This is a genomic window from Phytohabitans kaempferiae, assembly GCF_042433955.1.
Lineage (GTDB): Bacteria > Actinomycetota > Actinomycetes > Mycobacteriales > Micromonosporaceae > Phytohabitans > Phytohabitans kaempferiae.
This window is the reverse complement of the sequence record NZ_JBHLUH010000059.1, coordinates 1-95,865: the sequence shown is the minus strand read 5'-3', so window position 1 is coordinate 95,865 and position 95,865 is coordinate 1. Positions and strand designations below refer to the sequence as shown.

The 95,865-nt window shown below is 68.4% G+C and carries 80 protein-coding genes, 1 tRNA gene and 1 pseudogene; 39 read left to right on the top strand and 43 right to left on the bottom strand.

Annotated features, from left to right (window positions below):
• Positions 1–188 precede the first annotated feature (188 nt).
• Entirely contained in the window at positions 189–2,930 is a 2,742-nt protein-coding gene (locus ACFFIA_RS27570) for a cellulose binding domain-containing protein (protein WP_377255783.1), read from the bottom strand.
• Positions 2,931–3,142: 212 nt separating this feature from the next.
• On the opposite strand from ACFFIA_RS27570, the gene ACFFIA_RS27565 reads away from it, so the two are divergent.
• A complete protein-coding gene (locus tag ACFFIA_RS27565; RefSeq protein WP_377255780.1) occupies positions 3,143–4,135 on the top strand; it encodes a class I mannose-6-phosphate isomerase in 993 nt (330 codons plus the stop codon).
• On the opposite strand, the gene ACFFIA_RS27560 is transcribed toward ACFFIA_RS27565, so the two are convergent.
• Positions 4,132–5,013: a LysR family transcriptional regulator gene (locus ACFFIA_RS27560; RefSeq protein WP_377255777.1), complete on the bottom strand. Its 882-nt coding sequence runs from the start codon at positions 5,011–5,013 to the stop codon at positions 4,132–4,134. The genes ACFFIA_RS27565 and ACFFIA_RS27560 overlap by 4 nt on opposite strands.
• Before the next feature lie 80 nt (positions 5,014–5,093).
• Between ACFFIA_RS27560 and metE the strand changes: the two genes are divergently transcribed.
• Complete coding sequence (gene metE / locus ACFFIA_RS27555) at positions 5,094–7,241, top strand: 5-methyltetrahydropteroyltriglutamate--homocysteine S-methyltransferase (RefSeq protein ID WP_377255774.1); 2,148 nt, start codon at positions 5,094–5,096, stop codon at positions 7,239–7,241.
• On the opposite strand, the gene ACFFIA_RS27550 is transcribed toward metE, so the two are convergent.
• The gene (locus tag ACFFIA_RS27550) at positions 7,238–8,440 is read right to left on the bottom strand and encodes a cysteine desulfurase-like protein (RefSeq protein WP_377255771.1); all 1,203 of its coding nucleotides are present in this window, start codon (positions 8,438–8,440) and stop codon (positions 7,238–7,240) included. The genes metE and ACFFIA_RS27550 overlap by 4 nt on opposite strands.
• Before the next feature lie 30 nt (positions 8,441–8,470).
• Between ACFFIA_RS27550 and ACFFIA_RS27545 the strand changes: the two genes are divergently transcribed.
• Entirely contained in the window at positions 8,471–9,004 is a 534-nt protein-coding gene (locus tag ACFFIA_RS27545) for a GNAT family N-acetyltransferase (RefSeq protein WP_377255768.1), read from the top strand.
• On the opposite strand, the gene ACFFIA_RS27540 is transcribed toward ACFFIA_RS27545, so the two are convergent.
• Entirely contained in the window at positions 8,970–9,569 is a 600-nt protein-coding gene (locus tag ACFFIA_RS27540) for a dihydrofolate reductase family protein (protein WP_377255765.1), read from the bottom strand. The genes ACFFIA_RS27545 and ACFFIA_RS27540 overlap by 35 nt on opposite strands.
• Before the next feature lie 204 nt (positions 9,570–9,773).
• Here ACFFIA_RS27540 and ACFFIA_RS27535 point away from each other — a divergent pair, with 204 nt between their 5' ends.
• Together ACFFIA_RS27535 and ACFFIA_RS27530 are read left to right on the top strand one after the other, a co-directional pair.
• Positions 9,774–10,400, top strand: a complete 627-nt coding sequence (locus ACFFIA_RS27535) for a biliverdin-producing heme oxygenase (protein ID WP_377255763.1) — start codon at positions 9,774–9,776, stop codon at positions 10,398–10,400.
• Positions 10,397–10,705, top strand: coding sequence for a DUF2470 domain-containing protein (locus ACFFIA_RS27530; protein ID WP_377255761.1), 309 nt, complete (start codon positions 10,397–10,399; stop codon positions 10,703–10,705). The genes ACFFIA_RS27535 and ACFFIA_RS27530 overlap by 4 nt, the downstream gene beginning before the upstream one ends.
• A gap of 75 nt (positions 10,706–10,780) precedes the next feature.
• Here ACFFIA_RS27530 and ACFFIA_RS27525 read toward each other — a convergent pair whose 3' ends face one another.
• The 8 genes from ACFFIA_RS27525 to ACFFIA_RS27490 all read right to left on the bottom strand — a co-directional run bounded on the left by ACFFIA_RS27525 (position 10,781) and on the right by ACFFIA_RS27490 (position 18,167).
• Positions 10,781–10,912, bottom strand: a complete 132-nt coding sequence (locus ACFFIA_RS27525) for a hypothetical protein (RefSeq protein WP_377255758.1) — start codon at positions 10,910–10,912, stop codon at positions 10,781–10,783.
• Positions 10,913–11,094: 182 nt separating this feature from the next.
• Entirely contained in the window at positions 11,095–13,224 is a 2,130-nt protein-coding gene (locus ACFFIA_RS27520) for a helicase-associated domain-containing protein (RefSeq protein ID WP_377255756.1), read from the bottom strand.
• A gap of 551 nt (positions 13,225–13,775) precedes the next feature.
• Complete coding sequence (locus tag ACFFIA_RS27515; protein WP_377255753.1) at positions 13,776–14,033, bottom strand: helix-turn-helix domain-containing protein; 258 nt, start codon at positions 14,031–14,033, stop codon at positions 13,776–13,778.
• Positions 14,034–14,051: 18 nt separating this feature from the next.
• A complete protein-coding gene (locus ACFFIA_RS27510) occupies positions 14,052–14,432 on the bottom strand; it encodes a type II toxin-antitoxin system RelE/ParE family toxin (protein ID WP_377255750.1) in 381 nt (126 codons plus the stop codon).
• 298 nt (positions 14,433–14,730) lie between these two features.
• Positions 14,731–15,258: a MauE/DoxX family redox-associated membrane protein gene (locus tag ACFFIA_RS27505; protein WP_377255747.1), complete on the bottom strand. Its 528-nt coding sequence runs from the start codon at positions 15,256–15,258 to the stop codon at positions 14,731–14,733.
• A gap of 19 nt (positions 15,259–15,277) precedes the next feature.
• Positions 15,278–15,733 carry a S26 family signal peptidase gene (locus ACFFIA_RS27500; RefSeq protein ID WP_377255744.1) on the bottom strand — a complete coding sequence of 152 codons (456 nt, stop codon included), beginning with the start codon at positions 15,731–15,733 and terminating at the stop codon, positions 15,278–15,280.
• Positions 15,730–17,583, bottom strand: a complete 1,854-nt coding sequence (locus ACFFIA_RS27495; RefSeq protein WP_377255741.1) for an ABC transporter ATP-binding protein — start codon at positions 17,581–17,583, stop codon at positions 15,730–15,732. The genes ACFFIA_RS27500 and ACFFIA_RS27495 overlap by 4 nt, the downstream gene beginning before the upstream one ends.
• A 5-nt stretch (positions 17,584–17,588) precedes the next feature.
• Positions 17,589–18,167 carry a TlpA disulfide reductase family protein gene (locus tag ACFFIA_RS27490; RefSeq protein WP_377255738.1) on the bottom strand — a complete coding sequence of 193 codons (579 nt, stop codon included), beginning with the start codon at positions 18,165–18,167 and terminating at the stop codon, positions 17,589–17,591.
• 1,002 nt (positions 18,168–19,169) lie between these two features.
• Between ACFFIA_RS27490 and ACFFIA_RS27485 the strand changes: the two genes are divergently transcribed.
• On the top strand, positions 19,170–19,694 hold the full coding sequence (locus ACFFIA_RS27485; RefSeq protein WP_377255736.1) for a S26 family signal peptidase: 525 nt from the start codon (positions 19,170–19,172) through the stop codon (positions 19,692–19,694).
• Positions 19,695–19,975: 281 nt separating this feature from the next.
• Here ACFFIA_RS27485 and ACFFIA_RS27480 read toward each other — a convergent pair whose 3' ends face one another.
• The 8 genes from ACFFIA_RS27480 to ACFFIA_RS27445 all read right to left on the bottom strand — a co-directional run bounded on the left by ACFFIA_RS27480 (position 19,976) and on the right by ACFFIA_RS27445 (position 29,719).
• On the bottom strand, positions 19,976–20,959 hold the full coding sequence (locus ACFFIA_RS27480; RefSeq protein WP_377255733.1) for a carbohydrate kinase family protein: 984 nt from the start codon (positions 20,957–20,959) through the stop codon (positions 19,976–19,978).
• On the bottom strand, positions 20,956–22,353 hold the full coding sequence (locus ACFFIA_RS27475; protein ID WP_377255730.1) for a glycoside hydrolase family 32 protein: 1,398 nt from the start codon (positions 22,351–22,353) through the stop codon (positions 20,956–20,958). The genes ACFFIA_RS27480 and ACFFIA_RS27475 overlap by 4 nt, the downstream gene beginning before the upstream one ends.
• On the bottom strand, positions 22,350–24,839 hold the full coding sequence (locus tag ACFFIA_RS27470; protein WP_377255728.1) for a GH116 family glycosyl-hydrolase: 2,490 nt from the start codon (positions 24,837–24,839) through the stop codon (positions 22,350–22,352). Before ACFFIA_RS27470 ends, ACFFIA_RS27475 begins: the two co-directional genes overlap by 4 nt.
• 36 nt (positions 24,840–24,875) lie before the next feature.
• The gene (locus ACFFIA_RS27465) at positions 24,876–25,724 is read right to left on the bottom strand and encodes a carbohydrate ABC transporter permease (protein ID WP_377255726.1); all 849 of its coding nucleotides are present in this window, start codon (positions 25,722–25,724) and stop codon (positions 24,876–24,878) included.
• Positions 25,717–26,595, bottom strand: a complete 879-nt coding sequence (locus ACFFIA_RS27460; protein ID WP_377255724.1) for a carbohydrate ABC transporter permease — start codon at positions 26,593–26,595, stop codon at positions 25,717–25,719. Before ACFFIA_RS27460 ends, ACFFIA_RS27465 begins: the two co-directional genes overlap by 8 nt.
• A complete protein-coding gene (locus tag ACFFIA_RS27455) occupies positions 26,592–27,860 on the bottom strand; it encodes an ABC transporter substrate-binding protein (protein ID WP_377255721.1) in 1,269 nt (422 codons plus the stop codon). Before ACFFIA_RS27455 ends, ACFFIA_RS27460 begins: the two co-directional genes overlap by 4 nt.
• Before the next feature lie 2 nt (positions 27,861–27,862).
• Positions 27,863–28,906 (bottom strand): LacI family DNA-binding transcriptional regulator, encoded by a 1,044-nt coding sequence (locus ACFFIA_RS27450; protein WP_377255718.1) that lies wholly within the window; start codon positions 28,904–28,906, stop codon positions 27,863–27,865.
• A gap of 740 nt (positions 28,907–29,646) precedes the next feature.
• Positions 29,647–29,719 (bottom strand) — tRNA-Lys (locus ACFFIA_RS27445).
• Positions 29,720–31,553: 1,834 nt separating this feature from the next.
• On the opposite strand from ACFFIA_RS27445, the gene ACFFIA_RS27440 reads away from it, so the two are divergent.
• Both ACFFIA_RS27440 and ACFFIA_RS27435 read left to right on the top strand, forming a co-directional pair.
• On the top strand, positions 31,554–32,375 hold the full coding sequence (locus tag ACFFIA_RS27440; RefSeq protein ID WP_377255715.1) for an SAM-dependent methyltransferase: 822 nt from the start codon (positions 31,554–31,556) through the stop codon (positions 32,373–32,375).
• Between the two features lie 812 nt (positions 32,376–33,187).
• On the top strand, positions 33,188–34,651 hold the full coding sequence (locus ACFFIA_RS27435; RefSeq protein WP_377255712.1) for a TIGR02710 family CRISPR-associated CARF protein: 1,464 nt from the start codon (positions 33,188–33,190) through the stop codon (positions 34,649–34,651).
• Positions 34,652–34,709: 58 nt separating this feature from the next.
• Here the strand turns inward: ACFFIA_RS27435 and ACFFIA_RS27430 are convergent, their stop codons facing one another.
• The 3 genes from ACFFIA_RS27430 to ACFFIA_RS27420 form a co-directional block, all read right to left on the bottom strand.
• Positions 34,710–35,831 carry a phospholipase D-like domain-containing protein gene (locus tag ACFFIA_RS27430; protein ID WP_377255709.1) on the bottom strand — a complete coding sequence of 374 codons (1,122 nt, stop codon included), beginning with the start codon at positions 35,829–35,831 and terminating at the stop codon, positions 34,710–34,712.
• 64 nt (positions 35,832–35,895) lie between these two features.
• On the bottom strand, positions 35,896–37,161 hold the full coding sequence (locus ACFFIA_RS27425; protein WP_377255707.1) for a hypothetical protein: 1,266 nt from the start codon (positions 37,159–37,161) through the stop codon (positions 35,896–35,898).
• On the bottom strand, positions 37,161–40,400 hold the full coding sequence (locus ACFFIA_RS27420) for a DEAD/DEAH box helicase (protein ID WP_377255786.1): 3,240 nt from the start codon (positions 40,398–40,400) through the stop codon (positions 37,161–37,163). The genes ACFFIA_RS27425 and ACFFIA_RS27420 overlap by 1 nt, the downstream gene beginning before the upstream one ends.
• Positions 40,401–40,724: 324 nt before the next feature.
• On the opposite strand from ACFFIA_RS27420, the gene ACFFIA_RS27415 reads away from it, so the two are divergent.
• Positions 40,725–41,297 carry a transposase gene (locus tag ACFFIA_RS27415; protein WP_377255705.1) on the top strand — a complete coding sequence of 191 codons (573 nt, stop codon included), beginning with the start codon at positions 40,725–40,727 and terminating at the stop codon, positions 41,295–41,297.
• Here the strand turns inward: ACFFIA_RS27415 and ACFFIA_RS27410 are convergent.
• From ACFFIA_RS27410 to ACFFIA_RS27400, 3 genes are all read right to left on the bottom strand, one after another.
• On the bottom strand, positions 41,224–42,150 hold the full coding sequence (locus ACFFIA_RS27410) for a Shedu anti-phage system protein SduA domain-containing protein (RefSeq protein ID WP_377255702.1): 927 nt from the start codon (positions 42,148–42,150) through the stop codon (positions 41,224–41,226). The genes ACFFIA_RS27415 and ACFFIA_RS27410 overlap by 74 nt on opposite strands.
• Positions 42,151–42,524: 374 nt before the next feature.
• A complete protein-coding gene (locus ACFFIA_RS27405) occupies positions 42,525–43,502 on the bottom strand; it encodes a DUF6545 domain-containing protein (protein ID WP_377255699.1) in 978 nt (325 codons plus the stop codon).
• A gap of 407 nt (positions 43,503–43,909) precedes the next feature.
• Positions 43,910–44,185, bottom strand: coding sequence for a hypothetical protein (locus tag ACFFIA_RS27400; protein ID WP_377255696.1), 276 nt, complete (start codon positions 44,183–44,185; stop codon positions 43,910–43,912).
• On the opposite strand from ACFFIA_RS27400, the gene ACFFIA_RS27395 reads away from it, so the two are divergent.
• Positions 44,184–46,271, top strand: a complete 2,088-nt coding sequence (locus ACFFIA_RS27395) for a putative bifunctional diguanylate cyclase/phosphodiesterase (RefSeq protein ID WP_377255693.1) — start codon at positions 44,184–44,186, stop codon at positions 46,269–46,271. The two genes, ACFFIA_RS27400 and ACFFIA_RS27395, sit on opposite strands and share 2 nt — an antisense overlap.
• A 479-nt stretch (positions 46,272–46,750) precedes the next feature.
• On the opposite strand, the gene ACFFIA_RS27390 is transcribed toward ACFFIA_RS27395, so the two are convergent.
• A complete protein-coding gene (locus tag ACFFIA_RS27390) occupies positions 46,751–48,460 on the bottom strand; it encodes an Hsp70 family protein (protein WP_377255690.1) in 1,710 nt (569 codons plus the stop codon).
• 10 nt (positions 48,461–48,470) lie between these two features.
• Positions 48,471–49,736 (bottom strand): KAP family P-loop NTPase fold protein, encoded by a 1,266-nt coding sequence (locus tag ACFFIA_RS27385; protein WP_377255687.1) that lies wholly within the window; start codon positions 49,734–49,736, stop codon positions 48,471–48,473.
• Between the two features lie 885 nt (positions 49,737–50,621).
• Here ACFFIA_RS27385 and ACFFIA_RS27380 point away from each other — a divergent pair.
• Positions 50,622–51,056: a hypothetical protein gene (locus ACFFIA_RS27380; RefSeq protein ID WP_377255685.1), complete on the top strand. Its 435-nt coding sequence runs from the start codon at positions 50,622–50,624 to the stop codon at positions 51,054–51,056.
• Positions 51,057–51,237: 181 nt separating this feature from the next.
• Here ACFFIA_RS27380 and ACFFIA_RS27375 read toward each other — a convergent pair whose 3' ends face one another.
• Both ACFFIA_RS27375 and ACFFIA_RS27370 read right to left on the bottom strand, forming a co-directional pair.
• Positions 51,238–51,888 (bottom strand): hypothetical protein, encoded by a 651-nt coding sequence (locus ACFFIA_RS27375; RefSeq protein ID WP_377255682.1) that lies wholly within the window; start codon positions 51,886–51,888, stop codon positions 51,238–51,240.
• Positions 51,889–52,415: 527 nt separating this feature from the next.
• Positions 52,416–52,544 (bottom strand): hypothetical protein, encoded by a 129-nt coding sequence (locus ACFFIA_RS27370; RefSeq protein WP_377255679.1) that lies wholly within the window; start codon positions 52,542–52,544, stop codon positions 52,416–52,418.
• Positions 52,545–53,976: 1,432 nt separating this feature from the next.
• Here ACFFIA_RS27370 and ACFFIA_RS27365 point away from each other — a divergent pair.
• Entirely contained in the window at positions 53,977–54,276 is a 300-nt protein-coding gene (locus ACFFIA_RS27365) for a hypothetical protein (RefSeq protein WP_377255677.1), read from the top strand.
• 204 nt (positions 54,277–54,480) lie between these two features.
• On the opposite strand, the pseudogene ACFFIA_RS27360 reads toward ACFFIA_RS27365, so the two are convergent.
• Both ACFFIA_RS27360 and ACFFIA_RS27355 read right to left on the bottom strand, forming a co-directional pair.
• Positions 54,481–54,890 (bottom strand): annotated as a pseudogene (locus tag ACFFIA_RS27360) (SAM-dependent methyltransferase).
• Between the two features lie 288 nt (positions 54,891–55,178).
• Positions 55,179–55,640 carry a hypothetical protein gene (locus ACFFIA_RS27355; protein WP_377255674.1) on the bottom strand — a complete coding sequence of 154 codons (462 nt, stop codon included), beginning with the start codon at positions 55,638–55,640 and terminating at the stop codon, positions 55,179–55,181.
• Between the two features lie 723 nt (positions 55,641–56,363).
• Between ACFFIA_RS27355 and ACFFIA_RS27350 the strand changes: the two genes are divergently transcribed.
• The 23 genes from ACFFIA_RS27350 to ACFFIA_RS27240 all read left to right on the top strand — a co-directional run bounded on the left by ACFFIA_RS27350 (position 56,364) and on the right by ACFFIA_RS27240 (position 77,904).
• The gene (locus ACFFIA_RS27350; RefSeq protein WP_377255672.1) at positions 56,364–56,630 is read left to right on the top strand and encodes a helix-turn-helix domain-containing protein; all 267 of its coding nucleotides are present in this window, start codon (positions 56,364–56,366) and stop codon (positions 56,628–56,630) included.
• Between the two features lie 40 nt (positions 56,631–56,670).
• On the top strand, positions 56,671–57,102 hold the full coding sequence (locus tag ACFFIA_RS27345; protein WP_377255670.1) for an XRE family transcriptional regulator: 432 nt from the start codon (positions 56,671–56,673) through the stop codon (positions 57,100–57,102).
• Positions 57,103–57,268: 166 nt separating this feature from the next.
• Complete coding sequence (locus ACFFIA_RS27340) at positions 57,269–57,787, top strand: hypothetical protein (RefSeq protein ID WP_377255667.1); 519 nt, start codon at positions 57,269–57,271, stop codon at positions 57,785–57,787.
• Between the two features lie 14 nt (positions 57,788–57,801).
• Positions 57,802–59,058, top strand: a complete 1,257-nt coding sequence (locus ACFFIA_RS27335; protein ID WP_377255664.1) for an MAB_1171c family putative transporter — start codon at positions 57,802–57,804, stop codon at positions 59,056–59,058.
• A complete protein-coding gene (locus tag ACFFIA_RS27330) occupies positions 59,055–60,254 on the top strand; it encodes a cytochrome P450 family protein (protein ID WP_377255661.1) in 1,200 nt (399 codons plus the stop codon). The genes ACFFIA_RS27335 and ACFFIA_RS27330 overlap by 4 nt, the downstream gene beginning before the upstream one ends.
• Before the next feature lie 986 nt (positions 60,255–61,240).
• A complete protein-coding gene (locus ACFFIA_RS27325) occupies positions 61,241–61,906 on the top strand; it encodes a tryptophan 2,3-dioxygenase family protein (protein ID WP_377255658.1) in 666 nt (221 codons plus the stop codon).
• Positions 61,907–61,909: 3 nt separating this feature from the next.
• Positions 61,910–63,067 (top strand): aminotransferase class V-fold PLP-dependent enzyme, encoded by a 1,158-nt coding sequence (locus ACFFIA_RS27320; RefSeq protein ID WP_377255655.1) that lies wholly within the window; start codon positions 61,910–61,912, stop codon positions 63,065–63,067.
• Between the two features lie 5 nt (positions 63,068–63,072).
• On the top strand, positions 63,073–64,317 hold the full coding sequence (locus tag ACFFIA_RS27315) for a tryptophan 2,3-dioxygenase (RefSeq protein WP_377255652.1): 1,245 nt from the start codon (positions 63,073–63,075) through the stop codon (positions 64,315–64,317).
• A 94-nt stretch (positions 64,318–64,411) separates the two neighbouring features.
• A complete protein-coding gene (locus ACFFIA_RS27310) occupies positions 64,412–65,728 on the top strand; it encodes an MFS transporter (RefSeq protein WP_377255649.1) in 1,317 nt (438 codons plus the stop codon).
• A gap of 19 nt (positions 65,729–65,747) precedes the next feature.
• Complete coding sequence (locus ACFFIA_RS27305; protein WP_377255646.1) at positions 65,748–66,251, top strand: hypothetical protein; 504 nt, start codon at positions 65,748–65,750, stop codon at positions 66,249–66,251.
• Positions 66,252–66,598: 347 nt separating this feature from the next.
• On the top strand, positions 66,599–66,967 hold the full coding sequence (locus tag ACFFIA_RS27300; RefSeq protein ID WP_377255643.1) for a hypothetical protein: 369 nt from the start codon (positions 66,599–66,601) through the stop codon (positions 66,965–66,967).
• A complete protein-coding gene (locus ACFFIA_RS27295; RefSeq protein WP_377255640.1) occupies positions 66,961–67,812 on the top strand; it encodes a hypothetical protein in 852 nt (283 codons plus the stop codon). The genes ACFFIA_RS27300 and ACFFIA_RS27295 overlap by 7 nt, the downstream gene beginning before the upstream one ends.
• A complete protein-coding gene (locus ACFFIA_RS27290) occupies positions 67,809–68,453 on the top strand; it encodes an SAF domain-containing protein (protein ID WP_377255637.1) in 645 nt (214 codons plus the stop codon). Before ACFFIA_RS27295 ends, ACFFIA_RS27290 begins: the two co-directional genes overlap by 4 nt.
• A 7-nt stretch (positions 68,454–68,460) precedes the next feature.
• The gene (locus ACFFIA_RS27285) at positions 68,461–69,213 is read left to right on the top strand and encodes a hypothetical protein (protein WP_377255634.1); all 753 of its coding nucleotides are present in this window, start codon (positions 68,461–68,463) and stop codon (positions 69,211–69,213) included.
• Entirely contained in the window at positions 69,210–70,502 is a 1,293-nt protein-coding gene (locus ACFFIA_RS27280; RefSeq protein WP_377255631.1) for a TadA family conjugal transfer-associated ATPase, read from the top strand. Before ACFFIA_RS27285 ends, ACFFIA_RS27280 begins: the two co-directional genes overlap by 4 nt.
• A gap of 7 nt (positions 70,503–70,509) precedes the next feature.
• Positions 70,510–71,355: a type II secretion system F family protein gene (locus tag ACFFIA_RS27275; RefSeq protein ID WP_377255628.1), complete on the top strand. Its 846-nt coding sequence runs from the start codon at positions 70,510–70,512 to the stop codon at positions 71,353–71,355.
• Positions 71,355–72,221, top strand: a complete 867-nt coding sequence (locus ACFFIA_RS27270) for a type II secretion system F family protein (protein WP_377255625.1) — start codon at positions 71,355–71,357, stop codon at positions 72,219–72,221. The genes ACFFIA_RS27275 and ACFFIA_RS27270 overlap by 1 nt, the downstream gene beginning before the upstream one ends.
• Positions 72,222–72,265: 44 nt before the next feature.
• Positions 72,266–72,463 (top strand): hypothetical protein, encoded by a 198-nt coding sequence (locus ACFFIA_RS27265; protein WP_377255623.1) that lies wholly within the window; start codon positions 72,266–72,268, stop codon positions 72,461–72,463.
• A gap of 44 nt (positions 72,464–72,507) precedes the next feature.
• Entirely contained in the window at positions 72,508–72,951 is a 444-nt protein-coding gene (locus ACFFIA_RS27260; protein WP_377255620.1) for a hypothetical protein, read from the top strand.
• A gap of 86 nt (positions 72,952–73,037) precedes the next feature.
• Entirely contained in the window at positions 73,038–73,493 is a 456-nt protein-coding gene (locus ACFFIA_RS27255; RefSeq protein WP_377255617.1) for a TadE family protein, read from the top strand.
• 123 nt (positions 73,494–73,616) lie between these two features.
• Positions 73,617–74,054, top strand: coding sequence for a hypothetical protein (locus ACFFIA_RS27250; protein ID WP_377255615.1), 438 nt, complete (start codon positions 73,617–73,619; stop codon positions 74,052–74,054).
• Positions 74,055–74,089: 35 nt separating this feature from the next.
• A complete protein-coding gene (locus tag ACFFIA_RS27245; RefSeq protein WP_377255612.1) occupies positions 74,090–76,999 on the top strand; it encodes an AfsR/SARP family transcriptional regulator in 2,910 nt (969 codons plus the stop codon).
• On the top strand, positions 76,996–77,904 hold the full coding sequence (locus ACFFIA_RS27240) for a DUF2637 domain-containing protein (protein ID WP_377255609.1): 909 nt from the start codon (positions 76,996–76,998) through the stop codon (positions 77,902–77,904). Before ACFFIA_RS27245 ends, ACFFIA_RS27240 begins: the two co-directional genes overlap by 4 nt.
• A gap of 343 nt (positions 77,905–78,247) precedes the next feature.
• Here the strand turns inward: ACFFIA_RS27240 and ACFFIA_RS27235 are convergent, their stop codons facing one another.
• The 4 genes from ACFFIA_RS27235 to ACFFIA_RS27220 all read right to left on the bottom strand — a co-directional run bounded on the left by ACFFIA_RS27235 (position 78,248) and on the right by ACFFIA_RS27220 (position 83,418).
• Positions 78,248–78,574 (bottom strand): hypothetical protein, encoded by a 327-nt coding sequence (locus tag ACFFIA_RS27235; protein WP_377255608.1) that lies wholly within the window; start codon positions 78,572–78,574, stop codon positions 78,248–78,250.
• A gap of 254 nt (positions 78,575–78,828) precedes the next feature.
• Positions 78,829–79,290, bottom strand: coding sequence for a DUF4262 domain-containing protein (locus ACFFIA_RS27230; RefSeq protein WP_377255605.1), 462 nt, complete (start codon positions 79,288–79,290; stop codon positions 78,829–78,831).
• A 406-nt stretch (positions 79,291–79,696) separates the two neighbouring features.
• Complete coding sequence (locus ACFFIA_RS27225; RefSeq protein ID WP_377255602.1) at positions 79,697–82,573, bottom strand: AAA family ATPase; 2,877 nt, start codon at positions 82,571–82,573, stop codon at positions 79,697–79,699.
• A 272-nt stretch (positions 82,574–82,845) separates the two neighbouring features.
• Positions 82,846–83,418, bottom strand: a complete 573-nt coding sequence (locus ACFFIA_RS27220) for a hypothetical protein (protein WP_377255599.1) — start codon at positions 83,416–83,418, stop codon at positions 82,846–82,848.
• A 237-nt stretch (positions 83,419–83,655) separates the two neighbouring features.
• Between ACFFIA_RS27220 and ACFFIA_RS27215 the strand changes: the two genes are divergently transcribed.
• Positions 83,656–84,054, top strand: coding sequence for a hypothetical protein (locus ACFFIA_RS27215; protein ID WP_377255596.1), 399 nt, complete (start codon positions 83,656–83,658; stop codon positions 84,052–84,054).
• Between the two features lie 383 nt (positions 84,055–84,437).
• Here ACFFIA_RS27215 and ACFFIA_RS27210 read toward each other — a convergent pair whose 3' ends face one another.
• From ACFFIA_RS27210 to ACFFIA_RS27190, 5 genes are all read right to left on the bottom strand, one after another.
• Entirely contained in the window at positions 84,438–84,659 is a 222-nt protein-coding gene (locus tag ACFFIA_RS27210; RefSeq protein ID WP_377255593.1) for a hypothetical protein, read from the bottom strand.
• A 319-nt stretch (positions 84,660–84,978) separates the two neighbouring features.
• On the bottom strand, positions 84,979–85,776 hold the full coding sequence (locus tag ACFFIA_RS27205; protein ID WP_377255590.1) for a hypothetical protein: 798 nt from the start codon (positions 85,774–85,776) through the stop codon (positions 84,979–84,981).
• A 311-nt stretch (positions 85,777–86,087) separates the two neighbouring features.
• Complete coding sequence (locus tag ACFFIA_RS27200; RefSeq protein ID WP_377255588.1) at positions 86,088–88,166, bottom strand: ATP-binding protein; 2,079 nt, start codon at positions 88,164–88,166, stop codon at positions 86,088–86,090.
• Positions 88,167–88,713: 547 nt separating this feature from the next.
• A complete protein-coding gene (locus ACFFIA_RS27195) occupies positions 88,714–89,106 on the bottom strand; it encodes a hypothetical protein (protein WP_377255585.1) in 393 nt (130 codons plus the stop codon).
• Positions 89,107–89,435: 329 nt separating this feature from the next.
• Complete coding sequence (locus ACFFIA_RS27190) at positions 89,436–90,101, bottom strand: hypothetical protein (protein WP_377255582.1); 666 nt, start codon at positions 90,099–90,101, stop codon at positions 89,436–89,438.
• A gap of 316 nt (positions 90,102–90,417) precedes the next feature.
• Here ACFFIA_RS27190 and ACFFIA_RS27185 point away from each other — a divergent pair, with 316 nt between their 5' ends.
• On the top strand, positions 90,418–90,813 hold the full coding sequence (locus ACFFIA_RS27185; RefSeq protein WP_377255580.1) for a hypothetical protein: 396 nt from the start codon (positions 90,418–90,420) through the stop codon (positions 90,811–90,813).
• 481 nt (positions 90,814–91,294) lie between these two features.
• Here the strand turns inward: ACFFIA_RS27185 and ACFFIA_RS27180 are convergent, their stop codons facing one another.
• The gene (locus ACFFIA_RS27180; protein ID WP_377255577.1) at positions 91,295–92,299 is read right to left on the bottom strand and encodes a DUF4314 domain-containing protein; all 1,005 of its coding nucleotides are present in this window, start codon (positions 92,297–92,299) and stop codon (positions 91,295–91,297) included.
• Between the two features lie 457 nt (positions 92,300–92,756).
• Between ACFFIA_RS27180 and ACFFIA_RS27175 the strand changes: the two genes are divergently transcribed.
• Complete coding sequence (locus ACFFIA_RS27175; RefSeq protein ID WP_377255574.1) at positions 92,757–93,347, top strand: dihydrofolate reductase family protein; 591 nt, start codon at positions 92,757–92,759, stop codon at positions 93,345–93,347.
• Positions 93,348–93,664: 317 nt separating this feature from the next.
• Here the strand turns inward: ACFFIA_RS27175 and ACFFIA_RS27170 are convergent, their stop codons facing one another.
• Positions 93,665–94,312 carry a hypothetical protein gene (locus tag ACFFIA_RS27170; protein ID WP_377255571.1) on the bottom strand — a complete coding sequence of 216 codons (648 nt, stop codon included), beginning with the start codon at positions 94,310–94,312 and terminating at the stop codon, positions 93,665–93,667.
• Positions 94,313–94,805: 493 nt separating this feature from the next.
• On the opposite strand from ACFFIA_RS27170, the gene ACFFIA_RS27165 reads away from it, so the two are divergent.
• Entirely contained in the window at positions 94,806–95,264 is a 459-nt protein-coding gene (locus ACFFIA_RS27165; protein ID WP_377255568.1) for a hypothetical protein, read from the top strand.
• Positions 95,265–95,865 lie beyond the last annotated feature (601 nt).

Below are 95,865 nucleotides of genomic sequence, written 5' to 3'. Positions count from 1 at the left end.
CCAACGCCTCCTCAACCAAGATCAACAAGCTATGGCTTGACACAGGGCAACTCATGCGCCCAGCCTGCCCAGTCGCGGGGCGCACGCGCGTCAGCCTCTGGTCGCCGCGAACGTCGACTTTGGTCTAAAGGTGGGCGCTTGCCGTGGGCTGAAGGGGACGTAACCCGCGGCAAGCGCCCACGTCCCGGTCAGCTCACCGAACAGGGCGAGCCGTTGAGGGTGAACGCCGTCGGCCTGGCATTCGTGCCGGTCCAACTGGCGATGAAACCGAACGTGACGGCCGCGTTGGGCGCGATCGTCCCGTTCCAGGCCTCGTTCCGCGCGGTCACCGTCGCTCCACTCTGGGTACGCGTCGCGCCCCAGATCTGCGAGATCTGCTGACCGTTGGCGAACGACCACACCAGGTTCCAGCCGTTGACCGCCTGCGAGCCGGTGTTCTGGATGCGCACATCACCCTGGAAGCCGCCGCCCCACTGACCCGTGATCGCGTACGTCACCGCGCAGCCGCTGCCCGTGGGGGGCCCGGAGGTCGGGGGCGTCGTGGGAGGCGTGGTCGGCGGCGTCGTGGGAGGCGTGGTGGGCGGGGTGGTCGGTGGCGTGGTGGGCGGCGTCGTAGGCGGAGTGGTCGGCGTCCCACCGGTGCGGTCGGCGTACAGGATGCCCCGCCCGTTGGTGCCCAGGTACACACGCCCGTAGATGCGCGGGTCGCCGGCGAGCGCCTCGCCCATGTTGCCGTACTGGTGGGCGTTGTCGTTGATCCGCAGCCAGGTGCCGGCGGTGTTGTCGGAGCGGTAGACGCCCTTGACCCCGTCGACGGTGCCGACCAGGAAGATCGCCTGGTACGACTGGCCGGGCGCGGCCCGCCCGAACGCGACATTGACCGCCTCGGTGACGTTCGAAATCTTGGTGAAGCTCGTCCCCGAATTGGTGGAGCGGAAGAGCCCGGTGCTCCCGGCCAGCCAGATGTCGCCCTCTCGCCCCGGCACCGCCTTGAACTTCACGCCGGTCGTGGGCAGCCCGGTCGCCGCCGCGGTGAAGGACTGCCCACCGTTGGTGCTCACGTAGAACGTGCCGTTGCTGACACCGTAGAACTTGTTGGCGTTGACTCGATCGGACTCGACCACCGCGTTGGCCGGGATGCCCGACGAGGCGGACCAGCTGTTGCCGTAACCGACCGTGTAGTGCACCTGGATGCCGGCGTCGCCCGGCGCCCACACGAACCGGCTGCCGTTCGCCGCCGCCGCGACCGTACCGCCGGAGTTGATCCCGCCCGGCTCGGTGCCCTGGAACCAGTTGGCCCCGCCGTCGGTCGAGAACGCCACGTGGCTGTCGTTGGGGCGGTCGGAGTCGGTGAAGTTGCCGGACCGCACCATCACACTCGGGTTGGTCTCGGCGAAGTCGAGGCTGGTGGTGCTGGTGAAGTACGGCTGCTGGAACATCATCGGCGGTACGGCGTCGAGGTTGGTGTGCCGGAAGCCGCCGATGTCACCGAGGCCGCTGATCAGGTTGGATCCGCCGGAAGGCGGGCTGATCAGGTCGAGCACCGCGGTCTCCTCCAGGCCCTTGATCATGGGGCGGATGGTGACGGTGCCGCCGGTGTCCCAGTTCTTCAGGTTGGTGGCGCCGTAGATGGTGGCGCCGGTGCCGTACATGAAGCGGTTGCCGTCGAACGGGTCGATCTCGACCGACTCGTTCATCCAGCCCAGCTTCGGGGTCTCCTCCGGCGGCTGCGGGTTCGCCCCGAGCGAGAGCCACGGCACCGACGAGATGTCCATCGTGTACCGCTTGGAGCGGTTGGGGTACGACGTCCAGTCCCAGATCCGCGTCCACGTCGCGCCACCGTCGGTGCTACGGAAGAAGATCGCGTCCGGCCACCAGGAGATCTGCGTGGCGACCATGATGGTGTTTGGGTTGGTTCGGTCGATCGTGAGGCCGCTGTACCCGAAGTAGGCGTCGGAGCTGCTCGACGGGATCGGGCTGATCTGCGTCCACGCGCCGGTCGCGGTGTTGTACTTCCACACGTCGCCCTTGCCGCCGTCGTACGGGCCGCCGGTGTCGCTCGTCGCGATGTAAAGGAAGCCGCCGGTCGTGTCCAGCACGCCCTTGTGCGCGAGGTACCCGGTGGGCTGCCCCGCGACCCGCTCCCAGGTCGTACCACCGTTGGTCGTGCGGTAGACCGTGTTCTGCTTGTCCGCGACGCCGACGTAGATGGTCTGCGTGGCGTTGCCCGAGGTGCCCGAGCGCTTGTCGAAAGTCACCCAGACGATGCCCTGGTTGTCGCCGAGGTAGGCGTCGCCTGGCGTGGCCACGTAGTTGCCGACGTTGGGGAAGTTGGTGACCTTCGCCCAGGTCGCGCCGTAGTCGGTGCTGCGCCAAAGGCCGTTCCCGCTGGGCGCGCCGAGGTACAGGATGCTGTTGCGGTTGGGGTCGACCGCCAGCCGCTCGCCCATGCCGCGCCCGGGCATGTTGCCGCCGAGCTTGAAGGGGAGCGCGCTGGTCTGCCAGGTGTTGCCCTTGTCGGAGGAGCGCAGGATCGCGCCGTTGTTGGGGTCCCAGTCGTTCGTGTACATGCCCGCGGCCACGTAGACCCGGTTTGTCTGCACCGGGTCGGTCGCGAGGCTGACCACGCCGTTGTATCCCCACCTGTCCCAGCCGACCCAGTCGAGCAGCGGAATCCAGGACTGGCCCGCCTGGTCCCACCGGTAGGCACCACCGATGTCGGTGCGCGCGTAGATGAGGTTGCGCTCGGTCGGGTTGAAGATGATGCCCGGCACGAACCCGCCGCCGTCGATCCGCACGTTCTTCCAGTTGTACGGGTCGGAGGCGGCGGCCGACGCGGGCGTCGAGGTGCTCACGGCCACCTGGGTCACGACGGCCACCAAGCCGGCGGCGAGGACCGAGGCGAGGGCGCCGGCAATGCTTCTTCGCATGTACAGCTCCTAGACTGAAGCAAGCGCTTTCCTGGACAAGCGACACCCGCACGCCGGGGTCCGCGGGAAGATGCGGAGAAAGGTGCGTGCGACGGTCAGGAAGGAAGCTGCCCAGGCTTCCGCCGGCTCGTCGCAGAGATTCACACAAGCGACAGATGGCTGTCAATAGTTTAACGTGCCAACTAAGGTAGCTGGGAGGCGAGGAACGGCGCATGGAGCTGCTACCCGCGAACACGCCCCGCTCGTACTACCGGGGCGCCGGACGGATCCACCGCTTCCGGGGCATCGCCACGCCCGACGACCCGTACTATCCCGAGGACTGGGTCGCCTCCACCACCAGCCGCCACCAGCAGGCGCCGCTCGGCATGACCCGGCTGCCGGGCGGGCAGATGCTCGCCGACGCGATCGCCGAGCTGCCGGAGTGGTGGCTCGGCCCGGAGCACGTGGCCCGCCACGGCGCCGACGCCACGATCCTGGTCAAGCTGCTCGACGCCGGCCAGCGGCTGCCGCTGCACGTACATCCCGGCCGCCGCTTCGCCAACGCGCACCTCGCCTCGCCGTACGGCAAGACCGAGGCGTGGGTCATCGTCCACGCCGAGCCGGACGCGGTCGTACACCTCGGGTTCGCCCGCGACGTCGGGCCGGATGAGCTGGCCGGCTGGGTCGCGGAGCAGCGGATCGACGAGATGCTGGCGGCGACCAACCAGGTGCCGGTACGCGCCGGCGACGCGGTGGTCTGCCCGGCCGGCGTACCGCACGCGATCGGCTCCGGCGTCTTCCTGGTCGAGGTGCAGGAGCCGACCGACCTGACGGTGCTGCTCGAACGGGAGGGCTACTCCACCGGCGGCCACCTCGGCCTCGGCTACGACGTCGCGCTCGCCTGCGTCGACCGCCAGGCGTGGACGCCCGACCGCCTCGCCGGGCTGCGCGGCGAACGCTCCACCGACCGGCCCGGCGTGCGGCGGCTCTTTCCGGAACGCGCCGACGAGTTCTTCGCCGCCGAGCGGCTCTGCCCGGATCCGGTGAGCGCGCTCGAACCGGCGTTCTCGGTCGTCGTGGTCACCTCCGGCGAGGGCACGCTCCAGTCGGAGCACGAGGGGTCACGCGCGGTCCGCGCCGGTGACACGGCCGTGATCCCGCACGGCGCCGGTAGGTGCGCGCTCCGCGGAGCGGTCCAGGCCGTCCGCTGCAAGCCCGCCAGCTAGGGCACACGGAGGATCTGGCGAGCCGCCTGCACCAGCGCCATCAGCTCGGCCGACGCCCGGTCCGGCGCCCATACCAGGCCGTACGTCATCCGGAGGTCCCCGGCGTCGATCGGGACGAAACGGATGTCCGGCCGGCGTACCGTCTCCACGAGCAGGTGTGGCGCGGCCAGCAGCCCGCGTCCGGCGGCGACCAGGTCGAGCGCCGCCGGAAGGTCGTCGAGATCGCCCACGACGGCGGGCGACCGCAGGCGCGGCGCGAGCGCGTGCCACACGCTGCCCGGCGGCCGTACGCGCGGCAGGAGCACCGCGGGCAACTGCTCCAGCGCGAGCCGGGTCGCGGTCGCCAGCCGGCTCCGCGCCGGCACGGCCACATGCGTCAGGGGTACGTGGAAGCGCGCGGTCATCGCCACACCGGCCGGAAACGGCGTGCTCATGAACGCCGCGGCCGCCCCGCCCCGCGAGAGATCGGCGGTCGCCGCGCCCCAGCCGGCCCGGCGCAGCTCCACGTCGATCGAGGGCGAGCGGTCGGCGAGGCGGCGCACGACACGGGCTGCGAGCGCGCCGACGAGCGGGCAATAAGCCAGCCTGATGGGACGCCCGGCCGGCTCGGCCAGCCGGGCCGCCTCGGCGGAGAAGGCGGCGGCGTGCTCCAGCATCGCCTCCGCGTACGGCAGCAGCACCTTGCCCGCGTCGGAGAGCGCCACCTCGCGGCTGGTGCGGTCGAAGAGGCGGACACCGAGCGAACGCTCCAGGCGGGCGACCGCCTGGCTGACCGCCGGCTGGGTCATGCCCAGCGCCGCCGCGGCCCGGGAGAAGCTCAGGTGCTCGGCCACCCGCACGAAGCAGGCGACCTCACGTTGCGGCGGCCCCGGATCCACACTCCCAGTATGGCCAGAAGATCGATAAGCAGCGGCTATAGACCGCCCGCGGACCCCGCGCCACGGGCACGATCCGCTACGTGCTGACGCATTCGACAATCCTCGGGTATCCACGGATCGGGCCGCGCCGCGAGCTGAAGCGGGCGCTGGAGGCGTACTGGGACGGGCGGCTCGGCCGCGCCGAACTCGACCAGGTCGGCGCCGACCTGCGCGCCGCCACCTGGCGCCGGCTCGCCGCGCTCGGGCTGGGCTCGCTGCCCTCCAACACCTTTTCCGAGTACGACCAGGTGCTCGACACCGCCGTGCTGCTGGACGCGGTGCCGGAGCGCTACCGGGCGGCCGCCGACCCGTACACGGCGATGGCCCGGGGCGCCGACGGGCTCCCACCGCTGCGGATGACCAAGTGGTTCGACACCAACTACCACTACCTGGTACCGGAGATCGGCGCCGATACGCCGCTGCGGCTCGCCGGCGACAAGCCCATCCGGGAGGTACGCGAGGCGCGGGCGCTCGGCTACGCCACCAGGCCGGTGGTGGTGGGTCCGGTGACGTTCCTGCTCCTGTCCGAGCCCTCTCCGGGCGGCCCTTCCCCGCTGCACCGGCTCGACGACGCGCTGGCCGCGTACGCCGACCTGCTCGCCGCGCTGCGCGCCGAGGGCGTGGAGTGGGTCCAGCTCGACGAGCCGGCGCTGGCCACCGGCGCGGGCGTGGCCGAGGCGCGGCGGGCGTACGACCGGCTGGGCGCGCTCTCCGACCGGCCGAAGCTGCTCGTGGCCTCGTACTTCGGCGAGCTGGGCGACGCGCTCCCGGCCCTCGCCGCCACCGGCGTCGAGGCGATCGGCGTCGACCTGGTTCGCGGCGGGCCGGTCGACCCGGCGGCGCTGCGCGGCAAGACGCTGGTGGCCGGCGTCGTCTCCGGGCGGGACGTGTGGCGCACCGACCAGGAGGCCGCGCTGCACGAGCTCCGCCGCTACCCCGATGTGGTGGTGAGCACCTCCTGCTCGCTGCTGCACGTGCCGTACGACCTCGACGCGGAGACCGACCTCGACCCGGCGCTGCGTGCGCGGCTCGCCTTCGCCGACCAGAAGGTGGCCGAGGTGGTGGCGCTCGCCGACCGGCTGGCCCGGGGCGATCGCGGCCGCGCGCCGGTCTCCGAAGACGTGGCCGCCGCGACGGAGTCCACTTCGGACAGCCGGGCGCCGTACCCGGAGCGGGCCGCCTCCCAGGCCGTCCACCTTGGACTGCCGGAGCTGCCGGTGACCACGATCGGCTCGTTTCCGCAGACCGGGGAGCTGCGCGCCGCCCGGGCCGCGCTGGCCGCCGGCACGCTGGACGAACCGGCGTACGAGCGGCTGATCGAGGCGGAGATCGAGCGGGTGATCCGGCTCCAGGAACGGCTCGGCATCGACGTGCTCGTACACGGCGAGCCGGAACGCAACGACATGGTGCAGTACTTCGCCGAGCACCTCGACGGCTTCGCCACCACGCGACACGGCTGGGTGCAGTCGTACGGCTCCCGGTGTACCCGCCCGCCGATCATCCACGGCGACGTCGGCCGCCCGGCCCCGATCACGGTGCGCTGGACCCGGTACGCCCAGTCGCTCACCGACCGGCCGGTCAAGGGCATGCTCACCGGGCCGGTGACGATCGTGGCGTGGTCGTTCACGCGCCGGGACATCCCGCTGCGCGAGGTGGTGGGCCAGGTCGCCGACGCGGTCCGCGAGGAGGTGCGCGACCTGGCGGCCGCCGGTACGTCGATCATCCAGGTGGACGAGCCGGCGCTGCGCGAGCTGCTGCCGCTGCGCCGCGAGCGGCAGGACGAGTATCTACAGTGGGCGGTCGCGGCGTACCGGCACGCCACCTCCAGCGCGGGCGACCACACGCAGATCCACACTCACCTGTGCTACTCCAACGCCAGCGAGGTGATCACCGCGATCGACGGGCTTGACGCCGACGTGACCACGATCGAGTCGGCCCGATCGGGCGGGCGCATCCTCCGCGAGCTGGACGGCTTCGGCCGCGGGCTCGGCCCTGGCGTGTACGACATCCACTCGCCCCGAGTGCCCGGCGCCGAGGAGGTCGGTGACCTGCTCGACGCCGTACTCAAGGTGGTGCCTGTGGAACGCGTGTGGGTCAACCCCGACTGCGGCCTGAAGACCCGCACGTATCCGCAGGTGGAGGCGGCCCTGGCCAACCTGGTGGCCGCCGCGCGGGAACGCCGGCCCTAGCCCAGCTCGGCCACGCCCTCCAGCAGGCGGTCGACGTCGGAACGGTCGTTGTAGTGGACCAGCCCGGCCCGCACCGCGCTGCCCGCGTCGCGGATGCCGAGCGCCGCGGTGACCTCCCAGGCGTAGTTGTGCCCGTCCCACACGTTCACCCGCCGCCCGGCGAGGTGCGTGGCGACCTCCTGCGGTGTGCGCCCCGCGACGGTGAAGTACGCCGTCGCGGTGCGCCGCGGCGCCCGGCCGTAGGCGGTCACGTGCGGCATCGCCTCCAGCCCTTTCCGCAGTACGGCGAAGAGCTCCAGCTCGTACGCCTCGGCCGCGCCGAGCGAGGCGAGCAGGCGCTCCCGCCGTGTGCCGGTGGCGGTCGGGTCGAGCCCGGCCAGGTGGTCGACGGCCGCCACCACACCGGCGAAGTCGGCGAAGGGCGAGGTGCCGGTCTCGAAGCGCTCCGGCACCTCGTCACCGGAGGAGGCGAGCTTGTCCGGCAGCAGCGCGTCGAGCCGGGCCGGGTCGGCGACCACCGCGCCGATGTGCGGGCCGGACCACTTGTACGCGCTGGTGGCGTAGAAGTCGGCGCCGAGCGCGGCGGCGTCGGTGGGCCCGTGCGCGCTGGCGTGCACGCCGTCGACGTAGGTGACCGCGCCGGCGGCGTGCGCCTTCGCGGTGATCGCCGCCACGTCCGGGCGCGTGCCCAGCACGTTGCTGGCCGCGGTGACCGCCACCAGCCGCGTGCGCGGGCCGATCAGCGCGTCGTACTGCTCCACGCCCAGCTCGCCGGTCACCACGTCGACCTCGGCCCAGCGCACCGTCGCGCCGACTCGGGCCGCGACCTGGACCCAGGGGCGCACGTTGGCGTCGTGGTCGAGCCGGGAGAGCACCACCTCGTCGCCCTCGCGCCACTCCTTGGCCAGCGAGTACGCCAGCCGGTAGGTCAGCGTGGTCATGTTCGGACCGAGGATCACGCCCTCCGGCCGCCCGCCGACCAGGTCGGCGACCGCGGCCCGGCACTCGGCGACGATCCCGTCCGAACGGTGGCTGGCGGGGAAGGCGCCGCCGACGTTGCCGATCCCCCGCCGGTACGCGCCGGCGATGGCCTCGATCACCGCCTCGGGCACCTGTGTGCCGGCGGCACCGTCGAGGTAGGCGTATCCGTCGGAAAGGGCGGGGTAGGTGGCGCGGACCACACTCACGTCGAAGGCCATGCCCCCAGTCTCCCCCGGCAATATCTGCTTATGAACATTCGTTCCGCGACGCCCGCCGATCTCGACACGGTCGCTGGGATCTACGGGCATTACGTCGAGCACACGGTCGCCACCTTCGACACCACACCGCTGACCGTGGACCAGTGGCGGGCCAAGCTGGCCGATCTCACCGCGCGCGGGCTGCCGTTTCTGGTCGCGGACGAGGGCGGCGGCCCGGTCGGCTTCGCGTACGCCGGACCGTGGCGCCCCAAGCCCGCGTACCTGCACACCGTCGAGGACACGATCTACCTCGCGCCCGGGTACACCGGCAAGGGGTTGGGGGCCGCCCTGCTCGACGCGCTGCTCGACGCGTGCGTGGCGGCAGGCGTACGCCAGGTCGTCGCGGTGATCGCGGACACGGGCAGTGACGCCTCCGCGGCGCTGCACCGCCGGCTGGGCTTCTCCGACGCCGGCCGGCTGGCCGGCGTCGGAAACAAGCACGGTCGCTGGGTCGACACACTGCTGATGCAGCGCGACCTGACCGGCGCGCCTACTTCCGCACCACTCGATAGCTCAGGTGCGTGACGCCGGTCCCCTGGGTCACCGAGATCGGCCCCTCCAGCATCGCGGGGGCGTCCCTGATCTGCCCCAGCAGCGGGATGCCCGAGCCGAGGAAGACCGGCACGAGGTCGACGTGCACCTCGTCGAGCAGCCCGGCGTCGAAGCACTGGCGGGCGATCTCGCCACCGTTGACGCCGACGTCCTTGTCGCCGGCGATCTCCTTGGCCTTCGCCACCGCGTCCTCGATACCGGTGGTGACGAAGACGAAGTTGTCGTCGTCTTCCGGCCGGTCGTCGGGGCGCTGGTGGGTCAGCACCACAGTGGTCTTGTCCATGGGGTGGCGCCCGCCCCAGGCGTTGGTCATGTCGTAGAGCCGCCGGCCGACCACGAGCACCCCGAGCCGCTCCTTGGTCTGGCGGATGTGCTCCGCACTTGCGGCCGAGACCTTGAACGGCATGTCCGGCAGCCCGCTGGGAAGCTCGGTGTCGCCAGCGCCGTACCAGGCGAACAGCTGCTCGAAGCCACCGTGGTTGGCGTCGGCGATGAAGCCGTCGAGGGACATCGTCGCGCCCGCCGTGACCTTGCTCATCGTTCCGCTCCTTGTCGTCAGGATTCCATCTGACAACGCGTCGAACGTGGCGGCGGCGGTTCGACAACACCGACCAAGATTTTTTTCGGGGCGGCTCAGACCGCTGTGTGCGGTACCTTACGGATCATCCGTTCAGATGATCACCAAGCAAACCGGCGGAGCTTAGGCTAACCTAAGTTCTTGTCGGCTGAAGGGGTGACGTCCATGGGGTTCGCGCTGAAGGTACGGGAGCTCACCCGCTCGGACCACGCCGCGGCACAGGGGATGGCCTACTTCGACGCGCTGCTGAGCGGAGGGCTCGACCGCTCCGGATACACGGCGCTCACCGCGCAGCTCTTCTTCGTGTACGAGACGCTCGAGGAAGCCGCCGACGAGATGCGCGACGACCCGGTCGCCGGCGCGTTCGTCTTCGACGAGCTGGCCCGCCTCCCCGCTCTCGTGGCCGACCTCGCACACCTCCTCGGCCCCGACTGGCCGGCGCAGGTGGCCGCCAGCGGCCCCACCTCCGAATACCGCGCCCGGCTCCGCGAGGTCGCGTTCACCTGGCCGGCCGGATTCGTGGCGCACCACTACACGCGCTATCTCGGCGACCTCTCCGGCGGGCAGGTCATGCGGCGGGCCATCCAGCGCGAGTACGGGCTCGACGGCCCCGGCACGCGCTTCTACGAGTTTCCCGGCGTGGAGCCGCGCGCCTTCAAGCAGCGCTATCGGCAACTGCTCGACTCGGCGCCGTGGGACGCCGTCGAGCAGGACCGGTTCCTCGACGAGGTGTCGCGTGCGTACCAGCTCAACACCGCCATGCTCGACGACCTCGGTAAGGTGGTCGCGTGACGGCGCCGTTCACGCCCGACGTGGTCGAGGCGATCATGCGACACATGAATGGCGACCACGCAGACGACTGCCGCGTGATCGTGCGGGGCCTGGGCGGGCAGCCGGACGCCACCTCGGCCGCCATGTCCGGCATGGACGCCGACGGCATGGACTTTCTGGCCACTGTAGACGGCTCGGCGGTGCAGGTGCGGGTCCCGTTCAGCACGCGCCTGACCGAGCGCCGGCAGGTGCGCGGCGAGGCCGCCCGCATGTACCGCGACGCGTGCGCCCACCTCGGCATCGAGCCCCGCCCCGACGCCAGTTAGGGAGCTTTCTCCGACCCGCGTACCCCGGATGTGAGCCGGAGGCGGGCCTGCCTCCGGCTCATCCACCGTTCCTACTCAGAAACCGCCGATCGGCTTGGGTTTGCCAATGATGACGTTCACCGCCGAGCCCACCGGCGCCGGTGTGCCGGCAGTCGGGCTCTGGACGGTGACACGGTAGTAGTTGGCCGCGCTGGTGGTGACCCGCATCTGCCTGCGCTGAGCGGCCTAGGGAAGACCCGCGGCGGCCGCTGCCAGGTGGGTCATGAGAGGTACCTGGACCTCGGTTATCGCATTAACGCGCCCAACGGATTGTGGGTGCCTTCGGTCTGGGCCTGCCTTCGAGGTGAGTTGGTGTGCGCCGGCGGACGGCGGTTGGCCGCAGAGGTCGATCACGCGGGGTCGGCGGGTTCGACGGCCAAGATTCGTTTGAGGTTGAACCAGCGTTCGTCTTCACGGAGTCGGCACCACGCCAGTAGTGAGCCGCCGGTGAGTTCGATGTTGTCGATGGTGCGGTTGCTGGGGTTGCCGTCCCGGTTGACGTAGCTGATCGTCACTGATTGGCGGTGGTCGATCGCGTGGGCCAGGATTCGCGCTTCGCTCGTCGTGAGATTGATCGCGGACAGGCGTACCGCCTCCAGCGACGGTGTGAGCGGTATCAGCGTCTCGTCGGGAGCGGCGAGCAACTTCCGTACAAGGTCGGCAGCCTCAGGGCGGGCGGCTATCTGGCGCGGCTTGGCCGTCCGGCGCTTTGCGGGGCTCTTGGCGCGTGCCTGGCGGGGCGGGCTAGTGGATGCGCGGTGGTCGATCGCCCGTTCCACGATCGGGGTGCCGTCGTCGGCTTCGGCAACCGGTGCGTAGCCGGCGTCGCGGAGCGCGGGAAGGACATCCTGTAGCGGGGCAGCGGCGGCGAGCACTGTCGGGGCGAGCTGGCGCAGTCCTAGGGCTCGCAGCCGGCGGTCCGCGACGATTTCGTTCAGCAGGGCGGTGTCTTCACTGCGCAGGCAGCAGGCTACGGTGCTGGCCCGCACGGAGCCGTGTCGGCGGGCGACGTCGGCGACGAGGTAGCGCAGCGGCTGCGGCAGCTCGCCGGTCGCGATGTCAGCGAGTGCGTCGAGCAGGCTGTTGGCTGTGTGTCCGGCGTCGAGCGCCCGCCGCACGGTGGCCGGGCTGAACCGCCACGTGCGCGCGACCCCGCGGGTTTCGGGATCGGCGGCCAGGTCGAGCAGCGCGCTCAAAGCGGCGTCAGGGCTGCCGGTGACGACGGCGGTGAGGTCGGCCTGTAGCCGGGCGTGGTGCTGGGTGGTGCCGATATCGCCGAGCACAGCGGTCAGGTCGTCGGCACCGCCGAGCAGTGCGTGGCCAGCCGCAGTGACCGCACCCGCGCCGGTCACGCCCAGCAGAGCGGCTTCCTGCCAGCAGGCGACGGCCTTGTCCGGTGCGGTATCGGGATCGCCGAACGCCAGCGGCTGCCGCCAGATGGCCAGGTCCGCCAGGGCTCGAGGATCGTTGATGGCCGCAGCTTCCTGCTCCGACGCGGCGGCGATGACGGCGGCACGTAGTTCGACGGTGCCGGCATGAACCTCGTCAGGCGTGACCGCACCAGAGGCAGCCAGCGGCGCGGACGGCGATCGCCACCACGCACGGAGCAGCGTGGAAAGCTGATTGGCCGGCTCGTGCCCTCGCCATCCGTCGTAGTCGGCCGTCGGTGCTGCCTGCCCGTCCCCGAGCGACAGCAACCCGGCGTGCGCGGCGACCGACAACCCCAGCCGCAGCTCCGGCTCGGCGCAGCCGAGCACTTTCGCCAGCCGCTTCAGCTCGCGCAAGCCGATCCCGCCGGTGCGCAGCGTCGGCACGGGCTTCTTGCCCGCCGCCTCCAGAAGATCAGCGACCAGCCGGACCATCGCGGCGCCAGCGGCGGCCGCCGCGCGCGCCGTCGTTGCCGGATCAGCCGCCGACCGCCGGACGGATGGCGGCACGGAGTCGAACGGTGCAGCGTACCCCGAGCCGCGTAGCGTCAGGGCGACCTCGGCCGGCATGATCAGCTCGCCGCCCCACTCAGAGGTCCGCGCCAGCAGGCCGCGCGCGATCGCCCACGCTTGCGGTGTTTGCGGACGGCCGCCGTACGAGCTGTAGTAGAAGGACTCCGGCTCGATCTCGCCGCCGGCCGCAGCTTTCTCCAGCATGTCGCGAACGCCGGCCGGAGCACCAGCCACGAGGGCGAGGACCCGCTCGCCGTCACGGAGGCAGGCGAGCACCTGATCAAGGACGTCGGCCTTGCGCCCAGCCGGCCTGATACCCAGATTCCGGGCCATGGTGCGGAGCTGATCGGCGGTCCGGTACGCCAGGCCGGCCGCGACCGGGTCGCCCAGCCCGAGCGGACGCGGCCAAGCCGCTGCGGCGGCGGGCACGAGTTGCGGTGCGGCGTCATCGAGCACGAGCGCGTTGGCCCGGAGCGTGTCCAGAGCACGCGTCACGTCCGCCCGCCCGCTGGCCGTCCCGGCGCCCAGCAACTGGTCCAAGACTGGCCGCTCAGCCCGGCCACCGAGTGCCGCCAACGCCTCAGCGACCTGCAACGTCGGACGGTCCAACCGGCGCAACGCGGCGACCGTCGCCGCCGGCGTCGCCAACCGCTCAGCCAGCTCGCCCAACGACACCGGCTGCGGTACCGCCAACGCCTCCGGCCGCCGCCGCAGCAGGTCCGTCAACCCGTCCTCACCGAGGCGCCTCAACCAAGCCGCAGTGACCACGCCGCCTCCGTCCGTCCTGACACGGATGCACCCTACCCATGGCCGCATCCGGCCTACCGACGCTGCATCTCGTCGAGCCGGTAGGCGAGACTACGTGTTCACCGCCGGCGTGCTTGAGCGTCGGCACACCTTCGGGGCCGTAAGAATCACCCTCAGAGGCTACCTGAGCAGGCGTTTTCGTCGTACGGTCTGCGTTTAAGGTACCCGTCTCGGGTGGGCCGGAGACATCACCATGCGAACCAGGCCACGACCGTCGCCGGTGATCCGCTGCCGCTACGTTTGAGCAGGTCACGGCGCCGGAGCGGTGTCCGATGAGATCTCGCTCAGGCGGCGGCGCCGCGCGGTTCGAACTTGACGCTGAGCCCCACCTCCAACGCCGCCGCGAGACGCTCCAGCACCGGCAAGGTCGGCACGGTACCGCCCGCCTCGAATCGAGCCACCGCCGACTGGGTCATCCCGGACGCCCGCGCCAGCTCCGACTGACTCCATCCCCGACGCTCACGAAGCTCACGCACCTCGCGGCCGAGTTCGAACGCCAGCCGCGTCGCGTCGTACGCCTCTGCTGCACCGGGCTCACTCATCCGCCGCTCCCCCATCGCCTAGCCCACTTCCTCCTCGGCGCTGTGCGCCTCATCGATGCACCTAGCCAGCGCACGACGCGCTCGCTCGACCTCCCGCACGTCACGCATCCGCGACTTGCGAAACACCCTGAGCAAGATGATCCGACGGTCAGGGGCTATCCAGTACGAGATTCGCACCGCTTCGCGCTCCAGATAGAACCGCAGTTCGCGCAGCTTCCCGTCGAGCTGCTTGGTCATGATCTTGCCTTGGAAGTCGCCGCTGATATAGGGCTCGCCCAACAGCGAGCCCTGATCCGCCAGCAGATCAACGTAGAACGCCGCTCTCGCAAACAGCGAGGTCGACAAGCCCTCCAACCATCGCTCGACTTCTGGCTCCAGCTCCACGGTACCCCAGGCCATAGCAACGATGCTATAGCAGTTGGGTTTCCCGTGCCGTACCCCACCCGCGCCCCGTCATGGATGGTTCGCATGGCGATCGATCGATGGAACGAACGTGCAGCCCAAGGGGCAACCGTGGGCCGAACGCGGCAGAATGCGAAACCGGTCCTGACCGTCGCTGGTAACCCGTTGGCCGTAGGGATGGCCAGATCGCGCAGACCTCGGAGCGTTCCTTCCGGGGGACCTGAACCGATCGGCAGGTGGAGGCGCTGGGGGGACGCCCGGCGCGCCAGGCGGTCAGTCGCGACGTCCGGTGGAGTCAGGGCGGTCGGAACAGCGCGACAAGGTCGTCGAAGACGGCCACCAGCGTTGCGGCGAGGGCTCCCGCGGCCACCGCGAGCAGGGCACCGCCCGGGCTGGGTGACGCGACGACGAGCTGCCCGCCGGCCAGGCCGAGTGTGCAGGCCGCGAGAAGCAGGAGGTTGCGCGCCACCTGTGGGTACCCCAGTGGCTGTTCGGCGGAACCGAAGCACCGGCAGGGCGCTCGCTCACCGCGTCGCAGCGCGAGCAGGATCGCGCCGGTGAACGCCAGCAGTAGCGTGGCGGCGACCGCGAACCCCATCGTTGCGGTCCTCGGCACCAGAACCAGCATCACCGTCGCGAGTTCGGCCGCTACCACGCCCGTTGCCAGCCGTCGGGCCGTCGCGACAGATACCCGCCGGGGCGACAGTCGACCGGTGGCGGTCACGAACTCGGCGTACGCTCGTCGGCCGCGCACCTTGCTCGCCGCCGAGACCACGAACACCAGCACGATCAGGCTGCGCAGGCCAACCACGACATACTCCATGCGAGTCACTCCAGGCGTGTCAGCGTGCACCGGTACGGGTCGGTCGCAGGACCACCCCGAGTAGGTCATCGGCGAATACGTAGCCGAATGCGCGGGAATCCAAGCTCATGTCGCGGCTGTCGCCGATGGCGATGAGTGCACCGGCCCGCGCCGAGCGTCCTCGCCGAACCGACAGGACCGGGGCAACAGAGGCCGGCACCGGGTCGCCGGGCGTCGCGACCGCGCGTTTGACGAGCCAGTTGTCACGCGATGGCGGTCGGTATCGCGTTCGCCGCGGTCGGGGTACACGAGCACCGCAATGTCGCCGCTGCGGACGCCGGCCAGCGGTGCGGCATACGAGTATGCGGTCGCCGGGCGCCAGGGTGGGCCGCATGCTCGCGCTGACGACGGTGATGATCCGTAGCCGCCACCGCAGCCAGCTGGTCGCCACACAGATCGCGGTCGCGGCGGTGACGCCGATCAGGTACGGGGTCACGGTGCCGCCGAGGGTTCCGGCGCCTGGTATGCGGCCGCCTGCATGGTGAACAGCATCGCGTAGACGCCGCCGGTCGTCATCAGTTCCGCGTGCGTGCCCCGCTCGACCACCCGACCCTGGTCGAGGACGACCAGGACGTCCGCGTCACGGATGGCACCGAGCCGGTGGGAGATCAGCAGGCTGGTGCGGCCCTGCCGGTAGCTGCGGAGAGTCTGGTGGATCTCGTACTCCGCCTCGGCGTCCAATCCGGAGCTCGGCTCGTCGAGGATGAGCAGGTCGCGCTCATCGCGCAGCAATGCCCGGGCCAGGGCCAGCCGCTGCCACTGCCCGCCGGAGAGCACGACGCCGTTGTCCGGATCGGTGACCTCCGTTTCGGTTGCACCGAAGAACATCCGGGTCAGCAACGTGTCGTAGCCGTGGGGCAGGGCGGCGAGCTTGTGGTGGATGCCGGCCTTCTGGGCGGCGACGACGATCTTCCTCCGATCGTGCGGGTTGTCGAGGTCGCCGAGGGCGATGTTCTCGGCTGCGGTCAGGTCGTACTCCATGTAGTCCTGGAACACCACTCCGACCCGGCGGCGCAGATCGGCGGGATCCATGTCGCGCAGGTCGACCCCGTCCCACCGGATCGAACCCTGGTCCGGGTCGTACATTCGGCACAGCAGCTTGACCAGGGTGCTCTTGCCTGCGCCGTTGCGACCGACCAGTCCGACCGCCTGTCCCCGGTGGATCCGGAACGAAACGCCCCGTAGCGTCCACGGGTGTTCCGGTGAGTACCGGAACCACACGTCCCGGAACTCGATATCCCATTGCAGCGGCAGCGCCCACGCGGTGTGTTCACGCACTGGCAGGTCCGGTTCGCTGTCGACCACGGCCAGGAAGTGGTCGAACATGGTCAGCTCCTGGTGGGTCTGCATCATCTGGTTCACCAGCATTGCCACCCCGCCCTGCACCGCGGCGACCGCGCCGATCAGCAGCGTCACGTCGCCGGCGGTGAGCCGGCCACGCGCGGCTGCGAACAGCGCCCACAGCAGGCAGGCACCGGCGACGGCCGCGGTGAGCAGGCTCAGCCCTGACTGGGTCAGCATCTCCCGCCGGTCCATCCGCCGACCCTCCTTGTTGGCGGTGCGCCGCTCGGTGAGCATGCGTTGGCGAAAGTGGCCGCTGGCGCCGAACAGCCGCAGTTCCTTCGCCGCCTGCACACTGGTGAGTAACTGCTGGAAGAAGAACTCCCGCCGCTGCGCCGGGCTGACCCGCCACATCATCGCCGTACGCTGCCGCGACAGGTTCCACTCCGCGAACACCGCTGGCACCGTCCCGATCACAACCGCGGCCGCCAGCAGCGGGCTGACCAGCAACAGCGATCCGATGAAACCCATCACCGTCACCACGCTGCCGCCGATGCCGAAGGCCCCCGACGCCACCTGGCCCGGGGTGGACCCACCCGCCTGCTGCGCTAGGTTCAACCGGTCCAGGAAAATCGGGTCTTCGAACCGGCGCAGCCCCACGAACCGCTCCGCCGCCGCGAACAACCGGTCCTGCGCCAGCAACCCGACCCGCCGGCCCAACTCCGCGGTCAGATAGCCGGAGGCGTGCGGCAGCACGCTGATGACCACACCGGTCACCGCCAACCCGACCCCTGCGACGATCAGCACAGACGTGCCCGGGGCGGGGTCGACGATCGTGTCCAGCGCATGCTTGGTCAGCCACGCGGTCGCGACCGGAACTGCGGCCTCCAGCAGGGTCAGCGTTCCGTACCCGAGCAGGTGGTACCGACCGGCGGACCACACCAGCCCCAGCGCCCGGGCCAACCCTGTGATGCCGGCCCGGGCGCCACCGTTCGAACTGGCCATGGCGTTCAGGTGGAGGCTGGCGACATTACCGGTGGCTGAGGCAGATCGGACTCACCGGCCACCACTGTCCCGGTGGAGTCCAGCACGGCGAACGCCGGGTAGCCCTGCACGTTCAACGCGGTGGCGAGCGGCCCACCCGTCGGCGGCTCGATCACCACCCGCGCCACCGGAGCCAACCGCTCCCGGTAGGGCTGGACCTCCGCCGGCTCGCCGGCCAGCACGGCCAGCACCTGACCGCGCCCACCCGGGAAGGCCTCGGCGCGGGCGATGAACTCGGGCAGCCGCTCCTTGCAGGCACTACAGTCGGGCGAGAGCACCCCCACCAGCGTCTGCCCAAACAGCAGTTCCCGCGAGACCGGCTCCCCGTCAGTGGTGGTCGCCGCGAACTCGCCCACCCGCTCACCCGCACCGATCATCATGTCCATCGGCGGGCCCATAGCCGACAGGTCAGCCAGCTTTTCGGTGTGCTGCCGCAACCGACGGATCACCCCTACCGTCAGCACCAGGTTCAGCACCGCGACGACGCCAACCAGCACCACCAGCGCGATCAAAAACGCAGTCATCGCAACCTTCCAGATCATCACAACCGACGACCACCGGCTCCGTACGGCCCTGCCCGCAGGCGCCCGTCGGGCCTTCCTCATCGACGAACAGTCGCAGCAAGGTTGGCGGATGGGAGTTGAAGCCGGCTTGCGGCCGAATTGAATTCCCAGATCACCAGAGGTCTCGGTCGGTGCGGCGACAGCCGCCGCGGCGGGTCTCCCGTCCGCCCGCATCGTTGTCACACCCCGGTGACGCTAATTGTTCGAGGGGGTGTAGCTGCCGCAGTAGACAACCACGTACCGACCCACGTACCCGCCCGAGCAGACCAGCCTCCGGTGCTAGTCCAGTGATGACACGTTTCGCGAGTCGCTCGCGATATGAGCTAGCAACAGGTCGGCATGGAGGTATTGAGAAGGGCTCAAAGCGGAATTCAATTCGCTGCTCACCGGCGGTACCGGGGAGTCCAGCGACTCTGCCGGCGATGCCCCTCCAGCAACTGAGACATGATCCCTGATCCGCCACCGTCATGAGCTGTGGATTCAAGCCGGGAACAAGCATCCGTCAATCGGGATGCCGCAAACTGTGACGCCGGCGCAAGCGTCGTCCCACAGCAGCGCGCCCCCGAGTCGGCTGGCTGGGAAAAGCGCTGCCTAACCCTGAGGAGAAGCCCAGTTGTCACATTTATTCAACCGGTTCGCCGACCTGCTGCTTGAACGGCTGGCACCGCGCATGGCCGTCACCGCGGCAGCCCTGCCCAGGGGCTGCACCAGCCTCATTGGTCAGTCCTGCAAAAATGGGGCCTGCCGCCAGTGCGTCTGGACCTCGATGAACGCCAACATCTGCGGTGGTCGGAACGGAAAGTACTGCCGGACCTACACCCACCCGCCGGGTGGCAGGGCCCAGTGCACCGCCTGGACGTTCGCCGGCTGCTAATGGACTAGGTTCTGCTCGGCGCCGCCCACCACGACCCTCCTGGCGCCGAGCAGATCCTCCCGACCTGCGAACAGAGATGATGGCACGGGCCATGGAAAGTGGTTGTAGGAATGACGACGGTTCTGATCGCCGCGGCCGCTGCCGTCATGGCGCTCGGCGCGGTCGCCTGGTGGCTACGACAGCGCCTGCGGATCGTCACTGTGGCCGGCAACAGCATGCACCCGACCCTCGCCTCCGGCGACCGGCTGCTGGTCCGGCGTACCCGACTGACGCGGGTGCGGGTCGGTGACATCGTCGTGGTCGACCTCCACGATCCCGAACTCGGCGGCGCGCCTCCCGACGACGGACGCTGGCTCATCAAGCGGGCCGCCGCAATCCACGGCGACCCGGTGCCGGCGTCGGTCGCCACCGTCCTGTCGATCCCACCTGGCGCCCCGGTACCAGGCGGATCCCTCGTCATCATCGGCGACAATCTGGCCGCCAGCTACGACTCCAGGAACTTCGGGTACGTCTCGGCCGGACGGGTGTTCGGGGTCGCGGTACGACGCATCGGCTCGACCCGACGGGGGCTGTCGTCGAACCCGGCGACGGCCAAGTCGTTTGGGTACGGCACCGGCAATCGTCGAGTGGGCTGATGACACGCCGCCAGCGAAATCACCCGCACAAGTGCCGCTGGATCGGCAAGGTCGAAGCGAAGACGTTGATGTGGCGATCGGGCTGAGCGTCGGTCCACTGGGCAACGCACACGGATTCCTGGATCGACGCGGCGATCCCGGGCTTCCCCACCGCGTGGAAGCGCGCGGTGCGGAAGCTCGTGGCCAGTTCCTGATGGCCACCAAAGGTGCGTAGCGGCCAGCGCCGCCTCTGCAACCGTGGCGCACACCGACCGTTCACGCGGCGCGATCCCGTACAACTTCTACTTCGTCTGAGGCTCGGCGCGGAGGGTGCGGATGTCGGCGGTGGTGGGGCCGGCGGCGCCGGGTTGGGCGCAGGTCAAGCCGGCCACTGTGGCGGCGTTGCGAAGTAGGTCGCGCAGAGTTTCGGCGGGCAGGTCCGCGATGGTGTCGCGGCCGCGTGGGCCGAGCAGCCCGGACCGGTAGAGGCCGGCCAGGAGCCCGGCGGTGAAGGCGTCGCCGGCCCCGATGGTGTCCACGATGGTCACCGGCAGCGCGGCGACCCGGACGTTGCCGGTCCGGTTGAGGCCGTACGCTCCCCCGCCGCCGAGCGTCACGACGACCAGTGCCGGGCCGAGGGCGAGCCACCGCTGGGCGATCCGCTCCAGTGGCTGGCCGGGTAGCAGCCAGGCCAGGTCGTCCTGGCTGACCTTGACGACATCGACCAGGGATACGAGCCGTTCGACCAGGCTCAGTGCCCCTGCCCGGTCGCCCATGAGGTCGGGCCGGCAGTTGGGGTCGTACGAGAGCGTCGCCGTGCCGCGGATCCGTTCCCGGGCCAGCAGCGCCGCGACGGCTGTGGCGGACGGTGGTAGCCAGGAGGCGAGCGAGCCCGTGTGCAGGGCGACGGTGTCGGCGGGGAGGTGGTCTGGCAGGTCTCCGTCGCGCCACTGCCAGTCGGCCGTACCGGTGGTCCAGAAGTCGTAGGCGGCCTCGCCGTCGCCGCTGATCGTGGCGACGGCGAGGCTGGACGGCTCCTGCGCCGCGACGACCCCGCCGAGGTCGACGCCGTTGCCGGCCAGGTGCGCGCGGATCAGCCGGCCGAACGCGTCGGGGCCGATCCGCCCGTGCAGGGTGACCGGTATGTCGAGGCGGGCCAGATCGACCGCCACGTTGGCCGGGCTGCCGCCGGGGTGGGCGGTGAAGACCCGGCCGGATGTGTCGCCGACCAGGTCGACGAGTGCCTCCCCGACCACGCGTATGCGCGGTGCTGTGGGCGGGCTCACGGCAGTGCTCCGGCCAGGCGCCACACCGTGCACGCGGCGGCCTCGACCGCCGGGCCGGCCAGCGCCGTGATCGGGCCGCGGCCGGCGCTGGGCGGGTAGCAGCGGGCGGTGAGGCTCGCCTGGTCCGCGAGGTGTACCTCGCAGATGGTGCCGTCCAGGAAGATCCGCAGCTCGGCCTCGGTGAGCGGTCGGTGTCCGATGCCGGCGTGGTGGTGACCGTGCGGGGTGGTGAGCGTGAACCGGTGACGGTCGAGGTCCACCGCTACCGCCAGGCCCGGTCCCAGCTCCCACCGCGCCGTACCGGCCTCGCCGCTGATCCGGGCGGTGACCTCCAGCTGCCCGTGGTCGTGGGCGGGCAGGAGATGGCTGTGCCCGTGGACGGTGACCGGTCCGGCCAGCGGCGGTCCGGTGCGGAGCCGGTCGAGTTCGGGCGCCGGCACGGTGGTCAGGGCACCGTCGGTGAGCGTGGCGACGCGGGGCAGGCTGAGCGCGCCCACCCGGGGCAGTCGCCGCTGTGTCTCGGGCGGCAGGTGCTCCTGGATCCAGCCCCAGATCAGGGTGCGGCCGCCGGCGTCGACGGTCGCGGCCGGGGCGTACCAGGCGTCGCCGCCGTCCAGCCGGCCGCCGAGCTGCCCGTCGAACCGGCCCTCGGCTGCTTTGCCGACGAAGTACACGGCGTGCATGAGCGGGTGCGGGGCGTGCGGGTCCTGGGCACTGAGCACGAGGACGTCGCCGTCGTCGAAGCGGAGCAGTTGTGGGCACTCCCAGTGCTCGCCGAGGTCGGTGCCGTCCAGGTGCCGCGGCGCCTCGAAGAACACTCCGCCGTAGGTCCAGGACCGGGCGTCCGGCGAGTGGTAGACCAGTACGGTGCCGTGCCGGTCCGGGCCGATGGTGCCGGAGCCGAGCAGCAGGTGCCAGCCGTCGTCGTCCCGCCACAGGAACGGGTCGCGGTGGTAGCCGCTGCCCAGCGGGGCGGGTGGGCCGGCGACCAGCGGGTTGTCCGGGTCCTTGGTCCACTCCTTCAGGTCGGCTGAGCCGACCGCACGGCAGATCGACTCGACCCGCTCGTCGCCGTCGCCGACGACCCCGGTGTAGTAGATCGTCGGTCGCCCGTCGACGATCCGCGCGCACCCGGACCAGCAGCCGTCCCGGTCGGGGGCGTCCGGGTCCGGGCCGGGGGCGAGCGCCACGGGGTGGCGGGTCCAGGTCACCAGGTCGGTGGAGCTGACGTGCCCCCAGTGCGGCGGCCCCCACTCCGGCGCGGCCGGGTTGGCCTGGAAGAACAGGTGGTAACGGCCGTCCACGTGGATCGGTCCGTTGGGATCGTTGAGCCAGTTGCGGTCTGCGGTGACGTGGTACCGGGGCAGCCAGGTGTCGTCCGGCGCCAGGCTCATCGGCCGCCCGCCCGTACCCATTCGAGGACGACCACGCGGTCGGCCGGCGTGCGTACCTCGGCGACGCCCAGTTCGCCCTCGATCACCTCGACCTCGGCGACCAGCTCACCCTGCTCGTCGCGGCGTTGGCGGTACACGCCCCAGCCCTTGCCGTGGCACCAGAAGCTGGTGAAGTCGCCGGTCGCCTTCGGCGCGAACGTCATCACCCCGCCGGGCAGGTCCACGACGAACCCGAGCAGCGCGGTGAGGAGCGCGAAGCTGGACAGCGAGCGGCTGTAGTGGTGGCCGGCCTCGTTCTCGCTCCACGGGTTGCGCAGGAATCCGTCGTGCCGCCCGCGCACATACCGCACCAGGGTCAGCCCTTCCTCCACCAGGCCCTCGTAGATCAGGCTCGCCGCGACCTGGTACTCCACGCCGGTCCAGACCTCGTCGGAGTAGCCGAACGGGAAGCGCGGCCGCCCGCCCTCCGGCCAGCTGCACAGCACCAGGCCGGGTTCGTCGTTGAGGGCGTACACCCGCTGGACGGTGTGCACAGTGGACATCTGGTCGACAAGGTTGTTGGTGTAGATGGCGGACAGCGCCTGTCGGACGTGGTCGGCCGGCAGCACGTGGCCGAGGCCGGAGGCGTGCGCGAGGAACTGGCCGAGCAGCTGGTCGGAGTGGCAGCCGCGACCGAACTGGTAACGGTAGGCGTCCGGGTCGTCGAGGCGCTGCTCGTAGAAGGCGCCGTTCCAGCAGAGCCGGTCGAGGTTGGCCGCGGACCGTGTGGCCAGCGTGGTGTACCGCTCGGCCTTCGCCGGGTCGCCGGCGGCTTCGGCCATGACCGCGCAGGCCTTGAGCGCCGCGGCCATCAGGCTGCCCATCATCGCGTTGGGCCCGTAGAACTCGATGTCGTAGGTGTTGCTCTGCTGCCCGTCCGGTACGGCGTCTCCGTCGGTGTCCCAGCGGCGCAGCGCGTACTCCATCGCCCGGTCCACGCCGGGCCACAGGTCCCGCAGGAAGGCGTCGTCACCGCTGAGCCGCCACTCCCGGAAGACCCGGACAATGGCGCCGAGCTGTCCGTCGGCCGCAGGCACCATCTGCCATTTCGCCTCGCCAAGCGACTGCAGGGAACGGAACGGCAGGGCGCCGTCGGCGTCCAGCTCCCCTTGGAACTCGATCCGCCGCATCGTGCGTTCCAGTGCCGGGAACAGGTACGCGATGGTCTGCGCGTAGTTCCACACGTGGTTGACGTTGCCTTTGCCGCAGCCGACGTGGTCGCGGATGCCCTCCCAGCCGTAGAAATTGCCGTCCTCGGTCCAGAAGCAGGTGTGGCTGCGCACGACCGTGATGTTGTTGGCCACCGCCTCGATGACCTCGTCCGGCAGCGTGGAGCCGTAGAGCGCCTCGGTGAAATGGCGCGACCGGGCCTCCAGCGTGGGCAGGTCACGGTGCAGCCGTTGCATGACCTCCCACGCGTCGGCGTACTCGGTGGCGTAGTGGTTGCGGATCGTCGGGTACCGGCCGGCCGCGTGCGCGGCCAGCTCGTCGTCGACCTCGATCCAGCCCTTGGGCCGGTTCGGCACGTGCCAGGTGACCGCGAACTGGAACGTCGCCGTCTGCCCAGCCGGGATCGACTTCTCCACGGCGATCGAGCCGACCTTCTCGCGCAGCCGCAGGTAGCTGAAGTCGTAGAAGTTGTCCAGCTCGGAGCCGGGCGCATCGATGGTGCGGGAGTCGTCGAGCCGGCCGTCGGAGGCGAAGTCGTCCCAGAAGTCCTGGGCGTTGTCGGTCCACTGTCCCTGCAGCCAGGCGCGACGGAACGTCACGTTCTCCTCGTCAGTGGCGAACGCGATCGTGCCGAAGCGCTCCGAGGACGGGTCCAGGTCGGTCGTGTAGTGCAGGCCGCGGCAGTGCGGCGAGTCGCGACGCTCGTTCTCGACGTTGCCGTCCAGCTTGAGGTTGCCGAACACGTCGTACCCGGCGAACCCGAGCGCGTTGGCGAGCGAACCGACCAGCGACACGGTCAGGTCGGCGCCGGTCGGATTTTGCACGTGGTAGCGGATCACCGCCCCGGGGATGCCCGAGTCGCTCTCGTCGCCCGGCACGAACGGGGTGAACGCCTCCATGGTCACCCGTACCGGCAGCTCGTCGTCGCGGAACTCCACGTACACGAACGGATACGTCGACCACATCGTCGACTCGGCAAGGCGGGGCAGGCCGGCCAGCTCACCGTTGTAGTACCCGTGGGACTTGGCGTGCGGGCCGGGCAACCGCGCCTCCAGCACCCGCGTCACCGGCTCCGCGCCGGCGCCAACGACCCGAGCGGCGAAAAACGAGAACGGCAGATAGTTGCCCTTGCCGGGCCAGTTGAAGATTTCCCAGTCGCGCAACTCGCCGCGGGCACCGACCGAGACGTTCCCAGTGCCGATGCCGCCGAGCAGGAACGCGGCCTGGCTTGCGGTGCCGGGGTACGCGCGCACCCGGTCGCGAAACGTCGTGTTCAACAGGTTTCTCCTTGTATTCCTCGCGATGTCCGGTGCTCAGTCCTTCAGGCCCGACCGGGTGAAGCTCTCGACGATCCACCGCTGCCCGGCCAGGTACGCGATCAGCACCGGCAGCAGCGCCACGGTGACCGCGGCCAGTACCAGGCTGCTGCCCTGCCCGAACGGGGGCCGCAACGCCTGGATGCCCAGCGGGAGGGTCATCTCGCTGGTGGAGTTGAGGAACACCAGCGGCGTGAAGTACTCGTTCCACGACAGTGTGAAGACGATGATGGCCAGCGAAGCCAGCGCCGGCCGGGACAGCGGCAGCGCGATCCGCCAGAAGATCCGCAGCGGGCCGGCCCCGTCGAGCGTGGCAGCCTCGATGAGCGGGTCGGGAATGCCGCGGAAGAACTGCCGCATCATGAAGATGCCAAACGCCCCGGGCAGGCCGGGCGCGAACGCGCCCAGCAGCGCCGGCAGGATCAGCGCCCACGGCGAGTCGACCAGGCCCAGCTTCTGCATGATGACAAACAGGGGGATGATCGTCACCTGGATCGGCACCATGAGCGAGACCAGCAACAGTCCGAACAGGACGTTGCTGAACCGGAACGACACCTTGGCGAAGGCGTACCCGGCCATCGCACTGGTGGCCACGATCCCGAGCGTGCTCAGCCCCGAGATGACGAACGAGTTCTGCATGAACCGCAGGATCGGATAGTCCTGATTGGCCAACGCCTCGTAGGTGCTCAGGTCGAACGTGGTTGGCAGCCACTTCGGCGGCAGCGTCAGCGACTGGCCGATCGGCCGCAGCGAGGTCGACACCATCCACAGGAACGGCGCGAGCATCACCAGGCCGCCCAGCACGAGCAGCACGTTGACGGCTGCGGGGCCCAGGCGCCTAGTCATAGCTCACCCACCGGCGCGCCGCGCGGAACTGGATCAGCGTCACCAAAGCGATGACCACCAGCAGCGTCACCGACACCGCCGAGGCGTAGCCGAAGTCGAACGACTTGAAGCCCTTCTCGTAGATGTACATGACCACGCTGCGGCTCGCGTCGCCCGGACCGCCGTTGGTCAGCACCACGATCGAGTCGAACACCTTCAGCGCGCCGATCAGGTACAGCGTCGTGACGAAGAAGACCTGGGGGGTCAACAGCGGGAACGTGACCCGCCAGAACCGCTGCCACGCATTCGCCCCGTCCACCATCGCCGCCTCGCCGTAGTCCGGCGGGATGCTCTGCAGGCCGGCGAGCAGGATCAGCATCGCCAGCCCCGCGTTCTTCCACACGTCGAGCACCACGATCGACGGGATCGCCCAGGCGGAACTGGACAGCCACGGCACCGGGCCGAGGCCGAGCTTGTCCAGGTAGTAGTTGAGGATGCCGTTGTCGGTCTGGAAGAAGAACTGCCAGATCAACGCCACGAAGATGAGCCCGACAAGGGTCGGGAAGAAGAACGCCGACCGGGCGAACTGCCGCACCGGCCCCGGCATACGGCGGTTGAGCAGCACCGCCAGCCCCAGTCCGACGCCGACGTTGAGCGGCACGGCCAGCAGCGTGAACAGCGCCGTATTGAGGTACGTGCGGTGCAGCCGGCTGTCGCCGGCAAGGGCCGCGTAGTTGTCCGCGCCGGTGAACTGCGGCGAGGTGAGCAGCGAGTACTCGGTGAAGCTGTAGTAGACGGTCAGGATCAGCGGTACGAGGACGAAGACGACGAACCCGATCGTCGCCGGCGCCACCAGGGCGACGCCGACCCAGCCGTTACGGCGCTGGCTCACCGGATCGCCGTTCGAAGCTCCGCGTCGGCCTGCTTGAGCCCGTCGGCCGGGGACACTTCGCCGATGACGATCCGCTCGAGGTAACGCATGGTGATCCGCTCGAGGTCGTTGAAGAACACCGGCGCGGCGACGGGGCGGCTGTCCTCGGCCATCGACAGCAGGTATTTCAGTGCCTCGTTGCCGGCCGGCGAGCCGCTGTCCGGCAGCACATCGGCGTAGACCGGGATCTGCTGGCCGATCGCCGCGATCTCGGTGATGGTGGTGGTGCCGACCAGTTCGCCGATCGCCGCCGCCGCCAGCGAAGCGTCCGCCTTCGGGCTGATCCCCCAGCCGGCGCCGCCGAACACTGTGGTGTGCGCGACCTTCTTCGGCCACCGTACGGCCGCGAAGTCGGCGAAGTTGGCCTGTTTCCAGGTCGGGATCGGCCACCGGCCGGCGCCGATCATCGCGAACTTCCCGGCGGCGAACTGGGCGTACACGTCGACGCTCGTTGGGTCCGGGGATACCTTGTGCACGCGCACCAGGTCGTGGACGAACGTGACGGCCTCCACGAACGCCGGATCGGTCAGCCGCGACTCGCGGTAGTCGTCGCTGACCGGGTACGCCCCGTTGGTCAGCCACCACGGATGCAGCTGGAAGAACCCCCACGGCATGCCGAAGCCGAACGTGCCGCCGCCTGTGAAGCGCTTGGCCAGCGCCAGAAAGTCGTCCCAGGTCCAGTCCGGGCTCGGCAGCGGTATGCCCTGGTCGGCGAACATCTTCGTGTTGCAGTAGATCACCATCGTCTGCCAGCCGTTGGGCACCGCGTAGAGTTCACCGTCCACAGTGAACGCCTCGCGAAGGCTGGCCGGCATCTTCTCCAGCAGCCCGGCGACCTCGCCCTCGCCCAGCACCGGCCCCAGCGGCATCAGCAGTTTCTTGTCGACCGCCAGCCGCGTACCTTCTACCGCCATGTTGATCAGGTCCGGCGGGGAACCGCCGGCGATCTGCACCGCGAGCTTGTCCGCGTAATCCGCCCACGAGGTGACCGGCGTGATGTTGTTCTCGGCCGTGATGCCCGACCGTGCCGCCTCGAACCGGTCGAACGCCTGGTCGTAGACCTTCCCCTCCTCGGCGCTTCCCCAGTTGTAGACACGCAGCCGGGACGAGTCGGAGGCGTCGTCGCCACCGCAGCCCGACAGCATGGCCGCCGCCGGGCCGCCGAGCACGGCCGCGCCCAGCCCGAACCTGAGCAGGCTCCGTCGCGAAAACTCCCCCTGCATCATGATCATTTCCTTTCGGTTGTGCTGTGATCGCCGCCGCAGGAGGCCCGCCATCTCAGCTCGGGCGGCAGGACGACCGCCTCCGCAGGGCGGTCCGGGTCATCGATGCGGCGAAAGAGCAGCTCCGCCGCTGCCCGGCCGATTCGGTCGGTGGGCTGAGCGGCGACCGTCTGTGGCCGGTCGAGCAGTTGGAACAGCGGCAGGTCGTCGAAGCCCACAACGGCCACGTCGTCCGGCACCCGCCGGCCCGAGTGCCGCAACGCCAGCAGGACGCCCTGGGCCAGCAGCCCGTTGCCGCAGAACAGGGCGGTCGGCGGGTCGGCGGCCGAGAGCATGTCCAGGGCGAGCCGCCCGGCCAGCTCCATCGTCCCGGCCGTACCGATGGCGTCGCGCAGCTGCCCCTCACCCACCACCAGGCTCGCGCCCGCGACGGCCGCGACCGCCTCCTGACAGCCAGCCAACCGCTCCCGGCTAGGAGTCGCCGCGGTCGTGCCTACGATGACGCCGATCCGGCGATGGCCGTGCGCCAGCAGATCCTCGACCAGCGCGACCGCGCCCGGCCGGTTGTCCAGCAGGACGCTGTCGAACGTGCCGTCCCCCACCTTTCGGTCGACGGTCACCGTGGGGATTCCCGCCTCGACGAGCTGGCCAAGCGGACCGAGCTCCTCTGTCGACGGCGCCACGATCACGCCGGCCACCCGCTCACCCACCAGCAGGTCCAGGTACAGATCCTCCTGGGCCAGGTCCTCGTCTGTGTTGCACAGCAGGACGGCGTGCCGGTGCTCGGCCGCCACGTCCTCCACCGCGCGGGCGATCGCCGCGAAGAACGGGTTTTCCACATCGGAGACGACCAACCCGATCGCATCCGAACGCTGCCGCCGCAGAGCGCGGGCCGCCCGGTGCGACCGGTAGCCCAGCTCCTGCGCAGTCTCCCGCACGTGCTCGACCAGTTCCGGCCGGACGAAGCCACCCGCGCCGGAGAGCACACGCGAGACGGTGGCGGTCGACACGCCCGCAGCGCGAGCAATGTCCCGATAAGTGACCACCATGCCTCCCGAGCTGGGCGTAATCCATTACGTAATGGATTACATGGTGCGTCGCCCGCCCCGACGTGTCAAGCAGATGTCCGGCGGATTTCCTGGCCACCGCCCCGGCCACTTCCCCACCGGGCGACCACCTGAAGCGCACTGCGGTGGGCGTCGACGGTGGCCCTCGACGCCCACCGCACGCGGGGCAGGACGCGGGTGCGCTCGTAGATGACGGCCAGGTCGTTGTAGACGAGGCGTAGGCCGTCATCGGCGGTACCGACGACCGAGATTGCCGGCGCGTTGGCAGAGCCAAAATGCGGCTCCCTGTAGTCGGTAAGTGGACGAAGCGTCCATGCTCGACCTGATCCTGGCCAACAAGCTGGTCAAGGCCATCCCGCGCCGCGCGGTCCATGACCTTCGATGGCTCCACAGCTGAGCCCTGTCACACGAGAGACGGAGCACCCGCGCGACACAATCCGCAGGATGGAAGCCGCAGGCCACCGCGATGCAGGCTCCGGTAACTTTGATCCCCGATGGGCCGCTAGCTCAATTGGCAGAGCTGAGGACTTTTAACAGTGCCGAGATCCTCAGCACGACCGGCCTTTTCCTGCGAGAACGAGATCCGTCTGTCCACGGTGGATTTGGGGTGCTCGGTGGGTGCTCCGATTGACAATCGGACATTCGGTTCTAAATTAGGCCAGATTACCGCATGCGCAAGGTGGTCGCGCAACTACAGTGCGACATAGTCGCAGGTCAGAGGGTGGGCCGCCGGGGACTCGAACCCCGAACCTAAGGATTAAAAGTCCTCAGCTCTGCCAATTGAGCTAGCGGCCCGTCACGATCACGATACCTGTCCACCGGAACGGCCTTGCGTCTAGTGGGCCAGGTTGAGTATGCGCTGGTCAGGGGGGCGATAGCAAAAGACATCGAGGACCGTAAGATCGTAGATAAGGCCGGAGTCCAGACGCGCGGGCAAGAATCCGTCCAGCGCCGGAACACACGAGCACCCACGGAGCACCCCAATCGCCACACAGGGCGCGTCGGACGTGGACGCTCATCGGCAGGATCTGGGTATTGCCGTCTCCGGGCCCCGGCCACGTTCGATGTGCGCCACTCTTGCGCCCTACTGGGTGGACTGCTGATCGGCATGCTCGGTGCCGCGGTGCTTGCCGTCGGCACCGGAGGCTACGGCGTCGGCGCGTTCGGGCGGCGGACCGAGACGATCACCCGGATCGACTGCCACCAGCAGCGCGTCTAGGAGGGCGGCCGGGTCTGGCACTGCTTCGGCCAGAGGCCCGCCCCGGATCGCGGGCGAACGACGAAGCGGATTGGCGGGCGACGGTGGAACGGATCGTTGCCAACCCGGATCGCCGCGGCCAGCCGAGCCGAGACGGCAGAACCGGCTCACCTTCGCCGGGCGCGACGGGCAGGACGTTCCCGAACAGATCGCCGCACCCATCTGCCGGCGCTCGGCGGTCGCTGGATCGCACACTCCGCCGGCATCTGCACGACGGCGTCGTGCTCATGCTCGCCGGTGTGCCGGTCGCCGAGCCATACGAGCGATGCCTAGAGTGCGCGGCCGCGACTGAAGTCTACGAGCGCGGCCAGATGCTCCGGGCCTGCTGCACCGGCGGACGGTGCATCTCGATGACCACGGCCCCTCCGCGGAGTTCGTGCTGCCATCGCATATGCGATTCTCGACGAGGTGTCCCGCTGGTGCGAGATGTCAACCAGATGTCAACTGTCTGGCGAACATCTCGCGCGTAGTCTTGCCCTGGTCGCCAAATCGTCAAGCGGATCGATCTACCAACACCACACCGGCGTGAACCCGCCAATGTCAGTGTTCGGCAGTGAGTCGCGCTGGCAGGACTTCGCAGGAGGTTTCGTGAGCAAGTACGTCATCACTGTCGCGTCGGACGACGGCGCCGTTGAGGGGATGGCGCGGACCACCATGCGCGTCGATCTCGCCAGCGGGGAGCCGCTGATCACCGAGTTGGTCGTTAGCCCATTGGATGGTGGTGGGCTTACCCCTTCTGATTTGCCTGCAATCGACCTGGGGCTACTCATCCGTGCACTTGCTGCGCCAGGATCGCTTCAGAGTCTGCCTCGGGAACAGGCGGCGACGGTGCCGACGATCGGCCAGCCGCTTGCACCGCCGCGTGCCCAAGTGGCCCTCGGAGCGGCGCCGGTGTCCGGTCGAAGCCGTCGGGCAGCGGCTGTCGTCTCATCCACGACAAGGAAGTCCCGCGGTACGGCCGCTCCGGCTGACACGCAGGCTAGCCGGAAGCGACAGGCTGCCCCGTCGACCGCTGCGGTCCGAAGTTCCGCGGCTGGGGCCGCGACCCGCGAGTACCGGCGGATGCCGGACGCGGAGCAGGTCATGGATGTCTACCGTCGGGCGGGGAGCCTCTCGGGGGTCGCTGAGCACTTCGGAGTGCCGCGGCATACCGTTGCCGGCTGGGCTCGCCGCCTGCGGGGTATGGGCCACGCGATCGGCCGTGCCGCATAGGCATTTACGTGGGGATCAACGCCCTCGGCTGTCAGGACGGTCCGGTAATGCCAAGTCCATACTGATGTGCAAGGCTCACCGGGCGGGCTCGCGACGGACACCGAGCGAGGTGTTCAATGGTCCGGTGCCATCAACGCCGCGAGAGAACGGTGCCTAGGGATGCATGCTGGCTTTGCCGATCGTGGTGATCAACGTGCCTCGGCCGCCCGGATCTACAACTACATGATCGGCGGCGACTTCAACTTCGCCGTCGACCGGGAAGCGGCCGAGCAGGTGCTTACAGTGCTGCCGTTGACTCAGTCGATCGCGCTCGCCAACCGGGCGTGGATCGGCCGGGCGGTGAGGCATCTGACCCGGCTGGGCTTCCGTCAGTTCTTGGACGTGGGCTCAGGTGCGCTGCCCACAGTCGGAAACGTGCACGAGGTCGCCCAGGGGGTGGCTGCGGGCTGCCGTGTGGTCTATGTGGACAACGACGCGGCGGCGGTCATGTACAGCCAGGAAAAAGTGGCCGAGAACCCGTCTGTGACCGCGGTCATCGGTGATCTGCTTCGTCCTGACGACCTCTTACGCGAGTTGGAGACGCCGGAACTGCGTGCCTTGCTCGATCCAGATCAGCGGACGGCGGTGATCCTGGCGGCCGTGCTGCATTTCGCCCCTGACGACGAGCAGGCGTATGCCGCCGTGCGGCGACTGTGCGATCCTCTGCCCCCAGGCAGCGCGCTCGTCATCTCGCATGCTGCGGTCGAGGGGTTGAACACGGCTGGCGTCGCGGCGGGTTCCAAGGTCTACGAGCAGAAGACCACAACTCCGGGCCGGCCCCGGACACGCGACCATATCCTCCGGTTCTTCGACGGTTTCGACCTTGAAGACCCAGGTTTGGTGTGGGGTCCCGAGTGGAGGCCGTCACCGTCGGATCCCACGGAACTCGTCGATGATCCAATGCGATCTGGCCTGCTGGTCGGTGTTGGCATCAAGCGGTGACCCTTGCACGCTGACACGTTGTGGGGCAACGGTCGGCACAAGAGTTACCTGGGTAACACCCCTGGTAGCGCCACACAACGCACCGTTGGTCAACGGTCATCAGAACTTGGCTCTGGCACCGTCTCGGTATGCTGTTTGTGATCTTGGTGGCTGTTAGAACGGCCTGGGGCGCCTCGTTATAGGCATTGACGCCGTCTCGGTGCTGGGGTTGTGAATGCCGATGGGTCGTGGCGCTGGTTCAGCTGTCACGGGTGGAGACGGCTCGGGCGGCGTGGGCGGCGAGCCCAATGGGCACGCTGTCGGCGTACAGGTGAAAGTGTCCAGCCGCGTACACCAGAACGTGTCCAGTCGGTCGTACCCACAAGACCTGCGCTCCGACCGCCGTCGATCGACTCTTGTCTCTTCGTCGTTAGCGGTCGTCGGGCATGGGCGGGCGGGGTCTCGAGCCTCCGACGGGCGAACGTGTGCACCCGAGACCTGGCGTGAGAGCGACAGGCAGCGAGCGGGGTTGCTCGGTAGCAAGCCGACCCGCACCGCAGCCGCGAAGCGGCGAGGAGCGGCAGCGGCGCGGTAGCGCCTTTGACCCAGCTCGGCATCGACATGCCTCGTTCCGGATCCGGCGCCGCCTGGACGCGTTCACGCGTACTTACCTGCGCACGTTGGCGAGTACGCCGACACACGCCTCCGAAGTTGACGCTGGACCGCCTGCAGGCGGCCACCTTGATCGGTCGCCCGAGATCGCGCCACCCCGTGCCACAACGGCCGCGGATACACGACCGCTGGCTCCTACCGGCGCAACGTACTGTGTTCGGGTGGAGACACTCGAGTCAGGACTTTCACGCCGCGGTCGGATTCTCGCGGGTGAGGAAGAGTACGGCGATCACCCGAGTCCCGTGGACGCCGCTGATACATATGCCCTCGATCACCTGCGTGACTTGATAGCGGAAGCGGTCCGCCGCAACTCCGATGTCAAGCTCGATGGAACGGACCTTGTGCTCATAAGCATCACAGGTCGCTCACCGATGTCCACAGTGGTCGCCTACGACGTGCTACGGCCACGTCGACTCTTGGTGATCCACTCTGGCAGGGGCGAGGAGGCTGTCAATGTGATCGGCGACTACCTGGTTGGTCCGGGTCGCCTGAGGCATTCCGAGTTCTTCCATAACCATGTAGACGCCACAGATCCACGGGTTGTGTACCAAACAATCAAGGACTTCCTCTCACGTCCTGACATTTCCCGTGATCGTGTGATCCTCAATATTACCGGCGGCAACAAAGTCATGAGCGCCGCCGCAGCGCTCGCAGCGTGGCAGCTCGATCTGGAACTGTGCTACGTCGAGGTCGAGCCGGACCCTGCAACGGGACACATCCGGCCCGAGACTCAACGGCTTCTCCTGTTGGACAACCCCATCAGCATCTTCGGAGACCAGGAGATGGTCCGCGCTGCGGAACTTCTACGAGCTGGCGCATTCGACATTGCGAGCAAGAGATATCAGGATCTGAGCGACCGGCTGGCCAGCCCAAGCGTAGCCAGATTCTGGAAGGCGGTGAGCGATCTTTACAAGGCGTGGTGTGACCTGGCGTTGGCTGACCTACCCGCGCTCGCTGACCGCGTGGAGGACTTGCTCAACAGCTACAGGGAGCCGTTGTCGCCGGCAACTACATCCAGGATTCGGCAACAAGTCGCCTTCTTGCGGCGGCTGGACGACTCGACAGAGAGCCGGCTCAACTTGATCCTGGGACTTCATATCCTCGGTGGCCACTATTCACGGCTCGGGCGGAATGACTTCGCGGCATTACTCTACTACCGGGCGATCGAAGGCTGCCTAGCTTGGCGTCTTGAGGAGACCCGAGGATTCCTCTGTGACTCGCCGGACTACACATTGCTCGGCGATGACATCGAGAGTGGCTACGCTGCTCTGTCTATCGGATCTCCCGAGGATGACACCGGATTGCCGTCCAAGGTAAGCCTCGTCACGGCAGCGAGACTGCTCGCGTGCACGGACGACGACTTCGCAAAACAGGCGGGATTGACAAGCCAGAGAGCGATCCGAAACCTGGCCGACCTGACAGCGGCGCGGAACAAGTCAGTCTTGGCCCACGGCTTCAAGCCGATTGACGTTGAATCGTCCGAGAAGCTTGGGAGCCGCGCCTTCTTCTACCTCAAGAAGATTTGGGAGCTACATCGGCCGGGTGAAGACCTCGAGGACCTGAGAAAACACCTGGCCTTTGTTGTTCCGCCAGAGAGCGGTGACTCAATGGCTAAGGAGCAATAGGCAGAGAAGGCGGAAACTCGCAAGGTGCGCGTTCCCGACCTCCGAACGCCTTCCACTCTCAACCCGGCGCAGCAGTGTACGTCATGTCAGAGTGGTCGATCGAGTGATTCAAGAATCGTTGAGCGTCTGTGACCGCACTGCTACCGACCGGGAGAAGCACTCCTGCCTCTATGCTGCCAAGAAGTCCGAGCCGCATGTCGAGGTTCGCTGAGAAAATTGCGCCTTGTCGCCCATCCGCGATGACGGCTTTGGCGTGTGTCAGTGAATCGCCGTAGACTTCGACGCCCACGGAGGCCAGGCTGTCCAGTTCTTGCATGTGCGCAGGGAAGGTGCGACCACGGACGAGTAGCCGAACTCGCACACCACGGTCGATCGCAGACTTTAGAGGATCTAGCACCCAGTATGGTTCGTCGGCGATCCCAGCGATGCTGAAGGTCGCGAGGTCCAATTTCGATTCCGCAGAATTGATAATGTACCGAATCGTCTCGGCGATCAAGCTGCCGCTGCTGTGGGTCCAGATGATCGAGCCGGTCGCATTGATCTGAACGGTCGGCAGCTGAGGGAGGGGTAAAACAGGCTTACGTTGCCTCAAGGCATACGCGAAGCCTGGCCGGGCTTCCTCACTGCTTTCATGCCACAGCCGGGCGAAGAAGCGACTAGCCTCGAGTACGCGCGCCTGGTCGTGGATAAGCACCCCCAACTCGCCTGTCACCGGCCGGTTGACCGTGCCTGTGAGGGCACTTGTCTCCAGGTTGGCGCTCCCGATCAGCGCGCGTCTGTCGTCGACAACTATGAACTTGGCGTGACAATCAACATGGCCGCGAACATAGATTCCCGCCTTGGTCAACCTATGGAACCGCTTCTTCTGAGCCTCTATTGAACCGTTGTCGTCCGCCTCGGTGTCTTCGAGGGAAACGAGATCAAGCTCAGCTAGACCTCGGGCGAGGGAACGATCGTTCCATGCCGTGATGACATAAACGCGGCCCCTCAGCCGATCGACTGCCTCCAGAAGGGACCGCAGGAGCTCATCCTCGCCCAAACGGAAACTTGCGATGAAGACCTTCTCGCGAGCGGAGTCGATCAGTTCGACAACGTTATCGCGTATATTGGATTCTGATCCCCGATAGGAGAAGACAACTTGCTGTCCGGCGCCATCGCATGATTCCGCCCGTATTGGCACGCTCGACAACTGCCTTGTCCGAAAGGTGCCTGTGCGTGGCTCGACCTCACCGACGTTTATCGGCCTAGTCACGCGGAATGTCCGTTGGCTCGGTGAGTGCATATGCGAGCGTGAAGTGTCCCAGCGACCACGCTCGGCTTAGTATGTCGTCGATTGTCGTCAACTGCGGGACGTGTGGTTGCTGTGGCCTGCCCTCGTCAAGGAAACGGAGAATCGGATTGACCGAGTCCTCGGCCTGCGCTTTGGCTATTGCCTTGTCGCGCGCGAAGAGGCGCTCAGCGCGTGGGTCTGTTGGGCGGAACGACATTGACAGAGAAACGGTGCAGTCATCGGCGACCACCTCCAAAGCAGCCTCCGAGGCGAGGTTCTGCTGGGTCGCCACTTCCGATGCCGATAGGCCATCGATGTCGAGCTGCCAGGTGTTCATTGAGCATCGCGTGGGCAAGACACGCGGAGGCGCCGATGTTGACGAGGTCAAGGCGTGCCAGAGTGCTCGCCGATACGTTGTCGTTCCCAGCACGTCCGCCAACTGCTTCCATGAATCACCGAGGTTGGTCTGGCCCTGGATTAAGATGTGGACCGGCTCGGATCGTGCCTGATCGTTTGAACGCCGAGGAGGTTTCGAGCGGAACATAAGGGACAGTTCGGTGCTTTCATAGGTGGTTCGAAGGACTGCGTCGCACTGGTACGCGAGACAAGTGCCGTCGGCGAATAGAGGTGGATCAGGAGTGGTTACCCGCTCCGTAAGTCCGAGGACGCCAGAGTCGACGCCGCGGATGCGGCCGAGCCGGATGTGCTCTTCCAGAAGGTCTGACCTCTTCACGCCCGCCAATTCCCGCGGCGCGGGAACTGTCGCGACGATGTACCGGCCTCGCTCGTCGAGCCTTAAGAACGCCTTCGCATCTTGTTTCGACAGGGCTACGACCTCGCCTGAGTCGACGAAATAGATATATGATTGAGAGCCCTCGACCGCTCCGTAAGTCCGTCCCACTTTAAGGGTTTGGCGTGCCGTACTCGTTGCAAAGTATTCAGTATCGCGTCTTACGACGGCCCCGGCTCTAATCAACCTACGGCAAAGTGCGTGCAGCAGCTCGGATGGCAAACCGGTGATGGCCTCGAACTGCGCGGTACTGAACGTCTCAAGTTCTGTTACGCACTCCAGAACGAACAATTCGAGCTTGGTCAGGCTCGAACTGTTGCGCTTCGTGACCTCTACATCGGGCCAGAATGCGATACGCAGCGCGGCTCCGTAAATGTGGAGCGCGTTGTCACCCGGCCCGTGGCTGCCTCGCGCCGAACGTCGGACCTTCACCGAGCGACGTGGCGTCATCAGGTGTCCTTCACGATAGTCATCACGTCTTTGCGACTTTCCAGCGTGCTAAAGAGGTGCCTGTAGAACTTCGTGGCTTCCGGCACAGCCCGTAGACCTTCGAGGGTGGGCCGGTGCCCGATCATGATGAGGCTGCGGCGAGCGCGCGTGAGTGCTACGTTGAGCCGGCGCGTGTCCTGTAGCCAGCGCCCGTAGTTCGGTCCGGGCCTGCCCTGCTTAGCTCTACAAAAACTGACGATCACCAGGTCGCTCTGCTGGCCCTGAATGCTGTCGATGACGCCGACCACATCGAAGCCAACTCTGGCGAAGGCCGGCGAGTGCGGGTACTCGATTCGGTCGCGGATGAGGCGGGCTTGCTTCTTGTAGAAGGTCAGGACGCTCACAGAGAGCGTTTCGTTAGTCTCTTGCAACTCCCGCTCGATGTTCGAGCAAACGCGCCAAACCCAGTCCACCTCTAGGGCGTTGGTGAAGCCGCCGTCGTCGAACTCGTCGTAAGCACGCTGATGTGCCGCGGTATCCATGAAGACAACCGGGGCGCCGAACGCCGGCAGCACGAACGGCTGTGGACCGGTCACTCCCGGAGGGGGCGAGAGGAGTCCGCCACCGTAAATCGGCTCGTTGACCAAGCTCGCGATAGGCTCGATCATTCGCCGCTGTGTGTTCAGCTTGGCGACAAGCCCGTCTGGCACTGTGGTGATACACCGCTCGAACAAGCTCTTCGTCAGATGCTTCCGAACAAGCCTTATCACCTGCTGTTCCGGACTCTTGTTCTTCCGGCCAATCAAGCGCAGAAGATCATGGAAAGCTCTCTCATGGACCGACCAATTTGGTGACTTGCGCAGTTCGTCCGCCGCTGCGAGGACAGAGTCCCGCCGGAATTCTCTGGTCTCGTCGTCCTCGTACCACTGCGTCGCAAGCCTGCTCACCGCCTCCTCAAGGTCGATGGCAGATCCTCCGTTCACGAGATGGATCGCCGCCAACGCCAGAAAGTGGAGCTCGTCCTCCGGGTCTAGATATGGTGGGAGTTGATGTTCGTCGCCCACGATGATCCATCGTTTTGACTGGTTGGCACCGATGAGAAACTCAAGGTCGATGACTCGGCTCGCCTCATCAACAATAAGCGTGTCGAAGTCGACATCGTCAAGTGAGGCCGCTCCGCCCGGTGTCGCGCACAAAACGTTCGCCGACTGCCGAATCTGGAGCTGAAACTCGTCACGTGATTCAGCTCGACTCTTACCCTGAGTCTGCCCGCTGGCCTCAAACCAGCGGGCTTCTAACTCTATGAACTTTTTGAGCACGGCCGCCTGGTCGGCGAGTTCTTGCTCGCGCGCCCCCCAAGCCTGATCTGAAATGCTACTGACTTCGTGACCGACAAGATGGACGAGATGGTCGGCGGCCAGTTCCTCCTGTACTCGCGCCTCGGCCAGCTGGTCCTGCGCCGTCATGTATTGCTCGGCAAGACGCTCGCGTTCGGCTGCATAGCGGGCCGCGCCTTCCATCAACTGCTCGGAGCGCTCGGCCTGTCGCAGAGATATCGCTTCGATCCTGGACTCTGTTCCTTGGATGAGTCGCTCAAGTCTCTCTGACTTGGTTCTCAGTTCGCCAATCTCGCTAAGTTGAGCCATCACGCCAGGACCAGCAGGACGAGTGCCCCTGCGCTCCACGTCGGCTAGCTTTGAGCGAAGGCGTTCTAGCGACTCTGCGGACTCACGAACCGTCTCAACGTCAGATGACTCAGACTTGTTGATTTCTGAGACCTGACTCTCGTACTCCCTCTCCAGACGCTCCAGGGCGCCGGTGCCGTCTGCCAGGGTTTGCTCGAAAAGAGACCGCTGACTTCGGTACACCCGGAACTCAGTGATCGCTTCGCGCAGAGAAACTAGCTCGTCGATTTCGTCGCGCCACTCTTTCGCTCTGGACTGATCAATTGTCCTTGCGCGGCGCAGGTAGGTCGCTGACAGATGCTCCGGCATGAATCGCTGCAGGTCCTGGCGAACCCTCGACTCATCCCACGCGATACGGATAGGAAAGACGCTCGGCTCATTACTAAGTCTCTGGAGGACCTCATCTAGGGCCACGTGCATAGGAGCGACCAGTAAGATACGCTCGCCTCGTTCAACCAACTGTAACACGGTCTCGGCAATAACGGAGGTCTTGCCGGTGCCTGGAGGGCCCTTGATAAGAAAGGCGTGTGGCGCGTTGACCGCACCAGCAACTGCTTCCCTCTGTTCATCATTGAAACGAAATTCGTCCGGACCGGCTCCGCATTCCAGGTGGAACTGACCAATTTCGGTTCGCTGTAGGTTTGACAGTCCTTCGGGCCGGAGTAGGAGAAGTGCCAGGTCGTCCCATGATCCATCTATGTTCTCAGCGGTGAAACGGCGAGCAGCGACCGCATTGGCAAGCATCGGGAAACGAGGCACCGCCTCGGCGGTTACGTTTAGCCCTCGTTTGAGAACGACACTGCGGGGTAGTCGTAGTAGCAGGATTCCGCGGTCCTTGTTAGAGCCGGCCTCGTCAACCCGGCACCGCAGAGCGACTTGATCCCCTAGGGTGAGCGTGATTCTTGAGTGATCGAACAGGCGCGAATTGGCTTGAACCTGGACGACCGCGTTTCCTACGTGGCTGTCCGTGACCACGCCTTCGTTAGATATCTCCGCGGTCGTCGCAGCGCGCAACCGTAGTACCTGAAGCAATGCCGAGATAGTGGCAAGCTCGCGTTTAGCGTCCCTCCTGAAACTTCTGCCTGGCGGCTTGCGTTTCGCCCTAGCTAACCGCCGACGACTCGTACCACGAATGCTCTCCCGCCTGTGGAGGATTAACCTCGCTCTTGCGAATTTTTCCACAAGGTCAGGAAGGTCACACGGTGCGTCGTCGCGCTGTGGTCTCTCGAGCGTTATCGAATCCGGCCGGACCAACAAGTTGCGGCGGGCGACGATTGAGAACTGGACGTCGACTACTTTTGCTATTTCCGTGGACCTATCACGGCCAGTTGACGAGACAACAACGAGCCGAAACTGTGAGCCGGTCGCGATGAAACAATTGCCTTGCTCTCTGTGTGTGAGCGTCATCCCGTCCATCAGGTCGGCCTCAACCTCGTGAGCGCTGACGCCTGCCTTGTCCAAGACGTGCGGCAAGACGGTGAAGCGAATTGTCGCCTTCTCCGCATCACATCGCGCAAATGCCTCAGGGTTGCGCTCGACGCACTCGTCATCAAGCCACGCGATGGGAATTTGCATCTCGGTCACTGGACAGGCAACCTACTGGCGCCCGGTGCAGACCGGTGCCGCCGACGGCACGATCCGAGACGTGAATGCAGGGTCCTCCTCCTGTGTGTCATGCGGCGACGTGCCGTTGTCGGAGGTGCGGCCGTCGGGCGAACCGTGTTGTGAGCGACCGAGAAGCTCGCCATCGACGGACCTCCTGATTCATTTCCCGTCCCATTATGCACGTCTGTTTCAGGTTAGAACGCTCTTGTATTTCCATGCTTCCATGTCGAGTCCGGTCTGACCTAGGCGATTGGCTGGGGAATTGGGCGGTCGTGGCTTCCGACGGCCACTCGATTGGATGGCGGATGTGTCCCGGACCGTGGACTTGCCGAACTGTATGCTCTGTGGGAGTTCGCCGCGCCGTTGATTCCGCCTGTGCCGGTGCGGCCGCAGGGTGGTGGGCGGCGACGGATAGATGATCGGGCGGTGCTGGCCGCGATCTGCGACCTGACCCAGGCCGGTTGCTCCTGGTGGAAGCTGCCCCAGGCGATGTTCGCCGTCACCCGCGCCACCGCGTACTGCCGTTTCATTGAATGGACGAAGGCCGGGCTGTGGCCTGCGCTGCACCTGGTGCTGCGGCGGCTGCAGCGGCTCGTCGTCTTCCGCACCAGAGCTTCCGGCCGAGGCGATGGACCGCGTGACGCCGGCCATCGCGATGCTGCAACGCGCGTCACTCGCATCCGCGACGGCGGCCAGCACGTCGGCGCGTCCAGCCCGGCTACGGCGGCGCTTCCTAGTCGTGTGGCGGTACAGGCGGCCCGACCGCCTGTACCGCTACCAGCTGCCACCAGCCTCAAAGCCGCTCCGGACGTCGCACGCGCAGGCCGCTGTCAAGCTTGCGGACATAGGCGTCTGGCCGCCTCCTGAGTAAGTCGAGCTGCTCTTTGAGGTAGTCGCGACGGCTCGGCGCCATGTCGGGGCAGTCGTCGAGCGCTTCGAGCCAGCCCACAGAGGGGTGGTACCACTTGCCGTGGTTGAAGATCGTCAAGCTCGGCGGCACTGACAGGACGCGGTAGCCGTCCTGCTCCCGGCGAACGCACGAGTACAGAATGCTGTACTTGCAGGGCGTTAGCCGGTCGAAGGACATCAACCGCTCGTCTTCGCGCGCAAGCTCTGCTCGCTTCTCCTGGCGCCGCCTTATGCCCTGGTAGTTCTCGCTGCGGCCATACACCAGCACAAACCGAGGGCTAAGCTTCCTGCTGCCCATGAAGGTGCCAAGGCCGTACTGATCGATGAAAAGCTCGCGGTTGTATCCGCGGCTGAACCAGGCACGCCACTCAGCGAGCTGCCCTTGGGCGTGCGTCAGGTCGCTGTGGATCTCGGCGCGGTCACCGTAGAACCACTGTTTGTGCGGTGTCTCGATCTCGATCAAGATCGGAAACACCTCGCTGCTGTGGCAGGCGATCCACAGGAAGTCCGGACGCCGCGCGCTCAGTCCGGGGAGCGTTGGCTGCGAAACCACCGCCATAGGGTAGGGCGGGTGCCCTGAGTCGCCATCAACCGTATGACTACCGGGCAGCAAGGATGGGTGCCGTTCGAGGAACGCCTGGAGGAGCCCCTCGTCCTTCGACTCCGGGCTGTCGAGCAACTGCTGCCAGCGCTCTGCCAGCAGGCTGTTGTACGCCTCCTCGCTTGGGCGCCCGTGCGCCGTTCCCTCGTTCTCCGCAAGGTAGCCAGGTAAGTGGCCTACGAACGGGCGCCGGAAGTCACTTTCTTGCACGATGGCAGCGTACGCGGGAAGCGCGATCAACCGCCGAAGCGCGACACCGCGTGGTCGCTCATGATCATCCAGACCGCCGCTGGCCGGGGCGCTAGAAGAACTGCGCCCGTGGTCGCCTCCGTCCTGCCGCGAGGCAAACACGGCAGCAGAAGCGCACCAACTCCGTCCACGCCATGCACCTACCGCCGAATCGGCCGACATGCTAGCCGATCTAAGTGGTCTTCGTCGTTACCAGTAAGAGCTTCGGCGGACGCCGGGCTGGTGCGGCGAGGCGTCACTGGCGGCCCTGCCTAGCCGCGACGTAGGCGGTGTCTGCATCCCGTCAGGGGGCGTCCGATCGGCAGGTCGTAGCCGCCCTGCTTGGCCGCCGATCGCTACATGGGCGCCGGCTGACGGTGGGCTGTACTGCGACGGTCGATGCTGGCCATGGTTGCGGCGACGATCGGCGAGCGGCGGATCGCGTGGGCGACAGCGGCAAGGCGTTCGGCTTCGCTGTCCACGTCGTTGAACCCGTGCCGCGGCGTTGGGCGGCGCGCGCCGGGTTCGTCCAGCGGGTGGGGCAGTCGAAGGGCGGCGGTGATCATCGTGGCAAGCCCTTCGATGTCGGCGCTGTGTTTGTCCAGGCCGACGCGTCGCGCGCGGACGTGTGCTTCCTCGTACACGGCCGGGTCGAGTTGGCCGCGGATATGCCATAGCCCGTCGTGTATCTGTACGACTCGCCGGCGTAAGGCCGCGCGGGTGTGCCGAAACGGAAGCTGCTGGTCGAGTTCGGGGTCGAGGATCGGCACGACGAAGCGTGGCGCCGCCTTGGTGAGCGGTAGCCAGACGCTGTGCAACCGCCGATACAGGTTGTGTCGCGTGACGGTACTGGTGACAGTCGAGATCCGACTGCTGCGTGACCACCTACCTTGTGCGTCTGAGCGGGCGGCAGGCCAGACGGGGTGGCGGCGGCCCGCCGGCTCACCGTTCATGCGGCGGCCTGCGGAGACGCTTGACAGCGACGCCATGTATTCGGCGTACTGCTCAGCCTGACGCTCCTGGGCCCGCCGGACACCGGAGACGCGCGTCGAGTCGTGGTGGTCCAATTGCCGATGTCCCAGAATCAAATGCGCCAGTTCGTGTAGGACGATGTGGCTCTGCAGCAACGGCGAGGCGTCGTCCGCGACGACGATCAGGTCTTCGTCGGTGCGGTGCAGCAGCATGCCCGACGGTCCGCCGATCGGGACCTCGACCTCGACCACCCTGATTGGCCTGTCGCGCAGGTCACCGACGACCGAGCACCATCCGTGAGCGGTCGTCGGCATCGGTCCGGCGGGAAGATCCAGCGGTGCCAGACCGCGGCGGCGGTTCACCGTTGTACACCTCCATCGGCTCGTGAGGCCCTGGGGCCTGGCATCTGCCCCGCGACCGGGGTGGGCCGGCTTCAGTGTGGCTGATATGGGAGCACGGCGACAGTTGACATCTCAACGGCTGGCTCGGTGCGGTTTCGGTCGTCGGTGGCGCGGCGAAGCCAATTGCCAGCAGGTTGACTACGGCATCGCACATGTCGATGCAAGCGCGCTTCGTTGGATCATTTATCAAAACTGGGGAACGAGGAGTTGATGAAATTCCGGTTACGATCAAGTCATCGTGATCAGTTCGATCGGCGTAGATGAGCGTCCAGGTCGGACGGGGAGGGTCGGGCTTTGGTCAGGGGCGTGGTGGGACGGACGCGATGGTTGGCCTCTTCGATGTGGGCGTGCGGGACGGGTGGCCTGCTTTACTTCGGTTTGCCGGTGACGTGGCCAGCCGTCGGCGATTGGATGTATTTGGCGGCGGCCACCGCGTTGGTGGCACTTGGACGTACCAGTACGTTGCCGATTCCGGCATTTCCTGGCGCCAGGGTGTCGTTGATGGCGGCTGTGGTGTTGGTCGTTGCCGCTACGTTGCCGATTTCCTGGGCGGCGATCTGCGTGGTCTGTGGCGTGGCGGTGACATCCGGCGTGCTGGCCCGCCGGGGGTTGACGACGCGGTTGGGCGCGGCCGGTGTTGACATGGTGGGCGCTCTCGTTGCGGTGGCGGCGCTGTCGTTCGTCGGCCGGGACGGGGTTGTGTTCGGCGCACCCGCGGCCGCCTACGTTCCCTGGGTGGTGCTGGCCGGTGTCGCGGCCGGCATGTCGACCGAGGTTATGTCCGCGACGGCCGCCGTTGTGTCGACGGGGGCCGCTTGGCGGGACGCTTTGCGCGCCGGTTGGGCCAGCCGCCTGACGGTGAGGGCTGGTCAGATCCTGTTGGCGCTGCTAGTGACCGCGATGGTGGCCGGTGACCGTCGGTTGTTGTTGCTGCTGCCGCTGGTCTTGCTGGTGGGGTACGCGGCGCGTATGCACCGCATCGCGGTGACCGGTGAGCGTAGGGCGTGGGAACGCCTGGCAATGATCACTGACGCCTTCCATGTTGCGGACAGTGGTGCCGCAGCACGTACGGCGGCGCGCGGCGCGATCGACTGGTTCGGTGCGGAGGCTGTCGAGGTTCAGTGGGCGGACCTGGATGGCGACCGGGTGGTCCGTGCGACGGCCGACGGCGTGGAGTTCGACGGCAGACCGGGAGGTGATGAGCGTCAGGCACGAAATCGGCAATGGACGGTCCAGGCCATTGTCGCGGGCCAGGGCACCGGCGAGCTTGGCACCTTGCGGATGCTGACGTTTGACCGTCGGATGCTGACGGACCGTCACGCGCGGGCTCTGGGCATCTTCTGCGCCGCCCTTGGCACCTCGATAGAGACGGCGCTGGGCCGCAAACGGGCGACGATCGTCGAGGCACAGCTGACCTATGAGGCGACGCATGACCCCATGACCGGACTGGCGAACCGCCGACGACTGCTCAGCGAAGCATCACGCCTGCTGAGCTCCGGCCGGACCGCGTTGTGGCTGTTGGACCTGACTGGTTTCAAGGCCGTCAACGACACCTTCGGCCACGAAGCCGGCGACCGCCTGCTGGTGGCGGTGGCGGCCCGGCTCCGGCAGGCCGCGACGGTCGATGGTCAACTGGTGGCGCGTCTTGGCGGCGACGAGTTCGCGGTGCTGTTCGCTGGGTTGAGCGCCGAGGCCGCCACCCATCGCGCGCGGCAGATCCATGCCGCGGTATGCCAGTCCGCGCAGGTCGACGGCGTGCAGATACCCATCCGCGGCAGCGCCGGGCTCGCCGTCACCTCTGGGGGCATCGATGTCAGCGAGCTGCTGCGGCGTGCTGATGTCGCGATGTACCAGGCCAAGCGCGCTGGCAGGGCGTTGACCGTGTTCGACCCGGACAACGACACGGCGGACGCACTGAACCTAGAGTTAGCCGTACAGTTCCCCGACGCCGTCGCTGCCGGGCACATTGAGGTGCGGTACGAACCGATCATCCGGCTGGCTACCGGCGATATCGTCGCCGCCCGGGCCACACCAGTGTGGAGACACCCGCAACGTGGAGTCCTGCCCACAGCGACCTGGTGGACGGTGGCCGCGCAGTACCACGCACACTCCTTCACGAAGGTGTTGTTGCGGCAGGCGCTGGCCGCGCTGAAGTTCTGGCGCGCCCGTGGACACCCGGTCCAGGTCGAGGTGGCCGTGGCGCCGGCGAGTATCAACGATCCGCGGTTCCCCGTCATGGTCCTCGCCGAGTTGGCACAGCATCGCCTGAACCCGGCGACTCTGATCATCGATGTGCCATCTGCACCGGTTGGGCCGGAGCCGGTCCTGGACAAGCTCGACGCGGCTGGAGTCAAATTCGTTCTTGACCGGTTTGGTAGCGCGGCCTCGTCGCTCGCGCTCCTGGACGCGATCCCTTTCGCCGGCTTGAGGATCGATCAATCGTTGATCTCACGGCTGGGCGAGCGCAAGGCCACCGCCATTGTCAAGGGCACCATCAGACTCGGTCAGGACTTGACCATGGCAGTGTGCGCGGAAGGCCTCGACAAGCCCGAGACACGGCAGGTCGTGCTTGACCTCGGCTGCCCGTTCGGGCACGGTCCCCTGTTCGGGTCACCGCTATCGGCCGACGAGTTGGAACGACGTTTGTCCATCGGCGTCGCCGGGGTGCCAAGACAGCTTGGGCCGCACACAGCGCGATCGGCTACCGCTGTGGATCTGCGGGCGAGCTGACCTCAAAGTCCTCGGCCGACGCCTTCTGCGACACCTTCCTCAGGTCGCTTTCAACCCGCCACCGCCGCGCGGTCTCCGGATTGTTCAGGGTTGTTGAGGAACGTGGCCTGGCTCCGTGGCCTCGGGTCGCCACCGGTCCTGGAAGACCAGCCATCGGCTTCGCCAGCGTGTTACCGGCCAGCTGGATCGGAACTGCTGCCGTGGTACACCGGCCAGCACGCCGCCGGTACCGCCACAAGCGTCCGCGACATCACCCGCCGCGCCCGTTGCCGGCCACCACGCCCACGATGACGAGGGCGCGCCTGCGACATGCCGCCGTTACGGATAGAAGGCCGTTGCCGCGCGGGACTGATGGTGAGGACGGCGCGACAGAGCCGTAACCGGCTGATACCACCCGGCGCGAGGTGCTGCCCGCGACCGCAGGTGTAGGTCTACAAATCCAGCCGGTCAACGTGCTTGAACAGGAGGACGTGGACACATCAAGCATGCAGAAAGCGCCCAGCGCTTGAGGCCGCCGCGTCGATCTGAGGTGTAAGCGATGCGCGAACGTCGTCGATAAGTCCCGTGACGAATTCCGGTGAACATGCCTCTCGGACGGCGCGGCGGATGCGGTAGTCGGCGATGAGAATTCCGCTAACCGTCATCGCCCCGGCCATGATTCTTGGTGTCGCGAGCTTGTAGTACGAGGCGTTGAGCATCCAGGCGCTCTGGGCATTGATCGCAAGGAGACGAAACTGTCGGACGAGGTCGTCGGAGACGACGGCGGGCATTGCGAAAGCAATCGCGAAGCGCTGTGTGTCCAGACCGTACCTGACACAAATCTCCTTACTCGCGTCAGTAATCCAGTCGGCAAGGCGGGCGGCAAGTGACGGGACAAACTCGGTCAGGATGGGTTGTATCGCCGCATGCAGGGCTTCGCGGTTTCTCCCCCGCAAGGCCCGGAGCGGGAATGCCTGGGCGCGGATGGCTTGTTTTCGAAGCTCTCGCCGAATAGACGTGGCGTAGTCTTTCACGGCCTGCTCGATGATCGCCACGAAGGTCGTCTCCTCGAGCAGGGCGGCCATATCGCGGCGGAAGGCCGTAAGCCGCGCGACATGGCGGCCGTTGCTGGCCAGTCCTCTCGCCACGGAGAACGAGGGTTCGTCGTCCTCCTCGACCAGAGTGGCGGGGAAGATTTCACGGCATACATCTTTGGTGAAGGCCATACGTGAACCCCCGCCCGTAAGGATGATTCGGCTCGGCTCGGTCCCAAGCTTACGGCGAACACATGTCAACTCTTGGGCGAATCGTTCGCGCCACCCATCTGGCTCGTTGATCAAAGAGTGCATGTCAATGGTACTCAGGGCTGACCACGCCTTGTCGACGATAGGGCCAAATTCCTTGTTGTTGACCTGCCGGAGGTCCCAAATTTGTGCCTGAGCGCCACTAAATCGTGCTTCCTTGACTCGCCTACACGCGAGGAGTAAGAAGTCCTGCGCATCCTCGGCCTGGAGTGCGGCGGCAAACCTTTTGTTGTGGCGCAATGTGTTTCGAACTTTGGTAGACATCGCTAGATCGAGGTCGCGGCAACCGAAGGTTGCTCCGCAGTCAAGGTTGAAGGGCTCCAGATCCTGAACGTAGGTGAAGTCGATGGTTGACGATCCAATATCGACGACAAGCACCTTGTCGATGTCGGTGTCAGCAACGGCTCGGTCGCGGGCGTGCAGGAGCGCCGATTGTGATTCCGGCATTAGTCGAAGGTCTGTGGCGATTCCGCGCAGGCTTGAGTGGTAGGCGTCTACGTCTATGACACTCCAGCCCGTGGGATGGCCGACATAGATGACACAGTCGTCGCGAATCTGAGGATGCTCGTTGAAGAACTCAGCCAAGAGTGCGGTGACGAAATGGGCGACAGGAGCCAACGTGCTCGGGTCGGTTGTTGGCGGGCGTTTGAAGTTGACGGTGAAGTTTGACGTGCCGGGCGTTCCGACAGCATCCTCTCCAATCAACACCTGAATTTTGGAGTCATCGATCGTATGGGTGGCGGAGTTGGGGTCGGTTGAGCCCGAGTCGCGGAAAGCCACTGCGGTCAGGATGCTCTGTTCACGGTTACGGCGGCGAAAGACGTGGATCTCGCTAGACTCCCGTGAGGTCCACGCGAGACAGCTTTCACCGTCGCCGACGTCGATTCCGACGAAGTATCGAGCCATCTCTTTGGTACTACTCTTCAACGTCGCCGTCAGTGAGATCATTCAGCCCGGTAAGCGCGCCTCCGGCCGCAATGATCACATGTGTCAGGACTTTGATCTCGTCTGCGCTGGGTGGGCCGGGGAAATCCAGGCGGTTGTCCTGCTGATGAATCGCGCTCAGAAAGCCGCGAATGGTTGTTGCCTCTTCGGTGTCATCCTTCGTAGCGGGCTCGTTCACCGATCGCTTCCATAGGTCTGGATCGACCAGCAGTTGTTCGAAGAACCATGGGTGTTCTGCGCGCATGATTAGGAGTGCCGCTGCATACCAGACTCGTTGCGGTGAGGGCTTCGCTTCTTCGGGGGTCGAGAGCATGTCGCCCGCAAGATTTAGCCCATTGATGAAGCGCCGGATCTTTCGCGGATTGGAGCCATAGGCATGACGCACCATCTCCCAAAGCGCACGGTCATTGGTCTCGACTGATACGTCGTCGCGCATCTGCACATAGATGGACTCGAAGGTGATCGCGGGGAGGTAGTACGGCAACTGGATGAGCTTCTCCAGATATTGTCGTCCCCGCAGGAGGTTGCCACCGAACCGTGCCGCCGCTGCTTCACCTATGACCTTCGGATCCATCGCAAGGATGAAGACGCATGACGATTCGCCGAGAAACAGCTTTAGTGAGTCCAGAACCATTACCGCAGCATCGGGCGTGCAACGATCTAGGTCATCGATGAAGATGACCAACGGCTGCCCCTCGCCGTATAGCTGAACAAGCTCTGCGAACTCGTGCTCGAACCGATTGACATGTAGGTACTCGTGCGAGTCGCGGGCAGCCCAGCGCGCGGCCATAGCATCGAGGTCGGCAGTTGTAACAAACCCCGCTGTCAACGGGGCGGCGACCTTACGCGCGGCCAGCCACAACACGGACTTCCCGAGCTGGCGGGCGATCTCCCCAGCCCGGCGCAGGGTCTGTTTGGTCGCCCCGTCCTCCTTGTCTCGCTTGCGCAGGCCATCTTCAATCTCGCTCAAGATTGCCTGCAGTACCGCGTGCCACACCTCGTCCCGCTGGTCGTACTTCCATGGATTGATCATGACGGTCGGCACACCCTGGGCATTCAGCATGCTGCGGCAGATGTTGAGAAAGCTTGACTTTCCTGTGCCCCAGGCTCCGAAGACCCCGACGGTCAAGGGCAGCGAGTGACTACGGCGCAGTGCACGACAGAGCACCTCCGCATGAGCCGCGAAACCGAAGCGGTCGTTGGCGACGCCGTCGGTCGGGTTGTCGTTCAGTAACACACCGGTCCTTCCCTCATGACCCAATCGTCATCAGATTGAGGAGCGGAACGTCGGGTGTCAACGGGTCTTCGGCCACATCGGGACCACGTTGCGCCGACGCCTCAACCCCGCGATGCGGGCACCCGGAGGTGCGCCTGCTGGCGCTCCTCCGACCCTCCGAAATGCATCGCACATCGGCACCAGATGAGACAGGACTGTCCTGGGTAGATGATCGCCTTCGAACACGGTTCGCCGTCATGCCACACCGAACGTGACTATCCGTCGCCCCTCCACAAGAAGAAGAAGTGGATCAGAGCCGCTGGATGTCCCCGGGGCGGCCAGTTAGAGGGGATCTATCTGGCCGCGGGAGCTGACGCAGTGTGGCTCTGGGTTATCTCTGGTTAGTCTCATCGGCGTGAGTTTCAGCGTGTACGCCCGCCGGGTACGCGATCCGGCGTTGCCCTATCAGCATCGGGTATCGGCACTGCGTTCGTGCGTTTAGCTCTACCGACCGATCGGCTTCCACGCGACGCTGAACTTCCTGGAGGAACTCGCTGGGCCGTTCCGTCACGACGAGGCGGCCCTGATCCGCGGGCTTGACGTCCTCACCGCGAGCAGCGCAGTTAGAAAAATTGAGTTTCGCCGCTACGCCACCATGCGTAGCGCAGCCAAGCGCCGCAGCCAGCGCAGCCCTCACCCCGCCGACCCGAACCCGCACGAACCTACAGGCTACTGGTACGACGCGCCCCGGCAAGCCGCCCTCCACGCGCTCAGGTTCTGGCACCGGGAGCGGCTTGCCGCCCTGGCGGAGCCCGCTTCCACCCGTTGGCGAACCTGTTAGCGGGAGCGTTGCGGCCCTGGTCAGAGGCTGGCAACGCCTCCGTTACCAGCCGCTACCGTGATCGGGTGAGCCGTGGCACCTACGACCCGCAGAGGGCCGCCGAGTCGATGCGGAAGCTGGCGGCCGTCACGGACGCGGAGCTGGCCGAACAGGTCCGGGCGGCGGCGGCCGCGGTGCTCGAGCTGGCCGACGTGTGGCGGCGCGGCGAGGGTTGGCCGCACGGGCCGATGGACCGCGACGCCTACGCCACCGCGACTGCGGTGGGCAAGGCCCTGGCCGACCTGCCAGGCGACGCGCCGCTGGCGGCTGTAGTGGCCACCACTGGCCCGATCCTGGGCCAGTGGTGGCCGGACCGGCCGGAGGCCGCGGCGGCGTTGCGCGAGGCTGTGGAGCGGCTGCGGCACGTGGCGATGCGCAAGACGAGCCTGGGCCGTGACGCCCGCAAGATCACCAGGCACGGCGACTGGCGGCCGTACGAGCCGGGCGGGCGCTACCCGTAGCGCTTCGGCTAACCCGTAACATCCCTCCCCCGTGGACAATGACTCCCCCTGTGGGGAGTGTCGGGATCCGGCCGGTGCCCGTGTTGGGTGTGGGCGGGCCGGCTAAGGGCCGGCAGTTCGAGGGCCAGGCGCAGCCGACCACAGGCCAGGTACCGGACCGGCCAACAGACCGGTTGGCTGGTCAGGGCCGGCTGGCCAGCAGGGCCGCCACCCGGCACCGGGTTTCGATCCACCGCCGGCTGACCGGGCATACCCAGTCCGCGACGCTCATCGCCGTGGCGTGCAGGTCCTTCAGCGGCCGGTCGTGGATGGGTTCATGATGTGCGATCCGGTTGCGCAGCAGGTGAAGATCACGCACGGCGTCGTTGACGTCGCGGCGCATACCGCGGCCCTGCAGTCCTGGGAATACCTGCCGCAGGCAGGGCAGCCACAGGGTTCGCTCGTAACGGCCAGCCAGCAGATACCGCCAGAACCCCAAGCTCAGCTCGGCCACCACCCGGCCCGGCGCCTCCGGCCGGCCGTTGCGGGTCGCCCGGCGCCGCGCCTTCGCGATGTCGTCCAGCGCGTCACCGGTCAGCAGCCGGCCCGGATCCAGGTACCAGCGAGGCTCGCCGTCCGCCATGTTGGACCAGGCGGTGAGCTGGTCGTGCATCGCGTTGCGCAGCACCACCTCCAGGTCGCCCAAGGTCGCGCCGAACGCGGCGCCGACCTCCCGGTTCCACTCGTACAGCCGCAGCGCCGATCGCACGTCACCACCAGTCACGGCGCGGTACGGCGCGAGCCTCTCCGTGGACAAGCGGCTCTCCAGAACGGCGAGTTCCGCTGGCGTCACGAGATCGCTCCCTGTATCCTGGTCTGCGTAGACCCCGGTCGCCCCTGCCCCTTGTGGGTACGCCGCCGGGGTTTTGGTTGTCAGCTTACGACCCCTTTCGGCGGTTTCGGCGCACGCGTTCCGTCGCGTCCCCCGCGTGATCACATCGGCGGCTTCATTCCGCGAAATCGTCGACGCCGGCAGCCAGCCCGGGCGCGGAGCGCGGTGAGCCGGTCGGCGAGCGTGGGCACCTCGGTACAGCGCCGGTAGTCGATGAGATGCCCGCGGTCGCAGGCCCGACAGGGTGTAGCCGATCTCGCGGGTCTCCCACTCCTGCTGCCGGGCAGCCCAACCGGGCCCAACAGCCCCTGTCAGTCGATCTTGTTCAAGGGCTGTGGTGATCTGTCAGCAGCGCAGCGTGTCTGTCACGCGAGCTGGGCACGCTCGGCGAACTTGACCGCTTCGGCGGCGGTGCCGCAGGCCAGGGTGCGGGTGGCCCGCCCGCCCTTGATGGTCGAGATGACCCACCGTTTACTGGCACGGACGGGCTAGGCGATGCGGCGGAGCTTAACGTGCCCGGCGGCGCCGGGCGGCTGATAGATCGCGGCGTGCTCGCCGTCCGGTCGGCAATGCGGCCGGCCCTCGATGGCCAGGGCCAACTCGTCATCGGCGATCATGGGCCTGACGGTACGCCATCGAGGGCGGCGATCTTGTCGCACCCTGGACGCAGCATTGAGTCTTCGGCGCACTTGGGCCCAATGTGGTTGCGAAGGGGGTTCTCCAAGAAATTCATTTCCCAGGTTGTTCGGCGTTTTCCCAGGTCAGACCCTGTTGCACGTGGTCGCCAAGCGACTTATCTTCCAGCCCAAAGTGTGGATACTGCGGATTTGGTGTGCCAAGATGCGCTCGTGCGAACGTTGCCCGTACCCAGGTAATGGCGCAACCGCGCAGGACCAGAGATGAACGATGCGGGCCCCCACCCTCATGGGGCGGCTACCCCGGGTGAGAACCCGCACCGTTGTTACGAAGTAAGCGTCGTGGCCTCGCCGGTTAGGCGGGGCTACGCCGCGTTATAGGGCCAGGTCCCTGGGTCAGACCGGCCCGCAGCCGCCGGACGCGGTGTAGACCGCGAGGACGGCCGCCGTGATCCGAAGGATCACGGCGACGAGGCTTCCGACCTTCTGCCAGGTAATGCGCTCCGGCCGGATCTTGCGAGAACGCCGGCGCAAAGTCCGGCGAGGTAAAGCGCACAACATGCGCTCCCTTCGATCGAGGGGCTTGGGGGGGTGTCCTCACCCCCGCGGGATGCGAGGAGCCTCTTCCGCCCGATCGACCTACCGGTCACGCCGTTGCAGCCCACAGCCTAGTGGGCACATTGGACGCCGCCCCTGCAACAAGGGCGGCGTCGCTCGAGCGCCGGACTACGGGCCGGACACAGCCTATGCCGCAGGCGGTGACGCACGGCAACATCGTTCTGGTAGCCGTAGCGCTGCGCAGCGTCATCCGCACTGCTCAGCTAGCTGTCCACCTGGGACATTCCGCAGAATATTTGGGCTCAAATGCCCGTACCCCTCTATCCGCCCGCTCGAAGACGTTGACGGGATCGGCCCCGCGGATCTGGTCGGGGTCATCGGCGGAGAGATCCACCAAACGACGTCGACGTATCGAGGGATGACCAGGGAGCGCAGCGTCGGACTAAACCGCACAACTCAGAACGGGGTGCCCGTCGCCGCGAGGCCCGGCCAAGCGGCACCGCAGCCCTCAGTCGGCAAGGTGATCGAGAAGCCCAGCATCCGGCTGATGGTGCGCCTCTGAAGACCAGGACTCCGTGCCCTCGCAAGCACTGACACCAGCCGCGGCGGGTCAGCTAGCGGCCACCCCGACGTTCCGCCACCCGTACTGCCTCGGTTGCCATGCCGCAGGGGATCGGTCACCACGACCGCGCAGAACGCCGGCGTGCGCAAGACCGCCACCGGTGACCTGCCGACCCGCCGACCGCAGCCAAGCTGCGGCCACGGACGGTGATAGTCGGGAAACTGGCTGCGGGACATTGCTAAATCTCGCGGAGATCTTTTACTCTGAGCGAGATAACGGCGAAAGGAAGAGAACATGGCGAGTCCACGAGTCCTTACGATCACCTTCAAGCTGCGCGTGCCCCCCGGCCTGCCCGCCAACGTCCGCGTCAAGCGGATCGACACCGCAGTCGCCTCTTTCATCGCGGCAGTGCGCAGCCTGGCTCCGTCGGTGTTCCCTTGGGCGAAAAGCATCGACGTGGACTACACCTGGTCCTACCAGTGGCTCAGAGGCAACGAGACCGTCCTGCTGATGCCCACCGCCGAGAACACTGGCGACGAGCAGACCGCTGCGGCCGAGCGAGCCATGCTCGGCGTCCCCGACGCGGAGGAGTAGACCGGTCGACCGGAGAAGGCGCGAGACGGCCGACTTCTTGGCCTATCCTCGCCGACGCGTCCCCCGAGGTAATTCGGCGTCACCACGACGTGCCGGAAGGCGAGCTCCTCGGGCCCGGCGAGGAGTCGGTGACCTCCGCGGCACTGACCAGCTACGCCCCGGGCAACCACGGACAGTGAGAGTCATGACCATCCGACGGTGTTTTCACGACGAACTGGCGACGGTTGAATAGGCGGTCTTCCCAGTCCAAGCGTCACCCGCGACCTGGCTATACCCGGGGAACGCCAACTGGCCCCCGACAGCCAGCGGAGGGCCGCCGAAGAAGCGACGTGCCTGTGCCCTGGTACTGACGTGCGTGACCGTGATGAGCAGAAGCCCGAGCGGCTCTGCCGGGTTGATCAGGGCGCGCAGCTCGGCGGAGCCCAGCTCGTGGATGATCTGCTCTGGCCGAGTTAGGTCGCCGCCGATCGCGGTCGCCAGCGGCGAGTCGGCCAGGAGCCTGACGGATTCCCCGACGTCCACCGGGTCGATGTCGACGTGCACGACCCGGGTTCCCGGTGATGCTGCTGCGCGATCTCGTGCACCTTGCCAGCGGTCGGGATACCGGAACCGATGTCGAGGACCTGGCGGATGCCCTGGTCGGCCCTTGAACCTTCACTGCGGCGAAGGAATCACCGGTTGGCTGGGCCTGCAGGGCGACCCATGACATCGCCTGGGATATCGCGTCGTCGACCATGGGATCGGCTCCGAAGTTGTGCTTGCCGCCCAGCAGGTCGTCATAGACTCGGGCAGAGCTTGCCACGCTGTCCCGGCGTGGCTCGTCGGCCCAGTCACTGACATCGTCGGGCATCGCGACTCCTCATAGGTCTCGAGGCGGACAAGACCAATGCCTATCGGCCAGGTCAGTCGCCGTGCGGTTGATCGGCTGGCGGCTCGTCCACCGGGCTGGAGCCAGTAAGCACCTGGACCTGCTCCAGGATGTGCAGAATCGCATCGGCGGTGCGCTTCGGCATCGGCCCCTGTTCGGCCAGCCGCATGGCGATGGCCCGCAGCTGCGGGTCTCGGGCTATCGCCGCGCGGAGCCGCCGCTCCTCCGGGTCATCTTCCAGGCCAGGGAAGAAGTAGCTCACCGGCACCTCGAACAGCCGAGCGAACGCCTCGATGTCCTCGGGATTCGCCGAACTCTCGCCCGACCTGAGCCGCCCAACCCTCACGTGGCTGATCTGATGTCCGTACCGCAACAACGCCTTGGACACGGCCCGGGTGGTCCAGGCCCGCCCAGTTTCGGGGTCGACGCGCGTCGCGAGCAGGGTTTCCAGTCGGGCCGCGAACATCGAGCCGTCGGCATCCGTGTCGCCACGCATCCTTTGGCGCTCCTCCCCCAACTGGTTGGTACGAGATTGTTCCACGGGAGCCCGAAGTGGAACAAGTGTTGACCTGCGCGAGCGTTATAGATAGCATCGCGAAGTCTGGTTCAGGATCGTTCCATCGTGAGCTATCTGGAACAGATCCGACCCAACAGGGATGGTTGGTCGCACGAGGGAGGTACATGGCGCTCGGTGGTGGATACACCCCTCAGCTAAACGGGCGCAGGCCGGCGGGTCGGTGACCGCCCTCGCCGGATGGGCCGATGCCGTGCACGGTTGACGGCGCGGCGGCCCGCCTGGGTCCACTCGGCGTCGAGAGAGCGCGACGTCGCCCGGTTCGTCTGAGTCGACCACGGCCATGGTGCTGCCGCCGGGACCAACGAGGACGGCATGTGGAAGCCCAGCGTTTGGCAGGGGCCGACGTCGCTGTGGTGATGGTCGCGGGGACGGAGTTCGCGCCATGAGGCGGAAAGGGGGTGTCGTCGCTGGGTCCAGCACCTGCCAGGTGCGATCGGCTGGTTGCCGCGCGGAATCGGGTCTTCCCTCAGAGCCATCGGTGCGGTCGCTGCTCCCCGATCGTGTCCAGTTGTAGGAGTAGGCATGCGCAGCAGAACAGCACAACCGCCGCCGACCGGTGTTTCGGGTCGGTGCTCGCCGGCCCAGGTCCTCCGGGAGCGCCGCCGGCGTCTGGGGTGGACGCAACGGGATCTGATCCGTCGAATGCAGCAGGCGGCGGCCAGGCAGGGTTTCACCTTGCCAAAACCTGCCTCATTGAAATCGATGATCTCGCGGTGGGAGCAGGGGCAGCACCTGCCCGACCGGCAGAACCGCAAGGTTTTGGCGGCAGCGTTGGGTATCGACGAGTCCATTCTGGACGTCGAGCGAGAGACCTTGCCTTCGGCAGCGCCGCCCGTGACTGCTATCGCCGGGTACCACCGTGGCGCCGATGACAGCCGGGCTGTCTCAGGTCCCAGCGGTAGCACATGAGGCGCAACCTGGCGTGCCTTCGAGAGAGCAGGGGACGACGATGCTGGAGGAGTCAGCCGCCCAGTCACCGATCGCGCAGCGACTTGATCACCTGTTCAAGACCGTCCGCGGTCCGGACGGACGCGAGCACACCTACGAGGAGGTGGCCGTCGCGCTGCGCGCAAAGGGCGTCCGTGCGTCGCACACCTATGTGTGGCAGTTGCGGAACGGACAGAGCGACAACCCTGGTATCAAGGTTCTCCACGGACTGGCGGACTTCTTCGGGGTTCCGACGAACTACTTCACCGATCGGACCACTGCCAAGGATGTTGATCGCCAACTGCAGTTGATCGCGGTGATGCGCGACCACGGCGTGCGCAGACTCGCGCTGCGCGCCTTCGGGTTGTCCTCCGACACGCTGGCGGCGATCACCCAACTGATAGCCCAAGCCCGCAAGCTCGAGGGCCTGCCCGACGACGACAGCCATCGATAGGTGATGTAGGCGAAGGCCCCGTCTCGTCACGAACGCGTTGACCAGAAAGCGACCCTCCAGCGATCGGGTGAGGCGTCGACTCAGAACCGATCCAGCTTCCATCCGGGACACAACCCACGGGAGCCCAATCGTGATCATTTGTGTGTGGACATCAGGGGGTGAACCCGTGGCTGGCAGGAGCACCCTGCGACAGCGTTGCGAACGGCTCGTCGCCACCCTGGACATACCCACACCGTTGGACATCGAGTTGCTCTGCCAACGCGTCGGCCAGCAGTTGGACCGGCGGATACTGCTGTGCCCCATGGCGATGCCCACCGATGCTCCATGCGGGGTGTGGATCGCCACCGACGAACACGACATGATCCTCTTCGAGCGCCTCACCTCACCGCTGCACCAACGGTTGATCATCCTTCACGAACTGGGCCACCTGGTCGCCCAACACGTCCCCACCACTGTGGACGACCGTGACGCGGCCCGCCTCCTGGTGCCTGACCTGGACCCCGACGTCGTGGCCAGGATGCTCGGCCGCACCCACTTTTCGGCCGAGGAGGAACGTACGGCGGAGCTCATCGCCTCGCTGATCCTGCGCCGGGCAACGCAGTGGGCGCCGACACCCCAGTGGACGATTCCGGCCGAGGCAGCCGGCGTGATCATGCGCATCCGGCACGTACTCGGCAACGGCTAAGGAGACCAACCCGGATGAAGACCGTCAACGACGTCCTCTACCCGATCGACGCCGCGTTAGCCTGGGCCGCACTGCTGTTCAAGCTTCCGAGCCTGCGCCGGGGCCGACGAGAGCCCGCAGGTGTGGCCCTGTGCCTGGCGTTCGCGTTCATCGCCACGACGTTTACGCTGGTCATCCCGCCGGTCTACGCGACGGTCGACGACCTGATCGGCACCAAGAACATCGCGGTGCTGATCTCGCAGTGCTGCGTCATCTGCTACACCGTCAGCATTCAGTTGATGCTGCTGTTCTGGGCATACCCGGCCACCGACGCGTGGCGTCGGGCGCGCTGGCGGTTGATCGTCGGCGTCCTCGTGCTTCCTTGCATGGTCACGCTGTTCCTGCTCGCCGACGCGAACGACCAACGCACCCGGGACTTCGTCGCCCATTACGCCGGCCTGCCGGTGTACTCGGTCTACCTGCTGCTGTATCTGAGCGCGTACATGGTCGGGAGGGTCGACATCATCCGGCTGGGGCTGCACTACGCGCCGGTGGCCGGACGGCCGTGGCTTCGTCGGGGCCTCTATCTCACCTGTGTGGGCGGGACCCTCGGCCTGGTCTACGGTGTGGCCCGTGCGGCCGACATCGTCGGTGCCCGGCTCGGCGCCGACCCGCACCAGTGGGAGATCCTCGCGCAAGTGGGCGCCGGCGGCGGGGTCATCTTCACGATCACCGGCCTGACGATCCCGACCTGGGGCCCGTACGTGTCCCGGGCGCTGCGGTGGCTGCGCCGGCACCACGACTACCGGAGCCTGTACCCGTTGTGGCACGCCTTGGTGACCGCGAGTCCGCAGATCGCGCTCGATCCGCCTCGATCCCGGCGCCTTGACCATTGGGATCCACGCGATCTGCAGTTCCGGCTCACCCGCCGGGTGGTGGAAATCCGGGACGGCATGCTCGGCCTTCGTCCGTACTTCGATGACAACGTCGCGACGATCGCGCGTAGCCTCGGCGAACAGGCCGGCATCGAGGGCGACGACCTCGTCGCCGCAATCGAAGCATCGCTGTTGCGTTCGGCACTCGACTCGATGGCCGCAGGGGAATCGATGCAGCCTCGGCGCGCCGCCGACCACGAACCGACCGGCGCCGAAGATGTCGTAGGCGAGACGGCGTACCTTGTCAAGGTCGCTCACGCCTTCGACGTCTCACCCATCGTGGCGACGGCTGTCCGCACCGCCGACAGCCGTCGCCGTACAGCGGCGAACGCCGCGTCCTCGCGGAGCACACGTTGACGAGACAGCCACTGATCCTGCACGGCGACGCGGCGTTCATGGCCGACCCTTTCCCCTCCTACGCGACCTGGCGCCGCAGGGCACCCATCCACCGGGCGGTCACTCCCAACGGGTCGGCGGCCTGGCTCGTCACCCGGTACCTCGACGTCCGTCGCTGCCTTGTCGATCCACGCCTATCGCTGGACAAAACCAACTCGCGAAGCGGCTACCGCGGCTTGCCCCTTCCGCCCGCCCTCGACGCCAATCTGCTCAACATGGACCCGCCCCAGCACTCCAGGGTCAGGCGACTGGTGTCGACGGCCTTCACCCCCCGCCGCCTGCGCCGCCTCGAGCCGTCGATCCGACGACACACCGTCGACCTGCTCGCCGCGGCGGACACCGACGGACGCATCGACATCGTCGGCGAGTTCGCCTTCCCGCTATCGCTTCATGTCATCGCCACCGTGCTCGGGGTCCCCCAGGGCGCACTCGGTGCGTTCCAGGGCTGGGCGGAGGCGCTGTTCGTTCCGCACAGCACCGACCGTTTCACGGTCGGGCAGGCGGTGAATCAGATCGATGCCTTGGTTCGTGCTCTTGTGAACGACGCGCGCAGCCGGCACGCGACGAGCCTGCTGGGCACGCTGGTCACCGCCAGGGATCATGGGGACCGGCTCAGCGAGGACGAGCTCACGTCACTGGCCTTTCTCCTGCTTCTCGCGGGACACGAAACGACGGCCCACCTGATCGGCAACGCCGTCTTGGCGCTGCTGGAGCGTCCGCACCATCTGGCGTCTCTGCGAGCAAGGCCCGGCCTGCTACCGGTGGCGGTGGAGGAGTTCCTCCGCTTCACCGGGCCGAACCCGTACGCGATTCGACGCTTCGCCCTCGATGACGTCCAGATCGGCGTTGTGCGGGTGCCCGCGGGGGACACCGTCCTGCTCGGCCTGGCATCGGCACACCGCGATCCCGACGCGTTTGAAGATCCGGACACGCTCCGATTCGACCGCACCGACAACACCCACTTGGCGTTCGGGCACGGTGCTCACTACTGCCTCGGTGCCGCTCTGGCCCGGACGACGATACGAACGGCAATCGGTGCACTCATCGACCGGTATCCGCGAATCGAGCTGGAAAGTGCCCCCGGAGCGCTCCAATGGCGTCCTTCATTCCGAAGTCGCGGCCTTGTCAGGCTACCCATTCTCGTCGAGCGACACTGACGGCGTTTCCGGTTCGCGGCCATTTCACTAGACGCGCACGTACCGAGCACGCGCCCTTCCGGCCAGCTCTTTAGATAGACCACTCGGAACGTGGGTGTTTATCCACGCAGGCCAGTCGAGACCAACCTTGCTTCGCCCTCTGCGGTCAGACGTCGTCTTCCAGACGGCGAAGATGTCAACCTAATGTCAACTTCCGGTGGGAGGCGTTCCGGGTAATGCTTGGTTGGTGATCACGAACGCCGCTTCGGACCATCGATTCCCTTGCCGGGTCCATCATCGACGGTTTTGGTTCGGCGTTCGGCTCGCGGCGCCAATAGGCGGTCACCCGGCAACGCCGCCCCACCGCAGGCTCCAGCCGACCGGCACCCCGATGGCGTGCGGCGATGCGGCGGGAAGCGCAGCGCTCGCACGCGGCCCTCCGCCCCACGCAGGGCATCGAGGCATGTGGGTGGCGCCAATGTCGCCGACCGCTTCCAACTTCCGCAAACGCGCGGCCGGAGGCATTGGCGCGTCCACGCCAATCACGGGTTTGGGTATTTCGTCGCGGCCGACGCGTTCGCCGATGCCAGACCTGAAAACGGTCTGGGCTCCCGAGGTTCGGCAAGGAGCTATTCGGGCCTATGCGGCGACCGCACAATCACTCGTAGTGAAGGCTGGCTTGGTTGCGCACCGACTGCCTGCCGATAGCGCTGCGTCCTTTGCGGATCGCCAGATCTGAGCACCGGTCCGAGTTGTCAACCAGATGTCAACTTCCGCTAGCAACTGATCGGCGCAAGACTTTCTCGTGAGGGGCCACGATCGCCCGGATCCCTGTTTGGGAGGGGATGGTCGTATCCGTTGGAGCTACCTGCTCGTCGCTGTTCGCGGACGGCGTATTCGTATGGCCGTCCACTGATGACTTGCACATAGGAGGAAAGCACATGACATCAATTCTTGATAGGCCAGCCGAGCGAACAGTTCCGCCGGACACGCGGAACTCTGCTCAAATGTTCCCGCCGACATCCGAGTACGGCCGCTACATGCGAACAGACCTGCTGTCGTCGTTGCGCATGCCAACGGATCAGCTCGCGCACCGGGACGAGGCCCTGTTTCGGACTGTGCACCAGGTCCACGAGCTGTGGTTGCTGCAAGCCAGCGGCGAGGCCGCCACGGCGACCGCGAGGATCGCCGCCGGCGGCTTGGACGATGCGCGGGACCTGCTGGGTCGAGTATGCCGGGTCATCGCCCTGCTCACCGGTGGGCTGGAGCTGCTCACCACGATCACTCCCCACGACTTCGCGATCATTCGTGCGGTTCTGAAAGATGGCAGCGGTGCGCAATCGCCGGGCTGGCGCGCACTTCGCGAGGCGGCCCGCGAGCTGCGCGGCGTGCTCCAACCGGTTCTCGCGGCCGGCGGCGGCGCCCGCCTCGAAGCGGGCGGTGTTGTCGACCCGGCCGCGTTCCGCCTCGTTCGAGTGCTGCTCGACTTGGACTGCCAGGTCAGCATATGGCGGCACCACCACCACCTGCTCGCGGCCCGTTTGGTGGGTGCGGGAGGCGTCGGAACGCAGGGCATGCCCGTCGATTCCCTCAGCGCGTTGACCGGGCAGCGGTTGTTTCCCGAGCTGTGGCCGTCGGCGCTGGCGACGCCGGCGGCGGGCGCGCGGGGTTAGGCGATGACCGACTCGGCCGCGTTCCGTCGCCAGTTTCCGGCGCTGCACCGTGTGGTACACCTGGCCAGTTGCAGCTGGCCGCCGCGCTCGGCCGCCGTCGCGGCGGCGCTCGGGGCCATGCTGCGTCTGCAGGACCACGGTCGGGCGTGGGAGCACTTCGAGCGGGAGGCGGATCAGGCACGTGCCTTGTTCGCCACGCTGATCGGTGCCCGCAAAGACCAAGTCGCGCTCGTTCCGAACGTCTCGGTCGGCGTGTACCAGGTCGCCTCCGGTCTGGTCTGGTGGGAGCGGCCCCGCATATTGGCCACGCCCGCCGACTTTCCCGGTGTCGGGCATGTGTGGCAGGCACAGGCACCGCGCGGTGCCCAAGTCGTGTACGCCAACTCCACCGACAGGGCGCCGACCGTCAACGACTACATCACAGCGCTCGATGAGCAGACCGGGCTGGTCTCGGTGCCTGCGGCGACCTACCGAGATGGTGCGCGTCTGCCAGTGGCGCGGATCGTCCAGGCGGCCCACGCCGCTGGCGCCGCCGTCCTGGTCGACGCGTGCCAGGCCGTCGGCGTCGAGCCGGTCGACGTGACCGAATGGGGTTGCGACTTCCTCGTGGCCAACGCCAGCAAGTACCTGTGCGGCCAGCCGGGTTTGGCGTTCCTGTACGCACGCGACGCGGCCGACCTACCCCGCCTGCCCCGCCTGACCGGCTGGCAAGCCCAAACCAGGCCGTGGGACCCGCTGCTGGACTACCGCCCCGACGCCCGCCGCCTGGAGACCGGCACGCCGGCGCTCGGTGCGGTGTTCGCCGCGAACGCCGGTATGCGCCTTATCCAGGCACTCGACCTCGTAGATGTCCGCCGCCATGTCTGCGCGCTGCTGGCCTACGCGAGGAATCGGCTGACCGAGCAGGGCGAGCGAATCTGCACCCCCTGCGACGTTGAGCGGCGCGGCGCGCACCTGGCCGTCCTCGACGCCGACCCAGAGGCGTTGGCGGCCTGGCTGGCCGCTCGGGGAATCAACGTGGCACCACGGCGAAACGTGGTGCGCCTGGCCATGCACTACTTCACCACGAAGTCCGATGTGGACGCGTTGTGCGCGGCCCTACCGCGCTATCGGATCGCCCATCCCCACTCCCGTGCCGTGCCCGAGCCGAGCGAGGTGTAGACCCTATGCGTGAGCTAACCGGTTGGCTGTCGGCCAGCACCGCCGACCCTGCCAGCTTCCCGTACCAAACCGTCGTGACCGCCGTTCAGCATTTCGGCAAGGCCGCGGTACCGGACGACCTGCTGGTGCTGCTGGACAAGGTACGGGGCGGGCTGGCGCCCACCGCAGATGAGCGCGACCCGGCCCGGCTGATGCTGGACCGGTTCCTGGGCATCGTGCTTGACCGCTGGGACGGCCAGTTCGACGCCCCGAGCTACCTCGCCCTGGCACTGCTGCCGATGCCCGACCTGGCCGAGCCGGACCTCGGAGCGGGTTGGCGGACGCACGACTGGCTGACCGTTCACCTGCTCGCCGACATGCTGGTCTTCGAGACAACGGCCTTGCGACACCCCGGTCATGTGCCACTGCCCCGGCAGCGGCCGTCGGCGTCGATCGTCGCCAAACGCTGCCGCCTCGCGATCCGCGCGGCCACACCGGCACTGACCCGGCTCCGGCTGGACCGGCCCAGCACTGACGACCTGCTGGCAGACGGGGCCCACCAGCTGTGGGCGACGATCACCGACCCGCTGCCACCTGCGTGCCTGGACGCGGTCCGCTACTCGATGCTGCCCGTTGACACCGTCCACGACGAGTGGATGTTCATCCGCGTGCTGCAATGCTTCGAGGCCGCCTTCACTCTGATGGCGGTCGAGCTGAAAGCCGCGAACCAGGTGCTGGACCGCGGCAACGCACGACTGGCCGCGGTGTTCCTGGACGGCGCGGCCAGCGTGCTACGCGATGCCCGGCCGCTGTTCTCCCTGATCGCCACGATGCAGCCGCAGGCGTTCGCCACGTTCCGCGTGCATACCGAAGGTGCATCCGCGATCCAGTCCAGGGCGGCCAAGCTCGTCGAGGTGTTGTGCCGCCGTCCCGATCAGCAACGGCTGGACTCGGCCGCGTTCACCTCCGTTCCTGACGTGCGGCAACTGGTGGTCGACGGCCACCGCGGGTTCGAGGACATCTATCTGGAATCGCTGGCCACCGGCCGACTCGACGCGGGCCAACGAGGGCGGGTCGAACAGGCGATGGCTGCTCTGGCCGAGGCAGTCGAGCAGTGGCGGCAAACCCACTACCGGCTCGCCGTCCGCTTCCTGGGTGAGAAGCCCGGCACCGGCAGCACCAGCGGCCCGGAGTACCTGGCGGCCGTCCGCCGCATCCCACTGTTCCGCAGCGTTCCCGGCACCACCGACCAGCCGCGCGTTTGCCGCTGACCCCGGCTACGTCATCGGGCCGCACAACGCCGCGTCGCCCGCCGTCTCGACGCGCCTATCAACCACCACGACCACCAGGAAGGAGGGTCCTTCGGTGACCGCGATCGACCAGCACCGCACCAGCCGCCCGGTGGTGGGCCTGCGGGCCGGCGCACTGTACGGCCCGGCGACATTCGGTGTGACGTCGGCTGCGATTGTCCTGCCGAACCTCATCGCCGACCTACGCATCGGCCCAGGGGAGGCCGTATGGGTGCTGTCGGCGTACGCGCTGGCGTTGGGCGTGGCTACCGCCGTCGCTGGTCGGCTCGCCGACGCGTTTGGCGTCGCCGTGGTGATCCGGGTCGGCGCGTTCCTGCTCACCGGCGGGTTCCTGGTCTGCCTGCTAGGTGTGGACCTGCCTTCGTTGGTGGCCGGACGGGTAGCGGTCGCGGCCGGTTCCGGCGCGGCGGTCGCCAGCGCGCTGACGCTGGCCGGGAGCGTCCCGCCGGCCGATCGTGGGCGGGCCGTCGCTGGCCTCGGCGCTGTCGCGGCCGGCTGCGCCGCGGCGGCCACGCTCGCCGGCGCGCTGGCCGCCGCAGCCGGTGTCTGGCGTCTGGGACTGGTCCTGCCGGCATGTTCCCTGGCCGCGGTACCCGCCTGCCTCGCCGCCGCACCCCGCCCCGCCCGGCCTGGTCGGATCGACCTTCCCGGTGCCGGGCTGCTGACCGTCGTTGCCGGCGGGTTGCTGGTCCTGACCCAGGCCTACGCGGTTGCGTTGCCAACCATCGCTGTCGCCGTGGCCGCGGCAGGCACGGTGGGCGCGGTGCTGCTGCTGGCCTGGCACACGATACGGCGGCCCGAGGGGTTCGTGCCGCTTCGACTGCTCACGCATCCGCGGTTCGCGCGGGTCTGTGGGATCGGCGGCGGGGTCTACGGGGCGCTGTTCGCGGTGATGGCTGGCGTGCCCTCGCTGCTCGCGCACGAGCACGGCTGGTCGGCGCTGCGGATCGGCGCCGCTCTGCTACCCGGCGCCGTCGTGGGTGCGGTTCTGGCCCAGGTGGCCGCCCGCCGACGCGGTGACGGCATGAGGCTTGTCGCCGCGACCGGCGCCGCCTTCACGCTGCTGATGCTGCAGGTCACGGTGGTCGGCGGACCGGTATCCGCGACGGCCGCCGCCACCGCCGGACTCGCCGCCAGCGCCGTCACGCAAGTCGTCCTGACCCGCTGGCTGGCTGCCAACCTGCCCGAACGATCGCGTGGCACGGGGGCCGGCCTGTTGATGTTCGCCCAGTTCCTCGGCGGCGCTGTCGGCGCCGCAGCGCTCGCGGCCTTCACCGTCCGGCTCGGCGGCGCCGCGTTCGCGGCGACCAGTTCGCTCGCCGCCGCTGCGACATTGCTGGCCGTCTTCACACGTTCGAACGCCAACCCCTAGCAGAAGAAGGGAACGACGGATGGAGCTTCATCGCAGTCGCCACTGGGACCGCAAGTCGGCGCGGGTCGGGTTCGGATACGCCGCGATCGCGGCACTGGCCGGTCTGTGCATCGGCGCGGGGGTGGGCGGGCCCGCCTGGGCGGTCTCGGTCATGGTCTGGGGCAGCGGCGTGGTGGCGCTGGGCGCGGCGATCGCCGTAGCCATCGGGTCGGTGCGTCCATTCCGGATCGTCATCGCCCCGGATGGCTTGGACGTGCGTGCCAATGGGCAGGCGTTCGCCGGCCCCTGGGCGCTGGTGCGGGCGATCAGCATCGAACGGACTCCGGCCGACCGGGACATCCTGGTGCTCTGGGTCGCCGACGAGGTGCGGATGCGGCATCGCCCGACGTTCCCGGCCGCCGGCGCCGGCCCGAAGGGGCACGTGCTGGTCGACTTGGAGAACGTCGCCGAGGCCCGCGAGCAGATCGAATCCGCGCTACGGCGCCACGCCGGCGACCGGTTCCGGTCCTTGACGTCCGCTTGACCTAGCCGCCCATCTCGCGTCCGCGACCGGCACACCGGTCAACGGTTGTCAACCGGCGAGGCGGACCGGCCTCGCCGGTTAAAGAACCCTGGGGAGCTACCTTGTTCGACAGATCACGAGCCTGGCCGCCCAGCGTGGACCGCAGCCGCGCACGGCGCCCCGGCCGCCCGCCGCGGTCAGACCGCGGGCTGAGAATCGGCGCCGTCACCGCGCTGACGCTGGCCACGATGGCGTGCTCCAGCGCCAAATCCGGCAGCACTGACGCATCCCAGACGCGCGGCGGGTCGCCGGCTGCCACCGCTGACTCTGCGCACGGCACTGAAGCTGCCATCGACACCTACCGCCGAATGTGGACGACGTACGCCCGTGCCGGCGCGACCGCAGACCCACACGCCCCGGACCTGGAGCGGTACGCCACCGGGCTGGCGTTGACCACCCTACGCAACGGCCTTGCCGGCTACCGCAAGCGCGGCCAGCGCCTCAAAGGGAACCTGATCACCTCGCCCCGAGTGCACAGCGCCTCACCATCTCACGATCCGTCGACGGTCACCGTCGCTGACTGCATGGACACCAGCGATTTCCTGGTCTACCGCTCCGACGGGCGGCTGGCCGATGACGAGCCCGGCGGCCGGCGCGCGGCCCTGGCGACCGTTGTCCACGGCCCGGCCGGCTGGCGGGTGGCCAGCTTCGGCATCCAGGAGGTGGGCTCATGCTAGCCGCCCTGCGATGCGGACTGGGCGCGGCGGTCGCCTTCGTGCTGCTGCTGGTGTGGGGCGGCGGCGCGGTCCTGGCTGGCGACGGGATCGGCGGCGTGGACTGCCGCCAGCGCCAGGATGCGCCCGAGTGCCGCCTATTCGCTGGGACCCCTGCCAAGCCCGCCGACGGGGACGGCGACGCCGACCGGCGTTCCGAAGGTGGCGCGAGCGGGCCGCAGCGGTGCCGGTACGAGCGGGTCGAGCCGCAGGCTCCGCCGCCCGCCGGGGGGTCGGGCGGCGGAGCCTGGTACACGCGCACATGTGCGCGCGCGGATGGTGGCGCATCGCAGTCGCAGCCGATATGGCTGACCGATGCGGATGTGGCCGACCCCGGTGTTCTGGCCGAACAGGCCGTCTCCCGGCTACGCCCGCCGGCGCCGATGATTCGCACCAGCCCGGACACCGCGGTGGCGCCGATGCTGGTGTGGGTTCCGGTGTGGCTGTGGATCGGCCCCAGCTCGTGGAGCGCCCGGTCAGCCACCGCCGCTGTCCCCGGCATGTCGGTGACCGCGACCGCCAGGCCGGTCCGCGCCCAGTGGCGACTCGGCGACGGCACCACCATCACCTGCGGACCCGGCACACCCTGGACCGCGAGCCTCGACCCGGCGGCCCCGTCGCCGACCTGTGGGCACATCTACCGCCGCCCCGCCCGTATCGAGGTGACCGTACTGGTGGCGTGGCAGGTGACCTGGGTCGGCGGTGGCCAAAGCGGCGACGCGGGAACGTTGACCACCACCGCCCGCCTTCGCGCCCAGGTAGTCGAGGCGCAGAGCCTGGTCAGCGACGGCAAGGGGGCTACCGGATGAGCGCGTCGGCCCACCCCCTCGTCGCCGCACCGGCGGCGCCCGCAGGCCCGCTGCTACGCCGACAAGTCAATGTGCCGCGAGTGCTCGTGGCGGCCGTACTCATTGTCGGATTCGCGGTAGCGGGCGCTGTGCTCGCCGGGCGCATCGACGCCCGTATCCCCATGTTGGCGCTCGCCCGGGCTGTGCCGGCGGGGCAGGTGTTGACCGACGGCGATCTGCGGGTGGTGCAGGTGGCCACCGACGCCGCCCTCGACGCGATCAGCGACGACGACCGGGCGACCGCGGTCGGGCAGCCGGCCGCAGTGCCGCTTGCGGCGGGGACGCTGCTGTCCCGCGCCCACCTTGGCGCCGGCCAGTGGCCGCCGGCCGGGCAAGCGATCGTGGCCGCGCTGCTCAAGCCTGGCGCGGCGCCGCCGGGCCTTACTGCTGGCAGCCAGGTCCTGCCTCTGGTCGCCGCTACCGACGCTGCTGACCTGCCGCAGGTCACACCGCCAGCGGCGCCGGCGGTAGTGGTATCGGTCCAGGCCGCGGCCGACCAGTCAGGGGACACCGTGGTGTCGCTGCTGCTGCCGGTCGCCGACGCGGCGCGGGTGGCCGCCGCCACGGTGGTGCGGCTGGTGCACATCCAGGGGCGGCGGTGAACCAACCATGCTGATCGCGGTCGGTTCGGTCAAAGGCTCGCCGGGTGTGACCAGTCTCGCGCTTGGGCTGGCCGTGCTCTGGCCGCAGCCGGGTGCGGTCCTGATCGAAGCGGACCCGGCCGGCGGCGACCTGTGGGCTCGGTGGGGGCACCACCCAGACCCGGGCTTGACGCATTTCGCCGCAGCGGCCCGCCGGGACTTTGACGCCCCCATCATCTCGGTGTTCCGGCAGAGGCTGCGTATCGGCGCGGACGTCGTGCTCGCACCTCCCGCAGACGCGGCCACCGCCCCGGTCGCGCTGCTGGCCGCCCGTGGCCTGCCTGCCCTGCGGCAGGCCGCAGACAACGCGGTCGTGGTGATGGATGTAGGCCGGCTGGATCCGGCCAGCCCCGCCCTCGGGTTGGCCGCCGCCGCGGACCACGTTCTGCTGCTCGTCTCGACGCGGCTGGACGCGTACGCGCACGTCGCCGCCCGACTGCCTGCCCTCGCCGCCAGGCTGCCGGGGCGTCTGTGGCTGGTCCGTACCGCCGCCGAGTCGACCCGCGCCAGCGGCCTCGGAGGACTCGACCATCCAGTAATCGGGACGCTGCCACGCAGCCGATGGGGCGCAGGCGTGCTGTCCGGGCAGCTGAGCGTCGCGAACTGGCGACGGCTGCGCCTAGGCCGGGCCATCGCCCGCATCGCGGCCCGGCTCGCCGCGCAACCATCGGCCGCCAGGCAGGCCACATCGCCCGCGCAGCAACCGGACCGGCCGCGATGACCGAACCTGTCAGCCCGGGTGTCGTGGTCCTGCCGCAGGCACGGGAGGTGGTCGACGAGCTTCGCCCCGCAGTGGCAGCCGCCCTGACCCGCATGTCCTCCGAAGGCCGAGCACCGGCAGATGTGGCCACCGCCGTCGGCCACATCCTGGACGCCTACGCCGAACGCCGCCTTGCCGCCGGCCACATGCCGCTGCCGCCTCCGCTGGAGCGGCAGGTCGCCACCGCCTTAACCGACGCCTTCTCCGGCCTGGGACCGCTGACTTCGCTGCTGACCGATCCGCAGGTCACCAACATCTACCTGAACGGCCTCACCACCTGGATAACCCGCGCCGACGGCCGCAAACAGCAGGTGCCGTCGCCGTTCTCGTCGGTGGAGGCGCTGGTGGACCATCTGCGCGACCTCGCCGCCCGCATCGGCGTGGACGAGCGACGCCTCGACCGTGGCATGCCGCGGGTCTCGCTACGGCTGCCGGACGGCAGCCGGCTGTTCGCCACTCTGCTGGCCCGCCAGCCGAGCGTGTCCATCCGCCGGCACACCCTGCTCGACGTCGACCTGGACACCCTCACCACCCGGCACCGGGCCATGGATCCGCTGCTCCGCGACCTGCTCACCGCGATGGTCCTAGCACGCAAGAACATCCTGGTCTGCGGTGGGCCCGCCGCCGGAAAGACGACCATGCTGCGCGCGCTGGCCAAGGCCATCCCGCACCAGGAGCGGATCGTCACGATCGAGGACACCGACGAGCTCGCCCTCGACCTGGACCCAGCCCACCCCGATTGTGTGGCCATCGTGGCCCGCGAACCCAACCTCGAGGGCCACGGCGGCGTCGACCTGGCCGAGCTGGTGCGGTGGGCGATGCGCATGTCGCCGGATCGGGTCATCCTCGGCGAAGCCCGCGGCGGCGAGGTCGTCCCCCTGCTCAACTGCATGTCCCTGGGCGCGGACGGGAGCCTGGCCACCATCCACACCAGCACCTCGGCGCAGGCGTTCACCAAGATCCTCACGTACGCGGCGCAGGGCGTCGAACGGCTCCCGTTCGACGCCACCGCCGCTCTCGTCGGCGTCGCGGTCGACGTCGTCGTGCACCTGGCCCGCACACCCGACGGTACCCGGGTGATCTCATCGGTGCGGGAGGTCATCGGCGCGGACGGGCCGCAGGTGACCAGCAACGAGGTGTTCCGCCCCGGCCAGGACCGGCGCGCCACCCCGGCGATCCCGCTGCGCCCCGCCACCGTTGACGAAGTCGCCGCGGCCGGCTTCAACCCTGACCGGCTGGCCGGGTGGTGACACACGCATGGTCGCCTTGTTCGCGCTGCTCGGTGCCGGTCTCGGCGCCGCGATCCTGCTGGCCACTACCGGCCTGCGTGCCACCGCGGCGGCAACGGCCTGGACCGTGCGCCGACCCCGCCTCACCGCGGGTCTGTTCAGGCGGGCCGCGACCGCGGGCGCCGCGGGCGCGGTCGTCGGCGCCATCACCGGATGGCCGGTGGCCGCCGTCCTGGCCGCGATCGCCGTCCACACCTTGCCGCCTGTCCTCGGCCCCGACCACGCCGCCGCGAGCCAGGTGGCCCGGATCGAGGCGATTGCCGCGTGGGCCGAAGACCTGGCCGCGACCCTGCGCTCGGCCGCCGGCCTGGAACAGGCGATCAGCCACACCGTGCAGGTCGCCTCCCCCGCGATCCGCGGCCCCCTAACGACTCTGGCCGTGGCTCACCGCACCGGCACCCGCCTGCCAGAGGCCCTGCGCACATTCGCGAACGACCTCGCCGACCCGACCGCTGACCTGGTCGTGCACGTCCTGCTCCAAGCCGCCCAACACCAGGCGGCCGACCTGTCGACCAGCCTCGCCGGCGTCGGCCGCACCGCACGCCGGCACGCCGCCACCCGGCTACGGATCGCGACCGGCCGCGCCCGCACCCGCGCCGCCACCCGCATCGTCATCATCGTCGTCCTCGCCACCACCCTTGGCATGTTCCTGTTCGCCGACGCCTTCCTGTCCCCCTACGGCACCGGTACCGGCCAGGTCGTCCTCGCCGCGTTCGGCGGCCTCTTCGGAGCCAGTCTGATGTGGATGGTCCGGATCGGCCGCATCCCCGACCTGCCCCGCATCCTCACCAATCCGATCGAAGGGCCACGCTGATGCGGCCGCTCATCGTCCTCGGCGCCTGCCTCGGCGCTGCCATCGCCCTGCTCGTCGCCGCGGTGACACCCGCGCGGCTGACCGCCGCCCAGGCCCTCGACCTGCTCTCTCGGCCGCCGCAACAGCCAGTCGACGGCCGAGGACGGTTTCACCACACGATCGCCCACCCGCTGCTACGGCTGGGCCTGCCCCGCCGCCAGGTCCGCCACGACCTCGCGGTCCTCGACCGCGACATCGCCGCGTTCCTGGCCAGACAGGCCAGCCTGGCTGGACTGGGTCTGCTCGCACCATCAGCGACCGTCGCCGCGCTGAACCTCATGGGCGCTGGCATCTCCTGGACCACCCCAGCCTGGATGGGCCTGCTGCTGGCCAGCGGCGGCTACCTGGTCGCCGAGGCCTCTGTCCACGCCGATGCCGAACAGCGGCGCCGGCTGCTGCGGCACACCATCGCCGCGCTGCTCGACCTCATCCCGCCCGCGCTCGCCGCAGGGGCCGGTATCGGTCAGGCGCTGACCGATACCACCGCGATCGCCTCCGGTTGGGCCTCCGACCGCATCCGCCACACCCTCCACACCGCCCGGCTCACCCACCAACCCCCTGCCCACGCCCTGCGCGACCTCGGCGAGCGGACCGGCGTCGTCGAGTTGGAACAGCTCGCCGGCACTCTGCAACTCGCCGGCGAGGAAGGCGCCCGGATCCGCGCTGCCCTTATCGAACGCGGTGAAGCCTTGGCGCAGCGGCTCGCCGCCGAAACCGAAGCGCAGGCCGAGGCCGCCACCGAACGCATGTCAGTGCCCCTCATGGCCCTCACCGCCGTGTTCCTGCTCGCACTCATCTATCCCGCGCTGGCCGCTTTCCGCGCCTAGCGCCCCATTGCAGACCAGCACTGACAGACCACAAGGGAGGAACAGTGATCCGGATCGTCCGGGCACTCTACGTACGCCTCACCACCATCCTGACCGATCGACACGCAGCCGGAGCCGACCGAGGTAGCCACGCCACCGAGTACGCCATCGGAATCGGCCTGGGCGCCGCCGTGGCGATCGGCGTCTACCGGGCCTACAAGTCCGGCGTCGCCGACGTCATGTCCGGCTGGGTCCTCAAATAGGCCCTGCCGACACGACAGACATTCACCAGCCGGAAGGGAGGAGATTGGTGCCCATCACCAAACCACACGGACGCTTCGCGCGGGCACGCGACGGTGGATCGACCGCGGTCGAGCTAGCGGTCCTCGCACCCGCCACGATCGCCGCGGGGCTTGCCTTGGTGCAGCTGCTGTTCTGGGGACTCGGCGGTCTCGCCGCCCAAGCCGCAGCCGACCGTGCCGCCCAAGCCACCCGAACGGCCGCTGGCTCACCCACCGCGGGCGAAGCCGAAGCAGCGTCCATGCTGGACGAACTCGCCAGCCAGTTCCTGTCCAAATCAGCGATCACCGTCACCCGCGGCGTCGACACCACCACCGTGGCCGTCACCGCAACCGCGCGTGGACTCCCGCTGCCGATCCGCGTCACCGTCGAAGTCCCGACCGAACGCCTCACCACGCCCGGCTGCTCCGACCACCCGTTGCCGCCGAGCCCGCCGACGGTAGGGTCCTGATGCCAGCCCACCGGCGCTCACCTACACCTCGATCGGCCCGGCGGTATGCCGGCACGCCACGCCAACGAGCCACGGTACGCCGGTCCGTGCCAAACGACCACGGCTCGGTCGCGGTTGAGGTCGCGCTAGGAATCCCGATCCTTGTCCTGGTCCTGCTCATCGCCGCAGCCGGGCTCACCATGGCCCGGGCAGCCCTAGACGTCGACACCACCGCGGCCGCCGCCGCTCGCGCCGCTTCACTGACGCGGGACCCCGCATCCGCCCACGCCGCAGCTCAGCACAGCGCGGCGGCCAACCTCGCCGCCCGATGCGACCACCTCACCGTCACCGTGGACACCAGCAGATTCGCCCGAGGCGGCTCGGTCACTGTCACCGTGGCCTGCACCGTGGCAGCACGGCGGCTGACCGGCACCGGAATCACGGGCAGAACCACCCACGTAGCGACCGCCACCAGCCCTGTCGACTTCTACCGCGGGTTTTCCCTTGGGTTCACGAACTCTGAAGTCCTTGCCGGCAAAGACCGGATCGGCGGCGTCCAGTGACGAAACCAGCACGGCGTACGGGCTCACCAACCGGTTCGGCGTTTGCGGAACGGTGGCAGCCGCCCGCACCGGCGGCCGGGCCGTTGGCAAGCTGGCGAACCCCAGCAGCAAGGAGGCGACATCATGAAGGTGGTTAGCCCCAAATCCCCCGCCGATGACGCCGGCAGCGACCGCGGTGCCGCCTCGATCAGCATCTTGTTCGTGGCGTTGCTGGGGCTGCTGTTCGCCGCCGCCCTCCACGGGGGCGGGACCGTGCTCGCCGCCCGGGCGCACGCCGCGGCGGTAGCGCAGTCCGCCGCCCGCGCCGGCGCCCAGCAGATCGACCTTGCCCGATACCGGGTCACCGGCCAGATTCGCCTGGACCATGCTGCGGCTGCCCGAGCCGCGGCCCAGTTCCTGGCCGACGCTGGCGCCGCCGGCACCATCGACGTGGTCACGGGCACCGCGATCACCGTGACCGCCGTCGTGGCCCGCCGCACGCCGGCGTTGCGTGTCGTGGGCCGCCCAACCGTCACCGTCACCGCCACCGCGACCGCCGTGACGGCGACCGGGCTGACCTGAATCGCCGCCCGCAACGACACAGAAGGGAGCAGTAGGTGCTGGTGACACACCGGATCGGTCGGCTGAGCCTGCGGATCGCCAGTGCCGCCGCGATACTGATCGCGGTCGCTGGCATCCCCACCGGCCTTATCGTCTTCGTCGGCTGGCCGCTGCCCTCTGCTATCCCGTCCACGCTGGACGAGGCCGCACGGCTGCTGACGCAGCCGTTCGACGACGCGGCCGTGGTCAAGACCCTCGCGGCGGCGCTGTGGCTGCTGTGGGCCTCGTTCTGCCATGCCCTGGCCGTGGAGGTTCGCACCGCTGCTCGCCCCGACAGGAGCCACTGCCCGACCAGGTGGGTGACGCCGCAGCGCGCGCTCGCCGCCGCTCTGGTGGCCGGGCTAGCCGCCGGCCCGTCCGCCGCCGCGTCCGCAGCCGTCACCAGCCCCGCCCCGGTGGTGGCGGCCCCGTCTGCAATCACCGCCCTCACCCACCCGCTGCGCCCCGCCCTCACCGACCTACCCGGCGCCGAGACCAGCGCGCGCGAGCAATTGGCAGAAACGAAAAAAGAGCCGCATCCTGCGTCGATGCGTGGTAGGGACGCGCCCCGGTTCGCCGTCCGCGCGCATGACGGGCCTATCACTGTGGTGGCGGCGGACCAGCGATACACCGTCACCGTCAAATCCGGTGACACTCTCTGGGACATCGCCGAAACGTGGCTGGGTGATCCGCACCGGTGGGCAGAGATCTTCCACCTGAACCGCGACCGCTACGACCAGCACGGCCGCATGCGCGGAGGCGACCACATCGAACCCCGTTGGGTGCTCACCCTGCCCGCAGACGCCACCCCGCCAGCGGCAGACATCCGGCCGAAACGACCGCTGACCACAGCGCCCTCGCCGCCCGCTCCGGCTCCCGCGACCACCCCCAGCGCAGAACCTCGCACGGCCCCGGGCGACGATGGTGTCGCAGACCCGGCACAGCCGCCAGCAGCGGTCACCTCACCCGCCGCGACATCCGCCCCGGCGACCAGCACACCCACCACCCGCCCGCCCGGCACGCCACCGGCCCCCGACCGGCCGGCCCACCAATCCCCGCCCGGTATCTCGTTGCCCACGGGCGGCTGGATCGATCTCGGCCTCGCCGCCGCGGTCGCCGCGGCCGCCGCGCTGGTCTGGCGGCGCCGCGCCCGCCGCTACCATCGCCGCCGGCCCACACCACATCTGCGGACCGCCGAGCCCCACTTGGCCCGACTACCCGCCGTCGTTTCACACATTCGGCGCGGCCTGAACAGGCTCGAGGACGACGAGCCCGACGACGATCCAACGACGCTCAGCCCTGCCCCGAACTCCTCGGCCGTCGCGGCGGCCGCTGACGCTACCGGCGATCCGCCGTCGCCCGCGGTACCTGCGCCGGGCACCACGTTCATCGACTCGTGGCCGGCCGGCGGGCTGGGCTTGACCGGACCCGGCGCGCCCGCAGCCGCCCGCGGCTTTCTGGCCAGCGCGCTGGCCAGCGGAAACATCGACGACCCGGACGCGCGCACCACCGTGGTCATTCCGGCACCGACCTTGGCCGCGTTGCTCTGCCCTGCAACCAGACATCTGCCCCACACACCACGGCTGACCGTCACCGGCAGCCTTGCGCAGGCCCTGGAGCTGGTAGAGGAACACACTCACCATCGCACCCGTCTGCTGTTCGACCTCGAAGTCGATTCGGCCACTCAGCTACCGGCCGCGAACCCAGCGGCTGAGCCGGTCACCCCGATCCTGCTGATCGCCGACGCGTCAGCCGGTCACGAACGGGCCCGCACCGCCGCCCTGCTGGCCCAGGGACAACGGCTCAACATCCACGGGGTCCTGCTTGGGCAGTGGCCGCACGGCGACACCGTCACGGTCGCCGAGAACGGGACCACCACCCCCGGCGACCTGGACACCGGCCGCCACGGCAGCCATCCCAAGCTCCAACGGTTGGCCGTCCTCACCTCCGACGAGGCACTCGACCTGCTCGCCACGCTCGCCGAAGCCCACACCGGCGCCCCACAAGGACACACAGCATTGGACGAGCCGCCCACCCAACCGGCCACGAACGTCGCCAACCCGGCCACCACCGCACCGGTGCCAGCCGCCGACGCCACTGACATCACCGACCCTGGCGAATCCCCACCAGGCGATGACCCTGACACTTCCGACGCCCCCGCCGCCGGCCAGGCCGGCCACCTCCACATACAGGTGCTCGGCCGGCCACAGATCATCGACATGTACGACCAGGAACCACTGCGGCACAAAGCCCGCGAGCTGCTGGTCTACCTCACCGTCCGAGGCGGCGCCACCCAAGAACAGGTGCTGGACGACCTCATGCCCTCGGTACCCAACCGGCTGGCGCCGCACCGGCTCAACACCTATGTGCACAACCTGCGCCGGCTCATGCGGCTGACCGGCGGCCGGGCCACCTATATCGACCGCAGCAACGGGACACTGCGACTCAACCAGCAGGCCGTCACCGTCGACCTGTGGCAGATGCAACACGCCCTACGACAGGCACAGGTCACCACCGACCCGCAGGAGCGTCGAACCGCGCTACGGGCCGCGGTCGACGCATACCACGGACCGCTGGCCGACGGGCACGACTACGAATGGGTCGAGCCCTACCGCGAAGCCGTCCGGCAACAGGTCCTCGACGCCCACCTGGCCCTCGCCGACGCCCTCACCGACCAGCCCGACCAGGCCCTGGCGGTCCTGGAAACAGCGATCAGCCACAACCCATACACGGAGGACCCGTACGTCAAGGCGATGCAGGTCCACGCCGACCTCGGCCAGACCGAACAGATCCGCATCCTGCGCCGACGTTTGACCCGGAATCTGGCCGAGATCGACACCGAACCCACCGACGCCACCATCACCCTGGCCGACCGGCTCATCACCGCCACCCAAGCCCGCCCTCGCCCCACGGACCAAGCGGCATGACCGAGCACAACTCTCACCCCCACCCACCTCAACTGCTGTGGATCCGGTGGGCGGTCAGGACCGCCTTGGCCCTCGGCGTGGCCGCGTCAGTGGCAGCGAACGTGTTGCACGCCCACCCTTCCCCGATCAGCCAGGCCATCGCGGCATGGCCACCGGTCGCGCTCCTGCTCACCGTCGAGTTGATCGCCCGGGTACCGGTACACCGGCGCCTGCTCGCCGCAGCCCGGGTCCTTGCCGCCGCAGCCATCGCGGTAATCGCCGCCTACGTGTCCTACTGGCACATGGTCGAGGTCGTCGCCGAATACGGTGAAACCGGCGCCGTTCCCTACCTGCTACCGCTTTCGGTGGATGGGTTGATCGTCGTGGCCAGCGTCAGCCTCGTCGAAATCACCGGCCGAATCCGTAGCGCCGGCCATGACATCACCACCCGCGGGATCACCGCTGCGCACCCCGCTGCGGGGCAGGACGGCCGCGCGCCGCTTTCCCACGTCCCGGCCTCCCACCTGGCCGGCACGCCCACGACGCCTGGGGGCACCATCGACCGGCAGACGCCACCCGCCAGCGCTGAGCCATCCGGCGGTCAACGCCCCCGCATGAACGTCGACTCCACACGGGGAGGTCTTCACGATCCCAACGGGGCACCAGATGACGGAGAGGCCGGCCGCGATCAGGGCGGCCAGGTGCCCGAAGAAACGGCGCAGGCGGTGGCGTTCTGGCTGGCCCTGGACCCCACACTACGACCCGCCGACGTGGCCAAACGGATCGGTCGAACGCCTCGGACCGTGCGACGACACTGGCCCGATACCGCTGCCAGCCGGTCGACCGGCACAACACCAGCGTCCGCCAAGGAAACCGGGACGCCCGTGAGGGACGCGCAGGCGCTGCCTACGTCCGAAGTCGCCTGACAATCCCAGAGGCATCCCTGCGCGTGGCACAGCCGATCGCGGTCCGATCACTAACCTCCGTCAAAGCGCGCCGGGGGCGTACGGATCCGTCATAGCTGGCGGGTCGGTCAGCGGTGGCTGGTTGCCCGTATGGTTGGTGTGACCGTCGGCCGTGCGAGACCGTTCTGGCCGATCAAAGGATGGAGGACGCCCGCCGCGCAGCGCAACCTGTCCCGGTGACAGGTCCGCCTCCACCCCACGATCCGCGACGCGCGCGGCCGGGCCCGCCGCTGCGCCCGCCGTACACGCCTGGCCGGTCCCCGGTGGGACCGCCGCGGTTCGACCACCCCGTCACGGCGGTGCCCTATCCGTCACCGCCGCGTAGGCGGCTGCATCCGCTCGCCATCGGCGGCATCGTGGTGGGCGTGGCCGCCTGGCTGTGCTGTGGCATCGGTGCGATCGGGGCGTTCGTCAGCGGCGACAGCCCTGAGCCCGAGGCCGCACCGCCTGCGGCGACGAGCCCGGCCACGCCGCCTTCGGTTCCCGGCTCGTCGGTATCGCTGGACACGACAGTGGTGCCCGGGGCTACCAGTTCACCGCCGGGTGTCTCGCCCTCGCCTTCGCCGGTCACGACGAATCCGGCGCCGCGGGTGACCAGCACGAAGCCGACGCCGCGGCTGTCCAGCGTCAAGCCGACCCCGCGGAAGACCACGCCGCGACCGGCGAAGACCAGTAGCAAGCCGGCCGGGAACTGCCATCCGTCCTACCCGGGTGTGTGCATTCCGCCGGCCCCGCCGGACCTGGACTGTGGCGATGTGCCGTACCGGAAGTTCCGGGTGCTGCCACCGGATCCGCACGGCTTCGACGGGAACAAGGACGGCGTCGGCTGCGAGAGCTGACCTGGGGGCCGGCCTGGTTTGGTGTTCCGGGGCAGGCTGGCCCCCTTTAGATCGGTGGGTGGTTGAGCAGGGGCTGCTGGGCTTTGGCGTGGGGGTAGCCGTCCTGCCAGGGGAATCTGCCGTGCGGGTCGGGCCATACGACTTGCTGCAGACGTACCTGGTTGGGGCCGTAGATGGCGTTGGCGACGTGTGGTCGCAGGTCTTCGGCGGGGTGTCCGTCGATGATGATGGCGTGGTAGTCGATGAGCAGGTCGGTGATCCGTTGGGCGTGGACGAAACGCGCGTTGCGGTCGTAGACGCGGGCGGCGAGCTCGTCGAGCAGCCCTTGCGAGATGTGTGGCGGGAGTCCGGTGATCAGGATTTCGGGTCGGTCATGAGCGGTGAGCCCAACGGTGTAGGCGAACACGTGGTTGCGTGGCTCGTTGATGGTCGGTGCGCAGTGCACGACCGCCCAGCCGCGCCTGTCGACGATGTGCGAGTACTTGGCAAGCAACTGTTCCAGGTTCATTAAGAGACTCCGGAGATGGCTGGAGAACGTTCGCGTTGGAAGGCTTTTCCGTGCGGGAGGTCACGGGCGTGACGGCTGTGGTTCCGGCCGTCTTGCCGCCCGGATTGTGAGCTGGGTGACGTGGACGGCCATGGAGGCGACTCACACGGCGGTCGGCGTTCGGCCGTGACGGTGCCGCTGCACGGGTGCCGCAGCACTGTCGTGAGTGGACGGACCCAGTTGCGGCAGCGTTGAGGCTGACCGGGCCGTCGACCAGCTCAGGCGTGGGGACGAGGCCCGCACAGCCGCCTGGGTCGGGGCATGCCGGCGGCCGGGCTTCCTTGTTGGACAGGCGGTGTCGGTGGCGCCATAGGCCAGGGCTGCGGGATTTCGCGATGTAGCGGTCCCGAGGGGGTAGGGCGGGGCGTCAGGCGTTGGCGAGGGCGTCGATGGCGGCTTTGCCGATGAGGTTGATGCAGGTGGTGGGGTCGTCGACGTCGATGGTGGTGGTGGTGTCGGTGTACCGGCGTGCGTACCCGCCTGCTGGGGCGAGCCACAGCACAGGGCAGCCGGCATGGTGCAGGCGGCTGATCGCGGCCTGCGCGGCGTCGGGTTTGGGGAAGTGGCCGTCGGATACGACGACGAGGAGTCGGGCGGCGCCGGGGGTGCTCAGGTGCAGCAGCCGGTCGGCTTCGGTGAGGGCTTCGACGAAGCGTTCGGTGCCGGCGTCGGCGGTCATGTCGCAGACCTGGGTGGGGCGCCGGCCGGGTGGGATGAGGACGACGACCTTGTCGCCGAAGGCGAGCGTGGCGGTGCGGGCGTGGCTGCGGGCGCCGGCGTGCGCGAGGATCCACGCCGCCGCGGACAGTGGGCGGGCGAAGCTGGCCATGGAGCCGGACACGTCCACGGTGATGGCGATTGCCAGGTCGGGGTCGGGCACCTGTTGGCGGGTGGTGCGTTGCCACGGTTGCGCGGTCGGCGGGGCGCCGGTGGCGCGCTGTGCGGCCAGGGTGACGGCGGCGCGGGTACGCAGCCGGCCCGGTGGTGTGGCGGCGGCGTGGGGGCGGCTGATGGGGTCGCGGGTACGGGCCCGGCGTAGCAGGGCGGTGAGTCGGTCGGCGGCCTCCCGCTCGGCGGTGGTGGGGTCGCGGTAGGTCCAGGTGATCGGAGGGCTGGCGCCGACCAGCGACCCATGACCGGGCGGGCCGGGCGGTTTATCGCTGGCCGTGATGCGGTCCAGGACCGCGCGCAGGATCGCGGCGATGATGCGGGTGGTCGCTGTGTCGGTGGGGACGTGCCGGTCGGTGTCGGGGTCGATGCCCAGCAGGCGGCACCAGCGACGGGCCAGGTCGATCATGGTGTCGGCGTCGGTGTCGTCGACCTGGTGGGCTTCGCGCCAGATCTGGCGTAGTCCGGTGAAGACTTTCCGGCCGAGGATCTTGGTGACCGCGGGGCGTAGGCCGTGTACGTCTCGGGCGGCCAGGATGCGCGCGTCGACGCGGGCCAGCAGCAGCCCTGCCGCGTACGCGGCCGACCAGGGGCTGTCGGTGGGGGTGTCGGTCGGGGCGACGAGGGTGGTGACGGCGCGGCGCAGCCATCTGCGGTCCCGGGGTCGGCGGGCCCGGTAGCGGCCTTCGGCGCGGGATTCCTCGAGCATGTCGGCGACCGCGGCGACGACCGGTGGGGTGCCGGGCGGTGTGTGCCAGAGGCTGTGAGCGACGTGCGCGCACTCGTGCAGCAGCGCCCCGTACGCGGCCGGCACCGCGTCCTTGTGGGCTGCGCGTCGGGGGTCGGCGATGGTCGGGTCGCCGATGATGTCGGCGTCGACCTCGATGGCGGCGGTCGCGGGGATGCACCGGGCCGGGGAGGTGCCGGCGGCGCCGGGTTCCACGACGACGGTGGCGTCCGTGCGGCCGGTGACCCGGATTGCGTGGCGGGTCCAGGCGGTCGACCACACCTTCCACGGTGACGCCGCCGCCACCACGGGGGTGCTGGTGGTGGCGGAGGTGACGTGGCCGGAGATGGTGCTCATCGGTCGGCCATCTTCAGGTGGGCGAAGCAGGCGAGGCCGTGCTCGGCGGTCCGCGGCCCGGGGCGGTGCTGGTGGGTTGGGGCGAGCCGTGCGCCTGGGTGTTTGTCCATGGTGTGTCTCATTTCTGTTTGCCGAGGGTGAGCGGGGTGATGGTGCCGCCGAACGCCGCACGTAGTGCCTCGACCGTGGCGGTGCGGCAGGTGTCGGGGGCGATGGCGGCGAGGTTGGCCACGGCCGCGGCCGGCCCGAGGGTGGCGGCGATCTGTTTGAACGCCAGCAGTTCGCGTAGCTGTGGCGCCCAGTCGATCTGCCCGCTGCGGAGCTTGTTGTTGAGCGCGCGACCGCGGCGGCTACCGCGGCACGCGGGACGCCGAGGGACACGGCGAGGTCGAAGTCGGTGGTCACTTCGATGTGGACACTGAACCGGCTGGCCAGGGCCTCGGTGAGGACCGCGCCGTGCACGTTCGGGTTGTGGCCGGCCACGACGTAGAAGCCGTCGGTGGCGGTGACCTCCTCGTGGTGGTGGGCGGTGATGGTGACCTGGCCGCGGCCGTCCATCGCCGGGTAGAGCACGGCGAGGACTTTGGGGCTGATCAGGGTGGCGTCGTCGACGAACAGCGCGCGCCCTTCCCGCATCGCCACCACCAGGGGGCCGTAGGAGAACTCGAATCCGCCGTCGGGCAGCGGCACGTAGGAGCCGACGAGGTCTTCCACGGCGGTGTCGCCGTGCCCGGCGACGGTGATCACGTCAGCGAACGCGGCCTCGATGAGGCTGGTCTTGCCGGTTCCCGGCGGCCCGTACAGCAGGGCCGGGATCTTGTCGCGGCGTAGCCGGCGCAGCACCTGCACGTCGGTGCTGTCACCGAGCTGGCGGGGCAGGTACCACTGCCCGTTGGGGCGCAGCACCGCACCTGGCCGAGGCGGCACCGGCCCCGCCGCCGGCGCGGTAGCGAGGGCTTCGGCCGGGGTGGGCTCTGGCGTGCGGCGGGTGCGGGTTGCGGGTGGGCCGGCGCTGAACTCGGCTATCCCCACCGGGGTGATCTGGTAGTGGCGGGCTTTGCCGATGAGGGTGACGGTGGCGGCGCCGTCTTCGACCAGCCGGGTCAGGGCAGCGCCCACCGCGCCGGACGAGCGGCCGGGCAGGGCCTTGGTGACCGCGGTGACGGACAGGGCGCGGCTCGGGTCGTCGGCCAGGACGTGCAGCACCGGGAACCGCAACGGTCGTGGGCTGGCCTTACCACTGCCGCCGGCCGGTCGGCTGGGGCCGCTCATCGGCCGCCTCCGTCACAGGCTGATGCGGCAGGCCGGGTGATGGGGTGTTGTGAGGTCGGCTCGGGCATTCGGACTTTCTCCCTGTTGGCAGGCCGCCGCACGCCCCCTGTTCCCGGGGGCGTGCGGCGGCGGTGCGAAGCCACAGCGGGCGGGAAATGAGGGGCGCGACCGTTCCGGGTCGCGCAACAGAGATCGGTTGTGCGGGGTTTTCGGGGGTGCGGGGCCAGCAGCCCTGTGCCGGGTGTGGCCGTGGCCGCTGCTGGCCGGGGTGGCTAGTGGCTGGTGGTGACCTGGACCAGCCGGCGAAGGCCGGTGATGATCCGGCGGGTGCCGGCCCAGGCCGGCGGTTCGGGCCACACGGCGACGGCCGGCCGCTGCGCGCCGCGGCCGCGGATGACGCGGTGCAGGCCCCCGCCGGCGTCGACCGCGGCGACGACGCGGACCTCCCTGCGGGTGGAAGACGTGGCCAGGTCGCCGTGGTGGTAGCCGGCGTCGACCAGCCCGGCCCACGCTTCGAACAGCAGCCCGACGCCGACGCAGGTACGCCCGTCGCGGCGTAGCCACTGCCGAAGCCAGTGCTGGGCCGCCCCGGCGCACAGGTCGGCGGCGAAACGGTGCAGGACGACGGCGGTCGGAAGGTTCTGCCCGGGCCTGGCCGGGTCCGGGACGGTCCACAGTCCCGGCTCGGCCAAGGTGTCGTCGACCTGCAGCAGAGGTTCGCCGGCGGCGGGGTGGTCGAACAGGGCGAACAGGACCGGCGGGCAGTCCCAGCCCTCCCGGTGGCCGGCCTGCTCGATGCTGACAAGCGTCGCGGTGATCGCGGCGCGGGTGAACGGTGACAGCATGATCGGTTCTCCTTTCAGCGTTGATGTCGCAGAAAATGGCAGGTTGATGGTCTTGGTCTTTCGATGGCCACGGATGGATGTGGTATCCGCCGCCCTTGGGGTGGTCGGGTTTAGGCGCTGGGGCGGCTAGAGAGGAAGGATGGTGAGCTGAAACTGGCTGCCCGTCGGACAAGCTTCAGCACCCACGCCGAGGTGCCGGCCACCGCGGTAGATGAGGATGTGGTTCACCGTCACCGGATGGCCAGCAGCGTCGAGGAACGCGGGTCGACCGGCTTCTTCTCAGAATCCGATGAGGTCGCCGATGTCGGCGTCGTCGCCAGTGAGCGCCGCGACCAGGGCTGCGCGGATGGTGTCCTCGTGCGGGTGGATGCCGCCATCGTCGCTCCGTCCGCTATGGACATTGGTGGAGAAGCGGCCGGCGAGGCGGCAGTAAGGACGTCGGTGACGTGGATCGACGGGGATCGTGGCGCGGAAGTGAGATCAGTCCGGTCGCTGCCAGTTCGGTCTGGGTATGCCGACCGCGTTCGGGTTGATGACCCAGTGGCCCTCGCAGCCGATCACGACGACGGTCCCGAGGACGACATGGACGCCGTCCTCGGCCTCGGGCACCTGGTCGCACTGCGGGCAGATCGGTGACAGGTACGCGTCGATGGCCGGGTCTTGGCGCATCAAGGCGGTGATGACCGCGGCGAGGTAGCTGGTCCGCTCACGGGCCTCGTCATCGGCGCGCCGCCGCGCAGCGGGGTCCATCGGCGCAGGTAGGGCATCCGTGCGTGATAGCAGGATGACGGTGACATTGTCCCCGCTGAGCTGTCTTTCAACGTCGTCGCGGACATCATCGGGGTTCGGTAGTCGTCGGCGTCCAAGTCGATCGTGGCGAGGAGGTGGATTGTCCGGTGCATGAGACATCCAGGCTTGCTTGGCAGGTGACGAGGTGGGACGCGAGGGGTGTGGATGCTTGAAGCCGGTGTTCCGTTCGCTCGTCATCTGGCGTGGAATGGAACTGGGGCGCCGCCCGGCTAACTGACGTCTACGGTTCGCATGGCCAGCTGGAGCAGCTCGTCATAGGAACCACAGGCGTAGGCGGCGGTGGTGAACTGGTCGGCGGCCTCGTCGCTGACCTGCCCGCGTAGCTGGTTGGCGACCCGTCCGATGATCGTGATGGCGTTGCCGTCGAAGCCGGAGAGGCGAACGGACACTTGCGGGTAGGCAGGCATGCCAGGGCTGTTGGGAACGGACATGAGCTGTTGTCCTCCTCAGAGGCGAATCGTGGGCGAGATAGGTGGGCGTTGGCGGGTGCAGTCGACCGGGACGATGAGACGTGGTGGTGTCTGCGTGCCCTACGGCGGATGAAAGGTGAGGGCGTCTGGGGCCGGACGGGCCTTCAAACGGCGGCCTCTTGACGCGGCGACGCCCGGCGCTGTGGCAAGGGGGCGCGCCCGGGTTGGGGCGAGACGCCCATGACCTGCGGTTGTGCAAGCGATGCGCAGTGGGGCGCTTGCTGCGTCCTGGGTGGGCCAGCTTGCCGGGTTGGGCGGGATGGTGACTCCGGTGGGCCGGCTAGGCGGGGTGTGAGCCGTCGTGGGAGGCGTTTTGCCATGGCAGTAGGTGCGCGCCGATGAGCAGGCGGCCGTCGTGGTCGCGGGCGACGCGTACGGTCGCGTTGGTCCAGACCAGGTCGAACTCGGTGCCGTCGCGGCGTAGCCGCGGCAGTGGTGGACCCCATGGCGGTGCGGCGTTCTGGCTGTGGGTGGCGATCTGGTCGGCGACGTCGTCGGTGAAGCGGGCGATCGCGAAGCCGCGTGGGTGGGGGGCGGTGCAGACCTCGGCGTGGTAGCTGGCCAAGGTGGGTGTTGGTGGGCCGAGCAGGGTTACCTGGGCTGGTTGCCAGCGGTGACCGTCGCGGCGGTGGCCGCCGCAGCCCAGTACCGGTGGTGGCTGGTCGGGGTCGAGCCGGTGGCTGCTGTGCGGCAGCCATCGGCGGTGCACGGTCGCCTCGTACACCAGCACCTGTTCGGACGGTTCGTGGAGCAGGTACATCCACTCGGGTTTGGCGACGTCGGCGGTGGGCCAGTGCAGGTTGCCGTGGATGGCGGGTCCTGTGTCGCGCAGGGCGTGGCCTACGCCGGGTACGAGGAACGCGGTGCCCAGCAGGCGCCCGTGGTGGCAGGACGGGCACAGCAGGGCCCAGTCGTGGTTCAGGAGTGCTTGGCGGGTTGCTGTGAGGTCGCGGTGGAATGTTGTGGTCCAGATGGTGCGTAGGTCGGTCACGGTGCGGTGTGGCGCGGCCCAGTGGAGTTGGCGTGCGTGGAAGGTGTCGTCGCTGTCGAGTGCTCCGACGAGCGCTGGGTAGGACATCGTGGTTCGGCTCCTTCCCGGGGTTGGCGTGTGATGTGTGGTTGGGGTAGGCGGCCCGGACCGGGGGACGTGGCGGGACGACAACGCGAACACCTCGGGCCGAGCCCGCTTTGGGGGTTGGCGTTCGGGGCGCGCTGCCGGAGGGCCAGCGGCGGGGTTGCCGCGTGTGGGTGAACCAGGCCGATGCCGGCCCGGCGCGGGTCGAACGGGTCTTCCGGGCCTCGTGGGTCGGGCTGGGAGGTGAAGGGGGACCTGTGCGGATAGGCATTCGGGGACGGGGCCGGGGCCGTGTTCTGTTGCCCCGGTGCTGGTCAGGCGGGTGTTTGGGCGTCGAGGTTGAGGCGTTGACGTTCCAGCGCGATCAGGGTGTGGGCGGGGGCGTGCCAGGTGTCGTCGCCGAACCGGGCGGGGGTGGTGCCGTTGGCGAGGTTTCGCAGGGCGGGGACCTGCGCGGCGTAGGCGCCGCCGAGTGCGTCGAGGTCGGCGCAGGCGCGTGCTGTCGCGTCGCGCATCCTCTTGCGCCATGGGCCTGGTCGCTGCTGCCCGCCCAGGATGGGGCCTTCGCACAGGTTGTAGGCCAGCCACACCACCGGTGGATGGATTCCGATGGCTTCGGCGAGCAGGGCGACCCGGTCGTAGTCCCAGGCCCGGCCACGCGAGCTCCTGCTCTGCCGGTAGCCGGCGGGCCGGGGACGGGTCAGGGTACGCCAGTAGCCGGGCGGGACGGCGGTGGAGAAGACGAGGTCCTTGACGTCGGTGAACTGTTTGGCGGCCAGGGCGTGTGGGAGTTGGTCGGCCAGCAGGCGGGCCAGGTCGCGGCGGATGGCCGGGACCGCGGGGTCGTCGGCACCAGACCCGCGTACGGGTTGACCGGGAGTGTCGTCGGGTGCGTCGGCCAGGTCGGGCAGCTTCCCCGTGCCGGCGGCGTGGTCGAGCAGGACGGCGACGAACTCGCTGAGCAGGTTCTCGAAGCCTCGGGTTCGGTCACCGTAGTCGGGGATCGGTGGCCAGGGGCCGCCGCCGCGGTGCCCGACCCGGTGGGCCGCCTCGTGTACCAGTGTGGCCAGGAGGGCCTTTCGGGAGTCGAGGAGGTCGATGTGGACGGCCACGTCGCCGGTACGGGGGTCGTAGAAACCTTGCGCGCACGGGCTTTCCTCGCTGTCGGAGTAGGCCCGGACGCGGTCCAGCGCGAACGGGCCGACAGCGCGGCGGACCAGTTCGACCGCGTTGTTGAGCACGGCTCGCTGCTGCGCGGTGAGGTCCCGGTCGGGTACCCAGGTGGTCTTGTTCCTGGTGGTGTAGTGGCGTTGCTGCTTGACGCGGGCGACGTGGACGCCGAGCAGGTCCATGAAGGCGCGTTGCTGGTGCTGCGCCAGACCGGCTGCGGTGATCTGCGTGTACTGCATGTCCTGCAGGTCGAGGGCGGCCTCCTCGTTCCCGGGGCTGGTGTAGTAGGTCTTGTCCGACAGGTGGGCGCGGGCCCAGGTCCGCCACGCCGCCCGGGCACGCGGTTGGTAGACGCTGGTGAAGAACTGCTCCTGCTCGCGTAGTTTCCCGCCGGCCAGCACGTGGGTGGCGAACCGGTCGATGACGGCCTGGTCCTCGCTGGTGGCCAGGATCGCGCGGACGGCCTCGCGCAGGGCGCCGGCCTCGATGACGGTCCGGTCCCGGTTCTGCAGGCCCTTGTCGGTGAGGGGAAGGTCGTAGCTGGCCAGGAAGCCGGGGACGGTGCTGACCAGCACACCACCGATCCACACCCGTCCGGGTTCGCGGTCCAGCACGCAGACACCGGTTGTCCAAGGCGGGGTGTAGCCGGGCTCGGTCAGCGTGCGGAACCGGCCGATGGCTTCGTCGGCGAGGTCCTTGGGGCATTCGATGGTGATGACCGTTCCTTCGCGGCGTTCATTGCGGTGCACGTGGTAGACGAGGATCTCCGCGCCCGCCTCTGAGCGGGACGGGAGCTGACCGCCCAGCAGCCGTTCCCGTTCCACGGTGGGGGTGAAGCCGTAGCCGACGGTTTCGAACCGGATCGCTCCGACCTGTGGTGTGCGGGCCAGGACGAGGCAGCCGATCTTCTTGCCTTCCCCGAACTGGCCGATCTGCTCGTCGGTCTTGAACGACTCACCGAGGATCAGACCTTCCTCGGGGATGCCGGGGCCTTCGTCGGCGATGGTCAGGACGCCGTCGGCCCAGGCGACGTGGGCGGACGGGTCCTCGTCGAGGGCGTTGGCGATCAGCTCGCACATCGCCCGTACCGGGCTCCACGACTGCACATAGCCGGGTGAGATGAGGTAGGTGAGGGTGCCGATGACCGGCGTTTCGGGCGTGGGTGTCTGCCCGCCGCCCGGACGTGCCTTCGTGTTGTCGGGACTGCTATTCGAGGTGTCCACTGTGTTCTCTCCGATGTGGTCGATCGTCCTGAATCCGGCTCGTGGGGTGCGCCGGTTGGTTCGGCCGCAGCCTTGGCCGTGTGCGGACGCGGTGGGCTGGCGTGGCACAGGTCCGCCGAATACGGCTGTACGGCCGCCGCAGGCGCAGCGTTCGGCGGCCTGAAATCCGGGATCTGCCCCGCCGGCGCAAGGTGTCTGGGTGCACGACCAGGCGCACAGCCCGACGCCAGCAGCGTGTCACCGGCGTTGATAGGAGACGTTCGCCCACTCGCCGCCGCGAAAAGGCCAGGCTTGTACACGCCGCCGTTGCTGTCCTGGACGCCGGGCACGCACGGGCAATAAAAGGGGGAACCACGGCCGTCAGGCCCCGGTGTCGTTGCCCCACAAATAGGGGAGGCGGCGCGGACGCCCGTCCCGGCGGGTGATGGAAGCGGGCAAGAGCGGCCTCGTACCTTTCGGCGCACGGAAGAGGGGTCAGGGGCGCCCGCCCCCCTCCGTCGGGCGCCCCCTGTCTTGGCCGGACCTTCGAGCAGCGAGCGGCCGCCGGTTAGGCGCTGGCTGCCGCCGCCGTCCGCGGCTGCGTGTCGAGGCTGAACGCGTCCGCGATCGACCGCAGCAGGTCCGTGATGGTGCCGTTTTCCGTGTCGGAGTGCAGGACGGTGTAGAGCGCGAGCATCTGCACCGGGGCAGGGCACGCCGCATGGGCCGTCAGCGTCCACGCCTGCGTTCCGGCATCGGTGAGCCGCGTGAGGGCCACCGCGCCCGGGTCGTCGTCGTGGCCGATACTGACCACGGTCGTGCCGTCCGCGCTGGTGTAGCGGCTGCGACCGGGCGCGAGGTCATCCACGGTGAAGTCCAGGTCGGTCATCTCCTGCCGCAGCCCGCGCAGACGGTCGTCGCCCACGCCGTCGGCGGCACTGTCGCTGCTGGCACAAGTCATCCTCGTGGCCCCCTTCTCGTTCGGTGGCGCCGTGGCGTATGCCATCGGCCGCGACGAATGGAACAGGATCCCGCGGGATTGATCAAGTCATTGTTGGGGCGTCGAACGGGTACCGCCAGGACCAGCATGGTTCATGACTGTCGGCGTTTGCTGCCATCAGGTTGACGGGCCGTTCCGGCACTCGCGCATGCCCGGTCAGGGGCACGTCGTAGCCAGTGCAGAACGCGCCTGCGGCAACACCGAAGTTGTGCGCCCGGTGGAGAACCCAGATGGGCGCCAGGGCAGTGGCCGGTGCGACGCCTGTGCCGTCGAGCGGGCGCGGTGCCTGGCTATCCGGCTGGCTGGATCCCCTGGATGAGGACGACGGCCTGCTTGCCGAGCAGCCAGGGCAGCCGCTCGTCGCCGTAGCCGAGGTGAATGTTGCGGCGCACCGACGCTCCTGGCAGGTAGAGGTCGCCGTAGGCGCCCCACGCGGTGACCGTAGTGACGTGGCACGGTACCGCGCCGTGGCGGATGAGGTGAGGACAGAACTGGGCGGCCGTTTGCCAGCAGGCCTGGCAGCACGGCGGCGTGGTCGTCACGGCCGGCGTTGCTTGCGCCTGCGCGTGCCGCAGCGCGGCCAGCTCGGTCCGGGAGAACAGGAACGGTACCGGCATCCCGGGACTGGTCGGCTCTCCGCATACCTGGCACCGCAGGGCACGCATCGCTCGGCGCTGGCGCGGGCCGTTCACTTCGGCCCACTGCGGTTCGCCGGTGCCTGGCGTGTTGGCTTCCCGCAGCCACAGCACACCGCGGCGGTCGCGGTCCAGCAGTGTCGCCTCGGCATACCGCAGCGGTGCGGTGTTCCGGGGCGTCTGCAAGGCGACTCTGTCCGGGGACAGGATTTCTCCGGTCCACCGGGTAATCCACGGTACCGGCCGGCCGCGGAAGGTCACGGTCTTCTCGTCGTTGGCCGCCTCTCGGGGGTGGCCGTTCGTCGGTGAGGTCTTCGCCATGGCACAGACTCCTTCCGTTGGGGTCCGGCGAGCCGGCCGTGGCTGCCCCGCCGCGTTCGCGGGCCGGCGGGCGTAGGCGCGGCAGCGCCCAGGCCCGGGCCCGCGAACGTTCGCGGCGAGGAAGACGGCCGGCTGCCGGTGCAGGCAGGACTGGCTGGTTGTGCGGGTTGCTAGCGGCGCCGGCTGTGCGGAAGCGGCCAGGTCCCGCGGCGCACGACCAGTTCGCCGTTGAATGGATGACTGGACTCGGTGGAGTCGCACAGGGTGCACCTGATGAAAGCTCCTCGCCCGAGCCCAGCATCGACGGCCACGACTGGTGCTCGGGGTCTTCGATGCTGCCGCAGACAGTGCAGCGGACCTCACCGTCCGGGCCGATGGTCTCGAACACCGAATCGTCGAGCTCGGTGTCCGGCCGGGCGGTCCACGGCAGCCCGGCATCGGTGATCAGGTACCTGCCGCTGGCGTCGGGTCTGACGGTCCGCGGCGGTACGCCCAGCGCGTGTCGGGTGGTGATGATGGCCTGGTCACCGTCGAGACGCACGAGCGGCGTTCGCCGCCGGTGGTCGGCCACCTGGGCGCAGTCGTCGGCCAGCTGGCGGACGGTGTCCCGGTCCAAGCGCGCAAGGACGCCGTGGCGGTTGCGGTAGCCGGCGGCGACCTGTGCGCGGTAGGGGCCCAGGTGGTGGGCGGTGACGGTTGCCGGGCGCCATGAGGCGTCGGTTGGTACGGCGTTGACCGGGCGCCAGGCGCGAACGGCCACGTCAAGGACCGGCAGCCCGAGGAGGCTGCCCAGCTCGATGGTGAACCAGTGGTGGCCGGCCCGGGCGGCGCGTCTGAGCCGGTCGATGAGTTCGGTTCCGGGCGGCGCGGCCGCGTCGGTGACCGGAAGGTGCAGGTACCGGTTCGGGGCGTGGGGCGGGGATTGCCCGTCGGTATGCAGCGGCCGCAGGGTGTGCTCACGCAACGGCTTCGGCACCGCGGTGCTGGTCAGCAGGTATCGCCGGTCCAGGGTGAACAGCAGGCTGGGAGTCTGCGGAGCGCCGAAACGGTGACGGTCGGCGGCGGTGGCCCGGCGGGTGTGCTCGGCCAGGCGCAGCACCGCCGCCAACTCGTACCACAGGCGGGTGGTCGTCTCGACCACGGTCGTTCTCCCTTCACAAGGGATCGAAGTCAGCCAAATCAGGGGTGTGGCTTCACGCCTTGCCGTGTGGCGTCGCGGGGCGGTGGACGAGGCGGATCCGGTCGCCGGCGTCGAGCAGGACCGCCAGCGACGACCCGTCGTCCCACCGCACGTAGACCGTGTGCTGCCGGGGCTGGTACCGCTGCACGGTGCCTTCAGCCCCAGCCCTCAGCCGGGTGTGGGAGTCGTGGGTGTGGTCCAGCACGACCCGGTCGTGTTCGCGGTACGGCTCTGCGGGCGGCTGGTCGACCCGCTGCCAGGGCATCAGATACGGGCCGATCAGCAGCATGCCGTCGCCGTCGCGGCGCACCCGATGGGTCGCGTCCGCCCAGACCAGCTCGTATCCGCCCCGGTGCCGGCGCAGGAGCGGCAGCAGCATGTCCGCGGCCGTGGTGTGCGCGGGGGCGTCGTCAACCATCCGGGACGCGACCGCGTCGGTGAACCGGGCGATCGTGAACCCGTCCGGATGGAAACCCGCGCACACCTGCGCCTCGTACGTCGCGCCGTACCAGCCGCCGGTGGCCGGCCCGGGGACAGCGACCCGGCCGGGTTCCCAGCGGTGTCCGGTGCCTGCGGTCCCGCCGCAGTCGAGGACCCGCTGGTCGGGATCCAGCAGGTGACGGCTCTGCGGTAGCCACCGGCCGTTCACCGTGATCTCGTGCACGACGATCTCCTCAGTGGACTCGTCGAGCAGGTACATCCATTGCGCGTAGCCGTACCGTTCGGTCGATGGCAGCCGGCCTTGCGTAATCGGCAGGTCGTGGGACGCCGCGTGCCCGACGCCGGCGACCCTGCGGGTGTTGGGCGGGTGCCTGCGACACGTACATGACGGGCACAGCGAATGCCAGTCGTGGCCCAGCAACGCACGACCAGCCGCCGCGGTGTCCCGGGCGCAGGTGACCGACCAGATGCGGCGCAGCTTCACCAGCATCCGGTCCGGGCCATCGGCCCAATGCACATGACGGGCGACGAATTCGCCGTCCGCGCTGAGAACGCCAACGAGTGCGGGATCAGACAAGGTGGTGCTCCCTTCAGTGGGATGGGTTGTTGGAAAGGCGAAGCGGCCCGTCCGAGAACCGGACGGGCCGCTTCGATCTGGAGCGCGTAACGTTGGTAGTTGCCCACGCCAGGGCGCGGGGTGGTCGAAAGGCGAACCAGCACAAGCAAGGGGGCGGGGCCGGCCCAGCCACCGGTGTGTAGCCGAACGGCACCGCCGAGCCCGTGTGGCGGATCGTGGCGGACCTGGTAACCGCCGGAGCAGAAACGGGTCACCTGGCGGATCGTGCGACGAGCCGGCGGCGCGGTCACGACGCCGTGCACCCGCAGGGGGAGGTACCTCTTGCGGCACGCGTCCTACCCGGCGGATCCCGTCAAAGGTCAACTGGTTAGCCGCGAATGTCCTGGCCGATGTCCGGACCGGCGCCGTGGCTGCGACGTCCCAGGTAGATCCTGTCTAGGGAATGGAGGCACAGACGATGGGCAAGGTGATCGCGAGCGCGACGGTCTCGCTGGACGGCTTCATCGCCGACGAGTCCGACCAGGTCGGTCCGCTCTTCGACTGGTACAACAACGGAGAGGTCCCCTTCAACGGCGGTGACCCCGAGCGGGTCTTCCACGTCTCGGCCACCAGCGCCGCCTACCTGCAGGAAACCTGGTCACGGATCGGAACGGCGGTGATCGGCCGTCGCCTGTTCGACATCACCAACGGCTGGAACGGCCGCCCCGCCGCCGGCGAAGCCGTCTTCGTGGTCACCCATGAACCACCGACGAGCTGGCCGTTCCCCGAGGCGCCGTTCACCTTCGTCACCGACGGCCTGGCGAGCGCGATCACACAGGCAAAGGCCGCCGCCGGCGACAAGGACGTCTCGCTGACCGGCGGCAATCTGCTGGGCCAGGCCCTGGCCGCCGGCCTCGTGGACGAACTCCAGGTCAACCTGGTCCCGGTCGTGTTCGGCAAGGGCGTACGGTTCTTCGGCGCGTACGACGGTCCACCAGCGCTCCTGGACGACCCGCAGATCGTCCAAGCAGGCCGGGTCACCCACATGCGTTACCGCGTCCGCCGATAGCGGATTGGCAGCAGCGCAAGTGTGGTGAGCGCTGCCGGTGCCCCGGGTGGGTCACGGGCGGACCCGGACCCGCGGTTTTTGTGAACGCGTGTGTGCGTGTCCAGGCACAAGCACACCCGCTGGGGCGTGAGTTCGCGAGCTCTTGCGTTGAGGTGCGGGGTCGTGACAAAGGGGCTTCGTAGTAAGGGGCCCTTGTCGGCCTTGGTGCGCGCGAGGTTCTGCGACGCTTGGCCTCTCCTTTTGGGAGTTGGGTATGAAGAGGAGCGCTCCGCCCTCTGGCGGAGCGCCGGACTACTTTCTGCCTGTGCCGTTGTGCCTCACGCTGCCACGACTGGCTCCCAGATCTGGCCGGTCAGAACGACCGACGGGCTGGATTCATCGAGGGCTGGCATCTCGTCGATGCGCATGATGCCTCGCCGCCCGTCACCGGTCCTGATGCAGGCCATGGACCACAGCTTCACCTGACTCCAGTTGATCACCGCTGTCCAGGACTTCTGGCTTCGGCAGGTCTCGAAATCCGGAGCGGTTGTCGCGTGGTTGATGAGCGCGAACGCGGTGCCTTCACGGCCGACGATGCCACCCCGCGAAGCGGTGATGTCGCTGGACTGAGCGTAACCTCTACGCCAGTTGATATCGATTCCAAAGTAGTCAAACTCCACCCGCTCCGTGCCGCTGTAGCGGATGTCGACGCCAGACCCGCCGAACTGTGGCGGTGTCCCCGGCTCCCCGGCGTCTGATTGCGGACCGTCCACCGGTCCAGATGCAGATGTCCCCGGTTCAGTTGCGGCCGGGGTGAGGTCACTGTCGGGAGACTCGGTTGGCGGTAGCGCCGAAGACGCGGTCGGCGACGGCGAAGGGCTCGTAGCGGCCGCGGCACCGCCACCAGGCGCTTGTGGCTCGCGGAGCAAGGCCCAGACAAGCGCCACGACCAGAAGCAATATCAGCAGCAAGATCAGCGCGATCATCAACGGGTTGGACCACACCCGCAGCAGTGTGCCCGGCGGTCGGGGGATCGGCCTGGGGTCGATAACAATGGGCGACCGGTCCGGGCGGACCACCACCGCCGGCGACTGCGTCCCTGACCGGGCAGAGACGGCAGACCCTGGACTGTATGGGCGAACCGCGCCTCCGCTCGCCGGTGCCGGCGTCCCGTGCTGAACGTCGTCCCGCCCTCGAGGTTCGGGTCCTTTGTCGCCGAGATTCGACATGTCGCCATACTGGCCGATGGCGTCAACCTGCCGCTGCCGGTACGACATGTAACGTCTGCGCCCTGGACATCAACGAGTCGAGTCGCCCGGACATCACCCCTGGCGGTGGCCGCCGGCTGGTGATGTTCACACGGGTTCCTGAAGGGACGAACGAACGCCGCCCACCGACGTCTGGGCTGGGGCGGCGCTTCTGGGCATGGCCTGGATCACGGCTGGCCTGAATTCAGTCCGGTTGGGTAGGTTCATAGGTGTGGATATCCAGACCGAGGTGAACAACTATGTCGGCGAGAAGCGCAAGTTGGTGGACGCGATCACTCGAGAGTTCCGTGGTGGCTCGCCGGCGAAGGCGATTGCGCGTCTGGTGGTGCCGGCGTTCAGCCGTGACCAGGTCACCCAGTATCTGGCCGCGGTTGCGTTGCATGACGCGGCTCGCAAGGCGTTGAAGGAGGCGGGGCTCGACGCCGCAGTGTCCGTGAGCGTCACCGGCATTGATGCACCCCGCGAGGCGCGTATCGCCCTTGCCGCCGATCCGGGCGAGCATGCTGAACATGACGATCTTCCCTCTCGGATTCGTGCGGCGCTCCGGGATTTTCATGTCACTCTGGACGTGCCTGACGGTGAGCACGACGAAGTCACGGATGCGCTGATCGACGAGTATTTGCTGGACGGCGAAGCGGTCCGGCTGATCAGGCAGAAGGCCCGTGCCTGATGTTGGGGCGGACGCCTCGATCACCACGGGCCGGCTAGCCAGCAGGTCAACATCGGCGCCGGCAACAACGCCTACGCCGCTTTCGATGACCAGACCAACATCGGCCCCGGGACCTCGACGTTTACCCGACGCTGCCAGGTTCGCTGTAGGCGTTCTGGTTCGTCGTTGATGGTGTCGCGACGTCCCCGCCTCGCCCATACGAGGATGAACCGGGAGCGGGAGATAGCGGGCCGATGGCACGGTCCGCCCTAAACCGCCGGTTCCTTGTGGTGTGCCGTGCCGGCGGGGCGGCGGTGGAGCAGTCTTCCGTGAGAGGCTGCCGACGTCGCGATCCGGAAGCAATGATCGCGCTGGGACTGCTTTCGTCGGCGTCGCCTCGCCGTCTGACGAGGGGCGAGTCTGGGCGGAGGAAGGCCACCGCGCAGAGATCGGATCCCAGCCCGAGCCGGCCAGGGCTGGCCCGACGATGAACGGCACGTGGCGAGGAGTGGTATGAGCGTCCACAATGCTCCGGTGAGGAGCGAATCGCACACCGATGATGCTTCGTCCGCACCGGCTGACCGTTCCTGGCCCGCTATCGCCGAAATCGTCGGGCTGGGCA

Coding starts and splice junctions, on each gene's coding strand:
- ACFFIA_RS27570 (WP_377255783.1), bottom strand. CDS start 2,930: ATGCGAAGAAGCATTGCCGGCGCCCTCGCCTCGGTCCTCGCCGCCGGC.
- ACFFIA_RS27565 (WP_377255780.1), top strand. CDS start 3,143: ATGGAGCTGCTACCCGCGAACACGCCCCGCTCGTACTACCGGGGCGCC.
- ACFFIA_RS27550 (WP_377255771.1), bottom strand. CDS start 8,440: ATGGCCTTCGACGTGAGTGTGGTCCGCGCCACCTACCCCGCCCTTTCC.
- ACFFIA_RS27545 (WP_377255768.1), top strand. CDS start 8,471: ATGAACATTCGTTCCGCGACGCCCGCCGATCTCGACACGGTCGCTGGG.
- ACFFIA_RS27540 (WP_377255765.1), bottom strand. CDS start 9,569: ATGAGCAAGGTCACGGCGGGCGCGACGATGTCCCTCGACGGCTTCATC.
- ACFFIA_RS27535 (WP_377255763.1), top strand. CDS start 9,774: ATGGGGTTCGCGCTGAAGGTACGGGAGCTCACCCGCTCGGACCACGCC.
- ACFFIA_RS27525 (WP_377255758.1), bottom strand. CDS start 10,912: ATGCGGGTCACCACCAGCGCGGCCAACTACTACCGTGTCACCGTCCAG.
- ACFFIA_RS27515 (WP_377255753.1), bottom strand. CDS start 14,033: ATGAGTGAGCCCGGTGCAGCAGAGGCGTACGACGCGACGCGGCTGGCG.
- ACFFIA_RS27510 (WP_377255750.1), bottom strand. CDS start 14,432: ATGGCCTGGGGTACCGTGGAGCTGGAGCCAGAAGTCGAGCGATGGTTG.
- ACFFIA_RS27505 (WP_377255747.1), bottom strand. CDS start 15,258: ATGGAGTATGTCGTGGTTGGCCTGCGCAGCCTGATCGTGCTGGTGTTC.
- ACFFIA_RS27495 (WP_377255741.1), bottom strand. CDS start 17,583: ATGGCCAGTTCGAACGGTGGCGCCCGGGCCGGCATCACAGGGTTGGCC.
- ACFFIA_RS27485 (WP_377255736.1), top strand. CDS start 19,170: ATGACGACGGTTCTGATCGCCGCGGCCGCTGCCGTCATGGCGCTCGGC.
- ACFFIA_RS27475 (WP_377255730.1), bottom strand. CDS start 22,353: ATGAGCCTGGCGCCGGACGACACCTGGCTGCCCCGGTACCACGTCACC.
- ACFFIA_RS27465 (WP_377255726.1), bottom strand. CDS start 25,724: ATGACTAGGCGCCTGGGCCCCGCAGCCGTCAACGTGCTGCTCGTGCTG.
- ACFFIA_RS27455 (WP_377255721.1), bottom strand. CDS start 27,860: ATGATGCAGGGGGAGTTTTCGCGACGGAGCCTGCTCAGGTTCGGGCTG.
- ACFFIA_RS27450 (WP_377255718.1), bottom strand. CDS start 28,906: ATGGTGGTCACTTATCGGGACATTGCTCGCGCTGCGGGCGTGTCGACC.
- ACFFIA_RS27440 (WP_377255715.1), top strand. CDS start 31,554: ATGCATGCTGGCTTTGCCGATCGTGGTGATCAACGTGCCTCGGCCGCC.
- ACFFIA_RS27425 (WP_377255707.1), bottom strand. CDS start 37,161: ATGACGCCACGTCGCTCGGTGAAGGTCCGACGTTCGGCGCGAGGCAGC.
- ACFFIA_RS27420 (WP_377255786.1), bottom strand. CDS start 40,400: ATGCAAATTCCCATCGCGTGGCTTGATGACGAGTGCGTCGAGCGCAAC.
- ACFFIA_RS27395 (WP_377255693.1), top strand. CDS start 44,184: ATGGTGGGCGCTCTCGTTGCGGTGGCGGCGCTGTCGTTCGTCGGCCGG.
- ACFFIA_RS27400 (WP_377255696.1), bottom strand. CDS start 44,185: ATGTCAACACCGGCCGCGCCCAACCGCGTCGTCAACCCCCGGCGGGCC.
- ACFFIA_RS27390 (WP_377255690.1), bottom strand. CDS start 48,460: ATGGCTCGATACTTCGTCGGAATCGACGTCGGCGACGGTGAAAGCTGT.
- ACFFIA_RS27370 (WP_377255679.1), bottom strand. CDS start 52,544: ATGATCGCCGATGACGAGTTGGCCCTGGCCATCGAGGGCCGGCCGCAT.
- ACFFIA_RS27365 (WP_377255677.1), top strand. CDS start 53,977: ATGGCGAGTCCACGAGTCCTTACGATCACCTTCAAGCTGCGCGTGCCC.
- ACFFIA_RS27355 (WP_377255674.1), bottom strand. CDS start 55,640: ATGCGTGGCGACACGGATGCCGACGGCTCGATGTTCGCGGCCCGACTG.
- ACFFIA_RS27350 (WP_377255672.1), top strand. CDS start 56,364: ATGCAGCAGGCGGCGGCCAGGCAGGGTTTCACCTTGCCAAAACCTGCC.
- ACFFIA_RS27345 (WP_377255670.1), top strand. CDS start 56,671: ATGCTGGAGGAGTCAGCCGCCCAGTCACCGATCGCGCAGCGACTTGAT.
- ACFFIA_RS27335 (WP_377255664.1), top strand. CDS start 57,802: ATGAAGACCGTCAACGACGTCCTCTACCCGATCGACGCCGCGTTAGCC.
- ACFFIA_RS27325 (WP_377255658.1), top strand. CDS start 61,241: ATGTTCCCGCCGACATCCGAGTACGGCCGCTACATGCGAACAGACCTG.
- ACFFIA_RS27320 (WP_377255655.1), top strand. CDS start 61,910: ATGACCGACTCGGCCGCGTTCCGTCGCCAGTTTCCGGCGCTGCACCGT.
- ACFFIA_RS27315 (WP_377255652.1), top strand. CDS start 63,073: ATGCGTGAGCTAACCGGTTGGCTGTCGGCCAGCACCGCCGACCCTGCC.
- ACFFIA_RS27305 (WP_377255646.1), top strand. CDS start 65,748: ATGGAGCTTCATCGCAGTCGCCACTGGGACCGCAAGTCGGCGCGGGTC.
- ACFFIA_RS27300 (WP_377255643.1), top strand. CDS start 66,599: ATGTGGACGACGTACGCCCGTGCCGGCGCGACCGCAGACCCACACGCC.
- ACFFIA_RS27295 (WP_377255640.1), top strand. CDS start 66,961: ATGCTAGCCGCCCTGCGATGCGGACTGGGCGCGGCGGTCGCCTTCGTG.
- ACFFIA_RS27290 (WP_377255637.1), top strand. CDS start 67,809: ATGAGCGCGTCGGCCCACCCCCTCGTCGCCGCACCGGCGGCGCCCGCA.
- ACFFIA_RS27285 (WP_377255634.1), top strand. CDS start 68,461: ATGCTGATCGCGGTCGGTTCGGTCAAAGGCTCGCCGGGTGTGACCAGT.
- ACFFIA_RS27280 (WP_377255631.1), top strand. CDS start 69,210: ATGACCGAACCTGTCAGCCCGGGTGTCGTGGTCCTGCCGCAGGCACGG.
- ACFFIA_RS27275 (WP_377255628.1), top strand. CDS start 70,510: ATGGTCGCCTTGTTCGCGCTGCTCGGTGCCGGTCTCGGCGCCGCGATC.
- ACFFIA_RS27270 (WP_377255625.1), top strand. CDS start 71,355: ATGCGGCCGCTCATCGTCCTCGGCGCCTGCCTCGGCGCTGCCATCGCC.
- ACFFIA_RS27250 (WP_377255615.1), top strand. CDS start 73,617: ATGAAGGTGGTTAGCCCCAAATCCCCCGCCGATGACGCCGGCAGCGAC.
- ACFFIA_RS27240 (WP_377255609.1), top strand. CDS start 76,996: ATGACCGAGCACAACTCTCACCCCCACCCACCTCAACTGCTGTGGATC.
- ACFFIA_RS27230 (WP_377255605.1), bottom strand. CDS start 79,290: ATGAACCTGGAACAGTTGCTTGCCAAGTACTCGCACATCGTCGACAGG.
- ACFFIA_RS27225 (WP_377255602.1), bottom strand. CDS start 82,573: ATGAGCGGCCCCAGCCGACCGGCCGGCGGCAGTGGTAAGGCCAGCCCA.
- ACFFIA_RS27220 (WP_377255599.1), bottom strand. CDS start 83,418: ATGCTGTCACCGTTCACCCGCGCCGCGATCACCGCGACGCTTGTCAGC.
- ACFFIA_RS27215 (WP_377255596.1), top strand. CDS start 83,656: ATGGCCAGCAGCGTCGAGGAACGCGGGTCGACCGGCTTCTTCTCAGAA.
- ACFFIA_RS27210 (WP_377255593.1), bottom strand. CDS start 84,659: ATGTCCGTTCCCAACAGCCCTGGCATGCCTGCCTACCCGCAAGTGTCC.
- ACFFIA_RS27205 (WP_377255590.1), bottom strand. CDS start 85,776: ATGTCCTACCCAGCGCTCGTCGGAGCACTCGACAGCGACGACACCTTC.
- ACFFIA_RS27195 (WP_377255585.1), bottom strand. CDS start 89,106: ATGACTTGTGCCAGCAGCGACAGTGCCGCCGACGGCGTGGGCGACGAC.
- ACFFIA_RS27190 (WP_377255582.1), bottom strand. CDS start 90,101: ATGGCGAAGACCTCACCGACGAACGGCCACCCCCGAGAGGCGGCCAAC.
- ACFFIA_RS27175 (WP_377255574.1), top strand. CDS start 92,757: ATGGGCAAGGTGATCGCGAGCGCGACGGTCTCGCTGGACGGCTTCATC.
- ACFFIA_RS27170 (WP_377255571.1), bottom strand. CDS start 94,312: ATGATCGCGCTGATCTTGCTGCTGATATTGCTTCTGGTCGTGGCGCTT.